Here is a 113466-nt window from a genome sequence, read left to right on the forward strand (position 1 = left end):
ACCAGATCGGACGGTGCGATCGGCAACACCGCCCACCAGGACTCTCCGTCGAGTCACAACCCGGACCGCACCGGTCGGCCCGAGTACCGCGACGGCGACAACCTCGATGAGGTGCGGGCCCGAGACTTCGACGCCGACCTGCGCGACCCGGACGGGGTCACGATGGAGCAGGTCGTGCAGCTGTGGGTGACACTGGCCCGCTCGGGCGCGCTGTGGTGGGTGCGGTACATCATCTACCAGGGCCGGATCTGGCACCGCCGGCACAACTTCGCCACCCACGCGTACACCGGCTCGAACCGGCACACGAGCCACTGCCACGTGAACTCTGACTTCACCCAGGCCGCCGACACGGTACGGGGCACAAACTGGCGGCTGGACCAGCTCGGCAAGCCGACCCCGGCACCGGTACGGCCGGCACCCGGCCCGGCGGTGACGTTTCCCCTGCCGGGGGGCTACTACTTCGGCCCTCGTGATGGTGGGCATCGGTCGGTGTCGGGCTACTACCGNCGNNANTTCAACGGNAAGTCGGACCGNCAGTGGCTGGCCGCTTGGACTAAGCAGCTCACNCGCCGGGGCTGGCCGGCCGGCAAGGGCAAGCGGTACCTGCGCAAGAGCGGCGCAGATGGCCTGTACGGGCCGGAGTACCAGGAGCTGATCACCGCATTCCAGGCCGACCAGGGGCTCCGCGTGGACGGGCTGCTGGGCCGCAAGACGTGGGACGCCGCCTACCGCAACCCGATCACCTAGCCGCACGTCAGGAGTCCGCGGTGGAGACACTGCTCTACATCTCGGCGGTAATCGCCGCCGTCGGCGCCGCCGCCGAGGTCCTCCGCCGCGCCGGCCGCGGCACCCTGACCACCAGCCGCAAGGTGTCCCGGCTCGTTGACGACCTCGTCGGCGAGCCACCCCGCCCCGGCCTCCCCGACGGCCGCCCCGGGCTCATGACGCGGGTCGGCCGCATCGAGGGCCGCCTCGACGCGCTGGAAGAGCTGCGCCCCAACGGCGGCCAGTCACTCCGGGATCAGGTGGCCAGGATCGCCCACGCCACCGGCGCCGACACCACCCCCAACCGCACCCAGGAGGAACCCCGATGACCCACGACTACCTGATCAGCCTGATCCGTACCGCCGTCCCCGCCGCCGTCGGCGCCCTGCTCGCCTGGCTGGCCTCGACGGCGGGCATCGTCCTCGACGGCGACTCATCCACCGCCCTCACGGCCGGCGTGGTCGCGTTGACGATGGGCGGCTACTACGGCCTCGTCCGGGTGGCCGAGGCGCGCTGGCCGTGGCTCGGTGTCCTGCTCGGTACGCCGGCCGCACCCACGTACGAGGTGCCGGCCGCCCGGAGGCAGTAGTCCTGCCGACCCAGCCACACCCGCCGGTGGTGGTGACTCGGGGGCACCACCACCGGCGGACACCCTCGGATCCCCCGGTTAAGTGGGAGAGCTGATGAGCCCCTGGACTGTGCACCACGGTGACGCCTTAACGATCCTGCCCACACTGCCCGCCGCGAGCGTTGACCTCGTGCTGACCGACCCGCCGTACAACTCCGGCGGCCGTACCCAAAGCGACCGGACCAAGCACACCACCCGCAGCAAGTATGTCTCCGGAGACGCCGCCCACACCCTGGCCGACTTCGTTGGGGACAACCGTGACCAGCGCGGATACGCCGCATGGCTATCGCTGATCCTCGCCGACTGCCTCCGCGTATCGAGGCCCGGCGCGTCACTGCTCGTGTTTTCGGACTGGCGGCAACTACCGGCCACCAGCGACGCCCTGCAGGCCGGCGGCTGGCTATGGCGCGGCATCATCTGCTGGCACAAACCCATCTCCCGCCCGCGTATCGGTGGGTTCAAGGCCGACTGCGAGTTCCTGCTGTGGGGCTCACACGGGCCGATCGACGCCACCCGCAACCCGGTTTACCTGCCCGGCCTCTACAGCGCCAGCCAGCCCCGCGGCAAGGGCAGGCAGCACATCACCCAGAAACCCGTCAGCCTGCTCGCCGACCTGGCCAAGGTATGCCCGCCCGGCGGCACGATCCTCGATCCGTTCGCCGGGTCCGGATCCACCGGCGTTGCCGCCGCCGACGCCGGCCACCCGTTTATCGGGATCGAGGCCAGCGCGCACTACGCCCAGATTGCACGGCAGCGGATCGCCGACGCCACCATGCAGCACACGCCCGGGTAGGGTCGTCGATGCGGTGCCGCCGGTGATGTCCCGGCCGGCGCCGACCAAGCCGCGCGACCCCGTCTGACGAAAGAGCCCCCGGGCTCTGGCCATGGCCTAGTTGGACGGGGGTTCGTGCTATAGCAAGTGCCCCGCCGGCCGTAAGGCCAGGCGGGGCGTTCGTGGTGTCTAGGTTAGACCGTCTTCGGTCTGCCTGGTTTGCGCTGCCAGCCGGCCCCGAACGCGTCGATGCTGCCCCGGGTGTACACGGGGCCGGCGGCCAGCCGGGCGACCGGGTCCGGGAACGCCTCGTTCTCCCGGGCAAGCTGCTCGACCCGCTGCCGTGACACGTTGAGGATTCGGGCGATCTCGGCGTTGCCAACGAGGCTCATCGGGTGCGGTCGGGAGATCTCCCGTTCGTGGTCCTCGGCCGTGATGATGCGTAGGGCGGTGACCTCGGGTGCGCTGCCGATTGCCTGACTGTGCGCGGTCCGGGCCGCGCGGACGGCCGCGTCGGCCGCTTGGCGGACGGTGGTCGCCTCGATAGTCATCTCCAGGCGCACCCGGTCCTGCCCGGTGTCAACGATGATGCCGTAGCCGGGCAGGGTCCGGGTAATCTCGGCGAGCTGGTCGTCGCTGGGCTGCGTGCTCCAGCGGCGAATGGTTACGGCGGCGTGCCACTGCTGGGGTGTCATACTGGATTCCTCCATCCCCTTGTTCCTGTCAGATCCGGATGGGGTGGGGGGCCGCGCCGCTACGCGGCCCCCCTTCGCGGTTACCGCCGGTGGGCGGGGAACCGCAGTCCAGCGCCGCGTAGCGCGGCGAGCAGGTCCATCCACTGCTTGGAAGTGTGTGGCGTGTGCTCGAACGTCAGGGTCGTGATCCCCTTACTGAAGATCCACGTCCCGGTGCGGGTTTGGCGGACGCTGAAGCCCTGCCGTGCCGCCGCTGCGACGATCTGGTCCATCCGGTTACTCATCTAGTCTCACCCCCTCCCCTTGTTCCTGTCAAGGAAATCTTGACAAGAACCCTTGCCGTAGACAAGGGTTTGGGGGGTGGGTGATGCAGCAAAACAAGCACCCCGCCTGGCCTCAGGGCCGGGCGGGGCGCTTCGTCGTGTCCGGGGCTATTCCGTGCGCTACTCCAAGTCGGCGCACAGCTCGGCGTACGCCTCGGCCAGTGCCGCGTCCACGGTCCCCGGCGCCCACGGCTGCCCGCACCCGAGGTACGCGCGGGTCTGCGCGTCCTCCCGGGACAGTGTCGGCTCGCCCGACGGGGCCAGGTCCAGGTACACCTCGTACGGGTCGGCAGCCGTGTCCCCGGCCGGCTCCGCTGAGGGCGCCGGTGCCTGCGATGTTGACGAGGTCGGCGTGTCCTCCTCGGTAGCGGCCAGGAAGAGGCCCGTGCCGGCGATACCGGCACCCAGTGCAGCAACTGCCACAGCAGTGATCACGATCGGTGTACGGTTCACTACCGCACCGTACGACCGGCCGTCAAACCACGCCGCCGTGACACACCCTGACCGGGACCGCAGCCCGGCTCACGGCAGCCGCAGTATCCGCCGGACGGGCGTAGCTCGTTGTCTCCGGCGCACTGGTGAGTCTGGACCACGATCCCGGGGGCGCAGCCCAGGCACTGTACGGCCGGATCGGTTGCGGGTTTCACGTCGCCTCCCTGATAGCGGGGGTGACCCGGGGCCAGCATCACGCTGGCCCCGGGCTGCGGGTCAGAAGGTCTGCCCGCCGCGGATCGAGCCCTCGAACGCGTCCCACTCGTCGGGGGTGAAGGCGAGGGCGGGGCCGTTGGGGTTCTTGCTGTCGCGCACGAACCGGCGGCCGGTCTCGTCCGCAGCAACCTCAACGCAGTTCGGGCTGCTGTTGTCGCAGCGCATCGGCTTCTTCCAGGTCAGCTCGTTCATGCTCATGAATCAACCTTTCGTTCGCCGGCCGTCTCATCCGGCCGGACATCTGTACGGGGTGGTGGGGGCGGTCCGAGTAGGTCATAGGTGAGGAGTCCGGCGTATGCCTCCGCCCAGGGCCAGCACCGCCGCGGGGTGCCGCACACCGGGCAGCGGCCCTCGACCTGGCGGTGGTTGTTCAGGTCCCGCCACCACCGGCTGATGGTGGCGTCGGCCGGCGTCACCGTTGTGCCCGCGTCCGCTGCGGGGGCGCCCAGTTGCCCTGCCCTACCGAGGTCAGGTAGCCGTATGCGGTCTCGGTGGGCGGGCACGGCCACCCGGACCCGCAGACCGGGCACCGGTCCACCCGCGGCCAGTGCTCGGTGATGATCCGCCGGGCGGACAGGATCATCCGATTACGTAGCTGGACCGTCGCCAAGCCGGGAGCAGGTCGGGCGTGGGTGGCCATCACCGGCGGTCCGCCCGCTGCCGGGCAAGCGGGGTCAACAACGGCCGGCTATCGAAGATGACCGTCGGCTGGTTGTGCAGCGAGGAGTAGGCGCCGGCCCGCGCCGCATACACGGTGGCAGGACCGACTGCGTCCAGCCGTGCGGGCCGGCGGCGGCGGAGTCGGCGGAGTAGCCGGATCATGCGCGTGCTCCCTGGTGGCATCTGGATGGTGACCGCTAGGCGTCAGAAGCCCTGCGGCGCAGCAAAACCAGTACGGCAGCGGCAGCCCCGACGTCGATGTCAGCGAGCCGTCACGCCCTTCATGGCGTAGCGTGACCGATACGCAGCGAGCATGGCAGGTGTGCCGTGTGTATACACACCAGTGGAAACGCTATGGGGTGAGCCGTGAACCAATTCGGGCAGTTGCTCAGAAAGCATCGCGAAGCGGCTGGACTGTCCCTGCGGCAGCTCGGTGCAATGGTTCCTTGTTCGTATAGCTTGGTGTCCAAGGTTGAGCGTGGAATACAGGCGGCGTCCGAGCAGTTTGCCCGAGCCTGTGACGCCGCCCTGCACGCCCACGGTGTGCTCATCGACGCATACGTTCACCAGCAGGCAGGTGACATCGACATGCACCGACGTACGATGCTGCAGACTCTCGTGACCTTGGCTGCCGCCCCAGCCTCATCAGTTCGTTGGGAGGCGTTGCGGCACAGCGTGGCCGCAGCGGTCGGCGCCGATCATGACAGGTGGGCGCAGGTGGTCGCCGACTATGGCCACGCCTACTACAGGGTCAGCGGGGACGAGCTGATGGACAACCTCGCCGCGGACCTGCAGGTCCTGTCCGCGGTGATCGCGGCAGAGCACGGACCGGGGCGTGAACGCCTCCTATCGGTCGCCAGCCGCCTTTCGGTAGTAGTGGCGCTATCCATGGTCGTTACCGGGAACACGATCGCTGCCGGGCGGTGGTGGCGAGACGCCCACCAGTACGCCGACGCTTCGCGGGAACGAGACACGATCTTGCTATCGCACGCGTGGGATGTCGTAAATGGCTGCTACGACGGACGTACGCCCGCCCAGGTGGTTGCCCTATCCGACCAGGTCCTGCACCTTACCGCTGGAAGTTCATCGGCAGCGGCATGCGGGCTGCTCGCCGGACGCGCCCAAGCCCTCTCACTCTCGGGCCGGCACGTGGAGGCGATCGCGACCGTACGGCAACTTTCCGACCGAGCCGAGGGCCTACCCGGGCCGGTGATCGATGACGTGGATGGGCTATGGGGTTGGCCCGAGCATCGACTCCGGCACACAGAGACGTGGGTGTACGCACACGCCGGCCGACTCAACGAGGCCACCCTCGCCCGCGACCGGGCCCTACGCTTGTATCCGCCAGCGCTAGCCCGGCTCCGCGCTCAGGTGCAGCTACACCATGCTGCCGCGCTGATCCGCGGTGGTGATGTCCCCGACGGACTCAACCTCGCCACCGATGTCCTCGACGACCTTCCAGCCGAGCACCATAACAAGGTCCTGCGGGCGGTGGCAGGGCAGGTTGTTGCAGCAGTGCCGGGTACGGAATGGCGTCGACCGGAGATGCGAGAACTGGCAGACCGGGTGACCGCATAGCATCCGGGAATGGTTACCTACGGCCAGTGCGTCGGCAGAACCGCCAAGTCCCACTTCAACGACCTAGCCGGCTTGTACACCGCCGTGTACACCGGGCCCCCATACAACGAGGGCCCCGAACAGATCGCACGATTCCGGGAAAAGCTGCCCGCAGAGGCCAGCTTCCCCGGGTTCTCTCTGGTGACGGCTCATGCTGAGGGGCCGCTTATAGGGGCAGCGTACGGATGGACTATGCCCGCCGGAACCTGGTGGTCCCGCGCCGACCAAGAACCGTCCTCAGAGCTACGCAAAGTCGACAAGTTTGCGGTCATGGAGTGGATTGTCCACCCTGACTACCAGAGTCACGGGGTCGGTCGGAAGCTGATGCACAGTCTTCTCGCTGATCGAACCGAACGATGGGCAACCCTCGCCTCCAACCCGGAGTCAGCGGCACGCCGTATGTATGAGCGAGCAGGTTGGCAACAGGTGGGGACATCCAGCCTTCCGTGGGGCACTCCCATGGAGCTACTTGTGTTGGACCTACATCGCCAAGCGACGAGGCGGTAGCTCGACCGCCACAGTCGACACTACTCCCCGCCCACCACGTCACGCCGTCACCTGTCCGTGTGGTCGCCTCGGGCGCGTCGCACTGTATGCATTCCCGTACACCCGCGGCCCTTGGATCTAGCGGATTTCGCCTCAGCCTATGCGTGTCGGACATTTAATTAGCCACAAAAGACGCGAATCCCGCTCGCGCGTATTGCCTGTCGATTGTGGATCTGCTATTACAATTGACCGGCAATGTGATCAAGCAGTGACGGGCTGCCACGGGCTGGCGTGGCCTGTCGCGCACCACCACCCCTACCCCAGCCCTCATTCACGACGCGCCGCGGGAACCCCTTCCCATCCAGTTGGCACATATGTTCGACTAACGCGTTCCCCGTCCGGCAACCTGCGGAGGTTATCGACAACGCCATGGCCTACCCCTTCAACTCACACCGCCGCCCACTCGCAGGACCGCTGATCAACCGCGCGACACACGCCTGCGTGGTAGCCGCCGCGATCGCGGGAGCTATCGCGTGCGCGAGGTCCCTTCGCTCCATCGCAGTCGAGGTATCGGCCATGCGTGAAGACCTGACCGATGTGCTTACCCTCGCTGACGCTGATGCCGAGTTGCGCCAGCGCCGCGACGGCACATACGTTGGTGCCGACATCACTCCACTAGCCAAGAAGGCTAGAAGCGGTCTGCCTGGGAAACCCGACGTGCGGCCCTCTGCGCCCGCTCGACCTGGGCGGACCGGCCATAGCGACGAGGCATCTCCGCCGAGGACCAGCCGAACAGCGCCATCGCGTCGCCCTCGGAGCCGCCGGAATCGGCCCACAGGTGCGCGGCGAGGTGCCGCAGCTTATGAGGGTTGATGCGAGGGATACCCGCCTCCTCACAGCGGCGCTCCAGCATCTGATAGGCACCCGATGAAGTGAGTACCCCTCCCCGCTCGGCCAGCCAAAGCGCCTCAACCCTGGCCGCATCTCGATGCTTGGACCTCACGCGCAAGTATCGGTCGATTGCCTGCCCGGTCTTCGCACCAAACGGTACGGAACGGATCTTGTCGCCCTTGCCGTGAAGAGTGACAAGATCATGGCGCATGTCTAGCGCGGCTAGGGTGATACCCACCATTTCCGATACCCGGGGCGACCCCGCCTCACACCACAGTCGGATCATCGCCGTATCCCGACGGGCGGCGAAATCCTTGCCACTGCATGCCTTGAGCAGTAACGCCATGTGATCACCGGGCACAACAGGGATGGGTTTACTGGTAACCGCAGGCTCGGCGATCCGGGCCATGGGACTCTTGTCAACGATCTCCTCTTCCTCGCACCACCGGTAGAAGGCTCGCAGGTTGCGGTACTTCTTGTGCACCGTGGCGCTGGAGTTACCGATCTCCTGCGCATCGATGAGGAACTCTTCGATGTCGGCACGGGAAACGTCAGCTAGGTCGCGCCCAGAGCAGAACGCCACGAGTTGTCGCAGGGTCGTGACGTAGCTCTTGGCGGTCAGAGCGGAGGTCCTACGAGCGCGATGGAACCGCTCGTAGGAGGCGATGTGTGTCTCGTTGGCGTCCATGGCGGGGGCCTCCTTGGCCGCTACAGCGCTAACACGCGGAGGGAAGAATACTCTTCTCTACCATCACTGTGGCGACACTGGCCACCCGATTCGATCTTTATTTGTGCTGGTGGTGGGCCGCCAGGGACTCGAACCCTGAACCTAAGGATTAAAAGTCCTCAGCTCTACCATTGAGCTAACGGCCCGCTGGGGCACCAGGCTACCCGATCGCCGGCTCCGCTCAGGGGCCCGCCTGGGTGGTACGGGTGAACGGCGCGGCTCCGGTTGATAACGTCCGGTGCTCGACCTCGCGGACCCCGAAGGACACCGATGGGCAAGAACAGTCGTGAGCGCCACAAGGCCAAGCGGAAGGCTGCCGCGGCAACTCAACGCCGGCGGGCCGCAGCGATGGGGCAGGACGACCCACTGGGCAGGTATGGCGCGTCAAGCGGGCCAGCGCAGCGGCAACTCGCGGACCAGATCATTGACCAGGCGATGTTCGCCCGGCAGCACGACGATCCCGCCGAGTTCGACGACTGCCTTGGCCTACTGGTCACCGGCCCTGGCGGCGCCGCCGGGCTCCAGGTCGTCAACCGGGCGCTGCTGACCTACCTGCTCCGCGAGGTCGAGCAGGCCTGGCGGCGCGGGTGGCAGCCGGCCGAGCAGGTACGGGTGGCCCGCCGCGAACACACCGCGCGGCACGGGCGGCTCATGGTCGATGTCATCGCGGCGCAGATGCGCGGCTACGCCGCAGCGACCGTTGATCCACGGTGGCAGTCGCAGTTGACGTCCCTCGACGCGAAGGTGTGGTGGGAGCACGACGACCACTATCCGGCCGTGTGGGGCGAGCGGCAGGGCCTCGACCGTAGAGCGGTCATCGCCATCATGATCGACCTGTGCTACCTGCTCGCGACGCTACCGCCGATCGAGCAGGTCGGGCCGATGCCGGGCACCGCCCGGCCCACCAGGACGACACCGCCGGCCGACCTGGATCAGCGAGTCCTCGACCGGGTTCGGGCTCTGCTGGCCAAGGCGGAGTCCACCGACTTCCCGGAGGAGGCGGAGGCGTTCACCGCCAAGGCCCAGGAACTGATGGCCCGGCACCGCATCGACCACGCCCTGCTCATCGCCGCGACCGGGGAGCGCGAGCAGCCGGTCACCCGCCGGGTCGGCATCGACAATCCGTACGAGGCGCCAAAGACCCTGTTGTTGCAGGTCGTCGCCGAGGCCAACAGCTGCCGGGCGGTGTGGAGTAAGCGCTTCGGTTTCACCAGCGTCGTTGGTTTCCCGGCCGACCTGGAGTCCACCGAGCTGCTGTTCACCTCGCTGCTGGTGCAGGCGACACGAGCGATGACCCAGGCCAAGCCCAGCACCGACCGGTACGGACGCAACACGACCCGTTCGTTCCGACAGTCGTTCCTGACCGCGTACGCGTCCCGGATCGGCGAACGACTCGAGGCCGCGACCGGCGGTGTGGACCAGGAGCTGGCCGAGTTGGCACAGGCCGCCCAGTTCCTCCCGGTCCTCGCCGCCCGCGACGACGCCGTACGCGACGTCTTCAACCAGCAGTTTCCCGAGTTGACCCAGCAGACAACGACCATCAACAACCGGGCCGGCTGGGCGTCCGGCCGGGCCGCGGCCGACCAGGCTTCGCTGCACGGGCGCGAGTCCGTCACGCCCGGCTGATCAGCTACCACCTGGCGGCTACCGACCGGAGGGCCCGTCGCGGCTCGGGGTCCCGAAGGTGATGCACGGTGCCGCGCCGGCGGGACGCTGCGCCCGCATGACCGCCGACGGTTCCACCGCCGTGACCTCACGGTCGTGCGGTTCGTAGGAGCCGGTGCCCGCCCCAACGTTCAGCACCGTACGGGCCTCTCCCAGCGCGTCCCAGATCCGGACGGCGATCCGTCCAGCAGCAACCCGCGCAGCCGACGCAGGTGCGCGACCGCGTCGGTGGTCGGATCGTTGACCAGGTCCGCGATCTCCCGCAGCCGCTCCACCTCATCCGCCGAGTAGGCCCGGCGCCCCGCCACCGTCCGGGTGGACGGCCGCAGGAGGCCGATCTCGTCGTGGTGAAGCAGGATACGGACGGTTACGCCGGCCAGCTCGGCCGTTTGCCCACGGTCAGGTGATCCTCCACGGCATCGACTATGTGACATGCCGCTACGTGAGGAGCAGGCGAATCACATCAGACGGTGCGCCGATGGCGTCGGTAGCTGAGGGCGACGTGGGGGCTGACTAGGAGTGGCCACTTTGGGTAGGGTCTGCGCGAGTAGCCGTGGTCGGTGAGCTGGGGGCGTGCGTTGGAGTCGGTGGCGTCAGCGTTCGGTCGGGCGGTGGCGGCGCACCGAGATGCCGTCTCTCACATTGAGGCTGCTCGGGCAAGGTTGCGCGACCGCACTGCGGAAGCTGGCGTCTCGGCGCAGGCCCGCGAGGAAGCCCAACGTTTCACCGCCCGCATGCAGCGGCTCGCCGAGGGGTTGACGCCCGGTTGGCTGGGTTGCCGACTGGACGGCTCAGCCGCGGATCTTCCCACCGGCGTGGACGCGGCACCAGGGCGTCCGATGCTGATTCGGCTGGGCGACACGACGCCGGTGGCGGGAAGCGGGTTCAGCGTCGTGGCGCCGTTCGTGGGCGCCGGTCACCTGGCGGTCGACAGTGACGCCCGCGATCCGGCGGTGGCGCGCTGGCTGCGCGGCGTACTGCTGCGGGTGTTGGCGGCGTTGCCGGACGGCGTGCTTCAGGTCGCGGCGGTGGACGGGGCGACCCTCGGGACCGTCTTCGGTCCGTTCCGCGAGATGGTGGAGGCGGAGGCGTGGCCACGTCCGGCGATCGACCTCCCAGGGTTTCAGCAGGTGCTGGCCGAGGCGGAGGAGCGGATCGAGCGCGCCCAGGGTGGCGAGTCGGATCCTTCGGTGCTGCTGGTGTGCGTGGCGGCGATGCCGGAGGGCGCCGGGCGGAGGGAGTGGTCCCGGCTGTCGGCGATCGCGCACGCAGGCCCGGCGGCCGGGGTGTTCCTGCTGCTCGCCGGCTACCCGCCGCCGCAGCATCCGGGCGGGCTGACCGCGGCGCCGCGCCTGGAGGGCACCACCGCTCTGACGGCCTCGAGTGCTGGGGTGTTCACGGTCTCCAACCCGCCGGGACAACACCGGTTCAGCTCGGACGACTCGGGGTTGGCGGTGCCGGTACGACTGGATGCCGGCCCCCCGGACACGCTGGTGGAGGCGGTCTGCCGCCGGTTGGCGAAGTCGGCTCGGGTGCAGACGGCGACGGACTTCACGATGCTGATGCCGGAGGAGATCTGGCAGCAGTCATCGATCGACGGCCTGCAGACGGTGGTGGGCCGGGAGGGGCGTACCGAGTGTGTGCTGGCGTTGGACGACACGACGCCACACTGGTTGGTGGGGGGCCGCACCGGGTCGGGTAAGACGGTGTTTCTCCTCGACGTGCTCTACGGCCTGGCCTCGCGCTACTCGCCGGACGAGTTGTCGCTATACCTGCTGGACTTCAAGGAGGGCGTGTCGTTCGCGGAGTTCACCCCGACGGTGGTGGACCCGTCGTGGATTCCACACGCCCACACGGTCGGCATCGAGTCCGACCGGGAGTACGGGTTGGCGGTGCTGCGGACGCTGTCGCGGGAGATGACCCGCCGGGCGACCGAACTGAAACGGGCCGGCGTGACCAAGCTCGCCGATCTGCGGACCGGTCGGCCGGATGTGGCGATGCCCCGGCTGCTGGCGGTGATCGACGAGTTCCATGTGCTCTTCGAGGGCAACGACGCGGTGGCCCAGCAGGCGGTGGCGCTCCTGGAGGAGCTGGCACGCAAGGGCCGCTCGTACGGCGTCCACCTGATCCTGGCGTCGCAGACGATCTCCGGGGTGGAGGCACTCTTCACCAAGACCGACTCCATTTTCGGCCAGTTTCCGCTGCGGGTCGCCCTCGCCGGTGGCGGCGGTGTTCTCGACCAGCTCAATGATGGTGCGGACAACCTGCCCATCGGTGGGGCGGTGATCAACTCGGCGGCCGGGATTCCGGGGGCGAACCGGGTCATCCGCTTCCCGAACGCCGACGCCGGGTCGGTGGCCACCCAGCGGCACCTGCTGTGGAGTGCCCGCCGCCCGGGTGGCACCCCGCCGACGGTCTTCGCCGGCTACGCCGAGCAGCATCCCGACCAGGATCCCACCTTCGTCGCCCTGACCCCCGACGTACGGCGGCGCCGAGCCCTGGTCGGCCGGACCGTGGCCGTGGGCCTGCCCACCGCGGGTTTCACCCTCGACGCGACCCCGGGCAGCCACCTGGCGGTCCTGGGTACCTCCCCGGTCGGGGCCGACGTGCTCTACGCGGCCACGGCCAGTTTGGCCCGCCAGTACGCGCCCGGCACGGCCCGGTTCCTCATCGCGCCGCTGGTCGCCGCCGCCGACGAGGCCTCCGACGCCACCGTCGAGGCGGTCGCCGGCGCCGGGCACCCGTACGAGACGATCAGCGCGGCCCAGCTTCGGGCGCGGCTGGCGGAGCTCGCCCAGCCGACCGTCTCCGACGATGGGCCGACCACCCACCTGGTGATCTTCGGGGCGGATATCGCCAGCAGCCTGCTGACCACCAGCGACCCCACCACCTACCGCTCCGGGCACGACGAGCTGCGGGATGTGTTGGCCAACGGCCCCACCCACGGTGTCCACCTGCTCGGCTGGTGGCGCTCGGTGAGCCGGTTCAGCAGCGACCTCGGGCCCACCGGCGGCAACGAGGTCGCCTGCCTCGTCGCCCTCAACCTGCCCAGCAACGAGGTCAGCTCCCTGCTCGGCGACTACGCGTCGGAGTGGCAGTCCCGCCCCAACCGCGCGCTGCTGATCGATCGGCACGACAACCGCCGCGCCCTCATCGTCCCCTACGTGCGCCCCGGCACCCTCGACCAGATCGATGAGTACGCATGACTGAGCAACCTGACACGCCACTGCCCCGCGATGGCGGCTGGGCCGCCTACACGGATCACGCCCGCCGCCTGTCCGCCCTGCTGAAGGAGGAACGCTCCCGCGGCGAGCAGCAGGCCGCCGCCAGCCGCGACGGGCAGGCCGCGGTGGATCAGCTCACCCACCGGGTGGCGGCGCAACGGCAGCACCTGCACCACCTCGCCGCCACCCTGCGCCTACCCGCCCCGCAGTTTGGCCAGATCGCGCCCGGCCCCATCCCTGACCCGGCCGAGGCGCTGCGGCGGGCGACAACCGCCGCGAACGCCGCCGACGCCGCCGCCGAGAACGCCCACCGACGAGCAGCCCAGCCACCGTTGTTGCCGGGGTTCACCCCGCTGGCCCGCAATGCCCTCGTCTACTCCGTCGCGGCGATAGTCGGCACCTTCGCATCGCTGCTGATGTTTGCGCTCAGCCCCGACAAGGACCTCGGTCGCATCCCATTGCACCTGGTGCCCTGGTCCCTGTGTGGGCTGCCCGCGCTCGCCTTCTTCGCCGGCTATCTCACGATCAGCCTCGTCGGGCAGCCCCGCATCGGGGGTGGTGGCAGCCGGTCCAGGAAGGTCGGCGGCGTGATCTGTTTTGTCGGCATGCCGATCTTGTGGTTCATCTTCATCGCCGCGACCCGAGGCTGACACCCGGCGCACCTGCGACCGACGGCAGGGCGTTGGACCCCACAACCCAGGGAGGAAAGTCAATGGCCACCATCGGAGACATCAAGGCGGGCCTGGCCCACGGCAAGACTGAGGCGGACAAGGCCCTCGCCCAGCTCGCCGGCGCCACCGCCCAGGTCGACAAGGCCATCGCCGTGCTCCAAGCCCTCGCGGCCGGCACCCAGCAGCCCGCCGTCATGGGCGCCATCGGCAAGCTCACCGCCGCCAAGCAGAAGTTCGGCGAGGGCGCCGGCCTGATCCAGGCCGCCGTCGCACAGACCGAGAAGTACAACGCCGTCCTCTGACACCCAACCTCCGGAAGGTCCCCCGATGCCCACCGTCATCGTCCCCGTCGGCCTCAACCTCGGCCCCTCCTACCGGTACGTCACCCCGCCCGACCCCAACCCGGAGTTCTGGGAGGTCCGGCTCGGCAACGACTCCGAGGAGCTCACCGATGACGAATTCCAGGTGTGGGGGCGTGCCTTCCTCGACCCCGAGAGCCACGCCCGCCTGGAAGTCACCCGCGAGACTCTCCAACGCGACCTCCTCGCCGCCGGCGCCGGCCCCGCCAACCCAGGACCGGTCATCGATCAGCTCCTGGACCGCAGCCTACTGATCGAGTTCGATCCGAACGGTGAGCTGGAGAAGCCATTCCGCCGCATCAAGCTCCACCCACTCGCCGAAGGGATGGGCAACACCCCCGAAGAACCAGATCGCCGCCACATCGGCCACAACGGCCAGGCACACGTCAAGGTCAACTACACCGTCTACAACCTGTGGGCGTTTTCCTCAACCGTCAGCTCGCTTTGGCAGGCGTGTGTCCTCGCTGCCGAGCTGGCAGATGAGCAGCGAGCCGCCGGTGAGGACATTGATCCGATGACGGCTGCTGAGCTGGCGCTTGATGTCGCGAACGTTACTCCCATGCTGATTGCTTCTGGCTGCGCATTCCTGGAACCGGTTCGTTAGCCGATGCTCGGGCTGGGAAGACAGGGCCGGGGGCGAACAAGAGACGCGCGGATGCCGGGCGCCCGTACCAAGGCAGCCGGAGCACTCACCGCAACAGCCGGCGCCCTCCGCGATACCGCTATCGAGTCAGCCCGGGAAGGAATCAAAAACGTCAGCGAAAAGATTGGGAAGGCAACTGGCGGTGGGATGGCGATAGCGGCCACGGCAGCCGTGGACGCTGCCGGCTACCACCCCTCCCCGCTGATTGCAGTTGGCGCGGCCTACGCCGGTATGAAGGCTGGCGGGCTGGTCGGTCGCGCGATGAACGCCGGGCTGGACCGGATCACCGCCGGACGGGGCGGCGGTGGCCCGATCGACTCGGTCATAGCGGAACTGATCACGACGCTACGGACCCTCGAACAGGTGGGCCGTAGCGTCGGCGATGCCATCGACGCCGTGAACAAGGCCCAGGCCCACTTCCAGAAAGTCGGTCGCGGCGGAGAGAACAACCTTCTCAACAGCGCGGTACGCGCCTGCCGGCAGGCACCTGTTCAGCTTGAGGAGGGCGTAGACAACCTCAAGCAGGCCGGAGATCTCGTCGGAAAGCACCTCCTGGGGGTGGCGAAGACTGGCGGCTGACCGTCCCGGCGGACCAGGCCGCAGACAGCGACCACTGCCAGCCACCAGCACCTTCATCGGCCTGTTGACCGGTCAACAGGGTGATCCGCCGGCTGGCCTCTGCTTGCCTGATAGAGACGACCGCTGGTTGCGTCGACGCTCGGGGGTGTCGCTTCGCTCGTCCGGAGACGCCTCGGTCTTCCGCTCCCCCGCAACGGGCTGCTGCGGAAGGCGCACGCCGATTGCCCGCGCGTACTCGGTGAGACTGCCGCCGGCTTGGGCGAGGAGCCACGCTCCGGCACGGAGCTTGACTATCCCCCGGGCGTAGTTTCCCAGGGCGCGGTTGACCAGGGGGTTGGCAGCTCCCACCGTAAGCGCGCGGAACTCGGCTCGGATCTTCTCCGCGTCGTGGATGACGGCCTTCGCCATCTCCTGCTGTTGGTGGACAGAGACGTGCAGGTCTCGCAGCGCAGCGGTGACATCGGGCAGGCTCACGTTGTTACCTCCGGGTACGTTCAGATCTGGGATCGGGTCCGACGCGAGTGGATGGGCGTTGCTGGGCTCTGGACGGGTAGCGGCGGTGGTCCGTGGTGTGAACACCGGCACGATTCGGGTTCCCAAAACGGAGCTCCATCGGTAACCTCAGATCACAACCTAGGCTATCAGGATAGCCTAGGCATCTGACGAAAGCGCTCATTGTGATCACGAGGAGGTTGCTGACGATGTCCCTCACCATGGCCGCCCTGGGGTCCACACTTCTCGGCTGGGTCGCCGGGATGTGGACGTTCAAGCGTTCCCAACGATGGTGCCCGTCCTGCGGCGACACGCTGGACTGCCCGGGCTGCCGCGATGCCAGACACCGCACCTCGAAACCGGCTACCGGTGCGAGCGGAGGTGCGCTCGCGTGAGCAGGCTCGAGGCATTGGTGGGCCAAGTGGCCCGCACCGCAGAAGTGCGCTATCGGTGCGGCACCGTCGAGCCAGCAGGCGCGAAGTGACTACCACATACCTGACGCAGGCAGCGATGGAGCAGGTCAACCACGCGCAGGTGGAACTGGAGCGACACCTGGTCACCAGCATCGCCGGTCGGTGCCTAACGTGCCGACAAATCGAACCATGTTCAGGCCGGGCAACCGCCGAAGCGACCTTCGCCCGCTACGGACGCCTGCCCCGCCGTCGACCCGGCATGACGACCGTCAACTCCACAGCTTCGACCTGGACCTGGTTCACCCGGCCACCCGGCGACCGATGACCACGAAATGCAAGTCGAAGGACATCCGCCTCCGGTCACCGGTCATGAGCGTCATCGTTGGCCTCGTGAGGCGCGAACGACGCCACCGTGGCGATCAAGCAGACGGGGCACCATCGCGATCCGCGACGTACACCCCGACGCCTGGGACCCCGTAGATCAAGCCCTCAGACTTCAACACGAGAATGGCATTGCGTACCACCATCTGAGACACACCGTAATCACGGCGGAACTCCGTCATCGACGGCAGCCTCGCCCCCGGCGCGAGCTCGCCGGATGCGATCTGTTCCCGGATGCGGTCAGCCAACCACACCCACTTGGCGGTAGTGGGCATTACATCTCCCTGGTCTGCAACCGCCATTGCATCACAGGGAAACCTACGCGAGCAAGGTAGCACCAGCGTTGACTAGAGCTACCTTGATAGCCTATGTTGACCCTAAGCCATCTCCCTGGTCTGCAAACCGGAGATGGCTCAGCACCAGATCCCAACACCTCACATCACGCCAACCCGGTCGACCGAGCCCTCACTCCAGGCGGCCGGGGCCGGCCCCAACGAACCCCCGACCGTGGGGGCATTTCAGCCACCCCAGATCCCTGGATAGAGGACCAGGCCGCTCGGATGTTCGTTGAAAGTCACGGGCAACTACGCAATACAGCCGTGACATCGGGCAGGCGTCCGGCTACGCCCTGCGGAGATATGCTCGCTGTACGGAATCAGGGCCGAAAGCGAGTCGTCGGATGTCGCTGGGGTCGGGGCGAGCAGTGCAACCACCAACAGGACCAGGGATGGAACCGCTGCGTCCCCAACTCAAGTTCCCACTGCGGACGTTGCCTGCCTGAGGGGCGGACTACACCCCACTGAGACCTCCGAAGCCGATTCGACAATGGCCCTTGAAAGCGCAAACCCTTCGCCAATTTCGCGGGCCTCCTAAGACGGCATCAGCCGAGGTGACGACGCATGACCGCCTAATACAGGAACTGGAATGCAAGGCTTGCATGCGCAATCAGGTCATCTATCAGGCGCAGGTGGACTTTGCATGCGCATCACAGGCACACTCCGACTACGACAGGAGTGAAGGGACATGGAGTTGTCAGCTCGACGGCAGCCACCCACCGTGCGTCTCCGGCGACTCGCGGCAGAACTACGCCGACTCCGCACCGAAGCCGACCTCACTCGCGAAGAGGTCAGTGACGAGACCAGCATCAACCCCGCCACCCTCTACCGCATCGAGACGGCCAAGGTCCGCCCGCAGCGGCGCACCCTGATGGCGATGCTCGACGCATACGGCATCACCGACGAGGACCAGCGCAACGAACTCATCGCCCTGTCCCGACAGGCCACACAGCTGGGCTGGCTCCAGACGTACGAGTCGGAGCTGCCCGAGCTGTACACCACCTACATCAGCTTCGAAGCTGAAGCCCGCTCGGTCCACAACTACGAATCGCTGTTCGTCCCGGGCTTGCTCCAGACCGAGGACTACGCCCATGCGGTGATCCGTGGAGTCCTACCGTTCGCGAGTGACGCCGAAGTGCAAACCCGGGTGGAGGCCAGACTTCAGCGTCAGGAGTCACTCCATAAGTCCGACCCGCTGCGGGTCTGGGCGATCCTCGACGAGGCCGTCCTGCACCGGCTGGCCGGCGGGCCGAAGGTCATGGTGGATCAGTTCGATGCCCTGGTGAAGGCAAGTGACCAGCCGAATATCACGCTCCAGGTCATCCCGTTCACGAGCGGCGCCCATGCCGGCATGCCCGGCTCATTCGTGGTCATGGACTTCCCCGATCCAGCCGACCCCGCTCTCGTGTACATCGATAGCATGGCCGGCGACCTGTTCCTCGAACGCGAAGCCGATGTACGCCGCTACACCACCACGTTCGAGCACCTCCGCGCTACCGCATTGGACCCCACCAGCTCGATAAAGCTGATCAGCGGACAGGCCGCTGCGTTCAGCCCCCAAGGAGGTACGGGATGACCCCCGCCAACCTGACCCACGCCCAATGGATGAAGAGCAGCCGATCGAGCGGGAATGGCCAGTGTGTCGAAGTTGCTGCGCTCGACGGGGCGGTGGCATGCCGGGACAGCAAGGACCCGAACGGTCCGGCCCTCCTCTTCGGCCGCACCGCCTGGACGAACTTCCTGACAGAGACAAAGGACGGATTTCCGCAGCAGTAGGACCACCGTGAGAACTCCCGTAGCCACCCGGTCGACGCTGCGGCAGTCGTCGTCGAGCGGGTGGCCGGCTGCTCAACGGACTGCCCGCTCGCCCGCGCCGAACTGGATTCGTTCCTGCTCCAGGCTGCGCGCCGGGGCGCATCGGGCAGGGAGCAGGTCGGCGTAGCGGTCGGCCTCGGTCCCAGTTCAGGTGGGGCAACTCCAGTGGCCGATCCGGTCCTGAACCCGGCCGAGGTGATCCGCCGAATCGGCTGCGGTCGGGGCGCGTACCGGTATCGCGACCGGTTCTCACGGCCCGAACGCCTCATCGATCACCACACGCCGGAACTCTTGCGCTCCTGGCCGCCGCTCAAGGCCGCCCCCGACTCGCGCGGCAAGCGAGGAAACCGCCAGTTCCTTGCCCTCGGGAAAGGTCACTCCTACGCTCACCCGTACGGCGGCCGGCTGTTGATCTCCGCCGAAACGTCTGGCGTGGTCTACCGAAAGAAGACCACCATGGCGCGTAGCAGCTGAGGGAGTTAGCAGCCCTCCCAGGATTTTGTCTCCGCGGCAGGGAGTGACCACATGTGGAGCTGGAATCAGCTCATGCCGGGCTGGCTGATTTTTCTCATATTCTTGATAGCATTTCTCATAATCGGCGTCTTTGGCATTTGGCTACTACGCGGACGAGGCAAACAACTGTCCGACGCCGAGCCCAAGTGGTTGGACCTGAGCACCCACACCGTCTCGGTCACCGGCACCCTCTACGCGCTCCTGCTCGTCCTGACCGCCCTGACCGTGTATGGCACGTACTCCCAGGCGGGCTTGGCGGTCGCGACCGAGGCGGCGGATCTGAAAGCACTGCACAACGTGGTGTCCGAGTATCCGGAGCCTACCCGGAGCGAGCTTACGGGCCTGCTGAACGAGTATGTCGACTACATGGTTGACGAGGCATGGCCGGCCTACCAGCGCGGGGATGACGTGGATGGTGACCGCGTACTTGAGGAACAGATCTCACGTGCCATTCTCAGCTTCACGCCCGGTTCAGAAAAAGATCAGCAGTTGAGCGGCCTCGCCCTGTCGGAATTCGAGGATTGGAGTAAGTCCCGCCAGATCCGAAGTACCTTCAGCACTGCCGCGCTTCCCCAGACGCTGTGGTTCACGCTCCTGATCGGCGCGGTGGCCATCATTCTGATGTCCTGCCTCATCCCCACCCGGACGCGTACCGGCTCCCTGGTCCTGGTTTCCGCGATCGCGGGCATGATTTCTTTGCTTCTGTTCGTCGTCGAACGGGTGGACGACCCCTTCCGGGGCTCGATGAACGTATCCGCCACTCCCTACAAAACGGTAGGAAAGCAGTTCGACTAAACCTGACAAGGCTCGCTCTGGCTCCGCCCCAGAGGCTGCGCCACAGTTTTGGAAGACACCCTCGCGTCGCTTGATGTTATGCGGCGCTTGAACGCACATGGCGCTCGGTGGAGTACTCACCACCATGATGGATCTTGACAATCAACTGGGGTACTGGAACTCCACGGGGACGTCGCCCACCGATAGCTCGCCCCGAGCGGTGGTTCCAGGCGTTGGCGGGCTCCTGCCATAGTTTCGACATGACCTCACCGGACGTCCGCGTGCTGACAGATCCCCGACGAGAAGCCTGGGGGACGGACGGTCCACGGCCAGTCGTGACCTATGTGTGGCCGGCAGCCACCACGACGACCAGTGGCACTGTTCTGCTCTCGCACGGAACCGGCGGTTGCGCACTTGACCTGTCCTGGCTGGCCGAGCCGCTGGCCACGGCCGGCATACGGGTGATCGGCGTCGACCATCACGGCAACAACTACCGTAGCGGCTACCACGCCGAGGGCTTCGCGCGTTGGTGGGACCGCCCCCAGGACCTTTCGGTCGCACTGGATCACCTCGCCGATGGCGGTCCCGTTGGCGTCGCCGGTTTCTCGCTCGGCGGCTACACCGCCGCCGCGGTGCTTGGCGCACGAATCAACGCCGACATCTTCGGCGCGATCGCCACCGGACGAACGGCGGTGGCGCCACCGCCGGAATTCCCGACGCTGATCGACGAACTGACCGACCGGATCGACACCGATGACATCGCCGCGTGGATCAACGAATCCGGCGACGACTACGCTGACCGCCGCGTGAGCGCAGGTCTTCTCATCTGTCCGGCGCAGGGCCAACTACTCACCTCCACCAGTCTGCAGGGCATCACGACGCCCGTGTCGATCTGGTGGACCGGCGAGGACGACCAGGCCCCAGCCGAGACCAACGCACTGCACTACGCTTCCTTGATTCCGGGCGCGACCGAGCACTGCGCCGACCCGTCGGCTGGCCACTACGTGTTCGTACGGGACATGCCCGACGCGGAACGGATCCGTACCCGCCTCGCCAGCGCGGCCGTCACCTTCTTCCGTGAGCGATTGACCACTTAGGCTAAGTCATGCGTCTGCAACGAATCGGCCTGGTCGCAGCCGGATTCCTGGCGGCGGCAACAGGGTGCACCGGACCCGCGGCCGAGGAACCTAGACAACCGGCAGGGCCGACACCCGCCCACACCTCGAAAGTCCTGCCGATACCCGCGACGGGCCTTGGGGACACACCGCGAGAGCTACTGATCTGGGACGCCGAACAGATCTACCCACACCAACTCGTACACGGGCGTGAGCGTCCGTGGCTCGGTGCTGCGAATCCACCGCGTGCCAACGCCAGGAGTGCACAAACTGGCCGCGGGTCTGCGCCGTCGACACCCGGAAGCCCCTTCGGCGTTCATTGACGCTCAACACTCACTTGCCGCCCTCGACGAGGTTTCGGGACGCAGCAAAATGGACATGCTGTATGGCGAGGCCCAAGGGGTGGCCGTCGCGGAGGTGGGAGTTGTCGCCAACGGGTCCGGCGTCACGGTCATGGTCGACCAAGCGACCGCGGGCCTGGCCGCCGCCATGCGAGAACGATACAAATTCCCGAACCTGGAGCTGGTCCAAGGCGAGACGCACAGCGGCGAGTTGGGTGGGCCGGACGATGCACCATGCGAACCCATCGACGGCCATCGCCGGTGACCCTGTGCGGCTGCGTTCAGGCAGTTCAGCCTGACGACGCAGGACCTCCGGCCGGCGCCGGTCGAGCGGCAGAACGGCGCGGCTCAGGATCGTAGCCCGTCAGTTCCACGGCCAGACCCGCACCGGTACGCGCGGGAACGCGGCTGTCAGGAACTGCTCGGTGAGGCCGTCGCGCATGGCGGCGTCTGGCCAGGCGTCGAGCACCTCGGGCAGGGTGCGGTGACCAACGGTGAGGTGCAGCAGGGCACCGGGTGGAATGGCGGCATGGTGGCTCGCGTCGGAGCTTGGACCGATCGTGCTCCGTCTCGCCGTCACCGCCGTTAGTTCACCGTCGTCGAACTCGAGGTGAGCGCTCGCGGTGTAGGTGTCAATCACGAGCGTGGATTCGGGCCAACGCAGATCGGCCGACTGCCAGCGGCTGCGTAGCAGCGGGGCGAGGCGGGCGAGCAACTCGACCGGGTCGCCGGTGCGGGCGTACCAGGCTCTGGGGCGCGTCGGTATTCCGGTGGGCCCGGTCCGGGCCAGGAGGTGGTCCGGATCGAGCAGCGGACGCACTGCGTGGAACGGGCGCTGGGCCGTCGTGGCGTAGCGCCGACCGATCCGGCCGAGATAGGCGTACGTCGCGGCGGCGGCCTCCGGCCAGCGCCCGGCAGGCTCGCAGGTCGCGGCGAGCACGGTTAGCTCTCCCGCCGCGGAAAGCGTGGTGCCGTGCACCAGATATCCCTGGACCTGTTCGCCGCGCAGTAGTACGGCGACCTCGCGGCGAACGATATCCGCCGCCCGGCGGCCCACGATCTCGTACCGCCAGGCGACGGCGTCGCGTGGGCAGACCAGAGCATCCCCGTCTGCCTGCCGTCGGTCGATGCGGGCGAGGGCATCCGTGTCGGCCGTGGTGGCGGCGCGGACGGTCCAGGGACCCTGGTAGGTGTCCGGTAGGGCGTTGGCGGGCACGGTGGGTGCGCCGCCGTGGGCTATCGCGTAGTCGTAGCCAAACCGACGGTAGAAGTGGGGAATCCCTTCAACGATCTGGAGTGGCACACGATCGGTCGCACAGCGGTCGTGCAGCGCGGCGAGTAGCCGTTCGGTGAGCTGGTTGCCGCGATGCTCCGGTGCCGTGCCCACCAACTCGACCTGCGTCACCGGCAGCCGAATCCCGGCCAGGCTCCACTCCTGACGCAGACCGACCAAGCTGGCCGCCAGACGGCCGGTGGTGGTGTCCTCCACGACCAGGAAGTCGTCGGGTGTGACCGAAGGATGCCCGCTCAGCAGATCGTGGACCCATGCGGTGATCCCCGCGTGCGGTTCTCCGCCGGTTGCCGTCTGCAGCTGAACGGTCGCCTGCAGGCGGGCGAGCTGATCGACGTCCGACTCGCGACCGCGCCGAATCCTGTAATGATCGCCTCGGCTACTCATGCCTTACGTTCTACCGCCAGGTGATCGCCCGCGGTCGCTCGCGGGGCAGTGACTCCGCACACTCCGGGCGCCCAGTAGACCGTTTGTACGAGATTGCTTCGGATATCTCCACGATCATCGGTATGAGCGAAACGACTGGTGGCCGGCGCCCTGGTTCGGGTGCCGGCCACCAGTTTCTTTCCCCCTTGTGTGGGTTGGGTCTTGTGTGTGGTGCGGGTGGGTTAGCTGGTCCAGTGTTCGGCGACGAGGTCGGCGGCCTGGGTCTCCCACTGGGCGTAGTGGAACGGGTATGCCGACACCTGCACCGTCTGCGCGGCCTCGGTCAACGGCATGTCCTGCCAACCCTCGACCTGCTTGAGAGCATCCAGGAAGGCGGTGGTGGAGTAGGCGGGGTCGGTGATCTGCTCCACCGTGCCCCAACCACTGGACGGGCGCTGCTGGAACAGGCCCTGCGAGTCGTGGTCGTTACGCGCGCCCAGGTGGCCCAGGTTCTCCAGCTTCGACTCCTGCAAACTGGTCGCGATCGCGACCACGGCGGCCCGCTCGTCCATCCCGGCGTTCTTCGTGGCCTCGATGATGGCCTTCACGTTCGCCACCTGCTCATCACCCAGGGCGATGCGCGACTGTGTGCCCTGGGTGCCGTGCGGGATCAGCGTGCCCATGTCCGGCTTCTCCGCCCGCACCACAGCCGAAGCCGAGGCCGAGGCGGGGGTGGGGTCGGTGAGGGTGGCCAGCGGGCCGGCGACAACACCGGTGGACAGGGCCAGACCAGCGAAACCCAGCACGCTACGACGCAGAATCGTGTTCATCAGGGATTGCTCCATTCGGGGGTCGACACCCCACACCCGAAGGGGGTTCGGGGTGGGTGCGAGCACCGTCCGGCGCTCAACGAAACTAAGGGGAAGAGGTCGGCGACCGCGGGCCTCACAGGGCCACACGCACGGCGCCGGGCCCAGATGTAACGACCGGCGGGCCGCCAACATTCCGGGGCTCACGCACGGCCGGCATCCGCCATCGGCGGAACACCTGCTCGGTCGTACGCATGGTGTAACGCCCCGACGGCCGCCGGGATTCCGCCACCACCGTGCCCCCGACCACACCCCACACGGGCATCAACCAGACACCAGAGACATCCATCCCCGCGGCAGGCCCAACCCAGGAGATCAACCTATCGATCGGGATTTGCTCGGCACTGGAGCCAGGCCGGGAAGTAGCCGGCAAGATCAATGCTTGATCTGCCAACACCGGGCTCATCAGCGCAGAAACGGCAAACGCCCTGGCGGGGATCTTCTCCCGCACCAGGGCGCTTCTTTGGGGTGGGCCGGAGGTACCACCATGCGAACCACACCGCCACGATCGCCGGCGCCCCGCTACAACTTAGTTTGCCCCCCTCACGCGGATCGGGTGGTGCTCAATAAACCAGCCCGACCGACCAAACCGCCGGTACGGTTCGCCAGTGCGGAAGAGATCAACCCGTTCCAGCCCGTTCTCGATCTTCACGACGATGCCGCCGCCTGTTCGCCGGAATCCGGCCGTGAGGACCTGGCCAGCCGGGCGACCATGTCTCCATCGAGCATCTGCCTCCGATCCGAACCAGTCCCTGCCGCCTGCTTGTTCTACACGACAGGCCCAACGGCCCAGACCACGGTCTCGCCGATCACAGTTGTCATAAGACACCTCCCTTTCTAAGGAGTTACGCCTTTTGCCTGATGGTCTCGCTTGAACTTGATCAAGAGCATGGCCACGGGATGGCCGTCTGCTGGGTCACGTTGATCTGGAACATGTCCAAGAAAATGACAAATGTTACGGGTCAAGGCCATACACCGAGTTTGCTGCTGGATGGGCTGGGGCCATGGCGCTGGTGCATTCGACGAGTAGATCGGCTGAGGCGGACGACGCCACCGACTCGACGGATGTTGACCGTCCCGCCCATTCATTTCAATCGTTTCATGTCAACCGGTAGAGAAGTCACTGTCGACCAGAGGAGGGTCACAATGCGCTCTCCAGGCTGCGCCGTCGGCTGGCCTGGTTACGGGTAGGCGGGCGCCGGTCCACGTCAGTTTAATGGTGATGCCGATCCCGGCGGTGGCCGTCCTCCCACCCCGGTCCCTTCGGACGAAACCGGGGCCATGGCGCCGTGGCCGCGTTTTGTCGATAGCTCCCGTCGACCGCCGGGAGAATCAACTGAAAGGAACATATTATGTCTGCTGTTGCGATCGAGAAGTCCTGGAAGGACGTCGAGCTGCGTGATGCGGCAACCGACCACCCGGCCGGCACCGGCTTCGGCGAACTGACCCTCGAAGAGCTGCGCGAGGACCGCACCATCTACGCCGCGAGCAGCGGCTGGGTGTGCACGCTGACCATCGAATGCGGCACGGTCGTCTGCGCCTGCCAATAAAGTTTGTCGTGGTGCCGGGGTGCGCAACCGCCGCCCCGGCACCCTTTCCGCAGGAGAGCCATGTCGCTTGTAAGTCAGATCACCATTCCTTCCTCCCGGATGAGTGCCTATCTGCACGAACGTTCGATCGATGTCACGGTGCATGACATGGCGCCGGTCCGATCGGTGGGTCCGCTGATCGAGGCGTGGCGCGATTCCGCGTTTCTCGACGAACGCGTATTCGCGCTCCGACTACGCGAGATGGGACTCACCCGCGACGCGTTCGGTCAGCTGCTCGAGAGCGAGGACTTCGAGGTTGGCGAAGACGTACTGGACTGGACGGCAGAGTTGGTCGCCGTCCTGGCCACCGAGACCAAGGACGTTGCCGGGCTGGACCTGTCCACGAAGTTGTGGTCCCAGGGCCTCGACCGCATACCCTTCGCCGGCCTACTCAATCGGTTTCTCGGCTACTACGAGCAGCGGCTGCGGGATCGGATTGGCCCTACCCTCGGTCTGGTGCCAGCCGCCGGAGGGCTGCGCCGGCCGCTGCTGGAAAGCCTGGCGAATCGGCTGCTCACCATCTGCACCCGGACTCTGCTGCTGGAGCTCAATGTCGCCCGAGTGCACGGCCGCCTGACCGGTGCCACCCCGGAGCAACGCTACGACCATTACGACGAGGTCCTACTTTCGGACGCCCGCTATCTGAACGCGCTCTTCGACGAGTACCCGGTGCTCGGCCGCTGCTTGGTCGAGTGTGGACGAGGATGGGTGGATCACGTCGCCGAGTTATCGGCACGGCTCGCCGCGGACGAGGAACTGTTGCGGGCCGCCGGTCTGCTCCCGCCGACGGCTGATGTGGTGACCGCTGTCCGGCTCGACCTGGGCGACCCGCACAACGGCAGCCGCACGGTGGCCCAGCTTACCTTCGCCGACGGCACCGACCTCGTCTACAAGCCGCGGCCGGTCTCCGCCGAGAACGCGTACGCCGACACGGTGGCCGAACTAAATCGGCTCGGAGTCACGCCCGCCGTGACGGCCCCGCGGGTCCTAAACCGTGGCACCCACGGCTGGTGCGAATTCATCCGCCCCCGGCCCTGCGCCGACGCGGCCGAGCTGACTCGGTTCTACCGGGGAGCGGGCTCGGTACTGGCGGCGATGCTGTTGCTGGGCGCGGTTGATATGCACATGGAGAACGTGATCGCTGCGGGCCCGTCGTTCAGTCCGATCGATCTGGAGACGCTGCTACAGCCCGGAAACCCCGCCGGTATTCCGGACGACGCGTACGGCCGCGCCGTGGACCTGCTCAACCAGAGCGTACTGGCGATCGGAATCCTCCCCGCGCGGGCGTTTGGAGGTCGGCGGCGACAAGGCGTCGACGTGAGTGCGCTCGGCGGTGGGGAACCCCAGACCGCGCCCCGACCGGTGCCCATGATCGTCGACCTCTACACCGACACGGCACGGGTCGAAGCGGTCGAGGCGACGATGCTCGGCGCACGGAATCGCCCGACGCTGTCAGGTTCGGGTATTGATCCCTCGGAGCACGTTGAGGACGTTGTCGCCGGATTCCTCGAAGCGTACGACATCATAACCGCACATCGCGACGGGTTCGACCGGCTGCTCACCGGCTTCCGCAACGTGGAGATCCGCTACCTCGCCCGTCCCACGCGGCGCTACAGCGTATTTCTGACCGAGAGCTACCATCCCGATTACCTACGCGATGCCCGGGATCGAGACCGGTTGCTCGACAAGCTGTGGACTGCAGCGGCCGCTCGCCCTGACCTCGTTCCGCTCCTCGAGTCGGAAAAGCGTCAACTGCTCAACGGCGACGTCCCCTGCTTCCGCACCTTCGCCGGGAGCCGGCAGATCGGCACGGCCGCCGCCGTTCTTGATCGCGAGTTCTTCCAGGCAGCCGGGACCGTCGTGCTCGCCGACAGACTGGCACGATTCGGGCCGGTCCATCGCGCCGCGCAAGTACGGATCATCCGCGACTCGATGGGCACGATGGCGGCGCCCCGAGCTGCGGTCCGGTCGGTCTCGCCGCAGACCCGAACGGCGAGCCTCGACCGGCCGATGGCTGCCGAGTTGGCCGATCGAATCGCGGGTAGGCTGGCCGACGAGGCCGTCCTAGGGGTTGACGACGCTGGGTGGATCGGTATCAGCATCGAAGGCATTGACCAGGAGACGTATAGCTACAAGCCGCTGTCCACCGGCCTCTACGATGGCGTCGCCGGTATGGCGCTCACTTTCGCGTACGCCGCCCGGCAGTTGGGCGACGAGCGGTATCTGGACCTGGCCCACCGGGCGGCTAGGCCGGTGGTCGGATATCTCCGCTACCTTGCCGAGCACCGGATCGTGGAGACAGTCGGCGCGTACAGCGGCATCGCCGGGCTGCTCTACGCGCTCGATCACGTCGCCCACGCCACCGGGGAGCCGACCTACCTGGCGGCGGTCGAGGACGCGCTGCCCTGGCTGCGTGAGTGCGTCACCCGGGAAGAGTGCCCCGATCTGATCGCTGGCCTCGCCGGCTCTGCGGTGGTCGCGCTGTCCCTGTACCGACGGCACGGCATTCCGGCTCTGCGCGAGATAGCGGCCATCTGCGGTGAACGGCTGGCCGGGTCCGCAGTCGATGTCGAGGGCACGGCCGGCTGGTACGCCACCCCGCACCGGGGTGATGCTCGGCGGGTTTTCGCACGGATCGGCCGGCATAGCCTGGCCGCTGTACGCGCTCGCGGAGGAGTTCGGCGATGATGCGCTGCGTGAACTGGCGGGTCGGGCCGTCGCCTTCGACCGCCGCCTGTACGTGCCTTCCGACAGGGCATGGCGGGACCTGCGCCCGGAGATGGCCGACGTCGACGGGCACCCCGCCCTGTGGTGCCATGGCGCGGCCGGCATCGGGCTCTCCCGGCTGTTGATCCAGCGGCACCACCGGGACGAACAGCTGACGCAGGAGGCGCGGGCAGCCGTAGCGCTGGTGTCAACCCACGGCTTCGGGCACAATCACAGCCTCTGCCACGGTGACTTCGGTGCCCTCGCTCTGCTTGACCTTGCGGAACGAACCGGGGCCGGGCAGGCCGGTCACGACGCGCTGGCAGGTTCGGTGGTCCGTGACATCCAGGACAGCGGGGTGCGCTGCGGGCTCACCGGAGGGCTTGAGATGCCCGGCCTGATGCTCGGCTCCGCCGGGGTCTGCCTGAGCCTGCTGCGACTGGCCTGGCCGCAGGACGTCCCTGTCGTGTCCTGGCTTGAAAGCCCTCGTGACCGCGACGCGCGCTGAGCCGGTGCATGGCGGTCGGCGCTCCCACCGTCTGCTGCACCGCAGCGTGGTCGAGCACCGCAGCGCGCTGGTTGTTGTTGGTTTGTCCGCGTTGGCAGGGGTGGCGGTCCAGCTCGTGCAGCCGTTCCTGATCCGCCGGGTGCTGACGGCGGTCCAGGCATCTGAGCCGTACGGCGCGGCGGCGGTCGCGGTGCTGGTCGTCATGGTGGCCGGTGCGGGACTGAGCGCAGTGCAGCAGTTCCTGTTGCAGCGCACCGGCGAGTCGATCGTGTTCACCGCCCGACGCACCCTGATCGAGCATCTGCTCCGGTTACCGGTCAGCGTCTACGACGAGCGACAAGCCGGTGATTTAGCGTCCCGGGTGGGAACCGACACCACCCAGTTACGCTCGGTTGTCGCCTCAGGCATGGTCGATCTGGTTAGTGGGCTGCTGCTGGTGCTGGGCTCGATGGTCGCCATGGTCCTGATCGACCCGCTGCTGCTCGGGGTCAGCCTCGTCCCAGTGCTCATCGGCGCGGTGGTGGTACGCATGTTGGGTAAGCGCCTGCGTGCCCTCAGCGAGACCCTCCAAGCGGAGGTAGGCGGACTGACCGCCGCCGTGACCCGCGCCCTGGGTGCCATCCGGACGATCCGGGTGGCCAACGCGACCCGGCGGGAGGCCGCCCAGGTGGTCCGGGTAGCCGACCGGGCGCGGGCAGCCGGCGTCCAACTGGCCTTGGTCACCGCCCAGGTCGGTCCCGTCGTAAAGCTGGCAATGCAGGGCTCTTTCGTCGCGGTGATCGGCGTCGGCGGCTACCGCGTCGCCCAGGAGGCGATGTCGGTCGGTGACATGGTGGCGTTCACTCTCTTCCTGTTCACGCTGGCCCTGCCGTTGGCGCAGGTTGGGGAAGCAGTGGCACAGGTTCAGAGCGGCCTGGGAGCGGTAACTCGGATCCAGGAGATCCTGGATCTGCCCGACGAGGACCGCACGATGCCAGCCCGTCCCGTCGCGGCGGCCCGCTACCGCGGGGCACAGCCGCTGCTGGAATTCGACCGAGTCTCTTTCCGCTACCCCAACGGCACCGAGGTACTACGGGAGGTCAGCTTCCGGGTCCCCGACGGGGGCACCACAGCCCTGGTCGGTCCTTCGGGTGCGGGAAAGTCCACAATCCTGGCGTTGATTGCCCGGCTGTACGAAGTCTCCGGCGGCTCGATCCGTCTGCGTGGCCGGGACATCCGTGACTATCCGCTGGCAGAACTGCGAGCCGCCCTGGGGTATGTGGAGCAGGAGGCGCCGGTGCTGGCAGGGACGGTCCGGGACAACCTCACCCTGGCCGCCCCACACGCCGCGGAGTCGGCGATCTGGCGGGTGACCGACGCGGTGAACCTGGCGGAGACGCTGGCGCGTAGTCCTGCCGGCCTGGACGCGCCGGTCGGCGACGCCGGGCTGCTGTTCTCCGGTGGGGAGCGGCAACGCCTGGCGGTCGCACGGACCCTGCTCACCGCGGCGCCGCTGCTGCTGCTTGACGAACCGACTGCCCACCTGGACGCGCGCAACGAACACGCGCTCCAAACCACCCTGGCGGCCTTGGCCGCGGGCCGTACCGTGCTGGTCGTCGCGCACCGGCTGGCCACCGTCGCCAGAGCCAACCAGATAGTGGTGATCGACGCGGGTCGGACGGTCGCCGCTGGACGACACGACGAGCTGATCACCACCGATCGGCTCTACCAGGAATTCGCGACCCGCCAACTGCTCAGCTGAAAGGGATACACGCATGCTTAGCGTTCTGGACCAGGTTCCGGTGTTCCGCGACGGCAGCCCGGCGCAGTCAGTACGGGAATCGGTCGACCTCGCCCGAGCGGTGGAGTCCTTCGGATACCGCCGCTTCTGGGTGGCCGAGCATCATGGCAGCGCGGCAAACGCCTGCGCTTCGCCGGAAATTGTGGTGGCCACCGCCGCAGCGGCCACCTCGCGGATCCGGGTGGGCAGCGGCGGCGTCCTGCTGCCCCACTACAGCCCGTTGAAGGTGGCTGAAACGTTTCGGATCCTGGCGGCGTTGTACCCGGACCGGGTCGACCTCGGGTTCGGCCGGGGCGTCGGCGGCCCGACGGCCATGGCGGGGTTGCTCAACCCGTACGCGTTGGCCACCGACGAGGCGTTCCTTCAACAGATCGGCCGTCTTCTCGGCTTCCTGGGTGATTCGCGTGCCGTCACCAGGGTCTCGGTGACCCCAGAGGTGGCAGAGCCGCCAGCGCCATGGCTGCTGGGTTCTGGAGAGGGCAGCGCCCGGATGGCCGGCATGCTAGGCCTGTCGTTCTGTTTCGCCCAGTTCATCGCGGCCGAGGAGAGTCCCAAGGCGATCGCTGTCTATAGAGAGGCATTCCGGCCGTCACCCTGGTTGGATGAACCGCGGGCGATGCTCGCGCTGCGGGTGCTCTGCGCCGACACCGCCGCCCGAGCGGAGGAGTTGGGCACCTGTTTCTGGATGTCCTGTACCACCGGCTGGCGCGCCCAGGTGCAGCTCGACGACGACTATCGCGGCGGTGCGCCGAGCCTGGCCGACGTCGGCCGATACACCCTGACCGCAGAGGACCGGTCACTGCGCTCGAAGCGGCCGTTCCTACAGATCTCCGGTACAGCCCCAGAGGTGGGTGCGGAGATCCGGCGGCTCCAGACGGTGTACGACGTGCCGGAGGTCATTCTCACCACCAACTGCCCGGGGGCGACCGCGCGGCAACGCTCGTATGAGTTGTTGGCCACTGAGTTCGCGCTTCTGGCGGGAGCCGGCCAGGCTGATTGAACGATTCACCGGCGAGCGGCGCAGTAGGCAAGGTCGGCCGGTGGGGCCAGGTCATCGGCCGTCAGGCCAGCGACATAGGCGCACACCGCAGCCTGAACCCGATTGACCACCCCGAGTTTGTTAAGGATACCGCTGACACAATCCTTGACTGTCGAATTGCTAAGGAAAAGCTGCCGGCTGATGCCCGCGTTGGTAAGCCCGAGGCCGAGTAGTTTTAGAATCTCTCGCTCGCGCTGGGTCAGTTGCTCGACCTTGTCGTCAGCCGTCAGTCCGGGGACGCTCGACCGGAGGACTACCGACCATACCTCGGGTGCCAGCACGGTGGCCCCGGTAGCGAGCGCCCGCACCGCAACGACCAACTGTTCCGGTTCGCTGTCCCTGAGCAGGAGGCCGGACGCGCCTGCTCGTAGTGACTCGACGACCACTTCGGACGGTGCCAACGCGGTGAGTATGGCGACCGTCGGCGGTGGCGTGAGCGTGCAGAGCTGGTTCAGGATAGCCACGCCGTGCGGTTTGGCGGTCTGCGCGTCGACCAGGACAACAGCCGGCCGACATTCCTCTGCCGCCGATCGCGCGTGTCGCCCGACCGAGGTCGCCACGACGAAACCACCAGCGGTCTCCAGGATCATCTTGAGGCCGATACTCACCAGGACTTCGTCGCCTACCACCAGAACGTCCGTCACAGCGTTACCCCCGCACACGTTGTCGACTGCAAACGCATCTGCGTTTATGGTCGCGATACAGAATGATATTATCTGATCGCCTCAATTCAAAGCAATGACTCCTATGTGCACGGTGGGGAAATTCACTTTAGGGTTATGTTTAGCGCGTCAGGCCCTGCGCGGGGGCGATCCTTGTCGCCCGCCGGGCCGGCGCCACGCTGGCCAGCACCCCGGTCACGACAGCTGCGATCAGCAGCAGAGCCAGCTGCGCCCAGGGCAGCCGGATGACCGGTGTGGCCGTCGTGCCTACGGTGGCGGTCACCCCGACTAGGCCCACCGGAGCGCCGATCACGACACCGGTGGCGGCACCGACCAGCGTGATGGTCACCGCCTCGATCGCGAGCACCGCCCGCAGCCGTCCGCGCCGGGTGCCGAGCGCCCGCAACAGGGCCATCTCCTGCGTACGCTCGATGACCGACAGGCCCAGCAGGTTCGCGATGCCGAGCAGCGCGATGATCACGGTCACGCCGAGCATCGCGAGCGACAGCCCGAGCAGGATGGCGAGCACGTCGGCGATGTCGCTGCCCTCGGTGATGCCGCCGCCCAGTTCCACTCCCGGGTCACGGGCCGCGACTGCGTTCGCTTTGTCGGCAAGAGCGGCACGGTCGAACCCGGGACGTGCCACCCCCCAGACCTCCGTGGGGACCGCCGTCACACCATGGGCCGTGAGCGTGTCGGCGGAGGTCACACCGAGCAGATGCCCGGTGGTGTCGGCTAGTCGGGAGGCGCGGGCGACGAACTGCAGCGTCCGGTTTCCCACGCCGACGCTCACCGGACTGCCTTCTGACAGGCCGCGTGCAGCCAGGTAGGCGCCGGGCAACAACAGGACCGGCGGGCCGGCGGACGCGGTGAGTTCGGGCGCCAGCCGGCTGGCCAGTGCGGCGGGCAGGGCAGCGAGCCGGGCCGGGGTCGCCTTCCCGATGTCGGAGAACTCGGCATCCACGGTGCCCACCGTGGCCGTAACGGACAGCTCCGGTATCGCGGCGAGAGCCCTGACCGTTTTGCGGTCGACGGGACCGCCGTCAGTGCGCGCGCTTACCGCTACCGGGTACCGCGCCTCCAGGTCCGCGTCCACGGTGGCCCGTCCAGTGGTAGCTGCCACGGCCAGACAGGCGATCAGGGCCGAGCCGACCACCACGGCCATCGCGGCCGCGGAGGTCCGCCGGGCGTTCTGGCTCAGGCTGCTCCCGGCCAGGCCGGCGGCGACTCCGAAGCGCTCCAGCAGCCGGGCGACCGGCGGCAACAGCACCGCGATCAGCCGGGGTAGGGCGATCAGGAGACCGGCCGCCAGTAGCAGACCACCGACGAGGGCCAGTGGCAGCGAGATGCCGATTCCCGCCACGGTCAGCACCGCGATGGCGATGACCGCAATTGCGGCGCCGGTGACCAGGCGACGCCCGCCGTGGACCGCACCAGCCGGCGGTTCGGCGGCCTCCTGGAGGGCTCGGACCGGCGCGACCTGGGTGGCGCGTCGCGCCGGCAGCCAGGCTGCGGTCAGCGTGGCCAGGATCCCGACCAGCACACTGCCCACCAGGGCCACTGGATTCACCCGCAGGCCACCACCGCTGATGTCCAGCAGGTCGGCGCCGAGGTAGCCGACGCCGATCCCCGCCGCCGCGCCCACGAGTGCGCCGACCGTGCCCGTGATGGCGGCCTCGGCCAGTAGTACCCGGCTCACCTGGCCCCGGTGCCCACCGACGAGCCGCAGCAGGGCGATCTGCCGGACCCGCTGGACGATCACCACGTGGAAGGTGTTGGCGATGACCAGGACGGAGGCCAGCAGGGCAACCGCAGCGAAGGTCAGCATCAGTACGATCAGTTGGGTGTTTCCCCCGGCGAAGCGCGCGGCGGCCTGGTCGGCCGCGACGGAGGCACTCATCGCCGAGGTGCCCGCCGGCAGCGCGCGCTTGATGGCATCGATGGTGTCCGCGATGCGGTTCGGGTCGTCGATCGTGACCAGGGCCGCAGGCGGGACGTCGCCAGGGAAGAACGCTGGGTCAGCGTAGAAGCGGAACGACGAGCCGGTCAATGGCCGGAACCCCAGGTCGGTCGAGCCCGTCACGGTGACGGTCATCGGCTGCCCGTCGTCCTGCCGGAAAGTCAGCGTGTCGCCGACGCCCACGCCGAGCTCGTCGAGTGTCCGCTGATCCGCGATGACCTGCCCGGCTCCGGTCGGCCAGGAGCCGTGGTCCAGGTCGAACCAGCGGACGGCGGCGGTGGAGGCCAGGCTCTGCACGTTCGCCGAACCGCGTCGGTCGCCGCCGAAGACGCTGACTGTGCGTGCGTACTGTGGGTCAACGCTGCGGACGTTGGGGACCGCCGCCACCGCCCGGTACCAGCCCGGGTCGCGGACCGAACTATCCACGTCGAGGACGATATCGGCCGTGGTGAGCGGTGCCGCCGCGGTGAGGCGCAGCCCTTCGCCCGAGGTGGCGGCGAAGGTGGCCGTGGCGGCGAGGAAGCCGGTCGCCAGAAGCACCGCGGCGATGATCGCCAGCAACCGTGCCGGGTAGGTGCGGACCTGCGCCCAGGCCAGTACGAAGATCATTGTCATACCGTCACCGAGGCCAGCGAGGCCAGAATGGTGTCCCGGTTTGGCTGACGTAGCTCGTCATGGATGCGACCGTCGGCCATTACCAGCACCCGATCGGCGTACGTCGCCGCACCGGGGTCGTGGGTCACCATGATAATCGTCTGCCCGTACTGCTGTGCCGCGTCGCGCAGGCCACCGAGCAGGGCCCGTCCGGTGGCGATGTCCAGCGCGCCGGTGGGTTCGTCGGCGAAGACGACGGCGGGCTGGGCCAGCAGGGCTCGTGCCACCGCGACGCGTTGCTGCTGTCCGCCGGACAACTCAGCAGGACGGTGTTCCAGCCGGTCGCCGATCTGCAGCGCGTCGGTGATGACCCGTAGCCGCGCCGGTTCGACCGGCCGGCCGGCGAGCCGTAGTGGCAGCGTGATGTTCTGTCGGGCGGTCAGTGTGGGCAGCAGGTTGAACGCTTGGAAGATGAAGCCGATCCGGTCCCGCCGCAAGTCGGTCAGGGCTCGGTCGTCCAGGCCAGCCAACGAGGTACCGGCCACACTGGTCGAGCCCTCGGTGGGCGTGTCCAACCCGGCCAACAGGTGCATCAGGGTCGTCTTACCGGAGCCGGACGGGCCCATGATGGCGGTGAACTCGCCGGCCGCGAAATCGGCGGAGACTCCGTCCACCGCCCGCACCGCGGACTCGCCAGCACCGTACGTCTTGCGGACGTTCCGGCAACTGACCATGTCGGCACGCTTCGTCTGCGTCTTCACCTCACCGACCGTAGGGAAGCGCACGGCCGGACACATCCGTCCCCGGCATCGAGTTTCGTCCGCGACCGATACCTTGGTCTCAAGGCTTCGGTATCGTCCGGGAAGACCGCGATTCCGTTGTGGCGGGCCGCTGCCTACGCTGGGGGAGTGCCGGTCGAGACGAAGCAGACGCTGGCGGTCGACGCCGGCATCGCGCTTACCGCAGTGGCCGGCTGTCTGCTGCTTGGCCTCGCCGGTCTACCGGACTGGTACTGGTCGGCGGCGGTCGCAGTGCCGCTGGCGATCCGCCGTGTCGCGCCGCTGACCATGCTCGCCCTCGTGGCAGTCATCTCGGGTACGCACGTGCTGGTGGTGCACCGTTTTCTGTTCCCCGGCGACCTCGTCGGCCTGGTCGCCATCCACGCGGTCGCCGCGTACGCGGCGGACCGGCTGCGCCACGCCGGCTTGTTGCTCGGCGCGGCCGGGGCCTTGGTGGTGGCCGGCTACGCTCTGCACGACCGGCGGCTCGGTGCCATGCTGCCCGGCGTCCTGATCGCGGCAACGTCGCTCGCCGCATGGTCGACCGGCCTGATGCAGCGCCAGCAGCGCAGTGCCGTCGACCACGCCGAGCGCCGTCGGCGACTCGCCGAGCAGGACAGCTCCATGCGCGCCCAGCTCGCCGTGCACGAGGAGCGAACCCGAATCAGCCGGGAGATGCACGACATCATCGCGCACTCCCTGGCCTCGATCATTGCCCAGGCCGAGGGCGGCAGGGTCGCCGCCCGCGCTGACGCCGTGGTCGCCGGTCCACTGTTCGACCGGATCGCGGGCACCGGTCGGGAGGCCCTCGCAGACGTCAAACGCTTGCTCACGGTGGTCGACCGCGACGACGACGATCTGGACGCCAAAGGGCTGCGCGAGTTACCCGCGCTGCTGACCAGTGTCGCCTCCGCCGGTCTCCAAACGACCGTGACGACGGACGGCGCCGAGCAGCCCCTCGGGCCCGGCACGGACCTCGCCGTCTACCGGGTGATCCAAGAATCGCTTACCAACGTCATCAAGCACGCGCCACGGCAACAGGCGCACCTGTACATGCGCTGGCGGCCCCGGCTACTCACCGTCACCGTGACGAGCCCACTGACCGGGCAGGACAGCAGCGTGCTGGTGGAGGGGCAGGGCCTCTCCGGCATCCGGCAGCGATGCACCCTGTTCAACGGAACCTGCGCCATCACCGCCGACGCGGAGTTCACGGTCACCACCACATGGCCACTCGCCCAGGAGGGAAGGCGGTCATGACCGAGCCGCTGATCACGGTGCTCATCGCCGACGACCAAGACCTCGTCCGCACCGGATTCGCCCTAGTCGTAAACTCGGCCCCCGACATGCGGGTGGTCGCCACCGCCGCCACCGGTGCGGAGGCGGTCGCCCTTGCCGTTGAGCACCATCCAGACGTCATTCTCATGGACATCCGGATGCCGCACACCGACGGGATCACCGCCACCCGCGCCATCCTCGCCGCCCCCGGACCCACCCCCAAACTCGTCGCGCTGACCACGTACGACAACGACGACTACGCGACCCGGATCCTCAGCGCCGGAGCCAGTGGCTACCTGCTCAAGGACGCGACCGCCGAAGGACTCACCGCAGCCATCCGCACTGTCTACCGAGGCGGATCGGTCATAGCACCCTCGACCACCCGACGGCTGGTCGCCAGTCGGACCGAGCCAGGGCCAACCCGGACGACCGCCGCCATCGATGGGTTCACGGCCCGGGAACGCGACGTGTTCGACCTGATCGTGGCGGGAGCGAGCAACGCCGAGATCGCCCAGCGGCTGCACCTCGCCGAGGTCACCGTGAAGACGCACGTCGGCCGGGTGCTGGCCAAACTCGGCGTCCGGGACCGCGTCAACATCGTGATCTGGGCCTACCGCAACGGCGCCGTCCGCTGACTTTGCCCAGCCCACGAGTGTCGGGCGGTGCCCGGTGACCCTGACTCGGCCGACCGAGCAGCCGGTGCGGTTCGCCGATGCGGAAGAGATCATCTCATTCCAGCTTTCTCGATCTTCATGACCATGCCGTCGCTCGGACACAGGAATCCGGCCGTGAGGACGTCTTGGTGGAGTTGGCGTTGTCCGCCGCAGTATTGCCCTGGTGGACTCGCTGGCAACCCTCGGTGATCCATCCCGCTCTACGGGCGGGCGCGGACCTGACGGACATCGCGAGAGCCATCGGTCTCGACGCGAGCGAAGTCATCCGGCGGTGGCGGCGATGGGCTGATGTCCAGACGCGGCTGGACATCAGCGGCGTCCGTCCGTGGACCCGTCGAGGTTCAGGCCATCGAGCGACGGCTCGGGGTGGGGGTGGTTTCGATGACGCCGACCCGGCTTGCCCAAGACGTGAGCACGGTGCGGGGCCGGGATTGCTGATTGTCGTCGTGGAGTCATATGGCCGCCGTGGCGTTGAGGTTCGGTGAGCGTCCTGAGGTCGCCTGTGTATTGCCGCGGTCGGTTGACGGGATGCTGGTCGTCGCGTCGGCGGCCAGGGTCGAGGACAAGCCTGCCGGTCGGAGGGTGCGGTGGTCGGCCCGTACGGCGTTCGCGGCTAGGGCAGTGGCCAGCGTGGCGGCGAACATCGCCGCCACGCCGAGCCTCGGCGCGCGGATCGTGGCGGCATGGCCGGCGGCGGCGCTGAGACACTCATCGCACTCGACGTGGCCCGCAACCCTACATCGGGCTCAGCGGCCCGATCCTGCTGCACACCACCGACGGCTCCCGTCCTTGACCGGTCGGCGAGCTCGGGCCGCATGACATCCGGCTCATCCCCCACATGCTGCCGCGACTGACCGTCACCGGGCCGGGTGATGTCCTGCTGGCCGTGGAGCACCGGCAGGCGGCCGAAGCGGCCTGTGACGCCCGGGCCGATCTGCCGGTCGTCTGGTGCCACGGGCAGCCGCCCGACGCCGTCGTGTCGATGATCGTCCAGGCGGCGCAGCAGACCTCCGGGGTCGTCATTTGCACGGATGCCGACCTCGGCGGCGTCCGCATCCACGACAAACTGCGGTCGGACACCACCATTCACATCGTGGATGTCGGCACCGTGCCACACGAAGAAGGTCGGCCCTCAACGCCCACAGCCGCAACCACCTGCAGCAGCTCGCACAACGCCCGGAGGAGGTCGGCACCTTCGCGAAACGCTGTCTGCACCGGGGATACGCGATCGAGCAGGAAGCCACAACCCGGTCCGCCCTTCAGGCTGTGTTGGATAGCCATCGACCTCCGGCCGTTGGCCAGTGGCTCAGCTGCGGGACAGGGCGCTTCCGGCGCGCCGGAATATCCGAATTAGGGCATCTGCCCTGCTATCCACATCAGCTGTTCGGACAATTTTTCAATAACCCGAAGGTGAGGCGTTCGCAGGATCTGACAGGAGCCGGTTTGGTAGTGCAGGGCACTTCTGGTTGTGAGAGTGACATGCCGCTATGGGCCGGTCAGCTCTCCCGGTCTCGGATCGCCGCAGCGGCGGTGGCGAGGAGTTCGTCGTCCGGGTGTTGGTGGACTGCAAGTTCGAGGACAGTTCTGGCTTCAGCGAGTTGCTCGGTGAGCGCTTCGGTGAGGGTGATGGCTGCGGCCACGAACTCACGCGCGACAGCTTCCTGGTGTCGTGCGAGCCACGGGTATCCAGTGTTGGCGGCGAGGGGTCCGCAGTAGGTGGTGACCGCGTGGTGCAGGGCGGCGACGTTGGGTACGGGTTCGGTGACCCTTTTCGCGGCGGTGACGGCGTCGCGCATGGTCCACAGGTCTACGTCGAAGGCGTCGCGGTTGAGGGTGTAGCGGTGTCGCTTTAGCTGCAGGCATGCGACGCTCCCGCCGACTGAGCGAAAGACCTGGCGCAGGTTGTAGGTGTAGGTGTGCAGCCGCTGGGTTGCCAACCGGTGCGGTGGCTCGGGCAGGAGGTCGTCGAGGACCTCGTCTTGGTGGGCCGTGCCTCCTTGGACGATGAGGTAGACGAGGAACTCCAGGGCCTGGGGGCGGAGGTGTTGGCCGGCGGGGACCCCGAGGATGGTCGGTGGGCCGAGTACGCGGACACGCACCCGGTGCGCTCCGGCAGCGGCTTTCTCTTTGGCCGGTCGGTGCGTCGGGTGGCCTCCAGGTGCGTCAGCGCCGACTACGGGGGCAGTCCCGGGTGAATTCCCGGGTTCGGCGTCGTTCATCGATGAGATCAGCCAGACACCCTGACCAGAGAGGAGGCAACTTCCAGGGCGCACCCCCAGGAGAGGGTGACGCCGGCTCCGCCGTGTCCGTAGTTGTGGATCACCCTGGTGCCATCGATTCGGCGCTCTTCGACGCGTACGTATGGTCGGGTGGGCCTTAAGCCGACTCGGTGCTCGATGACCCGGGCCCTACGAAGGCGCGGTTCGATCTCGGCACAGCGTGCGACGATCGCTGCGGCGATGTCCGGATCGGGCCGCGGGTTCCACGCGTCGGGTTGGGCGGTGCCGCCGAGGACCAGTGTCTCGCCCTGCGGATAGAAGTGCAGCAGGTCCGGTGAGAGCCCGGTGTCTTCGGAGAAAAACTCGGTGATGCCCGGGTTGTCGACCACGACGAGCTGCCCGCGGATCGGGGCCAGGTCGGGGTCGGGTACGAGGTCGTGGGCGCCCATCCCGGTGCAGTTGACGACCACTGGGGCGACATCAACGGTCTCATCGAGTGAGTCGACCCGACGAATCGCGATCTCGCCGCCAGCTTTCCGGAGCCGCTCTCGCAGGTAGCCAAGGTAAACCGGCATGTCGACCAGCGGAGCCGTGTAGCGCCACCCGGTGGCGAAGCCGTCCGGCAACTCGTCCGGCTCACACATCCTGAATCCATCAAGCTCGTTTCCCCACTCCGGCGGTTCGACCGGCTTGCGGGACGCCTCGACGCCGGAGACGAGCCGTACACCGGTCGCCGTGTCGGTCGCGAGTTGCCGCAGGACGTCAAGCGTCTGGGCGCTCCAGACACGTACCCGGCCGACAGGTTCGACGAGGTACGGACCCCACATCGCCCCGGCCGCGTACGAGGTGGTCCGCTCGGGTGACTCGGCTGCCCAGATCTGGACCCGCAGCCCGGCTTCGGCGAGGCAGATGGCGGTGGTGAGGCCGGATACGCCAGCGCCGACGACCAGAGCGTCAAGATCGGTGCTCGTCATCGTTTGACCGTAGTGTCAGGCCGGTTGGTGCGCCAGTGCCTTCTCAAGGTCGGGGAGCACGTCGGCGACGCTCTGGTTCCGCTTCCGTCGGCGGAACTCCTGCTCGAGGGCAACGAGGAGTGCGGTGCTCCGGGGTGAGCGGACCTGCTCGAGCCGGGGTAGGGCCATCCTGGTCACGGCGCAGGCATCCTCGAGTTTGCCGTGGGCGGTGTAGCCGAGGGCGAGCCAGGCGCCTTCGTAGAGGGCTCGCCGCTGGTAGGGAGCGTCCGGTGGGCGGGCGTAGGCACCGGTGCGTAGGAGCGCCCCGCCTTTGCGAAGCAGGGCCCGCCCCTCAGCTCCGCTGCCACCGGCCACAATCTGTCGACCGGCGAGGATCATCGCGTAACCGGCCTGGCAGTCGAGGTGGTTCGGGGTCAGGTAGTACATCCACTCCGGGTCCCGGTCGGGATGCCGCTTCGCGAGTTGGTCCCGGGCTTCGGCCCAGGTGCGCTCGCACTGCCCGACGTCTCCGGCTACGGCCTGGGCGTACGCGAGGCGGGACAGCACAGACGCTTGGACGCTGGCGGCGGACCGGCCGACGACCCGGCGGGCAGCGTCGCCGAGGCGCAGGCCGTCGTCGGCGTCGCCGAGAGAGGCGGCCTGGAAGGACAGGTCAGCGAGGATGTGTCCTTCCATGGATCGGTATCCAGCGTCGTGTGCGGACCGTAGTCCGGTGAAGAAGTACCGCTGGGCCAGCCCCTGCTGTCCGGCGTCGAACGCCTTCCAACCAGCGAGTTGGGCGAGGTCGGCGAGGGCAACCAAGAGTCGGCGGATCGTGGCGTCCGTATGGCCGCCATCGCGGAGTACGAGCAGGACCGCGCGAACCTGGGCGCCGACGTAGCCAAGGCCGGATGCGCCGCCGCGCTCGTCGTCGAGTAGCTGTAGGCGCGGCACGCTGGCTTCGATCTGGTCGACGAGCGGGTCGTCTGGTGTCGCGGCCGGAAGCACGGTCCCGTCCGCCGGAAGGTGTACGTCGAGGTAGATGTTGACGGCCTGGGCGAGAGCGGTCCCGGAGACGGAGAGGAACATCCTTCGGTCCACCAGTCCTCCCAACAGCCAGTCCTCGGCGACCAGCATTGTGCTCGTGAGTGTCCACGGCCCGTCCAGGCCGGTGCTGGCGGCCATGACCAGGGTGCCATCCGCCGTGTCGGGTTGCCCGTGCCAAAGGTCCCCTGCGGTCACGATGCGGCCGAGGCGGCGGGAGATGACGTACGCGCTCAGCGCTGGCAGCGGCGGGCGGGGGATGCCGCCCGCGTCCCGCCAGTGGTATGGCGCGGTTTCGGCGAGGGTGCCGGGCCCGAAGAGTCGGTTGATCTCCCGGGCGAGGGTACGCGGGGTGAGGCCGGCTTCGGTCATGTGCGCGGCGAGGGTCTGGTTGGTGCGGTCGGGTGGAGATCCCATCGGCTCCTCCGGAGGGTCAACCAGGAGTACCGCGAAGGTACCGGATCGTGCTGGCCACCAGGGTCGGCGAATTGACGCTCTTGACGGTTCCATCCCCTGCCCGAGCGGTGCCGGTTCGCGGTCTGCTGGGTGCGTCCCCGCCGGCGTACCGCCAGGAGGGCTGCGCCGGCGGGTGAATCCCGACGGGCGAGCGGAGGACCTGATGCGTACTTCGGCGATGACCCAGGCCAAACCTCCATGGGACTGGGAGTTCGACTGGCACCTCACGAACCGCTGCAACTTCTTCTGCGAGTACTGCCATCCGCAGATCCGCTACGTACTCAACCGCAGCCACCTCGACGAACCGGCTCCGGAGTTGGTGGTCCGGCGCTTCGACGAGTTGAACAGGGTCTGCCTGGTGCACATGTCCGGTGGGGAGCCCTTCATGTTCCCCGGCTTCGTCGAGCTGTGCCGGGGTCTGGCCGGTAACCACTTCATCAGCGTCAACACCAACCTCGCCTCCGACGACGTGGCGGAGTTCGCTGACCGCGTCCCGGCCGCCCGGGTGGCGAAGATCGTCGCCGCGATACACCAGCCCGAACGCGAGCTTCGGGGGCTGGAACTCGACACCTACGCCCGCAACTACCTGATCCTGCGGCGCGGCGGGTTCGACGTGACCGCCCTGTACGTGCTGTACCCGCCGCTGCTCAGCCGATTCGCCGCTGACCTGGATCGGTTGCGCGAATTGGGCGTGGACCATGTGCGCGCCAAGGTGTTCAAAGGCGTGTACAAGGGCGTCCGCTATCCGGAGGGCTACACCGACGAGCAGAAGGCGCTGATCCTGGCCAACTCCGGCGAGTACGTCTTCAACCGGCCCTACCTCGACGGCATGCTCTCCTTCCGGGGCCAGGCATGTACCGCCGGTGTCACCTCGTTCAAGGTCACCGTCACCGGTGACGTGCGCCGATGCGCTTCCGTGCCGACCGGCTACGGAAACCTCTACGACGGCACCTTCCGGCCCGCCGATGTCAACGAAGCCTGCCCCGCCAAGCGGGTGCTGGTTCTCTCGCAGTGCCTGTCCTACCTCGTTGAACCTCCGATCCGCCCCGACCAGGGCGTCGACCCAGGCGATCTCTGACCCGAAGGACATCCCATATGCAGATCTCGATCCGTCATGCCTGCGTCGACCCGGACGACCAGCCGTTCGACGTCGCCGAACGAAAGGGCGTCGGCCATCCGGACAGCCTTGCCGACCTGCTCGCAGACGCCTTCTCCCAGCGCTACTCCTCCTGGTGCCTGCGCGAGTTCGGCGCCATCCCCAACCACTGGGTGGACAAGGTCAACCTCGTCGGCGCCGCCGCTGATGTCCGCTTCGGTGGCTTCGACATCCTCAAGCCGGCAGACTGCTACCTCTTCGGGAAGATCACCGATCGGGTCGGCGCCACGCAGGTGCCGATCGAGGAGATCTTCCGGTCCGTGGTCCTCGATGTGCTACCGGCCGCGCTGGGCGACCGCCGGATCCTCGAACACCTCCGCCTGCACATCAACAACACCCGTGGCACCGCCGTTGACCACGACCCGAAGTTCTACCGCCCCGACACGGCATCGGCCATCAACGCCGTGCTCGCGACGGAATCAGTCGCCAACGACACCGTGGTCTGTGTCGGCACCAGCCGCCGCGGCCTCGCCGCCGATCTCGCGATACGGCTGGAACGGCGACTCACCGACGAGGGATTCCGACGGGTCGTAACCGCTGCCGGAACCGACGTGAAGGTCATGGTGGTCCGGATCAATTCGGCGCTGGAAGTCACCGCTGCCGTGCCGTTCCATCCCGAACTGGTCGACTCCTGGCCGGCATACCGGGCAGCGCTCGCCGAGGCTCAGAGCGCCGCCTCGGCCGAGCTGAAGTCCCTGCTCGACCAGGAGCCCCGAGCCTGGAACACGACCGGCCTGTCGCTGCACCTCAACACAAAGGATCTGCCGGGTCGCGGATACCTGGCACCATTCGGCACCTCGCTCGGCAAGGGCGACTGCGGCGCGGTCGGACGGGGCAACCGGTACAGCGGCGTCATCGAGCCGCTTCGCCCGGCGAGCGGCGAAGCACCCGCCGGCAAGAACCCGGTCCACCACGCGGGCAAGATCTACACCGCGCTCGCCGCCGAGGCCGCCGAGCGAGTGCTGGCCGAAACCTCCGCGTATGCCGAGGTCACGATCACCGCACGCAACGGTGGCCAACTCGATGACCCGGCGCACGTCCTGGTCTCGGTGGACCGCGCGGTCGACGCCACCACCGTGACCGAGATCGAAGAAGTGGTGCGCCGCGCCGTCGCCGGGGCCTCCACCTTCGCTGCCCGTTTTCTCGCCGCCGAACCGCTGGCCCGGTTCCGCAACGGAGTATCGCTATGACGACGAAGACGTTGTCCGAGGTGCACCAACGGCACATCGCCGCCCTACGCGACCAGCCCGCGGTCGTCGATTCCGAAGGCCTCCGCATCGGCTCGCAGTACGTGATGTTCTTCGCTGAGGCTGAGCTGATGCGCGAGCACGTCACCCGACTCACCGAGGGGTTCGCCCGCCCCAACGTCCTGGAGGTCGGACTCGGGCTCGGTGTGTTCGCCACCCAGCTGTCGAAACGAGAAATCGGCTCGTACACGGCGATTGAACCGCACCCTGGCGTGGCGCTGATGGCACGCACACGGGTGATCGACACTCTCGACGCACCGGCGCGGGTGTACATCGACCCGTGGCAGCTCGTGACGCTTCCAACTGGCGTCTTCGACGCGATCATGTACGACACCTGGCCGCCGGACGGCCACGCTGACTCCGACTTCACCGAGTTCGTCGTTGACGTCGCGGTGCGCTGCCTCCGCCCGGGTGGTCGGTTCAGCTTCTTCCACAGCGGCACCTCGATCGGTCCGGCCCGCCGGAATGTTCTCGACCGGTACTTCGCGCAGTGGACCGCCTACCCGCGCACCATGCCTGCCGAGCAGACCCCACACCACTGGACCAAACCGAGCCGGGAATTCCTGATCCCGATCGCCACGAAAGGCGGTGCCCGATGACCTCGCCGCTCGCTTCGGCGGTTTCCGCGCAGCAGATCGACCGGTTCGCCGCACACGGATACCTCGTCCTGCCGGGCCTGATCCCACCCACCACGATCCAGGACCTCCGCGTCGAGGCTGACGCCCTCCTCGGTGACCGGCTCGCCAAGATGGTGGCGGCCAGGACACGCGACCCGCGGGTCACCTGGTGGCGCCTCGCCAACGGCAAGCCGTATGTGCTCAAGGTCAAGCCCGTGGTCGACCTATCTCCGGTTGTGACGGCGGTGGCCGACAGTCCCACGCTGCTCGCCGTCGTCGCCGACCTGCTCGGCGCGGCCCCGAAGCTGATGGACAACAAGCTGATGTACAAGCAGACCGTCGACCTCACCGCCGGGTGGGCCGCGCTACCGGTGCTCGGTGAAGCGGTCCGTAAGCACACCGACGCCGCCTACTACGCAACCCGGGGCTACCGACGGGTGGTGACCGTCGCCGTCTGCCTCGACCGGTGCACCGAAACAGCCGGCGCGCTCCGTGTCTGGCCCGGCAGCCACCGCGACACCATCGAGATGATCCCGACCGCCTGCCAGGGACCCGTCGTACCCGACACCGTCGCGCCCGACACGGCGGCCGTCACCCTGGTCGCCGCACCCGGAACGGTTCTGGTCTGGGATGCGGCCCTGGTCCATGCCAGCGGGCCAAACACCTCCGGTCATCCACGCCGACTACTCGTGCTCGGCTACAGCCCCACCAGCCCGGGCGACGGGGAACGCCGATGAAGATCCTTATGCTCGGCGGCACCCGTTTCGTGGGCCGTCACATCGTGGAGGAGTGTCTGCGGCGCGGAGACGACGTCACTGTGCTCTACCGGGGCCGTTCACCATCGCCCTTCGCCGGGCTCGTGCGGCACGTGTTGACCGACCGGCGCGCGCCGACAATCGAAGCCGCCACTGTCCTCGCCGAACCGTGGGACGGGGTCATCGACACCAGTGCCGGGGACGTTGATGACCTGCGCCCCGTTCTGCCCCTGCTCGGCAACGTCAACCAGTACATCCTGCTCTCCACGTGCGGGGTGTACCGCAGAGCATCCGCCAGACACGGCCTGACCGAACGGGCGCCGACGATCGCGGCTGACGCCTCCCACCCGGTACGTGCCTCCGCCACCCGCAAACTCCGCTGCGAGCGATACCTCCGACGTCGCCTCGACCGGATCAACGTAACCCTGCTCATCGCGCGCCTCGGCCTGGTCATCGGCCGATACGACGACAGCGCACGCCTCGCCTACTGGCTGGAGCACGCACTACGCGGGGGCAATGTCCTGGTCCCGATGGATGACCGCCAGCCCGTCCAACTTATCGATGCCAGCGATGTCGCCCACTTCCTGCGTGACGCCGTCAACCAGCAACTTGCCGGCGTCGTCAACGTCGCCGGCGCCCGAACCACCGCCCGCACCCTGGTCGACACGGTCCTGACCCGCGCCAGCCGAGCTGTTACCCCTTTCCGAGTCGGCGAGGACTTCGCGCTCACCCACCGCCTACAGCCATGGACCGAGGTCCCCCTGTGGTTGCCCACCAGCAGCCCCGAACTGGCACTCATGTCGGTCAACAACAGCCGGGCCGCCAGTGCCGGCCTCACCCTCCGGCCCCTGCCCGACAGCGTTACCGACGCGCTCGGCTGGCAGGCGTTGCGGCGCGGCTGGTCACAGCGTTGGCTCGATCATGCCCGTGAGCAGGACCTGATTCACCGGTGGCGGGGGTAACGGCATGCTGCCCTACACCCAATCCGCGCCGTTCCACTCGCAATGGGGCGAGGATCGCTGGCTCGCCGAGCACTATCACCTCCCGACGCACGGCGTCTTCGTCGACATCGGTGCCGGCGACGGTGCACGCGGCAGCAACAGCCTCTACTTCGAGCGCCGTGGCTGGCGCGGTCTCTGCGTGGACGCCGATCCCCGCAACCACCAACGACTCCGGCAGCGCTGCTGCGCCGTGGAAACCTGCGCCGTATCCACCACCCCCGGACTCTGGCCTTTCGGCATGTACGCCCACAAGCCCTCGTGGTCCGGTCTGCAACGGCGCGGCACCGACTATCAGGAGATCCTCGTCGCCTGCCGACCCCTGGAGGATCTCCTCGACCAGTGGTGCATCGACCAGATCGACCTGCTCAGCATCGACGTCGAAGGCACCGAACTCGACGTCTGGGACTCCTTCGACCACACCCGGCACCGGCCCGCCCTCGTCATCGTCGAATTCGACGACAAACACCCCGACCGACACCGCCGCGCCATCCACCGACACCTCGGACCGGACACCTACAAGGTGGTCCACGAGACACCCGCGAATCTGATCCTGCACCGAGCGGACCGGCCATGGCGGCGACGCCGATGAGCAGGCGCGGCCTGCCGATCAACCGGCTACTCCCCTCCGGCAAGGTGCTCGTTGTCTGCGGTCGTGCCGACGACGCGGCAGCCTGGCAAGACCTGCTCGGCCCGACCCGATGCCTCGCCCTCGCCCTGGACGACGCGCCGCCCGCGGCCCGGCGCCGACCCCTGCGCGGTGCCTCCGACCACCTCTCGTGGCAACACCACGCCATCAGCGGGCTCGACGGCTCCGGCTGGCTCGCCGGACCGGCCGACGCCTTCGACCCCGACAGCACCGCGGCGCTCCTTCTCCCTGACCCACTCGATCCGCCGCACTCCGGGGCCCGGCGGCGGATCGGCGCCAGACAACCCGCGTGGCAGTTCTTCGAGGACAAGACCGTGGTCGACGCACTCTGGGATGCCGCCGGGGTGCCCCGAGCGCAGTCAATCGTCGGCGATGGCACTGCTGACCTCGCCAGACTCGGGGCCATCGTCGATCAAGGCACTGGGGTCGTCTGCTCCTACCAGCCGATTGGTGCCGGACCGTCCGCTGGCGGCGATGGCATCTGGTGGTGGCGCGGCGGTCTACCACCAGAAGCCATCCCCACCGTCGAGCCCGGCACCTGGCGAGTCCGGCTCATGCCCTTCCTCGAAGGGGTCCCGGTGCGCCTGCACGGACTGACCCTTACCACCAGGATCGTCCCCTTTCCACCCATGGAACTCGTGACTCTGCCCCGGCCAGCACGAGGCACTTTTCTCTGCGCTGGCGCTGTTCCCATCCTCGACGACACCGCTGAGTTCGCCGAACAGACCGATCGAATCGGAGCCAGTCTGCGCGAGCGCCTCGGCTACCGCGGTGGCTTCTCCGTTGACGGCATCCTCACGGTCAACGGGTTCATCCCCACCGACTTCAACGCCCGGCTCACCTCCGCCATGGAAGCCGCGCCCTCTGACCTGAGTTGTAGCGATTTAGTGACCACTCCAGCCGAGGGTGGTCAGGAGGGTTCGGGTCTCGGCGGTGATGCGTGGCTGGGCGGTCACTTGCTGGGTGCCGATGGTGACGGTGGCTGAGCGGAGGGGCCGCAGGGTCTTGAGGATCTTGTTGATACTCAGCCCGGAGCGTGCTTGGGCTTCGCGGGAGATGGCCAGGGCGGCGAGCACGACGGTCAGGTGGGCCTGGATGCTGTCTTCGAGGCGGTGGAAGACCGGTCGTGCGGCCAGGTCGGACTTGGTCATCCGGAAGGAACGTTCGACCTGGTAGAGGTCGTGGTAGGCGGCCACGACGGCCGCACCGTCCATCACGGTGGGGTCGATGTTGGTGACGTAGCCCTTGATCCCGATCAGGGATCGGGCGCGTTCGACGAGGTCCCAGTTCACGCTGGTGGTGCTGTCGGTGAAGGTGACGAAGCGGTCCTTCTTCAGCGGTCGTTCGCCAGCGGCGACCTTTTCGGCGCGTTCGACCATGGCGTTGATCGCGCGGTTGTCGTGCTGGGCTCGTGTGAACGTGTACTGGTAGACCACCCGCCGGTCGCGGGCCTTGGTCCCGGTGCCCATGCGCCGGGTGGTCTCGATCGTCGCGCCGTCGGGCAGGTGGTTGCCGTGCCGCTCGACGTGGGCCTCAAGTTCGTAGGGGATTTTGCTGGTCTTGGAGCCGACGATGAACCGGAATCCGTTGTCTTCCAAGGCCAGCAGGTTGGCCGCGGACAGCATCCCGGCGTCGGCCACCACGACCAGGTCGTCGGCCTGGTGGCGGTCGCGGAATCGGGTCAGCACCGGGATCAGGGTTTTGGTCTCGGCTTTGTTGCCGGCGAACAGGTCTATCTCCAGCGGGAACCCGTTGGCGGTGGTGAGCAGCCCGACGGTGACCTGCGGGTCGACGCGGCGTTCCTTGCTCATCCCGACCTTGCGCAGCTGGTCTTCGCGTTCGACCTCGAAGTGCAGGGTGGTCACGTCGTAGAGCACGACCGCCAGCCCGCCGCCGCGGGTGGCGTGCCGGTGACAGGCCTGCGCGATCACGGCCCGGTAGTCCCGCTCGACCACCCGCTTGAGGCAGCGCATGAACGTCACCCGATGCGGCGAGGCGATCCCGATCTCGGTCAACACACGCACGGTGTCGGCCTTGCTGGTCGGCTCGATCACCCGGCCCAGAACCAACGCCCGAAACGCCTCATCGCCGAGGCGATCCAGGCCGAGGTCGTCGTAGAGGCTGTTCAGGACATCCCACAAGATCAGCGAGGACGTGCCCTCGACCACCGCCGACGCCCCGCCCGCACCGGTGCCGACGCCGTCCAGGTCCAGGGCAAACTGCCCACCATGCAGGCGTTCCTCAGCGACCTGCAGCAGCAGCGCCAACTCGTCGTCGGTATGGGCCGAGCCGATGTGCTCGATGCTCAGCACCCGCCGGCCTCGCTTGTGCACGATCTGGACCGCGGTCGCTCCGGAGGCGGTCTTCACCCGCCGCACGAAAGCGCCCACCCCGCGAGACTACCCACGCCGCCAAGCCGCGTTAGTGACCACATCGGCGCCAATCCGCCGGCAAACGCCGAGGTCAGCGGCACCCGTGATCACAAGATCGCCAGAACGCTACAACTCAGGTCTGACCGTCGGGTCCTACTGCACGCCGTCAACCTGCTCGCGCGAGCGGGAATTGAGCCCGACATCAGTGCGGTCGAGCGACTGGCTGAGGAAGCCTTCACCGCCGGGACCACCTGCACAATCTTCGGCGCTGCTACCCGCGCCAACGAACATGTCCCGCCGGAGACATCGATCCGCTGGGTTGGCGATCGACTGGTCGCCGACCCGCTGGGGGCTGACGGAACCCTCGTCATCTCCCCGTCCCCGCGCGGCTGGCTGCTGACCGCGACCCTTGTCAGCGACCAACTCCCGGCCGGTGGCAGGGTCGGGCCCTGGGCACCCGAGGTATTCCGGCTCAGCGACGAAGTCCTCGGCACCGACTTCGGCAACCTCGCACCGCCATTCGACACGCAGCCCACCGCCGGCCTGCCCGCGACACCGGCACCCATCTTCAGCCCACGACGGAGCGTGCCGGTCAAGGGCACCGCTGGATTCGCCAGCGGAGCGGATCGACGACCAGGATGACCGGCGGATCGATTCGCCGGACACGAAAGGTCAACTCAGGCGGTCGAGGGCGGCTCGCAGGCGCGCAACGGTTCGCTCACGTCCGAGGATCTCGATCGACTCGAACAACGGCAGCCCGACAGTACGGCCGGTCACCGCGACCCGTACCGGTGCCTGCGCCTTGCCGAGCTTGAGTCCCCGTTCCGCACCGATCACCTCTAGCGTCGACTTGAGCACCTCGGCCCGCCACTCGCACGTCTCATACGCCTCGACCACGGCCGCCAGTAGCGCCGGGGCGTCGGCTTTCATGGCCTTCGCCCACGCTGCCTCGTCGGCGGTCGGCTCATCGAGGAACAGGAAATCGACCATCGGCACAATCTCGGAGAGCACCGCGATCCGGGTCTGCGCCAGTTCGGCGACAGCAGCGAAAGCGTTGGCGTCGTATGCCTCCGGCCGCCACGGCGCATTCTCACCGGTCAGCCACGGCTGGCACGCCTCGACGAACGCCTCAACCGACAACGCGCGGATGTAGTCCCCGTTGAAGGCGCGGAGCTTCTTCACGTCGAAGAACGCCGGCGAGGGGTTGACGTCCTCCAGCCGGAACTCGGTCACGATGTCGTCCCAGGGCAGGATCTCCCGGTCACCGGACGGCGCCCACCCGAGCAACATCAAATAGTTTCGCATCGCCTCGGCGAGGTACCCCTCGGCGCGGAAGTCCTCCAGGGCGACCCGGTCGCGACGCTTGGAGAGCTTCTGCCGCTTCTCATTCACCAGAATCGGCGCGTGTACCCACACCGGTGGTTCCGCCCCCAGCGCCTCCCAGAGCAGCTGCTGCTTCGGCGCGTTGGGCAGGTGCTCCTCAGCCCGGATCACGTGCGTGATCCCCATGACCATGTCATCAACCACGTTCGCCAGTAAGAACACCGGAGAGCCGTCACCGCGCGCGATCACGAAGTCCTCGATCAGCACGTTGTCAACGGTCGGCTTGCCCCGCACCAAGTCGACGATCACGGTCGAGCCCTCGTCCGGCGTACGGAAGCGCAGAGCGCGGCCTTCTCCGACGGTTTGGCCCCGACTGCGGCAAAAGCCGTCGTAGCCCAGGTATTCGCTGCCCGTACGGGCGTTGACCTGATCCCGGGTGCAGTCGCAGTAATAAGCGCGCCCAGCCGCGATGAGCCGATCGATGGCCTCCCGGTGGTGCTGGGTGTAGTCAGACTGGAACAGCGGGCCCTCGTACTCGCTCGGGCCGATTCCAAGCCACTCCATCGCATCGAGAATGCCCTGAACCCATTCCGGCCGGTTCCGCGCCGCGTCCGTGTCCTCGATCCGCAACACGATCGTTCCGCCCGACTGTCGGGCCAGCACCCAGTTGAACAGAGCGGACCGGGCATTGCCGACGTGGAACATACCCGTCGGGGAGGGCGCGAAGCGCACGCGGAGATCGGAACTAGCCACGGCTAGCAGGCTACCGAACCACCGACGGGCGAGCTGACTGATATCCGGGGGCGGAGCTTCCCGGAGGGGAACAACGGGTTGTCCTCGTCGTCGGGCCTCGGCGACGAGGTACGGGGCAGGTTCGTCAACGCCCGCCAGCTGGCCTCCGCATCTCGACCAACACGGCGGGCGCAACGCCGTCCCATCCACGAACACCGTCACCTTGGAGTAAACCATGTCCACGCATCGACCCTCATCGCCACCGCTGCTGGCGGCTACCGCATCTTCGACGTCTCCCGCTGACAGCGGTGGGCTTGACCTCCCGTTGCGGGTCCTGCTGGGGCTCCCACTTGGCGTCCCGCTTCAACAGGACCCCCGAACGGACCCCCGGTTCGGCTCACAGCCCAGGTCAGGGCCGCTGTCAGCAGCGTCTGTCGTGCTGCGACAGACCCTCCGACTGGGTCTCTCCCCCTCGGGCTGGTGGTGACGCATGCCTGACCCGTTGCTCCGAGTCCAGTCCCAGCTCACCGACCGTGATCTCGTCCTGCTCGGCTGGCTGGCCGACCACGGAGTGCTCACCTCCTTCCAGGTCGCCGAAGCCCTCTACCCGTCGGTCGACTACGCCCAGGAACGCCTGCGGGCGCTGACGCAGAAGTTGGAGGTGGTGGAACGATTCCGGCCGCAGAAGCCCGACGGCGGCTCCTACCCCTACCACTACGTGCTGGCGCAACTCGGCGTCGAGGTCGTCGCCGCGCAGCGCGGCGACGACCTGCCGCGCAGAGACCAGGCCCGCAGAAGGCGGTGGCACCTGACGAGACGGGCGAACCTGCCGCACCTGCTCGGGGTCAACGGCTTCTTCACCGCCCTCGCCGGGCACGCCCGCACCCATCCCGGCAGCGAGCTGGCCCGCTGGTGGCCGGCGGGACGCTGCCAGCAGATGGGCGCCTTCGCCGAACCCGACGACAACGACATCGCCGTGCGCGTCTACCAGCCGAGGTCACGGGCGGACGGACACGGCATCTGGGTCGACGGCGACCGCAGGGTGCCGTTCTTCCTGGAATACGACCTCGGCACCGAACGGCCGCTGTCCCGCCTGGTCGACAAGATCGACGGCTACCGGGACCTCGCGCACGTCACCGGCCGCCTCTGGCCGGTGCTGTTCTGGCTACACTCCCCAGCCCGAGAGCGGCACCTGCACCAGGAGTTCGCCGCGACCGGAACCATCTACCCGGTGGCAACCGCCGTGCACACCGAGGTCACCGGCATCAACCCGGCCGAAGCCGTGTGGTGGCCGCACCGCCACCACGGGGCGCCGATGCGCCTAGCCGACCTCCCCGCCGGTAGCGGCGCTGAACAGACCAGCTGACCCCCCGCCAAGCGCCGAACCACGCACGGCGGCCGGACACGCGCGCACAGGCGGGGCGACAAGGACCGCCCCGCCGCTGACCCGACCGCCCAGGCGCGGCGAGCGGTAGCTGTCCGCGCCGGCTCCCAACGATGGAGGGCGGAAGGTACCTCTGCGCTCTCGGTGACAGCAAGCATTCGAAACTGTCAGCGGCTCTCCAGGAGCCCGTGTGAGTTGTGGCGAGTCGCTGACAATCCGAATCACTTCCCGGTGACAGCGCTCGGAGGTATCGTCCCCGCCTCCCGGACGCCAGATACAGCGACCCGCCACGAGTCGCCTCTTCCGCATCAATCAGATCAGTCGCGCCACTCCGTGTAAGAGAGGAAACCGCATGAACGAAGGACTCCGACCCCCGCAGCTTCACATGCTTTTCGGAGGACCGTGGTCACCCCGTCGTATGACGACGAAAACGCCGTCCGGAGCTATCCTGACGAACCGCATCCCGGTACCGCCACAAATAACGGCGATGCGAAACACATCCCCACCAACAAGAAGGAAACGACGATTCCGATGCGTATCGCACGCATCGACACCATTCCCATGACCGCCGAAGACCTCGACAACGCCGCCGAAGCCCTCGCCGTCCTCCTCAACCACTTCCGGCGCGAGCACCCCGACCTCGCCTGAACCTAGCCCAACGGCGGCCCACCCGCGTGGGCCCGCCCACGGCCACCACCCCACCACCCGATCTCAGCGAAGGACCCCCATGGCAGGCAATCCCACCCCCACCAGCCCACCGAAGCGGCGTGGACGACGCGCCCCCACCACCCCGCCGGAAGACTCGACCGGCCCGTGCCGGGTGTGCATCTACATCCGGCGCTCTACCGACGACGAGCACCAGCCCTTCAGCCTGCTCGCCCAACGCACCGCCCTCAAAAAGTACGTCGACAACCACCCCGGCTGGGTCATCGTCTGTGAATTCGAAGACGACGCCTCCGGCGCCACCACCGAACGCCCCGGCCTCAAGAAAGCACTCGACGCGGCGAAAGCCGGCCTCTACGACGTCCTACTCGTCTACCGAGTCGACCGATTCAGCCGCAGCCTCGCCCACTTCGTCGACCTCGCCGCCACCCTCGACGCCGCCAACGTCCGCTTCTCCTCCGCCACCGAACCCGTCGACACCGGCGGCGCCATCGGCCGCATGATGCTGCAATTCCTCGCCGTTTTCGCCGAATTCGAACGCAACATGATCATCGACCGGGTTAAAAGCGGCATGACCGCGAAAGCCAGCAAAGGCCAATGGGCCGGCGGCACCCGCCCCTACGGCTACCTCGTCGATAAAGACACCCAACGCCTCGTCCCCCACCCCGACGAGGCACCCATCCTGCGAGACATCTTCCACCTCTACACCCGCGACCGACTCGGCACCCGCGCCATCGCCACCGACCTCAACGCCCGCGGCATCCCCAACCGCACCGGCAAACAATGGTCCGGACACACCATCAACCGGATGCTGGACAACCCCGCCTACACCGGGGACATCGCCTACCGCGACGTCTACGTCCCCGACGCCCACAAGCCACTCATCGACCGGGACACCTTCCGCCGCGCCCAGGACATCGCCAACGCACGAGGCGACATCCAAACCCAGCGGGCCAAGTCCGACTCGGACTACTACCTCACCGGCCTACTCACCTGCCCCCAATGCGGACAGCGCTACATCGGCACGTCCGCCAAAGGCCGGAACCGCCGCTACCGCTACTACACCTGCTTCACCCGCACCCGCTACGGCAAACACGCCACCTGCACCGCACCCCGACTCCCCGCCGACGACCTCGACCACATGATCCTGCAGGCCCTACACGACTTCTACACCACCGCCGAACCCGTCCTCGCCGCCATGATCGAACGCGCCAACTCCCAGCACGACAGCACCACCGACGACCGACGCGCCGAACTCACCGCCATCGCCCACCAGATCACCGCCACCGAGAACGCGATCGACCGCTACCACACCGCGTTCGAGAACGGCACCATGGACGACGCCACCGCCGGACCGCGCATCCGCGAACTCCGCCACCGGCTGGCTCAACTCCACGCCCGGCACACCGAACTCGACGCCGGCCTGACCTCGCAGCCCGAGCCTCCACCGCCTGGCACTGTCGCCCGCATCCGCGACCACCTCAGCACCATCATGACCAGCGGCAGCACCACAGAACGCAAAGCCGCCATCGAGACCCTCATCGCCGAAGTCCAACTCACCGACCAAGGAGTCATACCCGTGTTCAAGATCCCCACAGACACGACAATGCCCCCGACCGAAACGGACGAGGGCACCTCGAAAGAACCACCGGTTCGCACAATGGTGCGGTCGGTGGAGCCGAGGGGACTCGAACCCCTGACCCCCACACTGCCAGTGTGGTGCGCTACCAGCTGCGCCACGGCCCCCTGTGCACTACCCGGTCGCCCGGGCACGGGAGAACTATACACACGCCGGCCGGCCCGGTCAGCGCGCGGGGTGCCCTGCCGCCGCGCCGGCTCAGTTGAGCGTCACGTCCGCCGGGAAGTGCGCCACCGCCGCCATCATTCCGCCCTGCCGGCGCAGCACCATCGGCCACAGGTCATCCGGACGATCGACGAAGGCGTCGCCGGGCAGCGCGTCCAGGACAAACCAGGAGCCCCCTGCGATCTCCTGCTCCAGCTGGCCGGAATCCCACCCGGAGTAGCCGGCGAAGACCCGGATCCCCGCGATGCTCTCCTGCAGCTGCGCCGGGTCCGCCGTCAGGTCGAGCGTGCCGACCGCACCGGAGATCTGCTGGAAGCTCTTCATCGGGCGCAGCGGGTGGCGCATGCGCGCGAGGCAGATCGCCGAATCCGGCTGCACCGGACCCCCTTCGAAGACCACGGCCGGGTCGCGGGCCAACTCGCCCCAGTCGCCGAGCACCTCCGCCACCGGAATCTCGGTGGCCCGGTTGAGCACGACGCCCAGCGCCCCGCCCGGCTCGTGGGCGACCAGCAGCACCACGGTCCGGTCGAAGTTCGGATCTTTCAGCGTCGGGGCCGCGACCAGCAACCGCCCGGCCATCGACTCCGTCGTCTGCCCGTCGATCGCCCGCCCCTCTTCCTGCATGTCGGACATCCCGTCAGCCCGACCGTGCTCGGACAACCGGGGACACCGGTGCCAGCCGCCCCGTCAACGCCATGCCTGGCACCATAGCCTGCTGCCGGGTCACTGGCTAAGGTCTGACGCGACAGAGACGAGGGAGGTTCGGTGAGTCCCACGGCAGAACTCGCGGTGATCGGCGGGTCGGGGCTGTACGCCCTGCTCGACGGCGCCACCGAGCACATAGTCGACACCCCGTACGGGCCGCCGTCCGACGCGATCACCATCGCGGAGGTCGCGGGCCGCCGATTGGCGTTCCTGCCCCGCCACGGCCGGGATCACCGGCATCCGCCGCACCAGATCCCCTACCGGGCCAACCTGTGGGCGCTGCGCTCGCTCGGGGTCCGCCAGGTACTCGCCCCCTGCGCGGTCGGCGGCCTCCGCCCGGAGCTGGGCCCCGGCACGTTCGTCGTGCCCGACCAGCTGATCGACCGCACCAGTGGTCGGGCGCAGACCTACTACGACCGGGGCGCGGTGCATGTCTCCTTCGCCGACCCGTACTGCCCGGTCGGCCGGCGTACGCTGCTCGCCGCCGGTGCCGAGCGGGGCGTGCCGGCGGTCGACGGTGGGACGGTGGTGGTCGTCGAGGGTCCCCGCTTCTCCACCCGTGCCGAGTCGCGCTGGTTCACGGCCAGCGGCGGAACGGTGGTCAACATGACCGGCCACCCGGAGGCGGTGCTCGCCCGGGAGCTGGCCCTCTGCTATTCGTCGATCGCGCTCGTCACCGACCATGACGCGGGCGTGCCGGGCGGCGGGTCGGTCACCCAGGAGGAGGTGTTCCGGGTCTTCGGCGAGAACACCGCCCGGCTGCGGGAGCTGCTCTTCACCGCGGTGGCCAAGCTGCCGGCCGATCGGGACTGCCCCTGTGGGGCAACCCTGGAGGGCCTCACGCTTCCCTTCGCGCTGCCCTGAGACCGGGCGGCCGAGCCGTCGCCGGTCAGTCGGTGGTGAGCCGCAGCGGCCCACCGCCGAGCACGTCGAGGACGGTCCGCTCCCCCAGCGGGGCGGTGAGCTGCACGGTCACCGGTGCGAGTAGGAGCTGCTCGGTGCAGACACCGGTGCTGCGGGTCACGGCGCCGCCGACCACCACGACGTCATCCTGTTCGTGCACCAGCGGGGTGAGGCCGGTGTCGCACGCACCGATGCCGAGCCGTACGGTCAGCGTCGCGTCGTCCACGGCGCGCAGGTCCAGCGCTCCGACCAACTCCTCGGGCAGTGGCGCGGTGGGCGCGGTCGGCTCCGGCGGCACTGCGACGGCGGTCGGGGCGACCGCGAGCCGGGCCACCGGGGCGGTCAGCTCGGCGATGGTGAACAGCCAGGCCGGGACCGCCGCCTCGCCTCGGCTGGTCCGCACCGGCACGCTGTCCAGCTCGACGGCGGTGACGGTGAGCGGGGTGCAGGCGGTCGGCGGCGAGGTGCTCACCCCGGTGTCCGGCCCATCCGCCGGGGCTGGTGGGGTGGCCGGGTTCGTCGGCCGCCCACCGCAGGCCGGCGGGTCGCCCCGATCGAGTTCCCGGTACGCCTCGACGGCGCTGACCAGCGGCACGGTGAGGGTGTCGGAGGGGAACTGGATGGTGCCGTCTTCGGGCTGGTCCGTCGGCAGCGGAATCTGCTCTCGGTACCAGCCGGCCTGGAAGGCGGTCCGGGTTTCCGGGGTGAAGCCGGGGTCTCCGACGGTCATGGTCGGTTCCTGGAGTGGGATGTACCCGTCGCTCCAGGACGGGCCGGGCTGCCAGGCCGCGGCGACCTGAGTGGCCCGCTCGTCGAATGCCGCCTGCCGGCCGGTCGGCGCGGGGGCGCCCGTCGGTTCCGAGCCGGCCGGCGCGCAACCGGCGGCCAGCAGCAGGGTCAGACTCAGGGGGGCGAATAATCGACGCATACTCCTCCGACGTTCGCCACCATGCACCGGTTCCAGTCCACCGGCGCACTCGTCGCCGGGAGCGACGCCGGCCTGATGGCGCCCGGCAGCACCAGGGATTCGAGGTCAGAAACGCCGGTGCGCCCCGGTCCGGGTGGACCGGGGCGCACAGGTCAGGTGGTGGAGGTGCCGGGAATCGAACCCGGGTCCTTCGCCGCCTTGTCAGGGCTTCTCCGAGCGCAGCTCGCTGTGCCTCTACTCGGCCCCTCCGATCACGCGAGCGAGTCGGTGTGACGGGCCCAGTCGCTGATTGATCTCGCCGCACGGCCCCCGCGACCGGGTCCGATTGGCCAGCCTCCTAGCTGATGCCGGCTAACTGGGTCGAAGGCACTCCCAGGCCGACAGACTTGCTACTCGCCTCAGGCGGCGAGAGCGAAGTCAGCGCGATTCTGCTTGGCGCTTATTGTTTTCCAACGAACGATTTCCGAGACGACGTTGGCTTCCTCGGCTCGCTTCCCCTGCCGCAACGTACGAAGTCGAAACCAGTCACCCCCTCGACGGACCGCCCCTGTTGGCGGCACCGATAAGCCTAACGCCTGACGCAACCGGATTCATCCCGCCCCGGCCGGGCGCCGGCTCAGTCCTCCATCCCCTTGCCCCGCCGGCCGGCGGACCGGGCAATCTCCCGTTGCGCGTCCCGCTTGGCGAGGTCCTGCCGCTTGTCGTACGACTTCTTGCCCTTGGCGACGCCGATCTCGACCTTGGCCCAGCCGTCGGAGAAGTAGACCTGCAGCGGGACGATCGTGAGCCCGCTCTCCCGGGTCTTGCCGATCAGCCGGTCGATCTCGATGCGGTTGAGCAGTAGTTTGCGGGTGCGTCGGGGCTCGTGGTTGGTCCAGGTGCCCTGCACGTACTCCGGGATGTGCATCCCGTGCAGATACAGCTCGCCGTTGCGCTCCTGGGCGAATGCGTCAACCAGCGACGCCCGCCCCGCCCGCAGGGACTTGACCTCGGTGCCGGTCAACGCCATCCCCGCCTCGCAGGTGTCGAGGATCGAGTAGTCGTGGCGGGCCTTCCGATTGGAGGCGACGACCTTCCGCCCCTTCTCCCGTGGCATCGGCGCCACCTCCCTTCCTGCCGCTGCGCGCCCCCTGGGTCGAACAGCGGCGATCATCCTACCGGAGCGCGAGGGCTCTCCCGCGCCGATTATTTCCGGTGCGGGAGAGCCCTGGCCCGACAGGCGTGCGTGGGCGATCCCACGTCCGCCCTGCGGACACTAGACCCGCAGGTAGAAGCGGAGCGTGACCCAGGCGGTGATCGCGCTGATCAGGCCTCCGACGGCGGCCATCAGGGGGAAGGCCAGTAGCACCTCGCCCCAGCTGACCGGCGCGAAGAGCCCCTGGAGTGCGCTCAGCGCGTCGTCGAAGAGGAAGACCTTCAGGCCGGCGAGGGCGCCGAGGCCAAGCAGGGATCCGATCAGGCCGGCGACCACGGCCTCCAGGACGAAGGGCGCCTGGATGAACCAGTTCGACGCGCCGACGAGCTTCATGACCGCGACCTCGCGCCGCTTGCTGTAGGCGGCGACCTGGATGGTGTTGGCGACCAGGAGCAGGGCGGCGACCGCCATCGCGATCGCCGCGACGAGGGCGATGTTCTGACCGGCAGCGAAGAGTTTGAAGATCTTGTCGAGTACGCTCGACTTGTCGACCACCTGGTCGACGCCCTCGATCTCGGCGTACTGCTCCCCGATCGCTTCATACTCCTGCGGGTTCACCAGCTTCAGCCGGTACGACTCCGGCAGCACTTCTGGATCAATCGCACTGAGCAGGTCCGGGGAGTCCCGGAACATCTCCTCGAAGACCTCGTACGCCTCTTCTTTGTTGACGTACGTGACGCTCTCGATCAGCGGGTCGGCATCCAGCTCGGCCTGGATCGCTGTCTTCTGTTCCTCGGTGACCTCGGTCTCGAGGAAGATCGAGACCTCGATGTTCTCGAAGTACAGCTCCTTCATCTCGGCGACCTTGACGTAAATCAGGCCGCTCGCGCCGAGCATGGTCAGCGAGACCGCCATCGTAATGATCATTGCGATGGTCATGGTCACGTTGCGCCACAGTCCGACCATGACCTCGGACAGGACGTATTTCAAGCGCATCGAAGATTCCTCCGCGTCTCCGGCAGGTGGTGGTCGTCAGTCGGGTGGGAGCGCCGGCTCACCCGTAGACGCCGCGAGCCTGGTCGCGGACGATCCGGCCGCTCTCGATCTCGATGACCCGGCGGCGCATCTGATTCACGATGTTCGAGTCGTGGGTCACCATCACGACGGTCGTACCGGTGCGGTTGATCCGGTCCAGCAAACGCATGATCTCGATGGAGGTGTCCGGGTCGAGGTTTCCGGTCGGCTCGTCCGCGAGCAGGATCAGCGGACGGTTCACGAACGCCCGGGCGACCGCCACCCGCTGCTGCTCACCACCGGAGAGCTCCTGCGGGTAGCGGTGCTCCTTGCCACCAAGCCCGACCAGCTCCAGCACCTCCGGCACCACCCGGCGGGCAACCGCCTTGGTCTTGCCGATCACCTCGAGCGCGAACGCCACGTTCTCGTAGGCGGTGCGGTTCGGCAGCAGCCGGAAGTCCTGGAACACGCAGCCGATCGAGCGCCGGAAGGCGGGCCGCTTCCAGGAGCGCATCGACGTAACATCCTTGCCGTTCACGATGATCCGGCCCTTACTGGGCGCAACCTCGTGTAACAGCATCTTGATGATGGTGGACTTGCCGGAGCCGGACGGGCCGATGAAGAAGACGAACTCGCCCTTCTCGATCGCGACGGACACGTTGTCGAGCGAAGGCCGGGACGCCTTCGGGTACGTCTTCGTCACTTGCTCAAGCTGAATCACGGGTCGTGAGTCTACGCGGTGTAACCGGTACGCCAAATCCCGCGCCCCTCAATTCCGGGACACGTCATCAATCTGCCCGCACTCACGAAATTCGATGGCGCGCTACGCCCACGATCGGTCACGCATTGTCATCAGCGAGCTGCTGCTGCTTTCGCCACCGGATACCGGCCTCGATGAAGGCATCCAACTCGCCATCAAAGACCGCAGAGGGCGTCCCGGTCTCCTGCTCCGTTCGAAGGTCCTTCACCATCTGGTACGGATGCAGGACATACGACCGCATCTGGTCCCCCCAGGAGCCGGCGGCGTCGGTCTTCAGGCCCTGGAGTTTGGCCTGCTCCTCCTGGCGCTTCCGCTCCAGCAGGCGGGCCTGGAGGACGCGCAGCGCGGACGCCTTGTTCTGCAGCTGGGACTTCTCGTTCTGACAGGTGACCACGATGCCGGTCGGGATGTGGGTGATCCGAACCGCCGAGTCGGTCGTGTTCACGCTCTGCCCACCGGGGCCGGACGACCGGTAGACGTCAAAGCGCATCTCGTTCTCGGGGATGTCGATGTGATCGGTCTGCTCCACCACCGGGAGCACCTCGACCCCGGCGAAGCTGGTCTGCCGCCGACCCTGGTTGTCGAAGGGGCTGATCCGGACCAGCCGGTGGGTGCCCGACTCGACGCTGAGCGTGCCGTACGCGTACGGCACCTTGACCGTGAAGGTGGCCGACTTGAGCCCGGCCTCCTCGGCGTACGAGGTCTCGTAGACCTCGGTGGGGTAGCCGTGCCGCTCGGCCCAGCGCAGGTACATCCGCAGCAGCATCTCGGCGAAGTCCGCCGCGTCCACGCCGCCGGCACCGGCGCGGATCGCCACCAGCGCCTCCCGGGAGTCGTACTCGCCGGAGAGCAGGGTGCGGACCTCCATCTCGTCGATGGCCTTGGCCAGCCGAGCGACCTCCGTCTCGACCTCGGTGAGGGCGCCCGGGTCGGACTCCGCCTCGGCCAGCTCCAGCAGCACCTTGGCATCGTCGAGGCGTGAACGAAGCTCCGCGAGCTTGTTGATTTCCCCATTCACGTACGACAGCTGAGAGGTGACCTGCTGCGCCCGGGCCTGGTCGTCCCAGAGGTCGGGGGCGGAGGCGGCCTCCTCCAGACGGGCCTTGTCCGCCCGAAGCCGGTCGATGTCGAGCACCGACTCGATGTTGCGAAGAGTGGCGTCGAGGTCCTTGAGCTGTTCGGCGTAGTCGGCATCGGTCACGACAGACAAGCCTACTGCGCGGGCGAGGAGTGAGCTTGCGAGCCCCGCAGCCCACGCCCAAACAACCCCAGCGCGGGCGAGGAGTGAGCTTGCGAGGCCCGCAGCCCACGCCACAGCCACTCCGTGGCGAGGCGGGTCTCCCGGTCCTAGTCTCCGGGGCAGGGCGTACTTCCGGCTCCGAGGGCTACGTTCGCCCAGGTCGGGGGGCTGCTGTCGGGTCAGCTGACCGGGGCGGACTTGAGCCAGGCCAGAGCGGCCTTGTGGTATGCGACGGCGAACTCCAAGGCGCTGGCGTCGTACGTCTCGCCTTCTTTCTTCGCATTTTTCACCTGCTCCCGAACCCGGGCCAGGGCCTCCGTGTGGTACTCGTTCGCAGCCGTCTGGAGGTTCTTGAGCTGACTGGCCGAGTGCAGGTTTCCGAAGGCGAACCGCAGCGCGATCGGATTTCGAATAGTGTCCCGACCGGGCTCCTCCGTCAGCCATCTGGAGAAGGTCCGTTTACCCGCAGCGGTGATCGCATACGGCTGGCTCATCCTCGGCCCCGGTTTACCGAGCCGCACCAGCCCCTTTTCGGCCAGCACGGGTAGCTCTCGGTAGACCTGGCTGCGGGTCATTGACCAGTACGGCGCCAACCGGCGCTCGGCGGCGGCCATCAGTTGACCACCTGTCATCGGGCCCTCGTGAAGCAGCCCGAGCAGGGCCGCCGCCGTGGGATTGACTCCGGAATCCGCCATGCCTCTCACGCTGCCACTTTGCGGTCGCGGCGTCCAGGATTTCACGTTTTCGCCACCCGTCAGGGCTTCCTATGTGCACTGTCCACCGATATGGAGTGGATGAAAGGACCCCTACGCCACGCCGGGCGGCCGACGTAGTGCAGGGGTCCTTCTGGTTAGCGCATGTGGGGATAGGTGTGGTCGGTCGGCGGGACGAAGGTTTCTTTGATCGTGCGGGGTGACATCCATCGGACCAGGTTCTGCCAGGAGCCGGCCTTGTCGTTGGTGCCACTGGCGCGGGCGCCGCCGAACGGCTGCTGGCCCACCACCGCACCGGTGGGCTTGTCGTTGATGTAGAAGTTGCCGGCCGCGTACCGCATCCGCTCGGCAACCCGGTCGACCACCTGCCGGTCGGTGGCGAAAATGGCGCCGGTCAACGCGTACGGCGCGATCGACTCGGCCTGCGTGACCACCTCGTCGAAGCGGGCGTCGTCGAAGACGTGCACGCCGAGGATCGGCCCGAAGTACTCGGTGGTGAAGGTCTCGTGGGCGGCGTCGGTGCATTCGAAGAGCGTGGGTCGGACGAAGTAGCCGACCGAGTCGTCGGCGGTGCCGCCGGCGACGACCTGGCAACAGTCATCCCCTGAGATCAGCTCCAGGGCGGCGGTGTGCCGCGCGTACGCCTTGGCGTCGATGACGGCGCCCCCGAAGTTACTGAAGTCGGTGACGTCGCCATAGGCGAGCGCCTCCGCCGTGGCGGCGAGCCGGTCCCGCAGCCCACCTACCCACAACGACCGCGGAATGTACGCGCGGGAGGCCGCGGAGCACTTCTGGCCCTGGAACTCGTACGCGCCCCGAATCAGGGCGGTGTGCAGCGCGTCCACATCAGCGCTGGGATGGGCGACCACGAAGTCCTTGCCGCCGGTCTCGCCGACCAGGCGCGGGTAGCTCCGGTAGTGGGCGATCTTCTCGCCGACGGTTCGCCAGAGCTGCTGGAAGACCTTGGTGGAGCCGGTGAAGTGGATACCGGCCAGGTCAGGGTCGGCCAGCACCACGTCGGACACCTCCACACCCCGCCCGGTGACCATGTTGATCACGCCGGGGGGCAGGCCCGCCGCCTCGAAGAGCCGCATCGTGAAGTGCGCGGCGAACTGCTGGGTGGGGGCCGGTTTCCAGACCACCGTGTTACCGAGCAGGGCCGGCGCCGAGGGTAGGTTGCCGGCGATCGCGGTGAAGTTGAACGGGGTGATCGCGTAGACGAAGCCCTCGAGCGGACGGTGGTCGAACCGGTTCCAGGTGCCCGACGAGGAGAGGGGCTGCTCAGCCAGGAGCCGCCGAGCGAAGTGGACGTTGAACCGAAGGAAGTCGATAAACTCGCAGGCCGAGTCGATCTCCGCCTGGAACGCGGTCTTCGACTGGCCGAGCATCGTTGCGGCGTTCAGCGTGTCCCGCCAGGGCCCGGCGAGCAGGTCAGCGGCGCGCAGAAAGATCGCTGCCCGCTCCGCGAACGGCAACGCCCGCCACCCGGGCGCCGCGTTCTTGGCGGCCTGCACCGCGGCCCGCGCGTCATCGTGGGTGGCGTGGGCGGTGACGCCCAGCACGTGCGCGTGCCGGTGGGGCTGCACCACGTCGATCGAGGCGCCGCCGGCCATCCGTTGCTCGCCCGCGATGGTCATCGGCAGGTCGATCCGGTCGCTGGCCAGCTCGACCAGCCGCCGTTGCAGCCGGTCCCGGTCGGTGTCCCCCGGCTCGTAGGGGCGTACCGGTTCGTTGCGGGGCTCGGGCACGGAGAAGACGGCGTCCATCAAAGGCTCCTGGGGCGTTCGTGGCAACGGGGGGAACGGTCCCGCGGGCATCGGCCGGGTGGCCGGATGCCAACACCGGGGCCGCAGGGGCCGGTTACGGCGGCGGGACCTCGGCTGATCCTCCCACGTTTGCCCCCTCTTCCCCACCACCCCAACCCCCCACACACCGACCGACGCGGCTCCCGGGCGGACGGTGACGGACGCGTACCCTGGTGGGCCGGTGAACCACCGGCCGCGCCGCGGGCCTGGTGCCGGTCGAAGGGACAACGATGACGAAGCAGCCCGGCGACTCCGCCGCCACGGAGGCGACGCAGGTGAGCCCGGACCCGGACGAGGCACGCCCAACGCAGCGGGAAGCAGCGGACCTGGAGCATCCGGTAGCGGGGAGCCCTGAGCGCCAGGACGCAGCGAGCCCGTTGGCGGCCGGCACGCCCTCGGCGGCGCCAACGGCCGGCCTACTCGCCCCCGGCGTGCCGGCGCTCGGCCTGCTGGCGCTCGGCTGGCTGGCCGCCATGCTCTGGTCCACCCGCGCGGTGATCGACTCGGCGGCGGCCGGGGTCACCGCGATCAGCCTATCCGCCTTCGCCCTACCCGGGGTGATCTCTGCCGCGCTCATCGCCGGCACCGCCTTCGCGCTGTTCGGGGCGAAGCTGCTCGCCCATCGAGGCCGGGACCGGAGCACCCTGCGCTTTGTCGCGGCGGTCGCCAGCGGGCTGCTGATCGGGCTCGCCGCCGCCTTCGCCATCGACCTGACCTACGCTGACACGGCCACCACCAACGTGATCGCCGGCACCACCGCCGCCGCCGCCATCATCGGCGGGGGCATCGCCGCGACGCGGACCGCGCCGGTGATCGGCGCGGTGGTGGCCGCCGGCCTCGGCACGCTCGTCTTCGTCGTGGCGTTCAGCCGGGCGCGGGACCCACTCTTCGACCTCTTCGGCGCGGGCGAGACCCAGGAGTCGCTGCTCAGTGCCGCGAAGTGGGTCTCCCGTACCGAGTCCCTGCTCGCCGGTCTGGTGGCGGGGCTGTTGGCCTTCGGCTACCTGACCTGGTCCCGACGCCGGGCGGCGCGCCACAGCGCTCCGCCCAGCCTGCGCTGGCCGGCCTACCTGATCGCCGGGGCTGGCCCCGGCCTGCTGCTGCTCGTCGCCGAGGTGATCCTGCGGATCGGGGGACGGCGGCTGCTCGACCTGGCTGGCGCGCTCAGCGAGGCGGACGCCGTAGCGCAGACCTCCCTCGGCACCTCCCGGATGGATAACGGAATCTGGGTGCTCTTCGTCGGCGCGCTGACCGCGATGATCGCCTTCGGCCGCACCCTTGGACCGGCCCCGCTGGACGAGGACGACCCGGACGGGGAGTAGACCGTGCCGGCCGGGAGGAGCTCGACGTCAGCCGGAACAGCTCCGGTACGGCCAACCATGTCAAGCGGCTGGGCTAGCCCAATCCGAGGAGCTGGTCCAGCTCAGTGATGTCGTACCACTCCAGCTCGTGGTCTTCGGCGCCGTCAACGGTGAACTGCGCCTCCGGGTCACCGCCGAGCGCCTCGGTCACCACCCGGGCTGCGGCGACGACGTCCTGGACCGCGTCCGCCCCGTCCACGTGGATGGCGGCCACCGCCCCCACCGGCACCGGGCCGGCCAGCTCGACCGTGCTGGAACCGAGGTCCGCGTCGCCCGGCCCGGGGGTAGCCGCGGGCAGGTCCGCCGAGACCACTACCCGGCGGCGCGGCGCCGCGTCGTCGGCCGCCAGGAGTTGAAGCGCGTCCTGGGCAGCCCGGGTGAACGCGACGTACTCCAGCTCCTCCTCGCCCCCCTCGGCGTACCACTCGCGCAGCGCCGGGGTCACCGCGTGCGCGGAGGCCGCGGGGAGCCCGGCGGTCCGCAGCAGGGTCAGCATCGGCACGGTCGCCGGGACGTACACCCGGACATGCTCATTGGTCACCGGTTCTCCCTGAGTTCAGCTCCACCGGCGGACGCCGGTCTGGGGCGCCGGTCATGCCGTACGCCGTGACCGTCATACACCCCGGATGGGCTCGACGAAAGTCGGGTTCCCGGAGTGTTTCCGAGCGCACTTTCGGTGCTGCGGTAGGCCCCGCTGCCTTCGGGGCCCTACTGGTGGCAAACTGAGGCAAACGCAGCCAATTCAAGGAGTTTGCGTGGCGGAGCCGAGGTTCCTGCTGCTGTCCGAGGTCGCCGCCGAGCTGAACGTGTCGGACTCGCAGGTCTACCACATGGTACGCGGCGGCGAGCTGCCGGCGATCAAGATCGGCGGCCGCGGTCAGTGGCGGGTGGAGCGCGCGCGGCTGGAGGAGTACATCAACCACAAGTACGCGGAGACCGCCGAGTGGGTCCGGAACAACCCGCTTGTCGAACGTGAGCCGGAGTAGCCTGCCCGCCATCCACAGGCATTGACCATTACCTCTTTCGTCCTCCAGAATCGTGTTCTGCCGTAGGCAAACGAAGGCAAACACAAGGATCTGGAGGGCCGGGATGACTGCCGTCCGCCGCCCCGAGCCGACACGTCCCCCGGTCCGGCTTCGCCCGGCCCCGTCCATCGACCCACCCTGCGTCGAAGACGACCCCGCCCGCTGGCCGATCGACGGCCAACTCGCGCTCGACCTGTTCCCGCCAGGCCCAAGCCCGCTGCCCCGCCCACCCGGCCAGCGCCGCGGGGCCGGACCGGGCCCGCCCGGGCCCCGGGGCACACCGACCCGGCTACCCGCCACGACGCTGGCCACCGCCACCCCGGAGGCGACCCGGAGTGCGCATCGGTTCGTCACCACCTGCCTCGAGGTGATCAACGGCTATCGACCGCACAGCCAGCTACGCCAACTACTTGACCCGGCCCGGGCGGCTGAGCTGGCGGCTGAGCTGGCCCGCGCCACCGCCCGCGCAGGGCCGGTGCGACGCCGCTCCACCCGGCCCGGCACGCGCCTGCGCCGGCTGCGGGTATGCGAGCCGCGAGACGCGGTCGTCGAGGCAGCCGCCGTGCTGGCCGGGCCAGCCGGCTGGACCTGGGCGATGGCGATCCGCCTCGAACAGCGCCGCGGCGCCTGGCTCTGCACCGCTCTCACCGTTCTGTGAGAAGTGTGTGCACGCGTTGCGTGCACACACTTCGGACGCAGGTCGGTCAGGCGCCGCCGTTGGGCGAGCCGTGGCAGCGCTTGTACTTACGGCCCGAGCCGCACGGGCACGGCGCGTTGCGTGACGGCCCGTTGCCGCCCTCGGTCTGCCCCGGCGCCGCTCGGCGGGCGGTGCCGGCGGCGACGGCGTGGCCACCCGCACCGCCGCCCCGCCGTTGCGGGGCGGTCGGAGCGGTCTGCCCAGGGGCGGCCGGAGCGGTCATGGCGGGGCGCCCCTCCTGCGACGCCGCCTCGTCGGCCCGCTCGACGGCGACCGAGCCGCGCCCGGCCTCCCCGTCGATGGTCGGCGCGGAGTATTGCAGGCCCTGCCGTTGTGGCGTACGACCAAGGCCCTTCGCTCGGACCTCGACCGGCTTCTCCAGGAGCTTGACCTCGTCGGCCGCCGGCTCCGGCTCCTGAACCTGCACGTCCAGGTTGTAGAGGAAGCCGACCGTCTCCTCCTTGATGCCGTCCATCATGGTGGCGAACATGTCGAAGCCCTCGCGCTGGTACTCCACCACCGGGTCCCGCTGGGCGTAGGCCCGAAGGCTGATGCCCTCCTGGAGGTAGTCCATCTCGTAGAGGTGCTCACGCCACTTGCGGTCGATCACCTGGAGCAGGACCATCCGCTCGAGCTGGCGGGCACCCTCCGTGCCGAGCTGCTCCTCACGGCGGTCGTACGCGCCGTGTGCGTCCTCCCTGAGTCGGCTGAGCAGGAAGTCGACATCGATGCTCGCCCTCGATCCGCCGGCCTCCTCCTCCAGCTCCTCGACGGTGAAGCCGACCGGGTAGAGCTGCTTGAGGCTGGACCAGAGCTGCTCGAAATCCCAGTCCTCGGCGTAGCCCTCCGCGGTGGCGCCCCGGACGTACGCCTCGACGACATCGTCGATCATGTTCCGAACCTGGTCCGACAGGTCCTCGCCATTGAGCACCCGAAGCCGCTCGGCGTAGATCACCTGCCGCTGCTTGTTCATGACCTCGTCGTACTTGAGGACGTTCTTGCGGACCTCGGCGTTCTGGGACTCGATCTGCGCCTGCGCGGTCTTGATCTGGCGGGTGACCATCTTCGACTCGATGGGCACATCCTCCGGGATGTTGAAGCGCTCCATGACGGCCTCGACGGCGCCGGAGCGGAACCGCTTCATCAACTCGTCCTGCAGCGACAGGTAGAAACGGGACTCGCCCGGGTCGCCCTGACGACCCGATCGACCGCGTAGCTGGTTGTCGATGCGTCGGGACTCGTGCCGCTCGGTGCCCAGCACGTAGAGGCCACCGGCGGCGGAGACCTCCTCCGCCTCGGCGTCGCAGGCCTGCTTCCAGGTGGGCAGGACCTCCTCCATCGCCTTGGCGTACTCCTCCTCGTGCTCGGTCGGGTCGAGCCCGCGCTGGCGCAGCTCGTTGGCGGCGAGGAACTCTGGGTTGCCACCGAGCAGGATGTCGGTGCCGCGGCCGGCCATGTTGGTGGCGACGGTGACCGCGCCCTTGCGACCGGCCTGGGCGACGATCTCCGCTTCGCGCGCGTGGAACTTCGCGTTCAGCACCGAGTGCGGAATGCCCCGACGACGCAGGAGCTGGGAGAGGATCTCGGAATTCTCCACCGAGACCGTGCCGACGAGCACCGGCTGGCCGGCGTGGTGTCGCTCGACGATGTCGTCAACGACCGCGTTGAACTTGGCCTTCTCGGTCTTGTAGATGACGTCGGAGCGGTCCTCCCGGACCATCGGCCGGTGCGTCGGGATGGTCACCACCCCGACCTTGTAGACCTTGTTGAACTCGCCCGCCTCGGTCTGGGCGGTACCGGTCATCCCGGCGAGCTTCGCGTAGAGACGGAAGTAGTTCTGGAGGGTGATGGTGGCGAGGGTCTGGTTCTCCTGCTTGATCTCCACCCCCTCCTTGGCCTCGATCGCCTGGTGCATGCCCTCGTTGTAGCGGCGCCCGTGCAGAATGCGGCCGGTGAACTGGTCAACGATCAGGACCTCGCCCTCGCTGACGATGTAGTCCTTGTCCCGCTTGAAGAGCTCCTTCGCCTTGATCGCGTTGTTCAGGTAACCGACCAGCGGCGTGTTGACCGACTCGTAGAGGTTGTCGATGCCGAGCCGGTCCTCGACCTTGCCGACGCCCCGCTCCGTCACCGCGACCGTGCGCTTGGCGTAGTCGACCTCGTAGTCACCCTCACCGTCCTTGCCGGACTGGAGGCGGGCGACCACCGCGGCGAACTCGCCGTACCAGCGGGCGGAGTGTTCGGCCGGACCGGAGATAATCAACGGGGTGCGGGCCTCGTCGATCAGGATCGAGTCCACCTCGTCCACGACGGCGAAGTTGTGGCCCCGCTGGACCAGGTCCTCCTTCGACCAGGCCATGTTGTCGCGCAGGTAGTCGAAGCCGAACTCGTTGTTGGTGCCGTAGGTGATGTCGCACTCGTAGGCGGCGCGGTGCTCGGCGGCGGGCCGGTTGGGCAGCACGACGCCGACGGTGAGCCCAAGAAACTCGTGCACCCGGCCCATCCAGGCGGCGTCCCGCTCGGCCAGGTAGTCGTTGACCGTGATCACGTGCACGCCCTTGCCGGAGAGCGCGTTGAGATAGACCGGCATGACCGAGGTGAGGGTCTTCCCCTCACCGGTCTTCATCTCGGCGATGTTGCCGAAGTGCAGCGCCGCGCCACCCATTACCTGGACGTCGTACGGGCGCTGACCAAGCACCCGGGCAGCGCCCTCGCGACAGACCGCGAACGCCTCGGGCAACAGGTCATCAAGGGTCTCGCCACCCTCCAGCCGCTCCCGGAACTGCGCGGTCATCTCCCGCAGCTCGTCGTCGGTGAGGTTGACGTAGTCGTCCTCGATCGAGTTGACGGCGGCGGCGATCGCCTTGAGCCGGCGCACCAGGCGCCCCTCGCCCGCACGGAGGACCTTTTCCAGAATCGACACGGATCAACGCTCCCCTAGACAGTCTCGAACCATCGTAGGCGTTCCATCGCGGCGATGGTCACTGGTGGCGGGGTCCGTTCCGTCGAAGCGGACATAACGCACTCGGTCGGAGCGGGCGGGCCTAATCCGGTTACGCCGTGGGCGAACGATCCGGCACGATGGCTCGGATGAGACGAATCGAGATCAACGATCCGGACGGAGGCTTCCCCGGGGAGCGGCCGGCCCGGATCGGCACGTGTCCAGACCGATCGACTTCGGGCCCGGGCCGGTGACGACGTGACGCCGGAGACCATCGACGGGCCCGGGATCCGGCTGCGCCTGTCTCGCCTCGAGGACATCCCCGACACCGCGGCCGCCTGCTCCGACCCGCTGGTCCAGCGCTTCCTGCCCGCGCTGCCATCGCCGTACACCGAGGCGGACGCCCGGTGGTGGATCACCGAAGGGGCGCCCGCGGCCTGGGCCGGCGGTGGGGCCGCGTACACCATCGCGGACCGCGACACGGACCGGCTGCTCGGCACGATCGGGCTGAACGACCCGACCCCGAGTCGTCAGGAGGCGGCGATCGGCTACTGGGTCGCCCCGTGGGCGCGGGGGCGCGGCGTCGCCACGGCGGCGACCCAGACCCTCGCCGACCGGGCGTTCACCACCGGGATACACCGACTGGAGCTCCTCACCGTCCCGGAGAACATCGCCAGCCAGCGGGTGGCGCTGGCCGCCGGCTTCCGCCCCGAGGGCGTACGCCGGTTGGCGAGCCGCGGACGAGACGGCGAACGGGCTGATCTCCTCACCTGGGCGCGGCTCGCCGACGACCCCCCGGGGCCGGCTCCGCGGTTGCTGCCGGACCTGCCCGACGGCCGGCTCACCGACGGCGTGGTGGAGCTCCGGCCGCGCGGCCCGCAGCACGCGGAGGCCATGTACCACCTGCACACCCAGCCCGAGATGGTCGCCGTCCTGGCGCCGCCGGAGCCGCCCCGGCGGGCGGACATCGAACAGAACTGCCGGGAGGGGCAGTCCCGATGGCTCCGGGGCCAGGTCGCGAACCTGGCGATCATCGACGCGAGCAGCGGGGCCACCGCCGGCTTCTGCCAACTGGTCCTGGACAGTCCGCAGCTCCGACAGGGCATGGTCGGCTACGGCCTGCTGGCCGCCTGGCGCGGACGCGGGTACGCCACCCGCGCGGTCCGACTGCTCGCACAATGGGGATTCACCGAGGTCCGGCTCGGCCGGATCTGGGCGGATACCCACGCCGGCAACATCGCCTCGGAGCGGGTGTTGGAACGGGCCGGGTTCCGCCGGGAGGGGCGGGCGCGCGGGCGCTTTCCCGCCAACGACGGGCTCCGGACCGACAGCACGCTCTTCGGCCTGCTCCCGGGCGACCTCCCGGAGCTATCCGGAACACGCTGAGCCGCTGACCAGGCCAGGACCCAGGCCGGTCAGCGGAGGTGCTGCTCGGCCTGGGGCCCGACCCGACAGGACCGTGTTCAGGGGCCGGCCCGCACCTGGGCGTCAGACGGCCAGGGAGATGATCCCGTAGTCGTAGGCGTGCCGCCGGTAGACGACGCTGGGCCGGCCGGACTCCTTGTCCTGGAACAGGTAGAAGTCGTGCCCGACCAGCTCCATCTGGAACAGGGCGTCATCAATGGTCATCGGCTCGGCGGGGTGGACCTTCTCCCGCGCGATGTGCCACGGCTGGTCGTCGTGCTCCTCCTCGGCCCGCTCGGCAACCGCCGTCGCCGTGGCGGCGTCGGCGGACAGCGGCCCGGCGACGAGGTCGGTTACCGGGAGCCCGGCGGTGGCGGCGGCAACGGAGATGGGGGCGTGCCGGCCGTGGTGGACCCGACGGCGGTCGGCCGCCCGGCGCATCCGGGCGTCCAGCCGGGAGATGGCCGCGTCGAGCGCGCTGTAGAAGTCGCTCGTGCCCGCCTCGGCCCGCATCACCGGGCCCCGGGATACGCAGGTGATCTCCACCCGCTGGCAGTGGTCCGCCTGACGCGGATTGCGCTCATGGAACAGCTCGACATCCACCCGGATGATCTTGTGATCGTAGCGTTCGATCTTGGCGAGCTTCTCCGCTACATGCACCCGGAAATGATCTGGAACTTCGACGTTCCGGCCCTTGACCACGATGTCCACGTGACCTCCCTCGTTCGGATGGTCGTTACTGCGATACCCGGTCACGCCCTCGGGACGGTCCCACTCGGCGTCGACCGGTCAGTGCGGCTACGCCTCCCTTCACCCGCCGGGAGGTGGGAGAACTCCTCCTACCCCCGACAGCAGAACGCTAACTCCTGTTCGGCCGACCGTCACCCCTGGTTTTCAGGACAGTCCAGGATTTTTCCTGAATCGTTCACCAAGGGGAAGAAAGAAAACACGATCGGTTACCGGCGACGCCTCCGCTCGGTCGCGGCGAGCACCGCCGCCACCGACGGCGCCCGGCCGGTCGCGGTCAGCACCCGACTCACCGCGGCGAGCGTCGAACCGGTGGTGACGATGTCGTCCACGACGACCAGCGCCGCACCCGCCGGCAGCGGCCGCCGCCGGCCCTGACTCCGAAACGCCGCGGCGGCCGACGCCGCCCGGCCCGCGCTGTCCAGCGTCACCGAGTCCGGCCGGGGCAGCGCCCGCACCGCGGAGCGGACCTCGACCGGCCAGCCGGCCCGCCGCAACCGCTGCGCGCAGTGCCGGGCCAACCGGCTGAGGTGGTCGCCGTACCGGGCCCGGGCCGCGGCCGGGGTGTCCGGCACCGGCACCAGCGACACCGGGCGCACCGGGCCGACCGCGACCGCCACCACCTCGGCGAGCAGCGCGCCCAGCGGCCGAGCCAGCCCATGCCGGCCATGGTCCTTATATGCGAGCAGCACCTCGCGCAGCGGGCCCGTGTAGGGGCCGAGCGCCACGCAGGGCGGCAGCCCCTCCGGAGCCGGAGTCGGACGTACCGCTCTCGGTCGCAGGTCGCCCAGCGCCGCGACGCACTGCGGGCAGACACCGTGCCGCAGCCCGGGCCGCTGGTCTCGGCATCCGGCGCACTCCACCGGCAACACCAGTGCGCCAAGGTCCTGGACAACTCGACCGAGGCCCCGCATCACTGGTCAGAAGAGGAGGAGCGGCGCGGACGGGTCGCTCGGGTGGGCATCGGTGGAGGCGATGTCCCGGACCTGGTCCGGGGTGATCCGCCTGATCGGGAAGCCCTGGTACGCCACGTCGTTGGCCTCATACATCACCGGGCCGTACGGGGCCTCCGGATGCACCGGGTACGCCGCCAGATGCGTGACGATGGCACCGGTGACATGCAGCTTGGTCTCCCGGGCCCCGTCCACTCCGACCTCGTAGAGCACTCGTTTGCCACCCTTTTCGCCGGCCAGGGCCAGACTGTTCTCGCCAGACCAGTCGACCGCGGTGAGCCCGGTGAGGGAGGTGTGACTGCGGCGGGGCGGCCCGACCGCGAGCGTGTCCCCATCGTGACTCACCGCTGCCAGATAGAGCTCGCCCCCGCTGACGATCGCCAGCCGATGCCCATCCAGGGCGGCGGCCACCGCTGTCACGCTCCCGAGGTTCAGCGGCACCGGGTCCAGCTTGGCCGCCTCGTCAAAGCGGTACAGCTGGCCGTCGGCGACGACCAGGCCGACCGGCCGCTGCGGTGGCGCCGACCGCAGCCAGACCGGTCGGCTCATCGTCCGGAACGTGTCCTGACCCGCGGTGAACGCGGTGAGGGGGGCGGAGCCGACCTCGACCGCGAGTCGCTGCTGCCCACCCCCGGCATCAACCGTGAGGGCCGCGAGGGTACGTTGCCCGGAGCGGCTGATTCCGGCCGAGAGCACCTGGTCGTTCGCGGCTGGCGCCACCGGCACCGCCGTTGGGCCGAGCGAGTGGATCGCCCCCTCGTAGATGCAGAAGGGCTGCGGGATGGGTTCGACCTGATACACCGGATTCAGCCTCCGGTGCTGCCCCACATCCTCGATGAGCAACTGTGACTGGTTGCGGATCTTCAGCTCGAGCTGCCCGGTCAGCTCCGGCAGCGACCACACGAGCTGGGTGGCGAGCTGACTCAGCCGGGCACGATCGGCACCGGCCATGTCCAGGTTGACCTCCCAGCGGTCGTCCGTCCGGGTGGCGTTGTTGATCAGATTGGTGCCGTCCGGCAACCCGCTGCTCGCCCGCTTCAGCCAGGCGGAGTGTCCGCCGACCAGCCACCGGACCACCTCGCTGACCAGCCGGTCATCGGGCACGGCGAGGGCCAGGTAGCGCTGGTCCGGCACCAGGCGTAGCCGGTCCGCACTCCAGAAATAGATCGTCCAGGGCTTGTAGTACTGCGGCAGTGCCTCGACGGTGAGCAGGAGCACGTTCGGCGGATTCGTCACATACCATTCGATCTCGTCCCCGCCCTCCGGCGAGAACTCGCTCAGGCTGAAGACGTACGTCTCCGGGGTGGCCTCCGGTGGCGCCAGCATCCCGTCGGCGGTCAGCTGCCCGACCTGCTGCACCGTGAGGGTGACCTGGATCTCCTCCGACCCGGGGACGATGTCCGGCTCCTCGAGCAGCCGGACCACGGTCAGCGCGACCTCGCTCCCCTCCTTCTTCGGCAACCGGGCTCGGTCCTCCGGGACGACGAACTCGCTGACCCGGTCGTACGCCCCATCCGCCTCCCCGGCCGCGGCAGCGAGGAAGTTGTCGACGAACTCCTCCCGGCTGTCCGCCGCGGTACGAGACGGCGGCTCGTACCGGCCCCCGCTACGCGTACCCGTCTCGGCCGCCGGGCCGGGGCCCTCGATGCGTACCTCGGTCTCCCCGGGGATCCCGCAACCGGCCGCGGTGACGAGGAGAACGCCACCGAGCAGGCCGCCGAGTAGCTGGCGGCTCACGACCGGGCCTCCGCACCGTCGGTCGGCGCGGGACCAACCGCCAGCGCCCCCGCGCTGCCCTGACCGATGGCGAGCAGGCCGCCGTCGCGTGGGCCGCCACACGGCAGCTGCGCGTCGGCGGGAACCAGTCGCAGCGGCGAAGAGGTCAGCCGGTCGCCGGCCCGCGCCGGCAGGGTGAGCCGGAACTGGGCCCCCTGCCCTGGCGCACCCCACGCCTCCAGCCACCCGCGGTGCAGCCGGGCGTCCTCAAGGCTGATCGACAGGCCCAACCCGGTGCCCCCGGTCTGTCGGGCCCGCGACGGGTCGGCCCGCCAGAACCGGTTGAAAATCAACTTCTCCTCCCCGGGTTTGAGCCCCAACCCACGGTCGCGCACGGTGACCGCCACCGCGGTCTCGTCCACTCCCAGGGTGATGCGCACCGGCCTACCCTCGCCGTGCTCGACGGCGTTGCCGACCAGGTTCCGCAGCACCCGCTCGACGCGACGCGGGTCGACCTCGGCGATGACCGGGTTGCTCGGCAGATCCAACTCGACGGTGACCCCCACCCGCTCGGCGAGGCAGGCCAGCCGACCCACAACCCGGTGCACGACCGGCACCAGGTCGGTGGGCTCGGCGTCCAGCGCGGCGAAGCCGGCGTCGAATCGACTGATCTCCAGCAGGTCGGTCAGCAGCTCCTCGAACCGGTCCAGCTCCGTCTGGAGCAGCTCGGCGCTACGGGCCACGGCCGGGTCGAACTCATCCCGCTCTGCGAAGATCAAGTCTGCGGCCATCCGGACTGTGGTCAACGGTGTCCGCAGCTCGTGCGAGACGTCCGAGGTGAAGCGGCGTTGCAGCCGCGACATCTCCTCCAACCGGAGGATCTGCCGTTGCAGGTTGGTCGCCATCTGATTGAAGGACTCGGCGAGCAGCGCCAGATCGTCCTCGCCGTTGACCGCCATCCGCTGGTCGAGCAGGCCGGCGGAGAGGCGTTGCGCGGTCCGGGCGGCCACCCGGACCGGCGTCACCACCAGCCGGGTCACCAGGGCGGCGAGCAGCCCGAGCAGCACCACCAGGGCGGCACCGGTCCCGACCACGGTCGCCCGGGCATCGGCGGCGGTCTCGTCCTGCCGGGTCAACGGAACGAGGTAGTAGAGCTCGACCTGACCGAACTGAGTCGGCACGGGCGAGCCGTAGGCCAGATACTTCGTATCGGTCTCGCCGAGTCGGCCGGTACTGATCTGGCTGGCGACCTCACCCCCGGCGACGGTGGCGCGCAGCTCCGGGCTGATCAACGAATTGAGGTTGCTCACCACCGGGGCGGTTCGGGGCTGGATCACCCCTTCGGCGTTGTCCGCGATCAGGGCGACCACCACCCCGGTCGCCTGCTGGGGGTCGCCGCCGGCCAGGTAGTTCACCGTCCCGTCAACGGTCTCCTGGAACTGCGCCTCCTCCGGCTTGTGGTAAAACCCGAGCTGTTTGGCCGCGTACGCCGCACCGCTGTTCAGCCGGTCCTGCACATCGGCCTCGGCGTTCTCCAGCAGGATGCTGGTGATCTTGTCTGCGATGAGATAGGCGAAGCCACCGACCAGCAGGCTGGAGGCCAGGAGCGTGATGGTCACCACCCGTACCTGCAACGAGCGCCGCCAGGCCTGATGCAGCCCGGCGACCAGTCGCGCGCCCCACCCGCCCACGGCACGCCACAGCTCCCCGGCGGCGAGGCGGCGCGGGGAGCCGTTCGTGGTGGAGTCGGGTACCAGGGAGTTGGCCACAGTGTGGCCAGGTTATCCGGTGCCCGCCTTGTAGCCCACGCCGCGCACGGTCAGGATGACTTCCGGGCGCTCCGGATCTGGCTCGATCTTGGCCCGGAGCCGCTGGACGTGCACGTTGACCAGGCGGGTGTCGGCGGCATGCCGGTACCCCCAGACCTGCTCCAACAAGACCTCCCGGGTGAAGACCTGCCGCGGCTTGCGGGCGAGCGCGACCAGTAGGTCGAACTCCAACGGCGTGAGCTTCACCTCCTCGCCGTTGCGGCTGACGGTATGCGCCGGCACGTCGATGGTGATCTGGTTACCCGGTGGACCGATGGTGAGCAGCTCGGGGGCGGCATCCTCACCCCGGCGCAGCCGGGCCCGCATCCGGGCCACCAGCTCCTTCGGCTTGAACGGCTTCACCACGTAGTCGTCTGCCCCGGACTCCAGCCCCAGGACGACATCAACCGTGTCGCTCTTGGCAGTCAGCATGACGATCGGTATTCCCGACTCGCCCCGGATCGACCGGGCCACATCGATGCCACTCATGCCCGGCAGCATGAGGTCGAGCAGCACGATGTCCGGCCGGTTCTCCCGGAACGCGGCCAGGGCACGTTCGCCGTCGGCCACGAACGAAGGCAGGAAGCCCTCGCTGCGCAGGACGATGCCCAGCATCTCGGCGAGGGCGGGGTCATCGTCAACCACCAGTACCCGAGCTCTCATGGGATTAATCTTCCATCCCCATCTCCGTTATGGGATCCACGTCCGCCTCCGGGGCGGGATCCACCCTCCGCTGGCATCGATGCCGTAGGCCGTCGTCACCCAGCGCCCGCGGCCCGGACGTCGCCGTCGGCCGTGCGGGTCTGCTGATCGGACCAGCCTGCCACCATGATCCCTGGGTGCGCCCGCCGGCACCAGCACCGAACAGGCAATCCGACGCTCACCCCGGGCTGGCGACGAGACGCCGAGGCCGCCGGGGGCTGGCTGGCCCCGCCCGGTCGGGCGGGGCCAGCCAGCGCACGAGATCACCAACCGTTCTGGGCTTAGCCTCAGTAGCGGTAGTGGTCCGGCTTGAACGGACCCTCCTGCTGCACCCCGAGGTACGCCGCCTGCTCCTTGGTCAACGTTGACAAGCGCGCACCCAAGGCGTCCAGGTGCAGCCGCGCAACCTTCTCGTCCAGGTGCTTCGGCAGCACGTACACGCCCGTCGGGTACTCGTCGGTCTTCGTGAAGAGCTCGATCTGCGCGATCGTCTGGTCGGCGAAGCTGTTGGACATCACGAACGACGGGTGGCCGGTCGCGTTGCCCAGGTTCAGCAGCCGCCCCTCCGAGAGCACGATCACCGCGTGCCCGTCGTCGAACCGCCACACATCCACCTGCGGCTTGACGTTCTCCCGCGTCACGTCCGTCCGACGGGCCAGCCCCGCCATGTCGATCTCATTGTCGAAGTGCCCGATGTTACCCACGATCGCCTGGTGCTTCATCCGCGCCATGTGCTCGTTGGTAATCACATCGAAGCAACCGGTTGCCGTGATGAAGATGTCGGCGGTCTCCACCACGTCCTCCACCGTGGCAACCTGGTAACCATCCATCGCCGCCTGGAGCGCACAGATCGGGTCAATCTCGGCCACCACCACGCGGGCCCCCTGGCCACGCAGCGATTCCGCGCACCCCTTGCCCACGTCGCCGTAGCCGATAACCACCGCGACCTTGCCACCGATCAGCACATCGGTAGCCCGGTTGATCCCGTCGACCAACGAGTGCCGACACCCATACCGGTTGTCGAACTTGCTCTTCGTTACCGCGTCATTGACATTGATCGCAGGGAACAGCAGCAAACCCGCCCGGTGCATCTCATACAGGCGATGCACACCCGTGGTCGTCTCCTCCGTCACGCCACGGATGCCGCCCGCCAGCCGGGTCCACTTTCCGCCGTCGCGCTCCAGCGACCGACGCAGCAGGTCAAGGACCACGGTGAATTCTTCGCTGTCACCGGCGCCCGCCGCCGGCACCGCACCGGCCCGCTCGAACTCGACGCCCTTGTGCACCAGCATCGTGGCGTCGCCACCGTCGTCGAGGATCATGTTCGGACCCTCTTCACCCGGCCAGGTCAACGCCTGCTCGGTGCACCACCAGTACTCCTCCAGGGACTCGCCCTTCCAGGCGAAGACCGGCACTCCCGCCGGCGCCTCCGGGGAGCCCTCCGGACCCACCACCACCGCGGCGGCGGCATGGTCCTGGGTGGAGAAGATGTTGCACGACGCCCACCGGACCCGTGCTCCCAACACCACCAACGTCTCGATCAACACGGCCGTCTGCACGGTCATGTGCAGTGAACCCGAAACCCGCGCACCAGCCAACGGCCGCGACTGCCCAAACTCCTGCCGAAGCGCCATCAAGCCCGGCATCTCATGCTCCGCGAGCCGAATCTCCTTGCGCCCAAACTCAGCTAGCGACAGGTCCGCAACCTTGTAGTCACCGTCGGAGACAGTGGTGGGCTGGGACGTCCCGCTGGCGGACGCCGGAAGGGTGCTGGTCATGAAGTACTCCTGTCGACGATGTGCAGCGCGATAAACACCATACGCGCGCGTACCGGTCGACCGCGCCCCTCCCCGGACAGCGCACGAGGCGGCCGGCCCCGGGAGGAAAGCTCCGTCCCTGGTCCGACCGCCCCGCACATCCCCCCGGTTTGGTTCCCCACACGCCCCCGTGATCGTCGTCGCGACAACGCTGTGTGCCTAAAGAGTCACACCACCATTCTGACGAGTCAAGCTATTCCGGAAAAATCGGACTTGCGTGTTGCTGGGGGTGCGGCTCCGCTCAGCGCAGCCCAGAGCCCGCCACGTACGCCTCGCCCGAACCCGAGATCCGCAACTCACCGGCGGCAGCCGGGCTCACCGCGGCCTGCCCCGGCCCCAGCTCCACCGACCCGGCACCGTCGTCCACGGTGAGGGCGCCGGCAGCGCAGAGCACCACCCGCGGCCCGACCAACGGCACCGTCACCTCCGCCTGATCCGAGCCCACCTGAACCTGGTGCAACGCGAAGTCGTCCACCGGCACCGGCCAGCAGACCACGCCCGGCGCGACCGGCACCGCCCGCACCACCGGATCGTCCAACACCTCGAACCGCAGCACCCGCAGCAACTCGTCAACGTCGATCCGCTTCGGCGTCAACCCCCCGCGCAACACGTTGTCACTCGCCGCCATGATCTCCACGCCGGTGCCGCGCAGGTATGCGTGCAGGTTCCCGGCCGGCATCCAGATCGCCTCTCCCGGTGCGATCCTCACCCAGTTGAGCAGCAACGCCACCAGCACACCGGGATCGCCCGGGTAGCTGTCGGCGAGCGAGCGGGCCAGCCGCGCGTCCGGACTCTCCACCGCCGCCGACGCCACCGCCGCCACCAGCTCGGCGCGCTGATCGGTGGGGAAGGTCAGCAGGAGCCGTACCGCGTCGGCGAGACCCGCCGCTCCCGTCCGCAAGGCGGCCACCACCGGCTCCAGCGACGGTACGCCGAAAGCGGCGAGCGCCTCCGCGGACTCCGCCGGATCACGGAACCCGCAGAGCGCCTCCATCGGCGTCAGCGCCACCAGCAGCTCTGGCTTGTGGTACGGGTCAACGTAGTTACGCTGCCCCGCCTCCCGCGCCGCGTCAGCGGCATGGCCGGCGCGGGCCTGCTCCGGATCGGGATGGGCCTGAAGACTGAGCGGCGCGTCGGCGGCGAGGACCTTGAGCAGGAACGGCAGCCGAACGCCGAACCGATCAACGACCTGCTGGCCCAGCCAGTGCCCCGGCTCGGCCGACAACAACTCGACCAGACTGACCCGGGTCCCGTCCCGGTCCACGCTGGCCGGTGCGCCCGGATGCGCGCCCAACCACAGCTCCGCCTCCGGCTCCGGACTCGGCGCAGGTCGCCCCTGAAGGGTGGCGATCGCCGAGCGAGAGCCCCAGGCATAGTTTCGGATCGGCCCGTACAACAATTCCATGGGTCAACCCCCAGACAGCCCGACGTCCTCGCCGGGTTCACTTTCGGTCCGCTCTGCACCAGACGTGACATAGACATCCGGCTCCAGATAGATCACGCGGGCAGTCGGTACGGCGGCGCGCACCCTTGCCTCCACCGCGTTGATATCCCGGGCCAGCTCCTCGGCGCTGCCAACCGAGGTGACGGCGACCTTCGCCGCCACCATCAGCTCCTCGGGACCGAGGTAGAGCGTCTTCATGTGGATGATTCGCTCGACCTCTCCCCCGGCGGTCATCGCCTCCTCGATCGCCTCGACCTCCGGCGCCTCGGCGCCCTCGCCGAGGAGCAGGCTCTTGGTCTCGATGGCGAGGATGACCGCGATCACCACCAGCAGTACACCGATCATCGCGGTGCCGGCGGCGTCCCATCGGCCATCGTTGGTGACCAGGGTCATGCCGACCCCGAAGAGCGCGAAGATCAGACCGACCAGCGCACCCAGGTCCTCCAGGAGCACCACCGGCAGCTCGGGGGCCTTGGCCCGCCGGACGAACCGCACCCAGGACTGTTTTCCACGGACGCGATTCGACTCCTGGATCGCGGTCCGAAAAGAAACCGTCTCCATGACGATAGCGCTTACCAGGACAACGACCGGGACCCACTGCCAGCTTTCGATGCCCTCCGGGTGCGACCACTTGTGGTACGCCTCGTACAGGGCAAAGAGGCCACCGACGCTGAACAGCACGATGGAGACGATAAACGCGTAGATGTAGCGTTCCCGGCCGTACCCGAACGGGTGTTGTGGGGTCGCGGCGCGCTTCGCCCGCCGCCCGCCGAGCAGCAGCAGACCCTGGTTGCCGGCGTCTGCGACCGAGTGGATCGATTCGGCCAGCATCGACGACGAACCGGTCAGCAAAAATGCGACGAACTTCGTTACCGCGATACCCGTGTTGGCCAACAGCGCGGCGACTATCGCCCGTGTCCCGCCACTGGCGCTCACGCCACGGCCCCACTTCGCTGGGCCGGGGCGCTCCTACCCACGCTCACTGATTGGCCAACTCCTTCATCTCGGTGACCGCGGGAACGGCCATCGGATCCAGGCCGTGCGCCAGGGCGAGATAGGTCGAGGCGAAGTCCGGCACCGCGATCAGCGAGGCGAGCCGCTCCAGCGCCGAGCCGCCTTCGGCAGTGACCACGTCGGCGCGCACCCCCCGCCGCTCGGCGAGGGTCTGGACCGCGTCGGCACGCCGCTCCTCCACCGCGAGCGGCTCGTCGGCGTCGTCCTCCGGGTTGAGGCCGCCGTCACGCAACAGCACCAGCCGCAGCCGAGTCCCCGCCGCCCTCTGGTCGGGGTCGGCGAAAATGTCCCGCTCCCCCTCCACCAGCCCGCCGAAGACCCCGTCGAGCAGGCCGACCCGGCCGCGACCGGCCTCGCCGAGCGCCCCGGAGACAACCGGGTACCGGGCGTTCGCCGAAAGGGTGTCGCCGAAGCGGCGGGCCGCGACGGTGGCCAGTGGTGACGAACCCCAAACGATCGGGATCGAGCCGGCCAGACCCAGCGCGAGGGACTTGGCCGGATTGACGAAGGACTCGGCGGACGGCCGACACCGATCAGCCTCGGCGTCCAGTCGGGTGGCGGTCTCCGCCAGGTCAGCCTCGTTGACCTTGACCAGACCGAGCATCCGGGCGGCCAGCAGCACCGGCACGGTCAACGCCCAGAGACTCGCCCGCGCCGGGGCCCGTCGGGGTACCGGAATGAATGGTGCCCGGGCCCGCTCCGCGACCGACTGTAGCCGCGAGTCCGGGGCACCGACCGCGACCAGGCGGGCACCTCGCCGATGGGCCGCCTCGGCCGCACCGAGCGCCTCCGGGCTCCGGCCGGAGGCGCTGACCGCGATCACCACGTCGGCGGCGCCCACCCAGCCGGGCACGCCGGCACTGCGATGGGGGATCACCGGCACCGGGCAGCGTGGCCCGGCGACCGTCGCCAGGACGTCACCGGTCCGCCCGGCCGTGCCGATACCCGCGATGACAACCGCGCGCGGACGCCCCTCGTCGGCCAACACCGACAGGTTGGCCTCGGCGGCGAGGGCGGCCGACTCGCGGACCTGCGCCCCGCCGGACGCGATGTGCCGCAGCATCCCCGCCGGATCCCGCTCGGCGAGCGCGTCCAGATCGTCCAGCAGGGCCTCGTCGACTTCCCGGTGGCCACTAACTCCGGCCGCACCGTCGATCACGACCGCTCCGCCGGACCGCCGCGCGCCTCATCCAGCAGGAGCACCGGCACATCGTCGCGGACCTCGAAGATCCGGCCGCACTCGGTGCAGGTGAGCGTCTGCGCCCCGGCGTCATAGTCGAGTGGGGCGTGATGTGTGTCCGGGCAGGCGAGAATCTCCAGCAACTGCGGATCCAGGGCCACGGCGCGGCTCCTTCCACCTCTGGGTTACCGGTCGGTGGCGCCGACCGGCGCACGGGATCTTATCGGCGAACCCGGTCGAGCACCGCATCGCGGAGCGAGGCCATGCGTTCCCGGGTCGGGGCTTCGACGTTGAGCCGCAGCAACGGCTCGGTGTTGGAGGCCCGTAGGTTGAACCAGGCACGGTCGGCGAAGCGCAGGGTGAGACCGTCGGTTTCGTCGACTTCCGCGTCCGGGTACGCGGCCCGCACCTCGGCCACCCGCGCCGCCTGGTCTTCCACCGTCGAGTTGATCTCGCCGGAGGCGACGTACCGCTCGTACTCTCCGGCCAGCACCGACAGCGGCAACGACTGCTCACCCAGCGCCGCCAGGGTATGCATCGCGGCGAGCATCCCGGTGTCGGCAAACCAGAAGTCCCGGAAGTAGTAGTGCGCGGAGTGCTCACCACCGAAGATGGCGTTGGTCCTGGCCATCTCGGCCTTGATGAACGAGTGCCCAACCCGGGACAGGACCGGTTGCCCACCGTTCTCCCGGACAATCTCCGGCACGGCAGCCGAGGTGATCAGATTGTGGATCACCGTCGAGCCGGGGTGCTTGGCCAGTTCCCGAGTGGCGACCAGCGCGGTGATCGCCGACGGCGACACCGGCTCCCCACGCTCGTCCACCACAAAGCAGCGGTCGGCGTCGCCGTCGAAGGCCAAGCCGATGTCCGCCCCCCCGGCCCGCACCGCCCGTTGCAGGTCGACCAGGTTCTTCGGGTCCAGCGGGTTTGCCTCGTGGTTGGGGAAGGTGCCGTCCAGCTCGAAGTAGAGCGGCACAATCTCCAGCGGCAACGCTGCCAGCGCGGCATCGCCGAGCACCGTCGGGACCGTGTAGCCGCCCATGCCGTTCCCGGCATCCACCACGACCTTCAACGGTCGAATCCGGGTCAGGTCAACCAGCTTGCGCAGGTACGCCGCGTAGTCCGCGAGCAGATCGCGCTGCTGGACCGGCGCGCTCGGCGAACCCGCCGGCCGGGCGTCACCCGCGTCCAGCAGCGCCTCGGCCCGCGCCCGGATCTCCGCCAGGCCGCTGTCCTGCCCGATCGGACGCGCCCCCGAACGGCACATCTTGATGCCGTTGTACTCGGCCGGGTTGTGACTCGCCGTGAACATCGCCCCCGGCAGGTCGAGCGACCCGGAGGCGTAGTACAGCATGTCGGTCGAGGCCAGGCCCAGCTCGATGACCGCCCGACCGGCGGCCCGGACACCGGTGGCGAAGGCCGCTGCGAGCCCGGGGCCGCTGTCCCGCATGTCGTGCGCGATCAGCACCGCGTCGCCGGGCTCCCCGCCAGTGTTGAGAACCTGGGCAAAGGCGGCACCAAGCGCCACGGCGACCTGCTCGTCCCACTGGTGCGGCACCACCCCACGCACGTCGTAGGCCTTCACGATCTGGGACAGGTCAGTCACCGTGCTCCGCTCCTCGCGCTGGCGTCGTCAACGGCCTGAGCGTATCGGAGCACGGATGATCGCTCCGGCCCAGCCGAAGAGCTGACGGTATCTGGCTCAGTCCGGCAACCGGGGGATGAACCAGGTGCGGCCCTCCGGTGCCGGCGCGGCGGGCCCACGCTGGCCGGGAACCGGGGGCACCGGCGGGGAACTCGGCCCGCCCGACACCGGTGGTGCGCCGTCGGGGTGGGTGCCGTAGAGCCCCGGGTTAGGGCGCTGCGCTGCCGGACTGCCGTACAGGCCCGGCGTCGCCGGACGCCCGGGGACCGGCGGCTGCCCCGGGCCGGAATACCCGAACCCAGCGGGGTGTGCGCCGTCGGCGTGGACTGACCGGTCTTCCCGGAACCGCCGGACCAGCAGGGCGATCAGGACGACGCCGACCGCGACCATGGCCATGCCGGCGTAGAGGAAGACGGAACCGCCGGACGACGGCTCGGCCGGTGCCGTGCTGTCGGCGTCGTCCCCGGGATCGGTCCGGGCGTCCACGGCGGTTGACGCCGCTGCGGTGGCGGCCTCCGTCGCCGCGACGGTCGGCACCGCAGCGGCGGTGGGGGTCGGTGCGGCGGCGGGCCTACCGCCGGTCACCTTGGCGGAGTCGGAATCTCGACCGATTACCTGGCCGTCCGCGCTGACGGCCTCGCCGACAACGGTGAGCTGCCCGTCCACCGTGTCCGCGGCGAACGCCACCTCGTACCGCAGCTTGACTCGCTTGCCCTTGCAGAGCTGCGGGTTCTCCGGTGACGCCGCGGCGGTGGCCACCCCGCCCTGACCGGCGGCGAGCTCCACCGGAAGCCACCCACCACCGGTGTTGACCCGCACCCGCACCTGATCCGCCCGGAGGCCGTCGAGGTAGAGAGTGAGCGCGGCCTGCAGCTGCACGCAGCCCTCGGTGCGCTTGCGTACCTCGACCGCGACCTCCGCCGCCGAATCACCCGCCTTGAACTTCCCGGCCGCGCTGACCCGCACCGTGTCCTCGGCGGCCAGCGCGGGCGACACACCGAGCGCCAGCAGGGTGCCAGCACCCGCACAGATCGCCGCGAGCCGTGCCGTGGACCGCCACACCGCCATGATCACCTCGCCGTTCCTCTCTGCCGCGGGCTCGCCGGTCAGGCTACTACCGCGCGGAGAAGACGCGTGGCCCGACGGCGTCCCGCGGCGCCCGGGCCGCCGCCCCGACGCAGCGGCGGCCCGAGCAGGCCGTCGCAGACCTAGCCGGCGATACCGGTGAGGACCAAGACCCGGGGTTCGGTGTAGTCATCCATCGCACTACGCACCCCCTCCCGCCCGACGCCAGAGCCCTTCACCCCGCCGTACGGCATCTGATCGGCCCGGTACGACGGCACGTCCCCGACGATCACCCCGCCCACCTCCAGCGCCTGCCCGGCGCGGAACGCGGTGTCCATCCGGTGGGTGAAGACGCCCGCCTGCAACCCGTAGGCCGAGTCGTTGACCGCGGCGAACGCGGCGTCGTCGGTGGTCGCCCGGGCGACCACCAGCACCGGCCCGAACACCTCCTCGGCACTGACCTTGGCGTCCCGCGGTACCCCGGACAGCACCGTGGGCGGGAACTCGGCCCCGACCCGGCGCCCACCAACCTCGAGGGTGGCACCCGCCGCGACCGCCTCATCCACCCACGCCTCGACGCGGCGGGCGGCTGACTCCGAGACCAGCGGACCAACGTCGGTCAGCTCGGACGAGGGATCACCGGTACGCAGCGCCCGCACCGCCGCGACCAGGCGAGGCAGGAACCCGTCGTAGAGCCACTCGTGCACGTAGACCCGCTGCACCGCGATGCAGGACTGGCCGGCCTGGTAGTTCGAGAACGTCGCGATCCGATGCGCGGCGAAGGTCAGATCCTCCTCCGCGCTCCAGTCCTCGCAGATCACCACGGCCGCGTTGCCACCCAGTTCCAGGGTGACGTGTTTCTCCGGTACCGACCGACGGAGCGCTGCGCCGACCGGGCCGGAGCCGGTGAACGACACCACCGGTAGCCGTGGGTCGGCGACGAGGCCGGCAGCCTGTTCGTTGGGGAGCGGCAGTACCGAGAACATGCCCTCCGGCAGGTCGGTCTCGGCCAGCAGCTCACCGAGGAGCAGCGCGGACAGCGGAGTGGCCGGGGCCGGTTTGACGACAATCGGTGCGCCGACCGCGATCGCCGGGGCAACCTTGTGCGCCACCAGGTTCAACGGAAAATTGAACGGGGAGATCCCCAACACGGGACCCCGCGGTACCCGCCGGACGAGCGCCAGCCGGCCGGTGGCGCCCGGGTCGGTGTCCAGGCGCTGTAGCTCCCCGGAGAAGCGCCGGGCCTCTTCGGCAGCCCACCGGAACGTTGCGAGCGCCCGCCGCACCTCGGCGCGCGCCCACTTCACCGGCTTGCCGTTCTCCGCGGTGATCAGTGCCGCCACCTCATCGGCCCGCTCGGCGAGCCGCCGGGAGACGTGCTCCAGGGCCGCCGCGCGCCGGTAGGCGGGGAGGGCCGCCGCGGTCGGGGCCACCGTGGCTGCCGCCGCGACGGCGGCCTCGACCTGACCGTCGGTGGCGAAGGTGGTCCGCCCGACAACACGGCCGTCGTACGGATGGCGCACGGTCAGCTCCTGCTCACCGTGGGCGGGGCGAGAGGCGACATGGAAGGCTACGGACTCCACATCGAGCAGCGTAGACGAGGCCTCGCTTGGCGATCCGGGGTGAGCTGCGTCACCATGGGCGCCAGGAGGTCACCCATGGCTGACCCGTGGCTCGCCCTGGAAATCGGCGTCGATCCGGCGGAGCGGATCGCGCAGGTGGGTGCCGCCCACACGGCCTTTCTCACCGGGGCGAGGCCGCAGCGGGTGCGGGAGGTGGTACGCCGGTCATGGGAACGGTCAATGCCACTCGACCCGGAGGGCACCCCGCCCGTTGACCTCGTGGACGACATGCTGGAGAGCTACCGGGCCGGGCACCCGCTGGCCCCGGTGCTGCCGATCTTCCAGGACCTGCTCGGTGGGATCGCCCAGGACGGCGCACACCTGATGGCGGTCTGCGACACCCACGGCCGGCTGCTCTGGGTGGAGGGGCACCCGGGGGTACTGCGCCGGGCCGAACAGATGAACTTCGTGCCCGGGGCCCGCTGGGACGAGACACACGCGGGCACCAACGCGCCCGGCACCGCTCTCGCCGTGGACCACAGCGTGCAGATCTTCGCCACCGAACACTTCAGCCGCCGCGTCCAGCGCTGGACCTGTGCCGCCGCGCCGATCCATGATCCGGCCACCGGTCGACTTCTCGGGGCGGTCGACATCACCGGCGGCGATCACCTCGCCACTCCACAGAGCCTGGCGTTGGTCCGGGCCACCGCCCGGGCCGCCGAGGCGTTCCTGACCGGGATGACCCAGGTCGAGCCGGACGTGGTGCAGGTGGCCGCGCTCGGCCGGGACGAGGCCCAGCTACGGGTCGGCGGCCGCCGGATCCGACTGGGCCGGCGGCACAGCGAACTGCTGGTGTTGTTGGTGGATCACCCAGAAGGGCGCACCGGGGAGCAACTCGCCCTCGATCTGTACGGCGAGGACCGGCTGCACCCCGTCACCCTCCGGGCCGAGCTGTCCCGGCTGCGCCGCGTACTCGGCCCGGAGCTGCTCGACTCCCGCCCGTACCGACTGCGCTGCCGCGTACGCGCCGACTTCCGTACCGTCACCGACCGGCTGGAACGGGGCGACCCGGCGGGTGGGATCGACGCGTACTCCGGGAGCCTGTTGCCCGGCTCGGATGCGCCGGGAGTGGCCCGGCTGCGCCGGCTGGTAGACGGACAACTCCGTGCGGCCGTGCTGGCGGCCGCGGACCCGGCGCTGCTCGTCTCCTGGACCGCGACTCCCGCCGGCACCGACGACCTGACCGCCTGGGAGGTCCTGGCGCGGGTACTGCCGCCGGGTGCCCCGCGTCGGCCGCTCGCCCTGGCGCGGGCCCGCCAGCTCGCCCGGGAGTACGGCGTCCCGCGTGCAACGTCGCTGCAACGTCGACAAAAATAGGGTCAACGCCGTCCACTCCTCGTTGACGGCGGAGGTACCCATGACGCGTTACGACGCGCCCACCCACTGGCAGTCCCGCTACGACCACTTCATCGGTGGCGAGTACGTCAAGCCGCATGGCGGGCGGTACTTCGACAACCCGACGCCGGTGACCGGACAGCCCTTCTGTGAGGTGGCCCGTGGCACCGCCGAGGACGTGGAGCGGGCCATCGACGCCGCACACGGCGCCGCCGGGGCCTGGGGGCGCACCCCGGCCGCTGACCGAGCCCTGGTCCTCAACCGGGTCGCCGACCGGATGCAGGAGCACCTGCAGGCCCTGGCGATCGCCGAGACCTGGGAGAACGGCAAGCCGATCCGCGAGACACTCGCCGCCGACATTCCGCTCGCGATCGACCACTTCCGCTACTTCGCCGGCGTGATCCGGGCCCAGGAGGGCTCCCTGGCCGAGATCGACGATGACACCGTCGCATACCACTTCCATGAGCCGCTCGGTGTGGTCGGGCAGATCATCCCGTGGAACTTCCCGCTGCTCATGGCAACCTGGAAGCTCGCCCCGGCACTCGCCGCCGGCAACGCGGTGGTACTCAAGCCCGCCGAGCAGACTCCCGCGTCGATCCACTACCTGCTGTCCCTGGTGGCCGACCTACTGCCGCCGGGTGTGGTCAATGTCGTCAACGGCTTCGGGATCGAGGCCGGCCGGCCGCTGGCGTCCTCGCCCCGAGTGGCCAAGGTGGCCTTCACCGGCGAGACCACGACCGGGCGGCTGATCATGCAGTACGCCAGTGAGAACATCAAGCCGGTCACCCTGGAGCTGGGTGGCAAGAGCCCGAACATCTTCTTCGACGACGTCAGCGCCGCGCCGGACGACTTCCGCGACAAGGCGCTCGAGGGCTTCACCATGTTCGCCCTGAACCAGGGCGAGGTCTGCACCTGCCCGTCGCGGGCGCTGATCCAGCAGGGCCACTACGCCGACTTCCTGGCCGCGGCCGTCGCGCGGACCCGGGAGATCATGCCGGGACACCCGTTGGACACCGCGACCATGGTCGGCGCGCAGGCGTCCAACGACCAGCTCGAGAAGATTCTTTCCTATCTGGATATCGGCCGGCAGGAAGGCGCCCGGGTGTTGACCGGTGGCGCGCGGGCGAAGCTGGGCGGTGAGCTCTCCGGCGGGTACTACGTCGAGCCAACGATTTTCGAGGGCAGCAACTCGATGCGGATCTTCCAGGAGGAAATCTTCGGCCCGGTGGTGTCGGTGACCTCCTTCGCCGACCTCGACGACGCGGTAAAAATCGCCAACGACACCTTGTACGGACTGGGTGCCGGCGTCTGGACTCGGAACATCAATACGGCGTACCGAGCAGGACGGGCTATCCAGGCAGGACGGGTCTGGACAAACTGCTACCACGCATACCCCGCACACGCCGCATTCGGTGGGTACAAGCAGTCCGGAATCGGCCGGGAAAACCACAAAATGATGCTGGACCACTACCAGCAGACCAAGAACCTGCTGGTCAGCTACGCCCCGAAGAAGTTGGGCTTCTTCTGATGAGCGACCTGGTAACCGTGACTCCCGCAGCGGCCGAGCTGATCCGGTCGCTGCGGGAGCAGCACGGACCGTTGATGTTCCACCAGTCCGGTGGCTGCTGCGACGGCAGCGCACCGATGTGCTACCCCGCCGGCGAGTTCCGCACCGGCTCGGCAGACATTCGGCTGGCCGCGCTGACGGTGGACGGTGTGCCAGAGCCAGTCGAATTCTGGATCTCACGCGCCCAGTGGGCCCGCTGGCAGCACACGAGGCTAACAATCGATGTGGTTCCCGGCCGGGGCAGTGGATTCTCCCTGGAGTCCCCGGAGGGCCTGCGCTTCCTCCTTCGCTCCACCCTCGCCCGCCGCGAACACGAGAAGGCGCCAGATCGGGCATCGGCGGCGCAGAGCCGAGTGGCGACAGACTGCGTCGAACAACGACCGCAGGCACACTGACGTGATCTCAGCGACTGTGCGGTAGGTACTTGGACTCGAAGTGGGTCAGGTGAAGTGCGGCGGCGATGATGTCGCTGATCCGGCGTGGGCTGGCGGTGGCATGCCGGAGGGTCTTCCAGTGCGGACTGGCGACATCGGGCGCGGACACTGGCCGCCTCGTCCCACTTTCCGGGGCAGCTCGACAGGGAGCAGGCAACAACCCCACTCGCCCGCCGGTACAAGGGCGGTCTTCGAACCACCCGGCGGCCAGAAGCAGATCCTGCGAGCCGTCTCCACCGAGGCCGGGTCCCGGCTGTAGCCGTGCGGAGCGACCGCGGCGGCGGTCAGTGACTGGGAGGAATCACGCGGAGGTGGCCGCGACGCCCGGTGGACGACGTCGAGGCCGCTGGGTCGGGGCTGCCCTCCGGGGGCCGAGGGGCTACCGGGCGGGCTGCCTCACGGACCGCCTCGGCGAGAGCGACTAGGTCGTCCGTCGTGGGCGGCGGCGGTTCGAACTCCCCCTCGTGCCGGACGACATCCCAGCCCCGCGGCGCGGTCAGACTGCGCGCGTGCGGCTCGCAGAGGTCGTACGTGTGCGGCTCGGCGAAAGCCGCCAACGGTCCCACCACGGCGGTGGACTCGTTGTAGACATAGGTCAATGTGGCGACTGCTTGCCTGGGGCAGCCGTTTCGGGTGCAGCGCCGTGGTGACCTCACCGCGGCAGGGTATCTCCAATACCGGCTCCGGCGCACCGGTTCGCGACCCGACACGCCCGTCTTGGTGATCACATTTCAGCCGTTCGGATCCGGCGCGCCAGCGCGCCCCGGCTGTCGCGGGACAGCACCGGCTGGGGACTACCCTGGGCCCATGGGAAGCCCGGAACACCGCCGCCCCGGCACCAGCCGGCGCACGCGCCGCGACCGTCATGGGCGTGGTCTGCGCGGTCGCCTGGTGCCCGCGACGGTGCCGCTGGCGCGAACGAAGGCCGAAGTCTTCGACGGACTGGTGCTGGACACGGTGGAGACACTCGAGCGGCGGTTCGCCAAGGAGCTGGCCGGCGTCGAGTTCGCGGTGGAGGATGTGCCGCCGGAGCTGAATGTCTACGACTCTGACGTACTCGAGGACGGCGCGGTACCCCTTGCCCGCCTTCTGCCGGGGCGGCCGGGCCGGCAGGAGATGCCGCCACGGATCGTCCTCTACCGCCGGCCGCTCGAGTTTCGGGCGATGGACCGTGAGGACCTGGCCGACCTCGTTCACGACGTCATCATCGAACAGGTGGCGAACCTGCTCGGAGCGGACCCGGACGAGTTGGCCTGAGCCCGGCCACCGCGGCTGGGCGGAGCCGGGCCATGGCGCCGGTCCGGGGCAGCCCCCACCACCCCGGATCCCACCTGAGGTCAGGCGGCACGCCGCTTGAGTCTGCGGCGCTCCCGCTCGGAGAGACCGCCCCAGATGCCGAACCGCTCGTCGTGACCGAGCGCGTATTCGAGGCACTCGGTCTTGACCTCGCAGCGCGAGCAGATCCGCTTCGCCTCACGGGTTGAGCCGCCCTTCTCGGGGAAGAACGCCTCCGGGTCGGTCTGCGAGCAGAGCGCCCGCTCCTGCCACTCCGGCGCGTTTCCGAGCAGGTCGGCCGCCTCGAGCTGGCCGTCCATTCAATGCCTCCTTGTCGCGCACCGGCGTCATCGCCGCTGCAACCCCCCACGCGAAAGGCGTGCTGTCCGTCCGGTACCGGTATGTAGTGTTTCGCGAACAACCCCAGTCAAATTACACGCGTGTCATGCGTGCGCCGTCAAGCCAAACTTGATAATGGGGCTGCCCTCCACACCTCACCCGGTCCGGCCCATCGGGCCTCCCGGCCTCGCAACCTGCCCTACCGATTCAGACCCCCGCCGGGTAACGCCCGCCCCGGCGAGTTGCCGGAGTTTTCTCCGTGGCGCGGCACCGAACACCCCGTCCAGCCAACCCGCCGAACCGGATGGTGATCTTGGTGATGCACAGGCTATCCCGCCGCCACCACGCCCATTGCCCAGGGTGACCAAGGGGCGCAACCCCACGTCCACATAGTGGACTTTCGGTGTGACAGGGCTTTCGCGCGACAGACAACAAGGCCGCTGATGTGCCGTCCAGGAAAGAGAACTCAGCAATCAGTCCACTATGGATTGAAATTATGCCCGTCCGCAGCGGATCTCACCAGACGGTACAGCGACCGACCGCGGGGTCCCGGTTGGCCGCTGCCAGTGGGCTGCCCAGCGGGCGCGGAGCAGCCCGGGGCCCGGCGACCAGTTGGGCCCGCACTACCCGGCCCGGCGACCAGTTGGGCCCGGCGCTACCCGGCCCCGCGGCGGAGCAGGTCCAGGGCTACCCGGACCGACGGCCGTACGCGGTTGTTCGCTTGCTGGCTGGTCGCCCGGCCGCAGCCGCGATCGCGATCAACTGTTCCTCGGTCCGAGCCGACCCGTTGCCGGAGCCCGCCATCCGGGAGATCGTCTCCTCCATCAGCGTGCCGCCCAGATCGTTGCAGCCGCCGCGGAGCAGCTCGGCGCTCCCCGCGTCACCCAACTTCACCCACGAGCACTGGATGTGGTGAATCCGACCGTGCAGCAGCAGCCGGGACATCGCGTGCACCACCCGGTTCTCCCGCCAGGTAGGCCCCGGACGGGCGATCCCGGCCAGGTAGATCGGGGCGTTGGTGTGTACGAACGGCAGCGCGACAAACTCGGTGAAGCCACCCGTACGGTCCTGCGTCTCGGCCAACACGCGGAAGTGCGTAAGCCACTGCGCGGGATGGTCAACATGCCCGTACATCATCGTGGAGCTGGACCGAATCCCCAGCTCGTGCGCGGTGGTGACCACCTCGACCCAGGCGGCCGTCGGTAGCTTGCCCTTGGTGAGGACCCAGCGCACCTCGTCGTCGAGGATCTCGGCGGCGGTGCCGGGGATGGTGTCCAGCCCGGCCTCCCGCAGCTCGGTCAGCCACTCCCGGATGGAGACGCCCGCCTTACCGGCTGCGGTAACGACCTCCATCGGGGAGAACGCGTGCACATGTAACCCCGGCACCCGCTTCTTGATCGCCCGCACCAGGTCGGCGTAGGCCGTCACCGGCAGCCTCGGGTCAATACCCCCCTGGAGGCACACCTCGCTCGCCCCGGCCCGCCACGCCTGCTCGGCCCGGTCCGCGATCTGGTCAACCGAGAGCCGGTACGCGTCGGCGTCCCGCTCGCGCTGCGCGAAGGCGCAGAAGCGGCAGCCCACGTAGCAGATATTGGTGAAGTTGATGTTGCGATTGACCACGTAGGTGACCTCGTCGCCGACCGCGTCGCGGCGCACGTCGTCGGCGATTCGGCACAGCTCCTCCAGAGCCGGGCCGTCCGCCGCGAAGAGCGCCAGCGCCGCAGCGGTCTGTCCGGGCTCCAGCAGCGACGCCGGATCGTCGGCGGCGAGGCGCAGACCGGCCCGCAGGTCGTGGTCGCCGACTCCGGCGGTCGCCCCGGCGCCCACCCGGCCGGCCACCATCGACCAGTCGCCGTAGACCTGGTCGAAGTCGCCCCGCCGATCGGTGGTACGGCCGGTGGTGTCGATGGTGGTATGCAGGTCGATCCGTCCGCCGTAGGCCTCGTCCGGCTCCTGCCACGGCCGCCCCGTCGGCTGGGCGGTCGGCACCGCCAGCCCGGTCGCCGGGTCCGCCAGGGCCGTAACGTGCGGCAGCAGGCGCGGGTCGAGCCACGGGTCACCGGCGCGGACGTACTCCGGGTAGATCGTCAACCGCTCCCGCAACGCGAACCCGGCCTGCTCGGTGCGGCGGGACAGCTCGTCGAGCTGCGGCCAGGGCCGCTCCGGGTTGACGTGGTCCGGGGTCAACGGCGAAACGCCGCCCCAGTCGTCGATGCCGGCGCGCAGCAGCAGGTCGTACTCGCCCGCGATGAGGTTCGGTGGCGCCTGGAGACGAGCCTGGGGACCGAGCAGTACCCGGGCCACCGCCACGGTGGCGGCGAGATCGTGCAGCTCCGCGTCGGGCATCCCGCGCATCGCCGTGTCCGGCTTGGCCCGAAAGTTCTGCACGATCACCTCCTGGAGGTGGCCGTACTCCCGGTGTGACCGGCGGATCGCGAAGAGCGCCTCGACCCGCTCGGCCGGGGTCTCCCCAATCCCGATGAGGACACCGGTGGTGAAGGGCACGTTCACCCGACCCGCGTCCTCGAGCACTCGCAGCCGAACGGCCGGCTCCTTGTCCGGCGAGCCGTAGTGCGGGCCTTTCGGGGAGGACCACAGCCGGGTGGCGGTGGTCTCCAACATCATGCCCATGCTCGGCGCGACCGGTTTGAGCCGCTGCAGTTCGGACCAGCTGAGCACCCCGGGGTTGAGGTGTGGCAGCAGGCCCGTCTCCTCCAGCACGGCCACCGCGCAGGAGCGCAGATAGTCAAGGGTCGAGTCGTACCCCCGCTCGTCCAACCACCGGCGAGCCGCCGGCCAACGCTCCTCCGGCCGGTCGCCGAGGGTGAACAACGCCTCCTTGCAGCCGAGCTCCGCGCCCTGCCGGGCGATCGCCAGCACCTCGTCACGGTCGAGAAACGCCGCCGGCAGCCGGTGCGGCACCGTGGCGAAGGTGCAGTAGTGACACCGATCCCGGCAGAGTCGGGTGAGCGGGATGAAAACCTTCTTCGAGTACGTCACCACCCCCGGCCGCCCGGCCGCGCGCAGCCCCGTGTCCCGGATCGCCCCGGCGACCTGAAACAACTCGTCCAGTGCGGCACCTCGAGCGCTCAGCAGCGCCGTCGCCTCATCGGTGTCCAGCGCCCGTCCGGACGCCGCTCGACGCAACGCCCGCCGCACACTCGCCTCGGTGGCAACCGGCTCCGTGCGATCAACCATCCGCTCAGCGTAGGCGCTCCACCCGCCTCCGCGCCCTACCGGGTTTGATCACTCCGGGGGCCGGATCACCACGCGGCCGGAGACCTACCTGGTCAGTCGGGGCTGTCGGACGGATTGATGCGTCGGGTGCGGTCCTCGTCCGGGGAGGGCGCCGGGGGCTCAACCGACTGGCGGGGAATGGCCTGGGTCGGCTCCGCCGACGGCGGCTGCCCGAACGGCGGGGCCGGTGGGGCTGGCGGGGACGTCCCGGCGTGCGGCGCTGTGGACTGGCCGTAGACGGCACCAGGCTGGGGCGGAGCGGACCAACCAGCCCCCTGGCTCGGGTCGGGCCAACCAGCCCCCTGGTTGGGGCCGGGCCAACCGCCGGGCCCGGCGGTTGGCCAACCGGGCTGGGTGCCCGGCTGCCCACCGGGGGGCGGCGCCGGCCAGCCGGGCTGGGGAGCGCCGTAGACGCCGGGCTGGGGCTTGGGCTTGGGCACGTAGTAGAGCCGGCGCCAGATCCGATACACCGGGAACCCGGCCAGCAGCAGCAGCCCCAGCCCAGCCAGTTGGGTCAGGAACCCCAGGAAGGCCTCGAGCAGTTCAGCCGAGACCAGCCGGTCAACGGACCAGATCAGGAAAGTCAGGGCACCGAAGAAGACGCTGAAGGCGTACTGGCCCAACGCCACCTGGGTGATCAGCTTTGCCCGGGGAAGCACCGGGTGCAGGTGTGTGGCGAGCAGGACCGCCAGCAGCGGCAGGACGACCGCCTCGATGCCGGTGAACGCGGCAGCCGCGCTGCCGGCACGCCCGGCGGCAGAGGTGGCCGAGGTCAGGAGCCGGAGCAGGCCGACGAAGAGGAGGAGGGCATTCGCGCCGAGGAGCACGAACGCCGCTGGTTCACGCAACGGCCGGGTCAGTTGACGGGCCGGCGTCGGTTCGGTGGACGCCGGTTCGACAGGGCTGGTCACGGTATCCCCCTTCGAACGGAATTGGACAGCTGCCGACGTGAGCCTAGTCTCCCGGGTGGCCCGGAGCCCGGAGGCGGCGGGTAGGCGAGGATGGACGGCATGCGCATCGTGGTTCTGACCGGAGGAGTCGGCGGCGCCCGGTTCCTGCTCGGGGTACGGGCTTACGCCCGGGCGATCGACGCCGAGGTGACCGCAGTGGTCAACGTGGGCGACGACCTGTATCTACACGGCCTGAAGGTCTGCCCGGACCTGGACAGCGTCATGTACACGCTGGGTGGGGGCGCCGACCCGGAACGTGGTTGGGGGCGCGTTGCGGAGAGTTGGACGGTGCGGGAGGAGCTGGCCGCCTACGGGGCAGAGCCGGCCTGGTTCGGGCTGGGCGACCGAGATCTCGCCACCCACCTGGTCCGCACCACCAAGATCACCGCTGGCTATCCACTGCACCAGGTCACCGCCGCGCTGGCCACCCGCTGGGAGCCCGGCGTACGCCTGCTGCCGGTGACCGACGACCGCCTGGAGACCCACGCGGTGGTTGACCTCGACGGCGGCCAGCGGGCGATTCACTTCCAGGAGTGGTGGGTACGGCACCGGGCCGAGCTGTCCACGCACCGGTTCGTCTTCGTCGGCGCGGAAGACGCGAAGCCGGCACCGGGGGTGATCGAGGCGATCGCCGCGGCGGACCTGGTGCTGATCGCACCGAGCAACCCGGTGGTGAGCATCGCCCCGATCCTGGCCGTGCCCGGGGTGCGGGACGCGGTCGCGGCGGGGCCGGCCCCGGTGGTCGGCGTGTCCCCGATCATCGGCGCCAGCCCGGTCCGTGGGATGGCCGACAGGTGCCTGGCCGTGCTCGGCATCGAGTGCAGCGCCGCCGGGGTGGGCGGCCTCTATGGTGGACGGGCCAGCGGCGGCCTGCTCGACGGCTGGCTGGTGGCCGAGGAGGATGCGGCGACAGTGGTGCCGGGGGTGACGGTCCACGCGGCGCCGCTGCGGATGACGGACGAAGCGGCGACCACGGCGATGGTCCAGGCCGCGGTGGGGTTGATGTGAATCTGGAGATCATGCCGGTGCGCGGCATCGGCCACGTGTCCGAAGGCGACGACCTGGCCGCCATGATCGTCACTGCGGCGCCGTGGCTGCGCGACGGCGACATCCTGGTAGTGACAAGCAAGATCGTCTCGAAGGCGGAGGGCCGACTGGTAGACGTCCCGGCCGACGGGCCGGAGCGGCTCGAGGCCCGGGCAGAGGTATTGGCGGCGGAGACCGCGCGGGTGGTCGCCGCCCGGGGCGCGACCCGGATCGTCCAAACCCACCACGGCTTTGTGATGGCCGCAGCGGGCATCGACGCCTCCAACGTCGACAAGACCCGGCTGGTGCTGCTCCCGGTCGACCCGGACGCCTCCGCCCGGGGGCTGCGCGCCGCGCTCCGACAGCGGTACGGCCTCGATGTGCCGGTCATCATCAGCGACACCATGGGCCGGCCGTGGCGCAACGGGCTCACCGATGTCGCGCTCGGTGTCGCCGGCCTCGACCCCGTGCACGACCACCGGGGTGAGGTCGACCCGTACGGCAACGAGCTGGAACTCACCCAGATGGCGGTGGTTGACGAGCTGGCCGGCGCCGGCGAGCTGGTCAAGGGCAAGTGTGACCAGGTGCCGGTCGCGGTCGTACGCGGCTACCCGGCCACCCCGCGGGCCGACGACGGACTCGGGGCCAGGGCCCTGATCCGGGACTCGTCGTTGGACCTGTTCTCGCTCGGCACCGCCGAGGCGCGGGCCGCCGGGATGACCGAGGCCGCCGCCCTGCGCAACGGTACCGGCGCGACGCCACCCGACCCGGCCGCGATCGACCGGGCGATCGCCGTCGTGGGTGCGACGGTAGCCCCCGGCACGGTCTTCACCCACGTCACCGAACCGGCAACCCACGACCAGCTGGCCGGCACGGTACCGGGCTGGCCAGCCACGGCGAGCACCCTGCTACTCGCCGCCCCGCCGACCCCGGTGGACCCGTTCGGGCTGGTCCGGTTCGGCGCGGACGTACACCGCCTGCGCGCCGCCCTGGCCGCCGAGGGCCTGCCGTCCACCCTGCTGCCGCCCCCGCCCGGCACCTCCGCCACCGCAGCCCTGGCGCTCTAGGGGGCGTCGTTCACCGCCCGGTGGAGCCGGAGCCGGTTGCGTACCACCTGTACCGGCGGCGTGCCGCGGGCGGCGTCCTGCTCGCGGAACCGGGCCACGAAAGCCCGCCGCGGACGCAGCGGGCCGGCCTTCGACCCGAAGACATACACCCAGCCGTCGTGGTGGGCCAACGCCTCGCCGTCCTCGGTACGGCCGTTCTCGGCTCCGGCGTCGGCGGTCACCAGCCCAGCGTACGAACACCGCACACGTAGGGTTGCGGGCGCACCCGAACGCCGAGGAGAGCCCTTGTCAACGCCCGAGCTCCACGTCGACTCGCCACCCAATCCCGCCCTGCACGCCGACGCTCTGACCGTGCTGCGCGGCTGGACGCCCACCTCGGTGGCCGCCGCCCAGGCCCGGGATCGAACGCTGGACCTGCTCGCCGCCGGGCCGGAAGCGATGAGCCGGAGGCACCGGGCCGGCCACGTCACCGCCAGCGCGCTGGTGCTCAACGCCACCGGTTCCCGGATGCTGCTCTGCCTGCACCGCAAGTTCCGCAAGTGGGTGCAGCTCGGCGGGCACTGCGAGCCCGCCGATTCGACGCTGGCCGCGGCGGCGCTGCGGGAGGCGACCGAGGAGTCCGGCGTGACCGGCCTGCGGATCGATCCGGTGCCGATCGACGTGGACATTCACGCGGTCAGCTGCCAGGGCGGCTCGTTCCACCACGACGTACGCTTCGCCATCCTCGCCCCGCCCGGCGCGCGGGCCCAGGTCAGCGAGGAGTCCGAGGAGTTGGGCTGGTTCCCACCGAGCCAGCTTCCGACTCCGTTGGCCGGCGGGACCGCCCAGCTGATCACGCCGGCCCTGGCGGCGCTCAGACGAGCCCCACTTCACCCCGCTCCTTGAGCTCGTCGACGAGTTGCTTCACGTCCTGGGCGCGGTCCCGCGGGCAGACCAGCAACGCGTCCGGGGTGTCGACCACGATCAGGTCCTGCACTCCGACCGTCGCGACGAGTCGGCCCGAGTGCGGGACAACCACCAGGTTCGTGCTGTCCCGCAACAGGACATTGGGCTTCGCCTCCCCACCCAGGACCATGTTGCCGGCCGGATCCGCCGGCAGGACCTCGCCGAGGGTGTGGAAGTCACCGACGTCGTTCCAGCCAAAGGCGCCGGGGACCGTCGCCACCCGGCCCGCGGTCGCCGCCCCCTCCATCACCGCGTAGTCGACCGAGATCTTCGGCAGCGTCGGCCACACCGTGCCGAGCACCTCGTCCTGTTCCTCGGTGCCCCAGGCGGCGGCGATCTCGAGCACGCCCGCGTGCAGCGCCGGCTGCTGCCGGGCCAACTCGGCGAGGAAGACATCCACCCGCCAGACGAACATGCTGGCGTTCCAGAGGTGCCGCCCAGACCGGAGGTACGCCTCCGCCACGTCGGCGTCCGGCTTCTCCTTGAACTCGACCACCGGACGCGGCGATCCGTCCCCGATCGGCTCGCCGGTCTCCAGGTAGCCGTAGCCGGTCTCCGCCCAGGCCGGGGTGATCCCCACCGTCATCAGCAGCCCCTGCTCGGCACCCCGGGCGGCCTGGCGCACAGTATCCCGCCACCCCGCCGGGTCACCGATCAGATGGTCCGCCGCGAACGAGCCCATCACCGCGGTCGGCTCCTGCCGCGCGATCACGGCGGCAGCCAGTGCGATCGCTGCGCACGAGTCCCGCGGCGACGGCTCGACCAGGATGTTCTGCTCCGGCAACCCGGCCAGCTGGCGGGCCACCGCGGTGGCGTGAGCCGTGCCCGTGACCACGAAGGTCTGTTCCGGCGTCGCCAGTGAACCGAGCCGCTCCACCGTCGCCTGCAACAGCGACGCAGCAGACCCGGTGAGCGGGTGAAGAAACTTTGGATGCCCGGCGCGGGACAACGGCCACAGCCTGGTGCCGCTGCCACCCGCCGGTATGACGGCGTAAATCACCCGCACATTCTCCCCGAACCGATCGACTGAGGCCGCCGGGTCAGCCGAACAGCGCCCCGTTCACGCCCGGGCCCGGGACCAGGCGGCGAGGTGCACCTCGGCGCTGGACTGCCAGGTGAACTCCTTGGCCCGGTCGAAACCGGCCTGGGCCAGCGCCAGCCGGCGGTGCTCGTCGTCGAGCAACGCGACCAGGTCGGCGGCGATCTGGTCCGACGCCTCGCTGGTGTACGCGACCGCCTCGCCGCCCACCTCGGGCAGCGAGAGCCGGGGCGTCGTCAGCACCGGGGCGGCACAGGCCATCGCCTCCAGGATCGGCAGGCCGAACCCCTCGCCGTACGACGGGTAGGCGGAGACCAACGCCCCACCGAGGAAGCCCGGCAGGTCGGCGTAGCGCAGGTAGCCGGGGCGAAGCAGGCGCAGGTGCGACGGCACCTCGGCGACCGCGCGATCGATTTCGTCGTCGTGCCCCTGCCCCCCGGCGATCACCAGGGCGGGCGGCTGGTGCCGGTCCGCCACGGCCCGCGCCCAGCCCCGAATCAGGTTGGGAACGTTCTTGCGGGGCTCCTTGGCACCGAGAAACGCGATGTAGCTCTGGCTGCCGAGCCCCAGCCGGGCCCGGACCCGGGCCTTCTCCTCGGCGCTCGGGGCGTGGAACGCGGCATGATCAACCCCGTGGTAGGCGACATCGATCCGGGTCGGATCGGCGTCCAACAGCCGGATCAGCTCATCCCGGGTGGCTTTGCTGGGCACGATCACCCGGTCGGCGCGGCGCAGCGACGTCCGGATCGCGCTGCGGAAGAAGGTGCGACGTGACTTGTCGTAGTGCTCCGGCTCGGTGAAGAAGGTGGCGTCGTGCACGGTCACGGTGACCGGACAGCCCGCCCGCAGAGGGCAGGTGTAGAAGGGTGAATGCAGCACCTGGGCGCCGACCTGCTGGGCGAGCAGCGGCAGGCCGGTCTGCTCCCAGGCAAGCCGCGCGGGCCGGTGCGCCACCGCAGCCGGGGCGGGGATGATCTCCGCCCCGGGCAGCATCCGGGTATAGCGCTCAAGGTCTGTCCGAAGGCTGACCACGACCAGGTCGACGCCGGTGCCGCAGACCTTCCCGAGCGCACCGAGCAGGCCGTCAACGTATCTACCGACGCCGCCACGATCGGCGGGAACACTCGTGGCATCAATGAGCACACGGGGCGGGCTGCCGGCGGTCAAGGGGCGACTCCTTGCACTCGGGGGTGTGGGGTACCACACTTTCGCCGTAAGCCTACGCCGCACCACGGCCCGGGCGGTGACTGCGACCCGGCGCCGAGCCAAGTCGTCGTCGCCCCGGCTCCGGGCGGCAGGCGCGTATCGTTCGCGCTGATGGCCGAAAACCTTTCCCGGGTCCTCGCCGACGCGATCGCACCCGACCCGACCCGACCGCTGCTCACCTGGTACGACGACGCCACCGGCGAACGCACCGAACTCTCCGGCGCAACCTGCGCGAACTGGGTGGCCAAGACCGCCAACCTGCTGGTTGACGGGGTGGGACTCGCACCCGGCGACACCGCCGGCGTGCTCCTGCCCCCGCACTGGCAGACCGCCGCCGTGCTGCTCGGATGCTGGTCGGCTGGCCTTACGGTGGCGGACCCGCCGGACGACGTCGACGTTCTCTTCGTCGCCACCGGCCGGCTGGCCGAGGCGGACCACGTCGGCGCCGAGGACCGCTACCTACTCGCGCTGGACCCGTTCGCCCGGCCGCTGCGGGAGGTGCCACCGGGGTACGCCGACTTCGCGTCCGAGGTACGGACGCACGGCGACCACTTCGGGGCGCCCGCGCCCGGTGGACCGGCCCAGGCGGAGCTGGCCGCCCGGGCCGCCGCGCGCGCCGCGGAGCTCGGGCTCACCCCCGGCACGCGGGTCCTGATCGACGTTGACCGCTACCCGGACCCGGTCGACTGGCTCTTGGCCCCGCTGACCGCGAACGCCTCCACGGTTCTGGTCGCGCACGCCGACACCAGTCGTCTCGGCGCCCGCGCCGTCGCCGAGCGGACCACCCTCACCCTGCCCTGACCCCGTGGTCGGTGGCCGTCATCGGGCTCGCCCGTCGGCGGTGTCGTCGTGGGTGGCTCGGCGCTGGGCCAGACCGGCGAAGGCGGTCAGCGACTCCGGGTTGGCCAGCGCGCCGCGGGCTGCCGCTGAGTCGACAGGGGTGCCGGTCAGGATCTTCTTGACCGGTACCTCCAGCTTCTTCGCCGACAGGGTCCGCGGTACGGCGGCGACCGGATGGATCTCGTCCGGCACGTGCCGGGGCGACAGGGCCGTACGCAGTTCCCGGCAGATCCGCGTCCGCAGCGCGTCGCCCCACTCCACGCCTCCGGCGAGCACCACGAAGAGGAGCAGCTCACCGGCGCCGCCCTCGGCGTCCTCCAGGTGCACGACGAGGGAGTCAACGACCTCGTCCAGACCTTCCACGACCGAATAGAACTCGGCGGTGCCGAGACGGACCCCGCCCCGGTTCAACGTCGCGTCGGAGCGGCCGGTGATGACGCAGCCGCCCCGCGAGTTGATCGTGATCCAGTCGCCGTGCCGCCAGACGCCGGGGTAGCGGTCGAAGTACGCCTCCCGGTACCGGCTGCCGTCGGTGTCGCCCCAGAACCCGACCGGCATGCTCGGCATCGGCTCAGTGATCACCAGCTCGCCCAACGCACCGATGACCGGGGTGCCGTCGCCGGAGCGGGCCTCCACCTTCGCCCCGAGCGCCCGGCAGGCGATCTCGCCCGCGTGTACGGGCAGCAGCGGAGTTCCGCCGACGAAACCGGTGCAGACATCGGTTCCGCCGGAGAGCGACTGGAGCTGGAGGGCCTCGCCGACGTTCCGGTAGACCCAGTGAAAGCCTTCGGGGGGCAGTGGCGCGCCGGTGGAGCCGACCCCGCGCAGGGCGGACAGGTCGGCGAACCCGCTGGGGACCAGCCCGGCTTTTCGGCAGGCCAGCAGAAACGGCGCCGAGGTACCCAGGTAGGTGGTGTCGGTGCGCTCCGCCAGCCGCCACAGCGTGCCCAGGTCGGGATGGCCCGGGTCGCCGTCGAAGAGCACGATCGCCGCCCCCACGGCCGGGCCGGAGACGAGGAAGTTCCACATCATCCAGCCGGTCGTGGTGAACCAGAAGAACCGGTCCGCCGGGCCCAGGTCGTGGTGCAGGGCGAGCATCTTCAGGTGCTCGAGCAGGATGCCGCCGTGGCCGTGCACGATCGGCTTGGGCAGGCCCGTCGTACCGGAGGAGTAGAGCACGTAGAGCGGGTGATCGAAGGGCACCGGGGTGAAGGTGAGCGGCTCGTCGGTGGCCGCGGCGAGGTCGGCCCAGGCGATTGTGTCCGCCGGGGGAAGACCAGCCGGATCGAGGTACGCGATGCCGACGGTGTGCGACAGCGACGGCAGGGCGGCCCGGATGGCGGCCACCTCGGCTCGCCGGTCAATCGGCTTCTGGCCGTAGCGGTAGCCGTCAACGGCGACCAGGACCTTCGGCTCGATCTGCTGCCAGCGGTCGGTCACGCTCCGGGTACCGAACTCGGGCGCGCAGGAGGAGAAGATCGCGCCGAGGCTGGCGGTGGCCAGCAACAGTACGTACGTCTCGGGAATGTTCGGCGCGTACGCGGCCACCCGATCGCCCGCGCCGACGCCGAGCCGGCGTAGCCCGGCGGCAACCCGGCGGACCTGCTCCCGCAGCTCGGCGGCGGAGAGGGTGACCGGTGGCCGGGTCTGCCCATGGGCGATCACCACCGGGTCGGCGTCGCCCCGGCCCGGCATCCGCAGCACGTTCTCCGCGTAGTTCAGGGTGGCGCCCGGGAACCAGCGGGCACCGGGCATGGTCCGCTGGGCAAGCGTGGCCGTGGCTGGGGCGTGCGACACGACCTCGAAGTGGTCCCAGACCGACTGCCAGAAGGCGGGCAGGTCGGTGACCGACCAGCGCCACAGTTCGTCGTAGTCGGCGAAGTCCAGTCCCCGGTGCGTACTCAGCCAACGCAGGTAGGTCCCGACCCGGGACCGCTCACGCACGTCCGCCGGCGGCGTCCACAGCACCTCACCCATCGCTCCACCCTCCCTCGGCTCGGCACAACGCTGTCCGGCCGTGGCGCCATCTTGCCCTACCTCGAGGTGCCGTCGCCTGCACCCGGGCCCGGGCGATCGGGGGTGTGGGGATCCGGTGCCGCGCTACGCCGCCGGCGTTTTCCACTGATGTGGACCGGAGACTAGTCAGCCGTCCGGTATGCATGGATCGCCCGACGGCGGGCGAGTCGGTGCGCCCGCCGGATCTCCGCCTCCCGGAAGCGCCGCTGGTCCGCGACGGTCTCCGGGGACACCGGTGGGACCGGCCGGGGGCTGCCACCGACGTCAACGCCGACGAAGACGAGGTACGCGGTGGCGACCCGCACCGGCTCCCCCTCGGCCGAGTCCCACCGTTCGGCGGTTACCCGCACCCCGACCTCCATCGAGGTCTGCCCGGCCCAGTTGACCTGGGCATAGGCGTGCACCAGGTCCCCGACCCGCACCGCCTCGGAGAAGACGATCTCGTCGATCGCCGCGGTCACCGCCGTCCCACCACTGTGCCGGGCGGCGGCGGCCCCGGCGACGTCGTCCACGAACTTCATCAGCACCCCGCCGTGCACGGTGCCGTAGAGGTTTACATCGACAGCAGTCATGATGCGACTCAGCGTGACCCGGGAGTATGCGGTTGGCCGTCCCGGTGCGGTGGTGGTGGGGTACTCGTTCATATCGGAGACGGTACGGTGCGCCGATGCGACATCTATGGAGCTTCCTCGCGGGTCTCGTGGTGGCACCCGTCACGTGGATCCTGGTCACTCTCGGTCAAGACGGATCAGCACGTACCGTCGACCGCTGGGTGGAGATCGATCGGTTCAACTCGGCCAACCTGATCGAGCCCGCGGTCTGGCTGTTCGTCGGCGGTGTCCTGCTCGGACTCCTCGGCACACTGCGCGTCTCGCCGATCGGCCCGATCGTCGCCGGGCTGCTGCTCGCCACCCCGTACCTGGGGTTGGCCATCAGTCCATTCGCTGTCCGCAACCGCATCCCGGCGGACTGGGAGGTCCTCGGCGACCCGCTTCCGCTACGGCTGCCGCTGGAGAACGGGACGCTCTTCCTGATCGGCCTCCTGCTGATGGTGGCCGGCTTCAGCGGTCAACGCTGGCGGCAGTGGCCGACGCCCAAGCCGGAACCGAAGGCGGCGGAGAACCCAGACCCTTCAGACACCCCGCTCGACGACTGGCCGACCACACCGGAGCGGGAGAACACCGGGCCAGCCCTGGGCCAGCCGACATCCGACCCCTCCCTGGGCAACCCGAAGTCGGACCCGACCGAAGCGCTACCCCCGCAGACCGGCGGCGAAACCCCCTGGTCCACTCCGCCGCGGGGCAACCACCGGCAGACGACCACGACCGGGCCACGCTGACCAACAGACCGAGTCCACGCTCAGCCCGCTCCCGGCAGACCGGCAACCGGCCCGCCGGGGGCGTGCGGTCGCCGGGGCTCAGCCCTTCAGAAGCTGCCGCGCCATGACGATGCGCTGCACCTGGTTCGTGCCTTCGTAGATCTGGGTGATCTTCGCGTCCCGCATCATCCGCTCGACCGGGTAGTCCCGGGTGTAGCCATAACCGCCGAGCAGCTGAACGGCGTCGGTGGTGATCTCCATGGCGGCATCGGAGGCGAAGCACTTGGCCGCCGCGCCGAAGTAGGTCAGGTCCGCGTCCCCCCGCTCGGACCGGCCCGCTGCGGCGTAGGTCAACTGCCGTGCCGCCTCCAGCTTCATGCCCATGTCCGCGAGCATGAACTGGATGCCCTGGAAGTCGGCGACCGGCTTGCCGAACTGCTGACGCTCCTGCACGTATCCCTTGGCGTAGTCGAGCGCACCCTGCGCGATGCCCACCGCCTGCGCGGCGATGGTGACCCGGGTGTGGTCCAGGGTCTGCATAGCGGTGGTGAAGCCGGTGCCCTCGGCACCGATCATGCGGTCGGCGGGGAGGCGGACGCCGTCCAGGTAGACCTCACGGGTCGGCGAGCCCTTGATCCCCAACTTTCTCTCCGGTGCGCCGAAACTGACCCCCGGGTCGGACTTCTCGACCACGAAGGCCGAGATGCCCCGGCTCCGGGCGGTCGGGTCGGTGACGGCGAAGACCGTGTAGAACTCGGACACTCCGGCGTTGGTGATCCACCGCTTGACGCCGTTGAGCACCCAGTCGTCGCCATCCCGGACGGCCCGAGTGGTCATCGCGGCGGCGTCGGTGCCCGCCTCCGGCTCGGACAGGCAGTACGAGAACATCGCGTCGCCGGCCGCCACCTGGGGCAGGTACTTCCGCCGGAGCTCCGCGGACCCGGCCAGGATCAGCGGCATGGTGCCCAGCTTGTTGACCGCCGGAATCAGTGAGGAGGAGGCACAGGCACGCGCCACCTCCTCGATCACGATCGCTGTGGCGAGAGCATCCGCACCGGCGCCGCCGTACTCGACGGGGATGTGCGGAGCGTGAAAGTCAGCCGCCCGCAACGCGTCGAAGGACGCCTTCGGGAACTCGCCAGTATCATCCGCCTCCGCGGCGTGCGGTGCCACCTTCGCCGCACAGACCTCCCGGACCGCCTCCCGGACCGCCTGCTGCTCATCCGTCAATCGGTAACCGTCGAACGCCTGCTCTGCGGCCATGTCGGCCCCTCCTCTTCACCGCTATCATGCGCAGTCTGTAGCGTCATCTGACCGCGGACCGCGCAGACTGAAGGATAGCGAAACGGGATCGGGCGATGTTACCGCCGCGTAGGCTACGACGTGCCGCACCGACCAGCCCACGCGGGAGCATGGTCTAACAAACGAAGAACCCCACCTCCGGTGCCCCTGGCAGGCGCCGCGGTCGGCAGCGACGCCACGAGCGGCGCCAGTGCGAGCGGAGAAGACAGGCGTGACGATCCCGTACCCGAACACCCAGCCAGTACCTCCGATCGGAGCGGTGACCCCGCCCTCCGGCGCTCCCCGCCCCCGGGTGACCTTCCTCGGCACCGGCTACCTTGGCGCGACATACGCCATCTGCTACGCCGAGCTGGGCTACGAGGTGCTCGGCTTCGACGTGGACGCCGACAAGATCGCGATGCTCAACGCCGGTGAGGTGCCGATCCACGAACCTGGCCTGGACGAACTACTCAAGCGCAACCTCGCCGCCGGGCGGCTGCGCTTCAGCACCGACATGGCCGAGGTCGCCGAGTTCGGGGATGTGCACTTCATCTGCGTCGGCACCCCACAGCAGGCCGACGCGCTGGGGGCGGACCTGTCGTACGTCGAGGCGGCCGTCACCAGCCTGGCGCAGCAGTTGACCCGCCCGGCGCTGATCGTCGGCAAGTCCACGGTGCCGGTCGGCACCGCGGAGTGGGTCGAGCAGCTGGTGAGTAAGCACACACCGGCCGACCTCGGCATTGAGGTCGCCTGGAGCCCCGAGTTCCTCCAGGAGGGCTTCGCCGTTGACGACGTGCTCCGTCCGAACCGGATCGTGGTCGGCGTCAAGAGCGAGTGGGCCAACGGAATGCTCTACGCCGCACACAAGGGCGTCTTCGACCTGGCTGCCACGGAGGACCGCGAGGTACCGATGGTGGTCACCGACTTCGCCACCGCGGAGCTGGTGAAGGTCGCCGCGAACGCCTTCCTGGCGACCAAGATCTCGTTCATCAACGCGATGGCGGAGGTCTGCGAGGCCGCTGGCGGCGACGTAACCCACCTGGCCCGGGCGGTTGGTTTCGACCCCCGAATCGGCAACCGGTTCCTTCAGGCCGGCCTCGGCTTCGGTGGGGCCTGCCTCCCCAAGGACATCCGCGCTTTCCAGGCCCGAGCTCAGGAACTGGGTGCCGGTGAGGCGCTGCGCTTCCTGCACGAGGTCGACCTGATCAACCTGCGCCGCCGGACCCGGGTGGTCCAACTCGCCGCCGACCTACTCGACCGGCGCACCGGCCCGGCCGGCCCCGATCTCTCCGGCACCCGAATCGGCGTGCTCGGTGCGACCTTCAAGCCCAACACCGACGACGTCCGCGACGCGCCGGCCCTCGCCGTGGCAACGCTCCTCCACAAGGCCGGCGCGGACGTGCACGTCTACGACCCTGCGGGAATGGAGCGCGCCCGTGCCGTGGCGCCCGAGCTGACCTACGAGCCGGGCATCAACGAGGCGGTGGCCGGGGCCGACCTGGTCTGCGTCCTGACCGAGTGGGCCGACTTCCGTAATGCCGACCCGGTCGCGCTCGGCGCCCTGGTCGCCGGCCGCCGGGTGGTTGACGGCCGCAACTGCCTCGATTCGACATTGTGGACGCAGGCTGGTTGGGAGTACCGCGGCATGGGCCGCCCGTAACGCCGGCCGCGCTCCGCGGAGCAGGGCGCCACGCCCTGGACCCGCCGACAACTGTCGAAATCCACGCCAGCATTGGGCATGCTGCGACAGTAAGGTCCACAGTGCGGCTGGAGGGGTGTCGTGGCGAGCTTTCAGTGCTCCTCGTGCGGACGGGAGGTAAAGCCGGCCGCCCGCTGCCCGCACTGCGGCGCGCAACAGCCGCAGCGGCTCGAGCACCTGGCGGAGATCGAGCGATCGATCGCGGAGATGAAGGCGCGGGACGCCGAGATCGCCGGCGAACAGCGGAAGATCGCCGCCAAGATGCAGGCTGCGCTCTTCCAGCGGGACATCCTCGCGCATGCCGGTGAGGAGAACGTCAAACAGGCCACCCGCCCCCGGCGCGTGCTGCGGCGCCGGCCAGACCGGCGGCCACCGACCGCTCCCCCCGGCGCACCGCCCCGGGTGCCCGGGCAGGGCACCCGGGGCGGGCCGGCGGAGCCGCCGACCGCCGCCTGGCTCGACGCCGACAACCCCGAGCATCCCCCGGAGGCCTCCAGCCGCGAGGTGCAGAACATTCCCCTCGGGCTCGGCGCGCTGCTGCTCGGTGTCGCCGCGGTGGTCTTCGCCGCGGTCGCCACCAGTTCCCTGGATGCCCTCGCCCGGCTGGGCGTGCTCTGCCTCGCGACGGTCCTGATGCTGCTCGCCCCGCCTGTGCTGGCCCGGCGCGGGCTCACCTCCACCGCCGAGACCATCTCCGCCGTCGGCCTCCTCCTGGTGCCGCTGGCCGGGTACGCGCTCTGGTCCGTAACCAGCGCAGACGGCGCGTCCAGGGCGGTGTTCGCCGGAGCCGTCTCCGCGGTCACCGCCGGGGTAGCCCTGGCGTACGGCGGCTGGAGCGGACTCCGCGTACCCCGGTTCGCCACGGTGCTGGCCCTCCAGCCGATCCTGCCGCTGCTCGCCTACGACCGCATCGACGCTCCGGCGGGCTGGGCCGCGGTGCTGGCCCTCGTGGCCGTCCTGAACTTCTCGCTGGCCGGCTCCGCCGTCACCAGGGCCCGACCGGTCCGCCGGGACCTGCCCGAAGCGCCCCCGCCCCCACCGACCACGGCGGGGGACCAGACCGGCCCGGAACGGCCTCCGGCCACCCCCGTCGCTCCGCGCCAGCGTTCGGGACAGGATCGACCAACCGACGGCGGGGCGGAGCCCGACGAGGTGTTCGGTGGGAACGGCTCCGCCGACCGCCCGGTGCCCGGACTCCGCGAGTTGATCTTCGTCCTCTATGGCGCTGCCGCACTGGCTGCCCTCGGGTACGCCGGTACCGCGCTGCTGCGGATGACCACCGTGCCGGCGACGGTCGGGGCGGGAGCCGCCCTCCTCCTCGCCGCGACCGTGGCCGGCGCGGGGATGCTGGCGACCCGCCGCGCCCCACTTCCCGACATCGGCACCGGCCTGCTCACCCTCGCCGTGATCGGCGCGTCGAGCCGCCTCGCCTGGGTGGCGGCACCCGACCAGGCACTACTTCTGATCACCGCCGTCATCGCGCTCACCGGTCTGGTCGTACGTGCGGTGCCGGCTGCGCTGCGACGCGGCCCGCAGTTCGCCTCCGCCATCGCGTTGACCATCAGCGGCGTCGTCGTCGCCACCGGCACCCTGCGAGCCGGAGTGGCCCCGCTCCGAGCCGCCCTCCCAGCGTGGGCCGCCGACCTCGACCGCTACCCAGCCGAGCTCGCCGCGGTGGGCGCCCCCGCCCCCAGCCAACTCGCCGCCAGCGCGCTGCTGCTGACCGTGGCCGCCGTGGCCGCCCTGCCGCCGGGGATCCGCCGGGAGTTCGCAGTGGTCGGTGCCGCGCTGACCGCGCTCGCCATCCCCACCTCGCTCGGGCTTGGCTGGGTTGCCGCGCCGTGGCCGATGGTGGTGGCGGCGGCCGGGATCGGGGTGGCCGGGTTGTCGGCGCGGACCGAACGCGCGGCGCGTGCGCACGCCGTGACCGCCGCCGGGGTGGGGCTGTTCGGTGCCGGGGCCGGGCTGGCCCGGCCATCCTTGACCGCCGCCGTCCTGCTCGTCCTCTTCCTGGCGGGCGTGCTGGTGGCGGCAGCGCCCCGGCTCCGGGCCGCCGCCGCCGGAGCGGACCTCCTCTCCGGCTGGGCCGCGGGCGGGGCAGCCTTCGCCCTCCCCGGCACGGTGGCGGCGGTCGTCGCCGCCGGTCCGGCGGGGTCCTCCACCGCGCTGCGGGAGGTGACCGTCGCGCTGCTGGCGGCGAGCTTCCTCGCGGTCTGCGTCACGCTCGGCTACGCCGCGCTCGTGCAGGTTTCGCACCGGCATCTCCCGATGCCGCTGGCGACGGGGGCGGTACTGGGTGCCCTGGCCGTCGCCGCGGCCTCGTTCGGGGCACCCGCCACCACCGCCGCCGACGCCTGGGTCGGCGCGCTGCTGCTGGTCGCCGCGGTGCTCCTGTTCTTCGCCCCCTCCTTCGACGCCCGCCGCCGCTCCGACCTCCTCCTGGACGGCGCCGACCTGGCCGGCGCCGCAGTGACCGCTGCGCTGGTCGCCACCCTGGTGCGAATCGCCGCTGTCCTTGCGCCGGGCGCACAGCTGGCGGTCGCGGCCGGGCTACTGCTGGTCGTCGCGGTCGCGGCTCGCGCTCTCCCGCAGCCGTGGCGGCGAGGTCCAACCCTCGGCCTGGCCCTGGGAGGCGGGCTGGTCGGACTGCTGGCCGGCGCGATGGCGCTCCGCGGTGGCATCGGTGTCCTGCTCACCTCCGGTCCAATCTGGGCCGGCGACCTGAGCACGTGGCCGGCCGCCCCGATCGGCGGCTCCACCTGGCAGGCGCCGGTCGCGCTGGCGCTGCTGGCGATAGCCGCCGCGATCCTGTTGCCGCCGCCCTGGCAGCACGACATCTCCGGCGCGGCCCTGGTCCTGGCCGCCGTCGGCGCACCGGCCGCGTTCGCGTTGCCATGGTGGTCGCCGGTACTGGTGGGTTCGCTGGTGGCAACCGGGTACGGCCTGGCGTCGGTGGCGTCGGTGGCGGCCCGGGCCGCGTTCTCCCGGGCCGTCATGGCCGGCGTGCTGGCGCTGTATGTCGCCGGTGCCGGGCTGGTCCGGCCGTGGACGACGGCGCTGGCCCTCGGCGGCATCGCGCTGATCGGGGTCGCCGTGGCGACCTTCGCTCGCGCCCTCTCCCCGCCGCTGGGCACCGATGTGGATGGCGAGGGGTCGCCGCCCCACCCGACGCAGATCGGTGGCGCCGCGACCGGGGCGACGCTGCTCGCCCTGCCCGGCGCGGTGGCCGCCCTGGCTGCCGAGTTCGGGCACTCACCGCAGGTGGTGCTGATCGCCGCCCTGGCCACCTCCGGTCTCGGCCTGGCCGTCGTGACGTCCGCCCGACGCCGGGTTCCGCAGTACCTGCCCTGGGCCAGCGCAGCGCTGGTCGGCGGCGCCACGGTGAGCGCCCTCGCCGCCATCCCCGCCGGCCTACAGGTCGGGGTGTACGCCGCCGCGGCCGCCCTGATCGGTGTCCTCGCCGAGCTGAGCCGTGGCGCCACCGAGCCACCG

At 69.3% G+C, this 113466-nt stretch carries 109 protein-coding genes, 2 tRNA genes, 1 other RNA gene and 3 pseudogenes (2 of these 115 only partly in view); 56 read left to right on the plus strand and 59 right to left on the minus strand.

Annotated elements, in window-relative coordinates:
* The 4 genes from SALPAC6_RS0113990 to SALPAC6_RS0114005 all read left to right on the plus strand — a co-directional run.
* Window positions 1-747: the 3' portion of a peptidoglycan-binding domain-containing protein gene (locus SALPAC6_RS0113990; protein WP_018254026.1), read on the plus strand. 72 nt of this gene lie to the left of the window's left edge; only the last 747 of its 819 coding nucleotides appear in the window; its start codon lies beyond the left edge, outside the window; its stop codon occupies window positions 745-747.
* Between the two features lie 20 nt (window positions 748-767).
* Window positions 768-1094: a hypothetical protein gene (locus SALPAC6_RS0113995; RefSeq protein ID WP_018254027.1), complete on the plus strand. Its 327-nt coding sequence runs from the start codon at window positions 768-770 to the stop codon at window positions 1092-1094.
* The gene (locus SALPAC6_RS0114000) at window positions 1091-1354 is read left to right on the plus strand and encodes a hypothetical protein (protein ID WP_018254028.1); all 264 of its coding nucleotides are present in this window, start codon (window positions 1091-1093) and stop codon (window positions 1352-1354) included. Before SALPAC6_RS0113995 ends, SALPAC6_RS0114000 begins: the two co-directional genes overlap by 4 nt.
* Before the next feature lie 94 nt (window positions 1355-1448).
* The gene (locus tag SALPAC6_RS0114005) at window positions 1449-2186 is read left to right on the plus strand and encodes a DNA-methyltransferase (protein WP_018254029.1); all 738 of its coding nucleotides are present in this window, start codon (window positions 1449-1451) and stop codon (window positions 2184-2186) included.
* 173 nt (window positions 2187-2359) lie between these two features.
* On the opposite strand, the gene SALPAC6_RS0114010 is transcribed toward SALPAC6_RS0114005, so the two are convergent.
* The 7 genes from SALPAC6_RS0114010 to SALPAC6_RS0114035 all read right to left on the minus strand — a co-directional run bounded on the left by SALPAC6_RS0114010 (window position 2360) and on the right by SALPAC6_RS0114035 (window position 4713).
* Complete coding sequence (locus SALPAC6_RS0114010; RefSeq protein ID WP_018254030.1) at window positions 2360-2860, minus strand: hypothetical protein; 501 nt, start codon at window positions 2858-2860, stop codon at window positions 2360-2362.
* 80 nt (window positions 2861-2940) lie between these two features.
* Window positions 2941-3144, minus strand: coding sequence for a hypothetical protein (locus SALPAC6_RS0114015; RefSeq protein ID WP_018254031.1), 204 nt, complete (start codon window positions 3142-3144; stop codon window positions 2941-2943).
* 159 nt (window positions 3145-3303) lie between these two features.
* The gene (locus SALPAC6_RS0114020; protein ID WP_018254032.1) at window positions 3304-3636 is read right to left on the minus strand and encodes a hypothetical protein; all 333 of its coding nucleotides are present in this window, start codon (window positions 3634-3636) and stop codon (window positions 3304-3306) included.
* A 255-nt stretch (window positions 3637-3891) separates the two neighbouring features.
* A complete protein-coding gene (locus SALPAC6_RS0114025) occupies window positions 3892-4083 on the minus strand; it encodes a DUF397 domain-containing protein (protein ID WP_026189258.1) in 192 nt (63 codons plus the stop codon).
* A 2-nt stretch (window positions 4084-4085) separates the two neighbouring features.
* The gene (locus SALPAC6_RS26000; protein WP_223874462.1) at window positions 4086-4412 is read right to left on the minus strand and encodes a hypothetical protein; all 327 of its coding nucleotides are present in this window, start codon (window positions 4410-4412) and stop codon (window positions 4086-4088) included.
* A complete protein-coding gene (locus tag SALPAC6_RS30230) occupies window positions 4304-4531 on the minus strand; it encodes a hypothetical protein (RefSeq protein WP_026189661.1) in 228 nt (75 codons plus the stop codon). Before SALPAC6_RS30230 ends, SALPAC6_RS26000 begins: the two co-directional genes overlap by 109 nt.
* Complete coding sequence (locus tag SALPAC6_RS0114035; protein ID WP_018254035.1) at window positions 4531-4713, minus strand: hypothetical protein; 183 nt, start codon at window positions 4711-4713, stop codon at window positions 4531-4533. The genes SALPAC6_RS30230 and SALPAC6_RS0114035 overlap by 1 nt, the downstream gene beginning before the upstream one ends.
* A 204-nt stretch (window positions 4714-4917) precedes the next feature.
* Between SALPAC6_RS0114035 and SALPAC6_RS0114040 the strand changes: the two genes are divergently transcribed.
* Window positions 4918-6129 (plus strand): helix-turn-helix domain-containing protein, encoded by a 1212-nt coding sequence (locus tag SALPAC6_RS0114040; protein ID WP_050563445.1) that lies wholly within the window; start codon window positions 4918-4920, stop codon window positions 6127-6129.
* Between the two features lie 9 nt (window positions 6130-6138).
* Window positions 6139-6675 (plus strand): GNAT family N-acetyltransferase, encoded by a 537-nt coding sequence (locus SALPAC6_RS27795; protein ID WP_080636055.1) that lies wholly within the window; start codon window positions 6139-6141, stop codon window positions 6673-6675.
* A gap of 667 nt (window positions 6676-7342) precedes the next feature.
* Here SALPAC6_RS27795 and SALPAC6_RS0114045 read toward each other — a convergent pair.
* Complete coding sequence (locus SALPAC6_RS0114045) at window positions 7343-8233, minus strand: tyrosine-type recombinase/integrase (protein ID WP_018254037.1); 891 nt, start codon at window positions 8231-8233, stop codon at window positions 7343-7345.
* Between the two features lie 110 nt (window positions 8234-8343).
* Window positions 8344-8418 (minus strand) — tRNA-Lys (locus SALPAC6_RS0114050).
* Between the two features lie 124 nt (window positions 8419-8542).
* Here SALPAC6_RS0114050 and SALPAC6_RS0114055 point away from each other — a divergent pair.
* Window positions 8543-9898, plus strand: coding sequence for a DUF2786 domain-containing protein (locus SALPAC6_RS0114055; RefSeq protein WP_018254038.1), 1356 nt, complete (start codon window positions 8543-8545; stop codon window positions 9896-9898).
* A 42-nt stretch (window positions 9899-9940) separates the two neighbouring features.
* Here the strand turns inward: SALPAC6_RS0114055 and SALPAC6_RS27800 are convergent.
* Window positions 9941-10352 (minus strand): annotated as a pseudogene (locus SALPAC6_RS27800) (MerR family transcriptional regulator); the annotation flags it as partial.
* Between the two features lie 319 nt (window positions 10353-10671).
* On the opposite strand from SALPAC6_RS27800, the gene SALPAC6_RS0114070 reads away from it, so the two are divergent.
* From SALPAC6_RS0114070 to SALPAC6_RS0114090, 5 genes are all read left to right on the plus strand, one after another.
* Window positions 10672-13143 (plus strand): FtsK/SpoIIIE domain-containing protein, encoded by a 2472-nt coding sequence (locus SALPAC6_RS0114070; RefSeq protein ID WP_018254039.1) that lies wholly within the window; start codon window positions 10672-10674, stop codon window positions 13141-13143.
* Window positions 13140-13811, plus strand: coding sequence for a hypothetical protein (locus SALPAC6_RS0114075; RefSeq protein ID WP_018254040.1), 672 nt, complete (start codon window positions 13140-13142; stop codon window positions 13809-13811). The genes SALPAC6_RS0114070 and SALPAC6_RS0114075 overlap by 4 nt, the downstream gene beginning before the upstream one ends.
* A 62-nt stretch (window positions 13812-13873) precedes the next feature.
* Complete coding sequence (locus SALPAC6_RS0114080) at window positions 13874-14134, plus strand: hypothetical protein (protein ID WP_018254041.1); 261 nt, start codon at window positions 13874-13876, stop codon at window positions 14132-14134.
* Between the two features lie 25 nt (window positions 14135-14159).
* Window positions 14160-14795: a hypothetical protein gene (locus SALPAC6_RS0114085; protein ID WP_018254042.1), complete on the plus strand. Its 636-nt coding sequence runs from the start codon at window positions 14160-14162 to the stop codon at window positions 14793-14795.
* 186 nt (window positions 14796-14981) lie between these two features.
* On the plus strand, window positions 14982-15413 hold the full coding sequence (locus tag SALPAC6_RS0114090) for a hypothetical protein (RefSeq protein WP_018254043.1): 432 nt from the start codon (window positions 14982-14984) through the stop codon (window positions 15411-15413).
* A gap of 72 nt (window positions 15414-15485) precedes the next feature.
* Here the strand turns inward: SALPAC6_RS0114090 and SALPAC6_RS0114095 are convergent, their stop codons facing one another.
* Window positions 15486-15887: a hypothetical protein gene (locus SALPAC6_RS0114095; RefSeq protein ID WP_026189663.1), complete on the minus strand. Its 402-nt coding sequence runs from the start codon at window positions 15885-15887 to the stop codon at window positions 15486-15488.
* 498 nt (window positions 15888-16385) lie between these two features.
* On the opposite strand from SALPAC6_RS0114095, the gene SALPAC6_RS26010 reads away from it, so the two are divergent.
* Entirely contained in the window at window positions 16386-16643 is a 258-nt protein-coding gene (locus SALPAC6_RS26010; protein ID WP_050591241.1) for a hypothetical protein, read from the plus strand.
* A 94-nt stretch (window positions 16644-16737) separates the two neighbouring features.
* On the opposite strand, the gene SALPAC6_RS0114105 is transcribed toward SALPAC6_RS26010, so the two are convergent.
* Window positions 16738-16974 carry a winged helix-turn-helix domain-containing protein gene (locus SALPAC6_RS0114105; protein ID WP_018254045.1) on the minus strand — a complete coding sequence of 79 codons (237 nt, stop codon included), beginning with the start codon at window positions 16972-16974 and terminating at the stop codon, window positions 16738-16740.
* 748 nt (window positions 16975-17722) lie between these two features.
* Here SALPAC6_RS0114105 and SALPAC6_RS0114110 point away from each other — a divergent pair.
* The 6 genes from SALPAC6_RS0114110 (at window position 17723) to SALPAC6_RS30235 (ending at window position 21857) form a co-directional block, all read left to right on the plus strand.
* The gene (locus tag SALPAC6_RS0114110) at window positions 17723-18610 is read left to right on the plus strand and encodes a helix-turn-helix domain-containing protein (protein WP_018254046.1); all 888 of its coding nucleotides are present in this window, start codon (window positions 17723-17725) and stop codon (window positions 18608-18610) included.
* Window positions 18607-18810: a DUF397 domain-containing protein gene (locus tag SALPAC6_RS0114115; RefSeq protein WP_018254047.1), complete on the plus strand. Its 204-nt coding sequence runs from the start codon at window positions 18607-18609 to the stop codon at window positions 18808-18810. Before SALPAC6_RS0114110 ends, SALPAC6_RS0114115 begins: the two co-directional genes overlap by 4 nt.
* 204 nt (window positions 18811-19014) lie before the next feature.
* Window positions 19015-19323 carry a hypothetical protein gene (locus SALPAC6_RS0114120; protein WP_018254048.1) on the plus strand — a complete coding sequence of 103 codons (309 nt, stop codon included), beginning with the start codon at window positions 19015-19017 and terminating at the stop codon, window positions 19321-19323.
* Between the two features lie 51 nt (window positions 19324-19374).
* Entirely contained in the window at window positions 19375-20157 is a 783-nt protein-coding gene (locus SALPAC6_RS0114125) for a bestrophin-like domain (protein ID WP_018254049.1), read from the plus strand.
* Window positions 20158-20471: 314 nt separating this feature from the next.
* Window positions 20472-21233 (plus strand): alpha/beta hydrolase family protein, encoded by a 762-nt coding sequence (locus tag SALPAC6_RS0114130; RefSeq protein ID WP_018254050.1) that lies wholly within the window; start codon window positions 20472-20474, stop codon window positions 21231-21233.
* 396 nt (window positions 21234-21629) lie between these two features.
* Entirely contained in the window at window positions 21630-21857 is a 228-nt protein-coding gene (locus SALPAC6_RS30235) for a hypothetical protein (protein ID WP_162561519.1), read from the plus strand.
* Window positions 21858-21956: 99 nt separating this feature from the next.
* Here the strand turns inward: SALPAC6_RS30235 and SALPAC6_RS0114140 are convergent, their stop codons facing one another.
* A complete protein-coding gene (locus SALPAC6_RS0114140; protein WP_018254052.1) occupies window positions 21957-23270 on the minus strand; it encodes a GNAT family N-acetyltransferase in 1314 nt (437 codons plus the stop codon).
* 221 nt (window positions 23271-23491) lie between these two features.
* Window positions 23492-24079 carry a hypothetical protein gene (locus SALPAC6_RS0114145; protein WP_018254053.1) on the minus strand — a complete coding sequence of 196 codons (588 nt, stop codon included), beginning with the start codon at window positions 24077-24079 and terminating at the stop codon, window positions 23492-23494.
* Between the two features lie 1391 nt (window positions 24080-25470).
* Here SALPAC6_RS0114145 and SALPAC6_RS0114155 point away from each other — a divergent pair.
* The 5 genes from SALPAC6_RS0114155 to SALPAC6_RS0114175 are packed head-to-tail and all read left to right on the plus strand — an operon-like array spanning window position 25471 to window position 31701.
* Entirely contained in the window at window positions 25471-25668 is a 198-nt protein-coding gene (locus tag SALPAC6_RS0114155; RefSeq protein WP_018254055.1) for a hypothetical protein, read from the plus strand.
* Between the two features lie 60 nt (window positions 25669-25728).
* Complete coding sequence (gene lanM / locus SALPAC6_RS0114160) at window positions 25729-28395, plus strand: type 2 lanthipeptide synthetase LanM (protein ID WP_080636058.1); 2667 nt, start codon at window positions 25729-25731, stop codon at window positions 28393-28395.
* Complete coding sequence (locus SALPAC6_RS30790) at window positions 28319-28921, plus strand: lanthionine synthetase LanC family protein (protein ID WP_026189666.1); 603 nt, start codon at window positions 28319-28321, stop codon at window positions 28919-28921. Before lanM ends, SALPAC6_RS30790 begins: the two co-directional genes overlap by 77 nt.
* The gene (locus tag SALPAC6_RS0114170; RefSeq protein WP_018254056.1) at window positions 28902-30662 is read left to right on the plus strand and encodes an ABC transporter ATP-binding protein; all 1761 of its coding nucleotides are present in this window, start codon (window positions 28902-28904) and stop codon (window positions 30660-30662) included. Before SALPAC6_RS30790 ends, SALPAC6_RS0114170 begins: the two co-directional genes overlap by 20 nt.
* Window positions 30663-30675: 13 nt before the next feature.
* Window positions 30676-31701 carry an MsnO8 family LLM class oxidoreductase gene (locus SALPAC6_RS0114175; protein WP_018254057.1) on the plus strand — a complete coding sequence of 342 codons (1026 nt, stop codon included), beginning with the start codon at window positions 30676-30678 and terminating at the stop codon, window positions 31699-31701.
* A gap of 5 nt (window positions 31702-31706) precedes the next feature.
* Here SALPAC6_RS0114175 and SALPAC6_RS0114180 read toward each other — a convergent pair whose 3' ends face one another.
* From SALPAC6_RS0114180 to SALPAC6_RS0114190, 3 genes are all read right to left on the minus strand, one after another.
* Complete coding sequence (locus SALPAC6_RS0114180; protein WP_317889029.1) at window positions 31707-32402, minus strand: response regulator transcription factor; 696 nt, start codon at window positions 32400-32402, stop codon at window positions 31707-31709.
* 121 nt (window positions 32403-32523) lie between these two features.
* Window positions 32524-34977 (minus strand): FtsX-like permease family protein, encoded by a 2454-nt coding sequence (locus SALPAC6_RS0114185; protein ID WP_020493587.1) that lies wholly within the window; start codon window positions 34975-34977, stop codon window positions 32524-32526.
* Window positions 34974-35753: an ABC transporter ATP-binding protein gene (locus SALPAC6_RS0114190; RefSeq protein WP_025619743.1), complete on the minus strand. Its 780-nt coding sequence runs from the start codon at window positions 35751-35753 to the stop codon at window positions 34974-34976. Before SALPAC6_RS0114190 ends, SALPAC6_RS0114185 begins: the two co-directional genes overlap by 4 nt.
* A gap of 111 nt (window positions 35754-35864) precedes the next feature.
* Between SALPAC6_RS0114190 and SALPAC6_RS0114195 the strand changes: the two genes are divergently transcribed.
* The 4 genes from SALPAC6_RS0114195 (at window position 35865) to SALPAC6_RS27825 (ending at window position 39038) form a co-directional block, all read left to right on the plus strand.
* On the plus strand, window positions 35865-36992 hold the full coding sequence (locus tag SALPAC6_RS0114195) for a sensor histidine kinase (protein WP_018254061.1): 1128 nt from the start codon (window positions 35865-35867) through the stop codon (window positions 36990-36992).
* On the plus strand, window positions 36989-37645 hold the full coding sequence (locus SALPAC6_RS0114200) for a response regulator (protein ID WP_018254062.1): 657 nt from the start codon (window positions 36989-36991) through the stop codon (window positions 37643-37645). The genes SALPAC6_RS0114195 and SALPAC6_RS0114200 overlap by 4 nt, the downstream gene beginning before the upstream one ends.
* A gap of 495 nt (window positions 37646-38140) precedes the next feature.
* Window positions 38141-38503, plus strand: a complete 363-nt coding sequence (locus SALPAC6_RS31270) for a DUF2637 domain-containing protein (RefSeq protein ID WP_223874329.1) — start codon at window positions 38141-38143, stop codon at window positions 38501-38503.
* Window positions 38504-38522: 19 nt separating this feature from the next.
* Window positions 38523-39038, plus strand: a complete 516-nt coding sequence (locus SALPAC6_RS27825) for a hypothetical protein (protein ID WP_080636060.1) — start codon at window positions 38523-38525, stop codon at window positions 39036-39038.
* 142 nt (window positions 39039-39180) lie between these two features.
* Here SALPAC6_RS27825 and SALPAC6_RS0114215 read toward each other — a convergent pair whose 3' ends face one another.
* The 3 genes from SALPAC6_RS0114215 to SALPAC6_RS0114230 all read right to left on the minus strand — a co-directional run bounded on the left by SALPAC6_RS0114215 (window position 39181) and on the right by SALPAC6_RS0114230 (window position 42317).
* Complete coding sequence (locus SALPAC6_RS0114215; protein WP_223874328.1) at window positions 39181-39783, minus strand: AfsR/SARP family transcriptional regulator; 603 nt, start codon at window positions 39781-39783, stop codon at window positions 39181-39183.
* A gap of 128 nt (window positions 39784-39911) precedes the next feature.
* A complete protein-coding gene (locus tag SALPAC6_RS0114225) occupies window positions 39912-40877 on the minus strand; it encodes an FAD-dependent oxidoreductase (protein ID WP_018254067.1) in 966 nt (321 codons plus the stop codon).
* A gap of 15 nt (window positions 40878-40892) precedes the next feature.
* Window positions 40893-42317: a carph-isopro domain-containing protein gene (locus tag SALPAC6_RS0114230; RefSeq protein WP_018254068.1), complete on the minus strand. Its 1425-nt coding sequence runs from the start codon at window positions 42315-42317 to the stop codon at window positions 40893-40895.
* A gap of 217 nt (window positions 42318-42534) precedes the next feature.
* Here SALPAC6_RS0114230 and SALPAC6_RS0114235 point away from each other — a divergent pair, with 217 nt between their 5' ends.
* The 7 genes from SALPAC6_RS0114235 to SALPAC6_RS26025 are packed head-to-tail and all read left to right on the plus strand — an operon-like array spanning window position 42535 to window position 48764.
* Window positions 42535-43434 carry a radical SAM protein gene (locus SALPAC6_RS0114235; protein ID WP_026189668.1) on the plus strand — a complete coding sequence of 300 codons (900 nt, stop codon included), beginning with the start codon at window positions 42535-42537 and terminating at the stop codon, window positions 43432-43434.
* Window positions 43435-43451: 17 nt separating this feature from the next.
* Complete coding sequence (locus tag SALPAC6_RS0114240) at window positions 43452-44702, plus strand: methionine adenosyltransferase (RefSeq protein ID WP_018254070.1); 1251 nt, start codon at window positions 43452-43454, stop codon at window positions 44700-44702.
* Window positions 44699-45358, plus strand: coding sequence for a class I SAM-dependent methyltransferase (locus SALPAC6_RS0114245; RefSeq protein ID WP_018254071.1), 660 nt, complete (start codon window positions 44699-44701; stop codon window positions 45356-45358). The genes SALPAC6_RS0114240 and SALPAC6_RS0114245 overlap by 4 nt, the downstream gene beginning before the upstream one ends.
* On the plus strand, window positions 45355-46113 hold the full coding sequence (locus SALPAC6_RS0114250; protein ID WP_018254072.1) for a phytanoyl-CoA dioxygenase family protein: 759 nt from the start codon (window positions 45355-45357) through the stop codon (window positions 46111-46113). The genes SALPAC6_RS0114245 and SALPAC6_RS0114250 overlap by 4 nt, the downstream gene beginning before the upstream one ends.
* Window positions 46114-46121: 8 nt before the next feature.
* Entirely contained in the window at window positions 46122-47093 is a 972-nt protein-coding gene (locus SALPAC6_RS0114255; protein ID WP_018254073.1) for an NAD-dependent epimerase/dehydratase family protein, read from the plus strand.
* A 4-nt stretch (window positions 47094-47097) separates the two neighbouring features.
* A complete protein-coding gene (locus SALPAC6_RS0114260) occupies window positions 47098-47721 on the plus strand; it encodes an FkbM family methyltransferase (protein WP_018254074.1) in 624 nt (207 codons plus the stop codon).
* Window positions 47718-48764 carry a hypothetical protein gene (locus SALPAC6_RS26025; RefSeq protein WP_223874343.1) on the plus strand — a complete coding sequence of 349 codons (1047 nt, stop codon included), beginning with the start codon at window positions 47718-47720 and terminating at the stop codon, window positions 48762-48764. The genes SALPAC6_RS0114260 and SALPAC6_RS26025 overlap by 4 nt, the downstream gene beginning before the upstream one ends.
* On the opposite strand, the gene SALPAC6_RS0114270 is transcribed toward SALPAC6_RS26025, so the two are convergent.
* Window positions 48663-50168, minus strand: a complete 1506-nt coding sequence (locus SALPAC6_RS0114270; RefSeq protein WP_018253977.1) for an IS1634 family transposase — start codon at window positions 50166-50168, stop codon at window positions 48663-48665. The genes SALPAC6_RS26025 and SALPAC6_RS0114270 overlap by 102 nt on opposite strands.
* On the opposite strand from SALPAC6_RS0114270, the gene SALPAC6_RS0114275 reads away from it, so the two are divergent.
* Window positions 50106-50792 carry a hypothetical protein gene (locus SALPAC6_RS0114275; protein ID WP_018254077.1) on the plus strand — a complete coding sequence of 229 codons (687 nt, stop codon included), beginning with the start codon at window positions 50106-50108 and terminating at the stop codon, window positions 50790-50792. The two genes, SALPAC6_RS0114270 and SALPAC6_RS0114275, sit on opposite strands and share 63 nt — an antisense overlap.
* 30 nt (window positions 50793-50822) lie before the next feature.
* On the opposite strand, the gene gltX is transcribed toward SALPAC6_RS0114275, so the two are convergent.
* Window positions 50823-52226, minus strand: a complete 1404-nt coding sequence (gltX, locus tag SALPAC6_RS0114280) for a glutamate--tRNA ligase (protein WP_026189670.1) — start codon at window positions 52224-52226, stop codon at window positions 50823-50825.
* A 78-nt stretch (window positions 52227-52304) separates the two neighbouring features.
* On the opposite strand from gltX, the gene SALPAC6_RS29445 reads away from it, so the two are divergent.
* The 4 genes and pseudogenes from SALPAC6_RS29445 to SALPAC6_RS31275 all read left to right on the plus strand — a co-directional run.
* Entirely contained in the window at window positions 52305-52508 is a 204-nt protein-coding gene (locus tag SALPAC6_RS29445; RefSeq protein WP_162562063.1) for a hypothetical protein, read from the plus strand.
* A gap of 187 nt (window positions 52509-52695) precedes the next feature.
* On the plus strand, window positions 52696-53571 hold the full coding sequence (locus SALPAC6_RS0114285; protein ID WP_018254079.1) for a replication-relaxation family protein: 876 nt from the start codon (window positions 52696-52698) through the stop codon (window positions 53569-53571).
* A gap of 420 nt (window positions 53572-53991) precedes the next feature.
* A complete protein-coding gene (locus SALPAC6_RS0114290) occupies window positions 53992-54237 on the plus strand; it encodes a hypothetical protein (RefSeq protein ID WP_018254080.1) in 246 nt (81 codons plus the stop codon).
* A gap of 79 nt (window positions 54238-54316) precedes the next feature.
* Window positions 54317-55399, plus strand: a pseudogene (locus tag SALPAC6_RS31275) (recombinase family protein); the annotation flags it as partial.
* A 9-nt stretch (window positions 55400-55408) separates the two neighbouring features.
* Here SALPAC6_RS31275 and SALPAC6_RS29705 read toward each other — a convergent pair.
* From SALPAC6_RS29705 to SALPAC6_RS0114310, 3 genes are all read right to left on the minus strand, one after another.
* Window positions 55409-55732 carry a hypothetical protein gene (locus SALPAC6_RS29705; RefSeq protein WP_188115235.1) on the minus strand — a complete coding sequence of 108 codons (324 nt, stop codon included), beginning with the start codon at window positions 55730-55732 and terminating at the stop codon, window positions 55409-55411.
* Between the two features lie 193 nt (window positions 55733-55925).
* Window positions 55926-55998 (minus strand) — tRNA-Ala (locus SALPAC6_RS0114305).
* Between the two features lie 91 nt (window positions 55999-56089).
* Window positions 56090-56689, minus strand: a complete 600-nt coding sequence (locus SALPAC6_RS0114310; protein WP_018254081.1) for a YqgE/AlgH family protein — start codon at window positions 56687-56689, stop codon at window positions 56090-56092.
* A 132-nt stretch (window positions 56690-56821) separates the two neighbouring features.
* Here SALPAC6_RS0114310 and SALPAC6_RS0114315 point away from each other — a divergent pair, with 132 nt between their 5' ends.
* Window positions 56822-57625, plus strand: a complete 804-nt coding sequence (locus tag SALPAC6_RS0114315) for an S-methyl-5'-thioadenosine phosphorylase (RefSeq protein ID WP_020493588.1) — start codon at window positions 56822-56824, stop codon at window positions 57623-57625.
* Window positions 57626-57650: 25 nt separating this feature from the next.
* On the opposite strand, the gene SALPAC6_RS0114320 is transcribed toward SALPAC6_RS0114315, so the two are convergent.
* The 8 genes from SALPAC6_RS0114320 to pruA all read right to left on the minus strand — a co-directional run bounded on the left by SALPAC6_RS0114320 (window position 57651) and on the right by pruA (window position 65220).
* Entirely contained in the window at window positions 57651-58592 is a 942-nt protein-coding gene (locus tag SALPAC6_RS0114320; protein ID WP_018254083.1) for a hypothetical protein, read from the minus strand.
* 157 nt (window positions 58593-58749) lie between these two features.
* Window positions 58750-59125, minus strand: a transfer-messenger RNA (tmRNA) gene (gene ssrA, locus SALPAC6_RS27835).
* Between the two features lie 83 nt (window positions 59126-59208).
* A complete protein-coding gene (smpB, locus tag SALPAC6_RS0114325) occupies window positions 59209-59688 on the minus strand; it encodes an SsrA-binding protein SmpB (protein WP_018254084.1) in 480 nt (159 codons plus the stop codon).
* A 159-nt stretch (window positions 59689-59847) separates the two neighbouring features.
* Window positions 59848-60723 carry a permease-like cell division protein FtsX gene (ftsX, locus tag SALPAC6_RS0114330; RefSeq protein WP_018254085.1) on the minus strand — a complete coding sequence of 292 codons (876 nt, stop codon included), beginning with the start codon at window positions 60721-60723 and terminating at the stop codon, window positions 59848-59850.
* Window positions 60724-60781: 58 nt separating this feature from the next.
* Window positions 60782-61462, minus strand: a complete 681-nt coding sequence (ftsE, locus tag SALPAC6_RS0114335; protein ID WP_018254086.1) for a cell division ATP-binding protein FtsE — start codon at window positions 61460-61462, stop codon at window positions 60782-60784.
* A gap of 118 nt (window positions 61463-61580) precedes the next feature.
* Window positions 61581-62702, minus strand: coding sequence for a peptide chain release factor 2 (gene prfB, locus SALPAC6_RS0114340; protein WP_018254087.1), 1122 nt, complete (start codon window positions 62700-62702; stop codon window positions 61581-61583).
* 218 nt (window positions 62703-62920) lie between these two features.
* Complete coding sequence (locus SALPAC6_RS0114345) at window positions 62921-63436, minus strand: PadR family transcriptional regulator (RefSeq protein ID WP_018254088.1); 516 nt, start codon at window positions 63434-63436, stop codon at window positions 62921-62923.
* Between the two features lie 155 nt (window positions 63437-63591).
* The gene (pruA, locus tag SALPAC6_RS0114350; RefSeq protein WP_018254089.1) at window positions 63592-65220 is read right to left on the minus strand and encodes an L-glutamate gamma-semialdehyde dehydrogenase; all 1629 of its coding nucleotides are present in this window, start codon (window positions 65218-65220) and stop codon (window positions 63592-63594) included.
* Between the two features lie 269 nt (window positions 65221-65489).
* On the opposite strand from pruA, the gene SALPAC6_RS0114360 reads away from it, so the two are divergent.
* Complete coding sequence (locus tag SALPAC6_RS0114360) at window positions 65490-66581, plus strand: hypothetical protein (protein WP_018254090.1); 1092 nt, start codon at window positions 65490-65492, stop codon at window positions 66579-66581.
* A 73-nt stretch (window positions 66582-66654) separates the two neighbouring features.
* Here the strand turns inward: SALPAC6_RS0114360 and SALPAC6_RS0114365 are convergent, their stop codons facing one another.
* Window positions 66655-67161, minus strand: coding sequence for a DUF6912 family protein (locus SALPAC6_RS0114365; protein ID WP_018254091.1), 507 nt, complete (start codon window positions 67159-67161; stop codon window positions 66655-66657).
* A gap of 214 nt (window positions 67162-67375) precedes the next feature.
* On the opposite strand from SALPAC6_RS0114365, the gene SALPAC6_RS0114370 reads away from it, so the two are divergent.
* Complete coding sequence (locus SALPAC6_RS0114370; RefSeq protein ID WP_018254092.1) at window positions 67376-67606, plus strand: helix-turn-helix transcriptional regulator; 231 nt, start codon at window positions 67376-67378, stop codon at window positions 67604-67606.
* A 103-nt stretch (window positions 67607-67709) separates the two neighbouring features.
* Window positions 67710-68303, plus strand: a complete 594-nt coding sequence (locus SALPAC6_RS0114375) for an Rv3235 family protein (protein WP_018254093.1) — start codon at window positions 67710-67712, stop codon at window positions 68301-68303.
* A gap of 46 nt (window positions 68304-68349) precedes the next feature.
* On the opposite strand, the gene secA is transcribed toward SALPAC6_RS0114375, so the two are convergent.
* A complete protein-coding gene (secA, locus tag SALPAC6_RS0114380) occupies window positions 68350-71265 on the minus strand; it encodes a preprotein translocase subunit SecA (RefSeq protein WP_018254094.1) in 2916 nt (971 codons plus the stop codon).
* A 276-nt stretch (window positions 71266-71541) separates the two neighbouring features.
* Here secA and SALPAC6_RS0114385 point away from each other — a divergent pair, with 276 nt between their 5' ends.
* Entirely contained in the window at window positions 71542-72669 is a 1128-nt protein-coding gene (locus tag SALPAC6_RS0114385) for a GNAT family N-acetyltransferase (protein WP_018254095.1), read from the plus strand.
* Window positions 72670-72771: 102 nt separating this feature from the next.
* Here the strand turns inward: SALPAC6_RS0114385 and hpf are convergent, their stop codons facing one another.
* The 13 genes from hpf to SALPAC6_RS0114450 form a co-directional block, all read right to left on the minus strand.
* Window positions 72772-73398, minus strand: a complete 627-nt coding sequence (hpf, locus tag SALPAC6_RS0114390; RefSeq protein ID WP_018254096.1) for a ribosome hibernation-promoting factor, HPF/YfiA family — start codon at window positions 73396-73398, stop codon at window positions 72772-72774.
* 245 nt (window positions 73399-73643) lie between these two features.
* Entirely contained in the window at window positions 73644-74348 is a 705-nt protein-coding gene (locus SALPAC6_RS0114395; RefSeq protein WP_033666384.1) for a ComF family protein, read from the minus strand.
* A gap of 6 nt (window positions 74349-74354) precedes the next feature.
* Window positions 74355-76124: an LpqB family beta-propeller domain-containing protein gene (locus tag SALPAC6_RS0114400; RefSeq protein ID WP_018254098.1), complete on the minus strand. Its 1770-nt coding sequence runs from the start codon at window positions 76122-76124 to the stop codon at window positions 74355-74357.
* The gene (gene mtrB, locus SALPAC6_RS0114405; protein ID WP_026189675.1) at window positions 76121-77794 is read right to left on the minus strand and encodes an MtrAB system histidine kinase MtrB; all 1674 of its coding nucleotides are present in this window, start codon (window positions 77792-77794) and stop codon (window positions 76121-76123) included. Before mtrB ends, SALPAC6_RS0114400 begins: the two co-directional genes overlap by 4 nt.
* 90 nt (window positions 77795-77884) lie before the next feature.
* Window positions 77885-78574: an MtrAB system response regulator MtrA gene (mtrA, locus tag SALPAC6_RS0114410; RefSeq protein ID WP_018254100.1), complete on the minus strand. Its 690-nt coding sequence runs from the start codon at window positions 78572-78574 to the stop codon at window positions 77885-77887.
* Window positions 78575-78900: 326 nt separating this feature from the next.
* Complete coding sequence (ahcY, locus tag SALPAC6_RS0114415) at window positions 78901-80391, minus strand: adenosylhomocysteinase (protein ID WP_018254101.1); 1491 nt, start codon at window positions 80389-80391, stop codon at window positions 78901-78903.
* A gap of 280 nt (window positions 80392-80671) precedes the next feature.
* Window positions 80672-81835, minus strand: a complete 1164-nt coding sequence (manA, locus tag SALPAC6_RS0114420) for a mannose-6-phosphate isomerase, class I (protein WP_018254102.1) — start codon at window positions 81833-81835, stop codon at window positions 80672-80674.
* A 3-nt stretch (window positions 81836-81838) separates the two neighbouring features.
* Window positions 81839-82810 (minus strand): cation diffusion facilitator family transporter, encoded by a 972-nt coding sequence (locus tag SALPAC6_RS0114425; protein WP_018254103.1) that lies wholly within the window; start codon window positions 82808-82810, stop codon window positions 81839-81841.
* Window positions 82811-82853: 43 nt separating this feature from the next.
* Window positions 82854-84047, minus strand: a complete 1194-nt coding sequence (locus SALPAC6_RS0114430; protein WP_018254104.1) for an SIS domain-containing protein — start codon at window positions 84045-84047, stop codon at window positions 82854-82856.
* Window positions 84044-84229 (minus strand): Trm112 family protein, encoded by a 186-nt coding sequence (locus SALPAC6_RS0114435; RefSeq protein ID WP_018254105.1) that lies wholly within the window; start codon window positions 84227-84229, stop codon window positions 84044-84046. The genes SALPAC6_RS0114430 and SALPAC6_RS0114435 overlap by 4 nt, the downstream gene beginning before the upstream one ends.
* A gap of 59 nt (window positions 84230-84288) precedes the next feature.
* Window positions 84289-85674, minus strand: a complete 1386-nt coding sequence (locus SALPAC6_RS0114440; RefSeq protein ID WP_018254106.1) for a phosphomannomutase/phosphoglucomutase — start codon at window positions 85672-85674, stop codon at window positions 84289-84291.
* Between the two features lie 96 nt (window positions 85675-85770).
* Window positions 85771-86787, minus strand: coding sequence for a hypothetical protein (locus tag SALPAC6_RS0114445; protein WP_018254107.1), 1017 nt, complete (start codon window positions 86785-86787; stop codon window positions 85771-85773).
* Between the two features lie 134 nt (window positions 86788-86921).
* On the minus strand, window positions 86922-88361 hold the full coding sequence (locus tag SALPAC6_RS0114450; protein ID WP_018254108.1) for an aldehyde dehydrogenase family protein: 1440 nt from the start codon (window positions 88359-88361) through the stop codon (window positions 86922-86924).
* 75 nt (window positions 88362-88436) lie between these two features.
* Here SALPAC6_RS0114450 and SALPAC6_RS0114455 point away from each other — a divergent pair, with 75 nt between their 5' ends.
* The 3 genes from SALPAC6_RS0114455 to SALPAC6_RS26030 are packed head-to-tail and all read left to right on the plus strand — an operon-like array spanning window position 88437 to window position 91697.
* Window positions 88437-89717, plus strand: coding sequence for a GAF domain-containing protein (locus SALPAC6_RS0114455; RefSeq protein WP_018254109.1), 1281 nt, complete (start codon window positions 88437-88439; stop codon window positions 89715-89717).
* A gap of 40 nt (window positions 89718-89757) precedes the next feature.
* A complete protein-coding gene (gene exaC / locus SALPAC6_RS0114460; RefSeq protein ID WP_018254110.1) occupies window positions 89758-91263 on the plus strand; it encodes an acetaldehyde dehydrogenase ExaC in 1506 nt (501 codons plus the stop codon).
* On the plus strand, window positions 91263-91697 hold the full coding sequence (locus SALPAC6_RS26030; protein ID WP_018254111.1) for a DUF779 domain-containing protein: 435 nt from the start codon (window positions 91263-91265) through the stop codon (window positions 91695-91697). The genes exaC and SALPAC6_RS26030 overlap by 1 nt, the downstream gene beginning before the upstream one ends.
* Window positions 91698-91704: 7 nt before the next feature.
* On the opposite strand, the gene SALPAC6_RS29710 is transcribed toward SALPAC6_RS26030, so the two are convergent.
* Together SALPAC6_RS29710 and SALPAC6_RS0114475 are read right to left on the minus strand one after the other, a co-directional pair.
* Complete coding sequence (locus SALPAC6_RS29710; protein WP_018254112.1) at window positions 91705-91845, minus strand: hypothetical protein; 141 nt, start codon at window positions 91843-91845, stop codon at window positions 91705-91707.
* A gap of 175 nt (window positions 91846-92020) precedes the next feature.
* A complete protein-coding gene (locus SALPAC6_RS0114475) occupies window positions 92021-92392 on the minus strand; it encodes a DUF3499 domain-containing protein (protein WP_033666385.1) in 372 nt (123 codons plus the stop codon).
* Between the two features lie 151 nt (window positions 92393-92543).
* On the opposite strand from SALPAC6_RS0114475, the gene SALPAC6_RS0114480 reads away from it, so the two are divergent.
* Complete coding sequence (locus SALPAC6_RS0114480) at window positions 92544-92993, plus strand: metallopeptidase family protein (RefSeq protein ID WP_026189676.1); 450 nt, start codon at window positions 92544-92546, stop codon at window positions 92991-92993.
* 80 nt (window positions 92994-93073) lie between these two features.
* On the opposite strand, the gene SALPAC6_RS0114485 is transcribed toward SALPAC6_RS0114480, so the two are convergent.
* The 3 genes from SALPAC6_RS0114485 to SALPAC6_RS0114495 all read right to left on the minus strand — a co-directional run bounded on the left by SALPAC6_RS0114485 (window position 93074) and on the right by SALPAC6_RS0114495 (window position 97498).
* On the minus strand, window positions 93074-93331 hold the full coding sequence (locus SALPAC6_RS0114485) for a WhiB family transcriptional regulator (RefSeq protein WP_011904858.1): 258 nt from the start codon (window positions 93329-93331) through the stop codon (window positions 93074-93076).
* Between the two features lie 706 nt (window positions 93332-94037).
* Complete coding sequence (locus SALPAC6_RS0114490) at window positions 94038-96548, minus strand: bifunctional FO biosynthesis protein CofGH (RefSeq protein WP_018254115.1); 2511 nt, start codon at window positions 96546-96548, stop codon at window positions 94038-94040.
* Window positions 96549-96640: 92 nt separating this feature from the next.
* Window positions 96641-97498 (minus strand): hypothetical protein, encoded by an 858-nt coding sequence (locus SALPAC6_RS0114495; protein ID WP_018254116.1) that lies wholly within the window; start codon window positions 97496-97498, stop codon window positions 96641-96643.
* Window positions 97499-97597: 99 nt separating this feature from the next.
* Between SALPAC6_RS0114495 and cofD the strand changes: the two genes are divergently transcribed.
* The gene (gene cofD, locus SALPAC6_RS0114500) at window positions 97598-98545 is read left to right on the plus strand and encodes a 2-phospho-L-lactate transferase (protein ID WP_020493589.1); all 948 of its coding nucleotides are present in this window, start codon (window positions 97598-97600) and stop codon (window positions 98543-98545) included.
* On the plus strand, window positions 98542-99630 hold the full coding sequence (locus SALPAC6_RS0114505) for a coenzyme F420-0:L-glutamate ligase (protein WP_018254118.1): 1089 nt from the start codon (window positions 98542-98544) through the stop codon (window positions 99628-99630). Before cofD ends, SALPAC6_RS0114505 begins: the two co-directional genes overlap by 4 nt.
* Window positions 99631-99632: 2 nt before the next feature.
* Here the strand turns inward: SALPAC6_RS0114505 and SALPAC6_RS0114510 are convergent.
* Window positions 99633-99851, minus strand: a pseudogene (locus SALPAC6_RS0114510) (hypothetical protein); the annotation flags it as partial.
* A 64-nt stretch (window positions 99852-99915) separates the two neighbouring features.
* Between SALPAC6_RS0114510 and SALPAC6_RS0114515 the strand changes: the two are divergent.
* Entirely contained in the window at window positions 99916-100515 is a 600-nt protein-coding gene (locus tag SALPAC6_RS0114515; protein WP_018254120.1) for an NUDIX hydrolase, read from the plus strand.
* Here SALPAC6_RS0114515 and SALPAC6_RS0114520 read toward each other — a convergent pair.
* The gene (locus SALPAC6_RS0114520) at window positions 100484-101581 is read right to left on the minus strand and encodes a mannose-1-phosphate guanylyltransferase (RefSeq protein ID WP_018254121.1); all 1098 of its coding nucleotides are present in this window, start codon (window positions 101579-101581) and stop codon (window positions 100484-100486) included. The two genes, SALPAC6_RS0114515 and SALPAC6_RS0114520, sit on opposite strands and share 32 nt — an antisense overlap.
* Before the next feature lie 54 nt (window positions 101582-101635).
* On the minus strand, window positions 101636-102781 hold the full coding sequence (locus SALPAC6_RS0114525; RefSeq protein WP_026189678.1) for a glycosyltransferase family 4 protein: 1146 nt from the start codon (window positions 102779-102781) through the stop codon (window positions 101636-101638).
* A gap of 150 nt (window positions 102782-102931) precedes the next feature.
* Between SALPAC6_RS0114525 and SALPAC6_RS0114530 the strand changes: the two genes are divergently transcribed.
* Window positions 102932-103621 (plus strand): TIGR03089 family protein, encoded by a 690-nt coding sequence (locus SALPAC6_RS0114530; RefSeq protein WP_018254123.1) that lies wholly within the window; start codon window positions 102932-102934, stop codon window positions 103619-103621.
* Between the two features lie 18 nt (window positions 103622-103639).
* On the opposite strand, the gene SALPAC6_RS0114535 is transcribed toward SALPAC6_RS0114530, so the two are convergent.
* Together SALPAC6_RS0114535 and SALPAC6_RS0114540 are read right to left on the minus strand one after the other, a co-directional pair.
* Window positions 103640-105637 (minus strand): acetoacetate--CoA ligase, encoded by a 1998-nt coding sequence (locus SALPAC6_RS0114535; protein ID WP_018254124.1) that lies wholly within the window; start codon window positions 105635-105637, stop codon window positions 103640-103642.
* A gap of 161 nt (window positions 105638-105798) precedes the next feature.
* A complete protein-coding gene (locus tag SALPAC6_RS0114540) occupies window positions 105799-106320 on the minus strand; it encodes an acyl-CoA thioesterase (RefSeq protein WP_018254125.1) in 522 nt (173 codons plus the stop codon).
* 56 nt (window positions 106321-106376) lie between these two features.
* Here SALPAC6_RS0114540 and SALPAC6_RS0114545 point away from each other — a divergent pair, with 56 nt between their 5' ends.
* A complete protein-coding gene (locus SALPAC6_RS0114545; RefSeq protein WP_026189679.1) occupies window positions 106377-107015 on the plus strand; it encodes a hypothetical protein in 639 nt (212 codons plus the stop codon).
* A 78-nt stretch (window positions 107016-107093) separates the two neighbouring features.
* Here the strand turns inward: SALPAC6_RS0114545 and SALPAC6_RS0114550 are convergent, their stop codons facing one another.
* Window positions 107094-108257: an acyl-CoA dehydrogenase family protein gene (locus SALPAC6_RS0114550; RefSeq protein ID WP_018254127.1), complete on the minus strand. Its 1164-nt coding sequence runs from the start codon at window positions 108255-108257 to the stop codon at window positions 107094-107096.
* A gap of 250 nt (window positions 108258-108507) precedes the next feature.
* Between SALPAC6_RS0114550 and SALPAC6_RS0114555 the strand changes: the two genes are divergently transcribed.
* On the plus strand, window positions 108508-109935 hold the full coding sequence (locus SALPAC6_RS0114555) for a UDP-glucose dehydrogenase family protein (RefSeq protein WP_018254128.1): 1428 nt from the start codon (window positions 108508-108510) through the stop codon (window positions 109933-109935).
* A gap of 120 nt (window positions 109936-110055) precedes the next feature.
* A protein-coding gene (locus SALPAC6_RS0114560; protein ID WP_018254129.1) for an SCO7613 C-terminal domain-containing membrane protein crosses the window boundary here: on the plus strand, window positions 110056-113466 show its 5' portion. Its footprint extends 1491 nt past the window's final position; 3411 of the gene's 4902 nt are visible here — the first part of the coding sequence; the start codon lies at window positions 110056-110058; its stop codon lies beyond the right edge, outside the window.

It is taken from the genome of Salinispora mooreana, assembly GCF_000379065.1.
In the GTDB taxonomy this organism is placed as follows: Bacteria; Actinomycetota; Actinomycetes; order Mycobacteriales; family Micromonosporaceae; genus Micromonospora; species Micromonospora mooreana.

What these genes read in the sequence shown, in the direction of transcription:
- SALPAC6_RS0114000 (WP_018254028.1), top strand. Translation starts at nt 1,091, where the DNA reads ATGACCCACGACTACCTGATCAGCCTGATCCGTACCGCCGTCCCCGCC.
- SALPAC6_RS0114005 (WP_018254029.1), top strand. Translation starts at nt 1,449, where the DNA reads ATGAGCCCCTGGACTGTGCACCACGGTGACGCCTTAACGATCCTGCCC.
- SALPAC6_RS0114010 (WP_018254030.1), bottom strand. Translation starts at nt 2,860, where the DNA reads ATGACACCCCAGCAGTGGCACGCCGCCGTAACCATTCGCCGCTGGAGC.
- SALPAC6_RS0114015 (WP_018254031.1), bottom strand. Translation starts at nt 3,144, where the DNA reads ATGAGTAACCGGATGGACCAGATCGTCGCAGCGGCGGCACGGCAGGGC.
- SALPAC6_RS0114025 (WP_026189258.1), bottom strand. Translation starts at nt 4,083, where the DNA reads ATGAACGAGCTGACCTGGAAGAAGCCGATGCGCTGCGACAACAGCAGC.
- SALPAC6_RS30230 (WP_026189661.1), bottom strand. Translation starts at nt 4,531, where the DNA reads ATGGCCACCCACGCCCGACCTGCTCCCGGCTTGGCGACGGTCCAGCTA.
- SALPAC6_RS0114035 (WP_018254035.1), bottom strand. Translation starts at nt 4,713, where the DNA reads ATGATCCGGCTACTCCGCCGACTCCGCCGCCGCCGGCCCGCACGGCTG.
- SALPAC6_RS27795 (WP_080636055.1), top strand. Translation starts at nt 6,139, where the DNA reads ATGGTTACCTACGGCCAGTGCGTCGGCAGAACCGCCAAGTCCCACTTC.
- SALPAC6_RS0114045 (WP_018254037.1), bottom strand. Translation starts at nt 8,233, where the DNA reads ATGGACGCCAACGAGACACACATCGCCTCCTACGAGCGGTTCCATCGC.
- SALPAC6_RS0114055 (WP_018254038.1), top strand. Translation starts at nt 8,543, where the DNA reads ATGGGCAAGAACAGTCGTGAGCGCCACAAGGCCAAGCGGAAGGCTGCC.
- SALPAC6_RS0114070 (WP_018254039.1), top strand. Translation starts at nt 10,672, where the DNA reads ATGCAGCGGCTCGCCGAGGGGTTGACGCCCGGTTGGCTGGGTTGCCGA.
- SALPAC6_RS0114075 (WP_018254040.1), top strand. Translation starts at nt 13,140, where the DNA reads ATGACTGAGCAACCTGACACGCCACTGCCCCGCGATGGCGGCTGGGCC.
- SALPAC6_RS0114080 (WP_018254041.1), top strand. Translation starts at nt 13,874, where the DNA reads ATGGCCACCATCGGAGACATCAAGGCGGGCCTGGCCCACGGCAAGACT.
- SALPAC6_RS0114085 (WP_018254042.1), top strand. Translation starts at nt 14,160, where the DNA reads ATGCCCACCGTCATCGTCCCCGTCGGCCTCAACCTCGGCCCCTCCTAC.
- SALPAC6_RS0114090 (WP_018254043.1), top strand. Translation starts at nt 14,982, where the DNA reads ATGGCGATAGCGGCCACGGCAGCCGTGGACGCTGCCGGCTACCACCCC.
- SALPAC6_RS0114105 (WP_018254045.1), bottom strand. Translation starts at nt 16,974, where the DNA reads ATGCCCACTACCGCCAAGTGGGTGTGGTTGGCTGACCGCATCCGGGAA.
- SALPAC6_RS0114110 (WP_018254046.1), top strand. Translation starts at nt 17,723, where the DNA reads ATGGAGTTGTCAGCTCGACGGCAGCCACCCACCGTGCGTCTCCGGCGA.
- SALPAC6_RS0114115 (WP_018254047.1), top strand. Translation starts at nt 18,607, where the DNA reads ATGACCCCCGCCAACCTGACCCACGCCCAATGGATGAAGAGCAGCCGA.
- SALPAC6_RS0114125 (WP_018254049.1), top strand. Translation starts at nt 19,375, where the DNA reads ATGTGGAGCTGGAATCAGCTCATGCCGGGCTGGCTGATTTTTCTCATA.
- SALPAC6_RS30235 (WP_162561519.1), top strand. Translation starts at nt 21,630, where the DNA reads ATGCTGTATGGCGAGGCCCAAGGGGTGGCCGTCGCGGAGGTGGGAGTT.
- SALPAC6_RS0114140 (WP_018254052.1), bottom strand. Translation starts at nt 23,270, where the DNA reads ATGAGTAGCCGAGGCGATCATTACAGGATTCGGCGCGGTCGCGAGTCG.
- SALPAC6_RS0114145 (WP_018254053.1), bottom strand. Translation starts at nt 24,079, where the DNA reads ATGAACACGATTCTGCGTCGTAGCGTGCTGGGTTTCGCTGGTCTGGCC.
- SALPAC6_RS0114155 (WP_018254055.1), top strand. Translation starts at nt 25,471, where the DNA reads ATGTCTGCTGTTGCGATCGAGAAGTCCTGGAAGGACGTCGAGCTGCGT.
- lanM (WP_080636058.1), top strand. Translation starts at nt 25,729, where the DNA reads ATGTCGCTTGTAAGTCAGATCACCATTCCTTCCTCCCGGATGAGTGCC.
- SALPAC6_RS30790 (WP_026189666.1), top strand. Translation starts at nt 28,319, where the DNA reads ATGCTCGGCGGGTTTTCGCACGGATCGGCCGGCATAGCCTGGCCGCTG.
- SALPAC6_RS0114175 (WP_018254057.1), top strand. Translation starts at nt 30,676, where the DNA reads ATGCTTAGCGTTCTGGACCAGGTTCCGGTGTTCCGCGACGGCAGCCCG.
- SALPAC6_RS0114185 (WP_020493587.1), bottom strand. Translation starts at nt 34,977, where the DNA reads ATGACAATGATCTTCGTACTGGCCTGGGCGCAGGTCCGCACCTACCCG.
- SALPAC6_RS0114190 (WP_025619743.1), bottom strand. Translation starts at nt 35,753, where the DNA reads ATGTGTCCGGCCGTGCGCTTCCCTACGGTCGGTGAGGTGAAGACGCAG.
- SALPAC6_RS0114200 (WP_018254062.1), top strand. Translation starts at nt 36,989, where the DNA reads ATGACCGAGCCGCTGATCACGGTGCTCATCGCCGACGACCAAGACCTC.
- SALPAC6_RS31270 (WP_223874329.1), top strand. Translation starts at nt 38,141, where the DNA reads ATGGCCGCCGTGGCGTTGAGGTTCGGTGAGCGTCCTGAGGTCGCCTGT.
- SALPAC6_RS27825 (WP_080636060.1), top strand. Translation starts at nt 38,523, where the DNA reads ATGCTGCCGCGACTGACCGTCACCGGGCCGGGTGATGTCCTGCTGGCC.
- SALPAC6_RS0114225 (WP_018254067.1), bottom strand. Translation starts at nt 40,877, where the DNA reads ATGACGAGCACCGATCTTGACGCTCTGGTCGTCGGCGCTGGCGTATCC.
- SALPAC6_RS0114230 (WP_018254068.1), bottom strand. Translation starts at nt 42,317, where the DNA reads ATGGGATCTCCACCCGACCGCACCAACCAGACCCTCGCCGCGCACATG.
- SALPAC6_RS0114235 (WP_026189668.1), top strand. Translation starts at nt 42,535, where the DNA reads ATGACCCAGGCCAAACCTCCATGGGACTGGGAGTTCGACTGGCACCTC.
- SALPAC6_RS0114240 (WP_018254070.1), top strand. Translation starts at nt 43,452, where the DNA reads ATGCAGATCTCGATCCGTCATGCCTGCGTCGACCCGGACGACCAGCCG.
- SALPAC6_RS0114245 (WP_018254071.1), top strand. Translation starts at nt 44,699, where the DNA reads ATGACGACGAAGACGTTGTCCGAGGTGCACCAACGGCACATCGCCGCC.
- SALPAC6_RS0114250 (WP_018254072.1), top strand. Translation starts at nt 45,355, where the DNA reads ATGACCTCGCCGCTCGCTTCGGCGGTTTCCGCGCAGCAGATCGACCGG.
- SALPAC6_RS0114255 (WP_018254073.1), top strand. Translation starts at nt 46,122, where the DNA reads ATGCTCGGCGGCACCCGTTTCGTGGGCCGTCACATCGTGGAGGAGTGT.
- SALPAC6_RS0114260 (WP_018254074.1), top strand. Translation starts at nt 47,098, where the DNA reads ATGCTGCCCTACACCCAATCCGCGCCGTTCCACTCGCAATGGGGCGAG.
- SALPAC6_RS26025 (WP_223874343.1), top strand. Translation starts at nt 47,718, where the DNA reads ATGAGCAGGCGCGGCCTGCCGATCAACCGGCTACTCCCCTCCGGCAAG.
- SALPAC6_RS0114285 (WP_018254079.1), top strand. Translation starts at nt 52,696, where the DNA reads ATGCCTGACCCGTTGCTCCGAGTCCAGTCCCAGCTCACCGACCGTGAT.
- SALPAC6_RS0114310 (WP_018254081.1), bottom strand. Translation starts at nt 56,689, where the DNA reads ATGTCCGACATGCAGGAAGAGGGGCGGGCGATCGACGGGCAGACGACG.
- SALPAC6_RS0114320 (WP_018254083.1), bottom strand. Translation starts at nt 58,592, where the DNA reads ATGCGTCGATTATTCGCCCCCCTGAGTCTGACCCTGCTGCTGGCCGCC.
- smpB (WP_018254084.1), bottom strand. Translation starts at nt 59,688, where the DNA reads ATGCCACGGGAGAAGGGGCGGAAGGTCGTCGCCTCCAATCGGAAGGCC.
- ftsX (WP_018254085.1), bottom strand. Translation starts at nt 60,723, where the DNA reads ATGCGCTTGAAATACGTCCTGTCCGAGGTCATGGTCGGACTGTGGCGC.
- SALPAC6_RS0114345 (WP_018254088.1), bottom strand. Translation starts at nt 63,436, where the DNA reads ATGGCGGATTCCGGAGTCAATCCCACGGCGGCGGCCCTGCTCGGGCTG.
- pruA (WP_018254089.1), bottom strand. Translation starts at nt 65,220, where the DNA reads ATGGACGCCGTCTTCTCCGTGCCCGAGCCCCGCAACGAACCGGTACGC.
- SALPAC6_RS0114360 (WP_018254090.1), top strand. Translation starts at nt 65,490, where the DNA reads ATGACGAAGCAGCCCGGCGACTCCGCCGCCACGGAGGCGACGCAGGTG.
- SALPAC6_RS0114375 (WP_018254093.1), top strand. Translation starts at nt 67,710, where the DNA reads ATGACTGCCGTCCGCCGCCCCGAGCCGACACGTCCCCCGGTCCGGCTT.
- SALPAC6_RS0114395 (WP_033666384.1), bottom strand. Translation starts at nt 74,348, where the DNA reads ATGCGGGGCCTCGGTCGAGTTGTCCAGGACCTTGGCGCACTGGTGTTG.
- mtrA (WP_018254100.1), bottom strand. Translation starts at nt 78,574, where the DNA reads ATGAGAGCTCGGGTACTGGTGGTTGACGATGACCCCGCCCTCGCCGAG.
- ahcY (WP_018254101.1), bottom strand. Translation starts at nt 80,391, where the DNA reads ATGACCAGCACCCTTCCGGCGTCCGCCAGCGGGACGTCCCAGCCCACC.
- manA (WP_018254102.1), bottom strand. Translation starts at nt 81,835, where the DNA reads ATGGAATTGTTGTACGGGCCGATCCGAAACTATGCCTGGGGCTCTCGC.
- SALPAC6_RS0114455 (WP_018254109.1), top strand. Translation starts at nt 88,437, where the DNA reads ATGGCTGACCCGTGGCTCGCCCTGGAAATCGGCGTCGATCCGGCGGAG.
- exaC (WP_018254110.1), top strand. Translation starts at nt 89,758, where the DNA reads ATGACGCGTTACGACGCGCCCACCCACTGGCAGTCCCGCTACGACCAC.
- SALPAC6_RS26030 (WP_018254111.1), top strand. Translation starts at nt 91,263, where the DNA reads ATGAGCGACCTGGTAACCGTGACTCCCGCAGCGGCCGAGCTGATCCGG.
- SALPAC6_RS0114480 (WP_026189676.1), top strand. Translation starts at nt 92,544, where the DNA reads ATGGGAAGCCCGGAACACCGCCGCCCCGGCACCAGCCGGCGCACGCGC.
- SALPAC6_RS0114485 (WP_011904858.1), bottom strand. Translation starts at nt 93,331, where the DNA reads ATGGACGGCCAGCTCGAGGCGGCCGACCTGCTCGGAAACGCGCCGGAG.
- SALPAC6_RS0114490 (WP_018254115.1), bottom strand. Translation starts at nt 96,548, where the DNA reads ATGGTTGATCGCACGGAGCCGGTTGCCACCGAGGCGAGTGTGCGGCGG.
- cofD (WP_020493589.1), top strand. Translation starts at nt 97,598, where the DNA reads ATGCGCATCGTGGTTCTGACCGGAGGAGTCGGCGGCGCCCGGTTCCTG.
- SALPAC6_RS0114530 (WP_018254123.1), top strand. Translation starts at nt 102,932, where the DNA reads ATGGCCGAAAACCTTTCCCGGGTCCTCGCCGACGCGATCGCACCCGAC.
- SALPAC6_RS0114535 (WP_018254124.1), bottom strand. Translation starts at nt 105,637, where the DNA reads ATGGGTGAGGTGCTGTGGACGCCGCCGGCGGACGTGCGTGAGCGGTCC.
- SALPAC6_RS0114540 (WP_018254125.1), bottom strand. Translation starts at nt 106,320, where the DNA reads ATGAACGAGTACCCCACCACCACCGCACCGGGACGGCCAACCGCATAC.
- SALPAC6_RS0114550 (WP_018254127.1), bottom strand. Translation starts at nt 108,257, where the DNA reads ATGGCCGCAGAGCAGGCGTTCGACGGTTACCGATTGACGGATGAGCAG.